This is a genomic window from Pseudomonas sp. RA_15y_Pfl1_P11 (genome assembly GCF_963970975.1).
Taxonomy (GTDB): domain Bacteria; phylum Pseudomonadota; class Gammaproteobacteria; order Pseudomonadales; family Pseudomonadaceae; genus Aquipseudomonas; species Aquipseudomonas tritici.
Window position 1 is genome coordinate 340,159 of record NZ_CAXAOY010000001.1, and the last position, 112,987, is coordinate 453,145.

Here is a 112,987-nt window from a genome sequence, read left to right on the forward strand (position 1 = left end):
GCGGGGATTGTTGCGGGGGCGGTGGTGCTGGCGGTGGTCAGCGTAGTGGGTAAGCTCTGGAAAACCGCGAAGGCATGATCCAATAGCCATAAAAAAGGCCATTCAATCGAATGGCCTTTTTTTATGGCGCTAATTACTCCGCAATCTGCAGCTTGCGCGATTCCGTATAGATGTACCGAACCTTCTCATACTCAAACGGGGAGTTCATCTGACCGTACCGGAAGCTGGTCTGATGACGCCTGTCCACTGCACGCAGTGCCCAGAGTTCCGGATGGTTGGAGCTGACTTCAGCCACATTGAGGAAGTTGATCTGGGTTTCGGCGGTGTAGTCGACCAGCAAACCACCGGTGTCGCGCAGGTTTGACGGGCCGAAGACCGGCAGTACCAGGTACGCGCCGCCAGGCACGCCGTAGAAGCCCAGGGTCTGGCCGAAGTCTTCGCTCTGGCGCGGCAGGCCCATGGCGGTAGCAGGGTCCCACAGGCCGGCGATGCCAATGGTGGTGTTGACCAGGAGGCGCCCGGTGGTCTCCAGGGAGCGGTGGCCCTTGAGCTGCAGCAGGCTGTTCAACAGGTTCGGCACGTCGCCCAGGTTGTTGAAGAAGTTGCTCACGCCGGTGCGCAGGAAACTTGGAGTGACGTAGCGGTAACCGTCGACCACCGGCAGGAATACCCATTGGTCGAAGCGATAGTTGAAGTGGTACACGCGACGGTTCCACGCTTCCAGCGGGTCGTAGACGTTGAGCGCGGTGAGCGTTGAACGCTCGAATTCACGCTGGTCCAAGCCGGGGTTGAACTTGAGCTTGGTCAGCGGCTCCTTGAAGCCGTCTGAGCCAACCACGGTGGGTTCGTGAGCCTTGCTGTTGTCGGCATTGGCCACGCCTGCGCACATCAAGGCGGCAAGCAGCAGAAGATATTTAGCCACGGAAGAACTCCAGCATGGCGTCGGCGTTGACGCGGTAATTGAGGTTGCCGCAATGGCCGCCCAGCGGGTAGACGGTCAAGCGATCGCCGAAGGTTTCGCGCAGGAAACCGAGGTCGCCAGGGCCGAGGATCACGTCGTCGGCGTTGTGCATGACGGCGATCTTCGGGTTGGTGTGCAGGTAGTCCTTGAGGGCGTACAGGCTGACCTGGTCGACCAGTTGCAACAGGCTGCCGCCGTCCGAGCGCGCGCGCCACATCGGGATGACTTGTTCTGTGAGGTAGCAATCGAAGTCGCATTGCAGCGCACGCTTGAGGAACGGCGTGAGGCTGGTGCCTTCGGTGATCGGGTATTTCGGCGGGATGATCAGGCCGCGGCGGTTGATCAGGTCCGAGGTAAAGGCAATGTCGGCCGCCGAGAAGCGGAACGAGGTGCCGATCAGCATGGCCATCTGTTCGTTGGTCAGGTGCTGCTTGGAGTTCTGGAAGTCGTAGAGCAGGGCGTCATTCAGATCGATGTAGCCCTTTTGCTGGAAGTAGCGGGTCAGCTTGTTCAGCACCAACTCATAGAAAGTGGTGGAGTTGTTGATGCCCTTGACCTCGGTCTGTACCAGCTTGTCGAGGTTGGTGATCGACGTGTAGAGGTTGACCGGCGGGTTCAACAGCAAGACTTTCTTGAAGTTGAAGCTGCGGCGTGTCTCGTCGAGTTTGCTGACAAACGCCGCATCCAGTGCGCCGAGGCTGTAGCCGGTGAGGTAAAAGTCGGTGACCGGCAGCGAAGCGTTTTGTGCCCGTACGGCCTGCATCACCCGGTACATATCTTCGGCGTCTTCCTGGGTGATCCCCGGCGTGGCGAAGCGCGAGGCGGCGCTGATGAAGTCGAAGCTGGTCGGCGACGACAGTTGCACCACGTGGTAGCCGGCTTGGTAATACAGTTTTTTCAGGTATTCGTTGATGCTGCTGTCAAAACGCGCACCGGTGCCCGCGATCAGAAAGATCAACGGCGCGGCGCGATCCTGCTTGGCGATGCGGTAGGTGAGTTTCTTCACCGCCCAGAAGTTGTCCGGCAGGCTGAATTCGCGCTCGGGGCGCATGTTCAGGGTGTAGTCGGACTGGTTGATCTCGTCATCGCTCGGCAATTTCGGCCGAAGGTCAGGCGGGGTAGTGGCGATGGTCGCCTCGAACGGATTCGTCAAAGGATAGCCATAGGTGGCCTGGTCGATGTCGACGGCCAGTGCTGACGCACTCAAAAAAAGGCTGCCCAGCAAGGCAGCACAGCGCAAGGAACGGAGCATGACTTAATCCCTAGGAGGAAACGTGCTTAATAAAGTTCGCAGGCTATGACCACCGCTTTGCAACCGAAGTGCCAGCTCTCGGCACGAAAAGTCGGAAAATAACGTCGGAATCGGGGTAATAGTAGCGAGAAGATACACTTTGCCGCCCATTGGTGAACAGTTATCTGCGCGTATACCTTGCTAACGGCCGTCGGAGCATTAAGCTGAGCGCCGTTTTTGCCTATCGGAGTACCTCATGTCCCGTCGTTTGCCGCTGATTTTGCTGCTTATTGCCTTGCCGTTATGGCTGGCCGCCAGTTATGGCGCGCGTTACGGCTTTATGGAAGATGGCCGGTGGGTTGGCATTTGCGCCGATGAGGCCAGCCGCTGGGAGTGTCAGCTGCGTTCGAACCTGGGGTTGATGATTCACTTCAAGGTACTCGGCTGGGCGGCGTTGGTTACGTCGGTCCTGGCGTTTTTCGTGCCGGGTCGTGCGGGATGGGGGTTGGCAGTGCTGGGGATGGTGTTCGGGTTGCCGGCGCTGGCGTTGTACAACACGGCTTTTGCGGTGTTTGCGGTGGTGATTGCGGGGTTGCGTTTGGTCAGGAAGCCTCGTGCTGGTTGATAGAGCCTCTTCGACTTGCTCGCGAAAGCGCCGTTAAGCCTTACGCACCCGCAAGCAACGCCACAAAGCCACAACCATGAGCAGGCTGACCACCGCCCAACCCCAAGCCTGCTGGTTCAACAACCCTTCACGGTACAACTGCGGCGCAATGCCGGCACCGATGATAAAAGCCAGCAGCGCGATCTCCCGACGCGGCCCCGTCACCGGACGTACCAGGTACACCAGAGCAGGCAGCACCAGCGCCGCACTCGGGAAGCTGCGATAACGCGGGTCAAACACCAACGCCAACATCATCACTGCGCCGGCAAACCCGGCAATCGCCACCAGCCAGCCTGCACGCTGCTCCAGCCAGTTGAACGCCCGTTCACGCCAGCCTTCGCGCGCGCTCAAAGCCAGTGCGGCGTGAGCCAGCACCAACAGGTTCAACACCATCAGCAAACCTGCCCACACCCATTCATCACTGAAGCGTGCGGTCACCCGGCTCAGCTCAGCCCAGGTGCCGATGGAGCAGGCGGCGACTGCACCCAGCAGCGGCAGGGCAATGGCGGCGCGCGTGCTGCGTACACGCCCACCCAGCGCCAAGGTGCCCAGCAGGATAACCCCACCCACTCCCAGCCACAGTGACCAGTACGGCACATTGGTCACCGGCCCGGCGAGGATACCCTTGTCCTGGCGATCAGCATCGAACAGGCCCCAGTAACCACCCACGGCGCCTTCGCTGGCGCGCTTCCAGGGCTGGTCAAACGCTTCGATCAGGTTGTAACGCCAGCCATTGGCCTCAGCCATGGCCACAAAGCCGCGCATGAACTTGGCTTCGTTGACCCGGCTTGGCACCGCGGTTTCGCGCTGGCGGCCTTCACTGGGCCAGCCGGTCTCGCCGATCAGGATGTCCTTGGGCGCAAACTTGTTGCCAAAGGTCTGGCGCACATCGCCCACGTGCTTGAGGGCCTGGTCGATGCCGGACGGGTCATCTTCCCAGTACGGCAACAGGTGAATGGTCAGGAAATCCACCGCCGGAGCTATTTCTGGGTGTTGCAGCCAGAACTCCCACACATCCGCATACGTCACCGGCTGCTTGATTTGGCTTTTGACTTTATGGATCAGCTTCACCAGTTGCGTGGCGGTGACTTCCTTGCGCAGCAGGGCTTCGTTGCCGACGATCACCGACGTCACGACATCCGGGCTGGCGTTGGCCGAGGCGATCAACTGGTCGATTTCCTTTTCGGTCGCCACCGGATCGCTGCTGACCCAGGCGCCGGCCATCACCTTCAGCCCATGCTTGCGCGCCATGTCCGGCAAGGCTTCCAGGCCGGTCATGGAGTAGGTGCGAATGCATTCAAAGCGGGTGGCCAGCAGGGCCAGGTCGGCGTCCATGCGTTCCGGGCGCAGTTTGAACGGCTGGTCAAACGGCGATTGGTCTTTGTCGAACGGCGTGTACGACGCGCACTGCATCTTGTGCGTAGCACTGGCGACATCGGGTAACACCACGGGCCGGCCGAGGCCATACCAGTAACCGATCAGGGCCAACAGGCCGAGGAGCAAGGCGAAGAAATAGGTTAGGGCAGGGAAGCGGGCATTCGCGGGCATGGTCGGCTTATCTGGAAGAGCAAAGGCGCGCATCTTACCCGGATTTGGCGCGTGCCAGTGGGGCAGCACAATTTTGACATGCAAAGTTCGGGCGGGATTTTGGCGTCAAGCTCTACAAGCCGTCCTGCTGGCGATGTGATGTCGTTTCCTGCTAGTACAAGGTCGCTGACAGAGCAGGTTCCAAGTCCAGTCAGGTCGATGATCGAAGGGGCAGCACTCCACTGACGGCGCAGCAGCCGGATCGATGCGCATGAAGGGGGTGCGGTGCACCACAGAACAACAGGTTGACGTCGCTCGGCATCCGCTGGGCGCAGCACTTTTCGGGGAAGCACAATGAAGATGCGACGACTCTTGGGCGCAGCTGCCACTTTGGCAGTTGCGATGAGCTGCACACTGGCCAGCGCCGACAGCAAAACCCTGAGCATAGGCTACGTAGATGGCTGGTCGGACAGCGTTGCCACCACCCACGTGGCGGCAGAGGTGATCAAGCAAAAGCTCGGCTATGACGTGAAACTGCAAGCGGTCGCCACCGGGATCATGTGGCAGGCTGTTGCCACCGGTAAGCTCGACGCCATGCTTTCTGCCTGGCTACCGGTCACCCACGGTGAGTATTGGGCCAAGAACAAGGACAAGGTGGTCGACTACGGCCCCAACTTCAAGGACGCTAAGATCGGCTTGATCGTGCCGGAGTACGTCAAGGCCAAGTCCATCGAAGACCTCAAGACTGACACCACCTTCAACAACAAAATCGTCGGCATTGACGCAGGTTCAGGTGTGATGCTCAAGACCGACGAAGCCATCAAGCAATATGGCCTCGACTATAAGCTACAAGCCAGTTCGGGCGCGGCGATGATCGCCGAGTTGGCCCGTGCCGAAGACAAGCAGGAATCCATTGTGGTTACCGGTTGGGTGCCACACTGGATGTTCGCCAAGTGGAAACTGCGTTTCCTGGACGATCCAAAAGGGATTTATGGTGCTGCTGAAACAGTCAACAGTATCGGTAGCAAGGGCCTGGAGAAGAAAGCGCCGGAAGTCGCAGCCTTCCTGAAGAAATTCCAGTGGGCTTCCAAGGACGAAATCGGCGAAGTCATGCTGGCAATACAAGACGGTGCCAAGCCTGATGCGGCGGCTAAGGATTGGGTCGCCAAGCACCCTGAGCGTGTCGCCGAGTGGGTTGGTAAATAAAACCCGACGTGTCTAGATAGCACCTTGCAGGCCCGTCTGGCGTTGTCGTCAGGCGGGCTTTGTCGTTTCTGGGCCAAAGCCTGTCAATTCAGTTAGTGCAAAACTGGCGATAACCCTCATGTCGTTCTAATACTAAGGTCGTCTGGAACCCTTTGTGCAGCCGCATACAGTGGATACGTTCCAATAATAAAAAAGCTGTGCTGCGAGGATAAAAACAATGAACGACAGCATTTACCTCTCGATTCAAAACAGCCCGCGTTTCAAGGAGCTGGTGAGAAAAAGGGAACGGTTCGCCTGGATTCTCTCGGCGATCATGCTAGGGCTTTACTCCGGTTTCATCCTGTTGATCGCCTACGGGCCACACGTGCTGGGGGCAAAGCTCAGCCCCGGCTCGTCGATTACCTGGGGCATTCCCTTGGGTGTCGGGCTGATTGTGTCGGCTTTTGTCCTGACCGGCATCTATGTGCGGCGGGCCAATGGCGAGTTTGACGACCTGAACAATGCGATTCTCAAGGAGGCTGCGCAATGATCCGGCGTCTACTGGCAGTATTCGGCGCTTCGCTCTTTGCTCCGGCCGTTTGGGCGGCGGAGGCATTGACCGGTGAAGTGCAAAAGCAACCGCTGAACATCTCCGCCATCGTGATGTTTGTCGCGTTTGTCGGTGCCACCTTGTGCATCACCTACTGGGCGTCCAAACGTAACAATTCGGCAGCCGACTACTACGCGGCTGGCGGTAAGATTACCGGTTTCCAAAACGGCCTGGCGATTGCCGGTGACTATATGTCGGCGGCGTCCTTCCTGGGGATTTCCGCGCTGGTCTATACCTCCGGTTATGACGGCCTCATCTACTCGATCGGCTTCCTGGTGGGCTGGCCGATCATTCTGTTCCTGATCGCCGAGCGCCTGCGTAACCTTGGCAAGTACACCTTTGCCGACGTGGCGTCCTACCGCCTCGGGCAAGCCCAGATCCGCAGCCTGTCGGCGTGTGGCTCCCTGGTAGTGGTGGCGTTCTACCTGATCGCGCAGATGGTTGGCGCGGGCAAGTTGATCCAACTGCTGTTTGGCCTGGACTACCACGTAGCGGTCATCCTGGTGGGTATCTTGATGTGCATGTACGTGCTGTTTGGCGGCATGCTGGCGACCACTTGGGTGCAGATCATCAAGGCAGTGCTGTTGCTGTCCGGTGCCTCGTTCATGGCGCTGATGGTGATGAAGCACGTCAACTTCGACTTCAACGCCCTGTTCTCCGAGGCGATCAAGGTTCACCCTAAAGGTGAAGCGATCATGAGCCCCGGCGGCCTGGTCAAAGACCCGATTTCGGCATTCTCCCTGGGCCTGGCACTGATGTTCGGTACCGCTGGCCTGCCGCACATCCTGATGCGCTTCTTCACCGTAAGCGACGCCAAGGAAGCGCGTAAGAGCGTGCTGTATGCCACCGGCTTCATTGGCTACTTCTACATCCTGACCTTTATCATCGGCTTTGGCGCGATCCTGCTGGTCAGCACCAACCCGGCGTTCAAAGACGCGGCAGGCGCCTTGTTGGGTGGTAACAACATGGCGGCGGTGCACCTGGCCAATGCGGTGGGTGGCAGTATCTTCCTGGGCTTCATCTCGGCCGTGGCGTTCGCCACCATCCTAGCGGTGGTTGCCGGTTTGACCCTGGCCGGTGCTTCGGCGGTGTCCCATGACCTGTACGCCAGCGTGATCAAGAAAGGCAAGACCAACGACAAGGATGAGATTCGCGTATCGAAGATCACCACCATCGCCTTGGGCGTTTTGGCTATCGGCCTGGGTATCCTGTTCGAAAGCCAGAACATTGCGTTCATGGTCGGCCTGGCGTTCTCCATTGCGGCCAGCTGTAACTTCCCGGTGTTGCTGCTTTCCATGTACTGGAAAAACCTCACCACCCGTGGCGCGATGATTGGCGGCTGGCTGGGCTTGATCAGTGCCGTTGGTCTGATGGTGCTGGGCCCGACCATCTGGGTCTCGATCCTGCACCATGAAAAAGCCATCTTCCCGTACGAGTATCCGGCGCTGTTCTCGATGATCATTGCGTTCGTCGGCATCTGGTTCTTCTCCATCACCGACAAGTCGGCGGCGGCAGAGAAAGAGCGTGCGCTGTACTTCCCGCAGTTTGTGCGTTCGCAAACTGGCCTGGGGGCGAGTGGGGCAGTACAGCACTGAAGCAGCTTTAAGCTACAAGTTAAAAGCAGTGCTGTGTAGAGAAATACCCCTGTAGAGATGCAGGGGTATTTTTTTGCTTGCAGCTTGCAGCTTGCAGCTCACTAAATTCCAGCCAAAAAAAACGGCCTCATTAAGAGGCCGTTTTATTTGGCTGGAATTTAGTGCCGATCTTCCAGCTTGGTGATGTCACGCGACTCGTAGCCGGTGTACAGCTGGCGCGGGCGGCCAATCTTGTACGGGCTGGAGAGCATTTCTTTCCAGTGGGAGATCCAGCCCACGGTCCGCGCCAGGGCGAAGATCACGGTGAACATGCTGGTTGGAATGCCGATCGCCTTGAGGATGATCCCCGAGTAGAAGTCGACGTTCGGGTACAGCGAGCGTTCGATGAAGTAGGGGTCGGTCAGGGCGATCTCTTCCAGGCGCATGGCCAGTTCGAGTTGCGGATCGTTCTTGATGCCCAGTTCCTTCAACACTTCGTCGCAGGTCTGTTTCATGACGGTGGCGCGCGGGTCGCGGTTCTTGTAGACCCGGTGACCGAAGCCCATCAGCTTGAACGGGTCGTTCTTGTCCTTGGCCTTGGCGATGAATGTGTCGATGTTCGAGACGTCGCCGATTTCATCGAGCATGGCCAACACGGCTTCGTTCGCACCGCCGTGGGCAGGGCCCCACAGTGCGGCGATACCGGCGGCGATACAGGCGAACGGGTTGGCACCCGAAGAACCTGCCAGACGTACGGTAGAAGTCGAGGCGTTCTGTTCGTGGTCGGCGTGAAGGATAAAAATCTTGTCCATCGCGGCGGCCAGCACGGGGCTGATCGGTTTGATCTCGCACGGCGTGTTGAACATCATGTGCAGGAAGTTTTCCGCGTACGTCAGGTCGTTGCGCGGGTACATCATGGGTTGGCCCATGGAGTACTTATAAACCATTGCGGCCAGGGTCGGCATCTTGGCAACCAGGCGGATCGCGGAGATTTCGCGATGCTGCGGGTTATTGATGTCGAGGGAGTCATGATAGAAGGCCGACAGGGCGCCGACCACGCCGCACATGACGGCCATCGGGTGGGCGTCGCGACGGAAGCCGTTGAAGAAGGTCTTCAACTGCTCGTGAACCATCGTGTGGTTCTTCACGGTGCTGACGAACTGGGCTTTTTGCTCGGCTGTTGGCAATTCGCCATTTAGCAGCAGGTAGCAGGTTTCCAGGTAGTCCGACTGCTCAGCCAGTTGTTCGATCGGGTAGCCGCGGTGAAGCAGAATGCCATTGTCACCGTCGATATAGGTGATCTTCGACTCGCAAGAGGCGGTCGACATGAAACCTGGGTCGAAAGTGAAACGGCCCGTGGCTGTCAGGCCCCGTACGTCGATAACATCGGGACCAACGGTGCCGGTTAAAATGGGCAGCTCGACGGGGGCTGCGCCCTCGATGATCAACTGCGCTTTTTTGTCAGCCATGTGGCCTCCTATTTATGCTTCAAATCATCAGACAGACCCCCCACGCAGGGCCCGCACCACTATAGTGAGATAAATTCAGATGTCAATTTGCCTAAAGTCTTGCCCCAGAAGGCTTTAAGCGTACTTTTTCCTCGAAATTGACTGCCGTTTACGCCTTTTATCCCGTCAGCGCAATCCGCTATTAGGGTGAGGTGAGCGCGTTGTCATTAGTAACCTAACTGTCTATACTCGGCCACCGACCGCCAAGGGCTTTTGGGCTTGCTTTCATTGGGGGTCGCACTCCCTGGGTGGTGCTTACCTGACCAGTGCACTCCCCGACAACTTTGCCCTGATTGTTAGGGGCTCTTAAGTGTGAAAAAAGCCGTGAATAGCCAACGACCTGTAAACCTAGACCTAAGGACCATCAAACTCCCCATCACCGGCGTTACGTCGTTCCTGCACCGTGTTTCCGGCATCATCCTGTTCCTGGGCTTGGGCATCATGCTTTATGCATTGAGCAAATCCCTGGGTTCCGAGGAAGGTTACGCCGAGGTGAAGGCATGCTTGACCAGCCCGCTGGCCAAGTTCGTAGCATGGGGCCTCTTGTCCGCTCTGCTGTATCACCTGGTAGCCGGTGTGCGCCACTTGATCATGGACATGGGCATCGGTGAGACGCTGGAAGGCGGCCGCCTGGGCTCGAAAATCATCATCGCCATTTCTGTGGTGCTGATCGTTCTGGCAGGAGTTTGGATATGGTAACCAGCGTTACGAACCTATCGCGTTCGGGCCTCTATGACTGGATGGCACAACGTGTGTCTGCGGTTGTTCTCGCGGCTTATTTCATTTTCCTGATCGGATACCTCGTCGCAAATCCGGGCATCGGCTATGAGCAATGGCACGGCCTGTTTTCCCACAATGCGATGCGAATCTTCAGTCTGCTGGCCCTTGTCGCCCTGGGTGCTCATGCCTGGGTTGGCATGTGGACCATCGCGACCGACTACCTGACGCCAATGGCGCTGGGCAAGTCCGCGACCGCAGTACGTTTCCTCTTCCAGGCAGTATGCGGCGTCGCGATGTTCGCTTACTTCGTCTGGGGTGTGCAGATTCTTTGGGGTATCTGATTCATGGCTAACATTCCAACTATTTCATTCGACGCCATCATTATTGGTGGCGGCGGTGCTGGCATGCGCGCTGCGCTGCAGCTGGCACAGGGCGGTCACAAGACTGCCGTGATCACCAAGGTGTTCCCGACCCGTTCCCACACCGTATCGGCCCAGGGTGGCATCACCTGCGCCATCGCCTCCGCCGACCCGAACGATGACTGGCGCTGGCACATGTACGATACCGTCAAGGGTTCCGACTATATCGGTGACCAGGACGCTATCGAATACATGTGTCAGGAAGGCCCGGCCGCGGTGTTCGAGCTTGACCACATGGGTCTGCCGTTCTCCCGTACCGAGCAAGGCCGTATCTACCAGCGTCCATTCGGTGGCCAGTCGAAGGATTACGGTAAAGGCGGGCAGGCTGCCCGTACCTGCGCCGCGTCCGACCGTACCGGTCACGCGCTGCTGCACACGCTTTATCAGGGCAACCTGAAAGCCGGCACCACGTTCCTGAACGAATACTACGCGGTTGACCTGGTGAAGAACGCCGACGGTGCATTCGTCGGCGTGATCGCCATTTGCATCGAAACCGGTGAAACCACCTATATCCGTGCCAAGGCTACTGTTCTGGCGACGGGCGGTGCAGGCCGTATTTACGCCTCGACTACCAATGCCCTGATCAATACCGGTGACGGCGTTGGCATGGCGCTGCGTGCCGGTGTTCCGGTGCAAGACATCGAAATGTGGCAGTTCCACCCGACCGGCATCGCCGGCGCCGGTGTACTGGTTACAGAAGGTTGCCGTGGTGAAGGTGGTTACCTGATCAACAAGCACGGCGAGCGTTTCATGGAACGTTATGCGCCGAACGCGAAAGACCTTGCTGGCCGTGACGTTGTAGCCCGTTCGATGGTTAAAGAAATCATCGCCGGCAACGGCTGTGGCCCGAACGGCGACCACGTACTGCTCAAGCTCGATCACCTGGGCGAAGAAGTGCTGCACAGCCGTCTGCCAGGCATCTGCGAGCTGTCCAAGACCTTCGCACACGTTGACCCGGTCGTTGCACCGGTTCCGGTTGTTCCAACCTGCCACTATATGATGGGCGGCGTGCCGACCAACATTCATGGCCAGGCGATCACCCAGAACGCTGAAGGCGTGGACGAGATCATTCATGGTCTGTTCGCCGTAGGCGAAGTGGCGTGCGTATCGGTACACGGTGCCAACCGTCTGGGCGGTAACTCGCTGCTCGATCTGGTGGTATTCGGTCGTGCTGCCGGCCTGCACCTCGAAAAAGCGCTGACCGACGGCATCGAATACGATGACGCGACCGACGCCAACATCGAAGCGGCCCTGGCCCGTCTGAATGCGCTGAACTCGCGCACGGATGGCGAAGACGTAGCTACCCTGCGTCGCGAGCTGCAAAGCTGCATGCAGAACTACTTCGGTGTATTCCGTACCGGCGAATACATGCAGAAGGGTATTGCCCAACTGGCCGATCTGCGCGTGCGCATCGCCAACGTCAAGATCAACGATAAGAGCCAGGCGTTCAACACCGCTCGTATCGAAGCCCTTGAGCTGCAAAACCTGCTGGAAGTGGCTGAAGCGACTGCGATCGCCGCCGAGGTTCGTAAAGAATCCCGTGGTGCTCACGCGCGTGAAGACTTTGAGGATCGCGATGACGAAAATTGGTTGTGCCACACCCTATACTTCCCGGGTGACAAGCGCGTAACCAAGCGTGCCGTGAACTTCTCGCCGAAGACGGTACCGACGTTTGAACCGAAGATTCGGACTTACTAAGGGTGGCTGCCATGTTGAAAGTCAGTGTTTATCGCTACAACCCTGATCAGGACGCTGCGCCGTTCATGCAGGAGTTCCAGGTTGATACCGGTGGTAAAGACCTGATGGTGCTGGATGTATTGGCGCTGATCAAAGAGCAGGACGAAGGTTTCTCGTATCGTCGCTCTTGCCGTGAAGGTGTGTGCGGTTCCGACGGCATGAACATCAACGGCAAAAACGGCCTGGCGTGCATCACGCCGCTGTCTGCCGTGGTTAAAGGCAACAAGCTGATCGTTCGTCCGCTGCCAGGTTTGCCGGTTATCCGTGACCTGGTCGTGGATATGAGCATCTTCTACAAGCAATACGAGAAAGTTAAGCCGTTCCTGCAGAACGACACGCCGGCTCCGGCCATCGAGCGTCTGCAGTCCCCGGAAGAGCGCGAGAAGCTCGACGGTCTGTACGAGTGCATCCTGTGCGCTTGCTGCTCGACGTCTTGCCCGTCCTTCTGGTGGAACCCGGACAAGTTCCTGGGTCCAGCTGCCCTGCTGCAAGCGTACCGCTTCCTGGCAGACAGCCGTGACACCAAGACGTCCGAGCGTCTGGCTTCGCTGGATGACCCGTTCAGCGTATTCCGCTGCCGCGGGATCATGAACTGCGTCAACGTATGTCCTAAAGGCCTGAACCCGACTAAGGCCATTGGTCACATCCGTAACATGCTGCTGCAGAGCGGCGTGTAAGCGACGTTTTTCGTAAAAGCAGGACCGTTGTGCCCGTAAATGCTACGGCGCAGGCTTCAACCGGCGCCGTAGTTTTAACTTGAGCAGCGACTTACAAAGCCGCGGCTCTTATTTTGAAGAAATGAGACAAGCAGGGGCATTCGGGTTGGTACCCGAACTATCAGCGTGATCCTAAGTGGCTTGTTTTGGTCGCTGCACTTGGCCTTTCGCAAGCAAACTCGGTGTTTTCGCCGGTGGTGTCCCCAAATCGAGGGTGACCAAGCATGCAAGAAAGCGTGATGCAGCGCATGTGGAACAGCGGCTATCTTTCAGGTGGTAACGCTGCCTATGTGGAAGAGCTTTATGAGCTCTACCTGCACGACCCTAACGCTGTGCCAGAAGAATGGCGCACCAAATTTCAGACGTTGTCTTCAGACGGCAACGCTGCCACCGATGTATCGCACGCCACGATTCGCGATCAGTTTGTGCTGCTGGCAAAGAACCAGCGCCGCGCCCAACCGGTTTCCGCCGGCAGCGTGAGCAGTGAGCACGAGAAGAAGCAAGTTGAGGTATTGCGACTGATCCAGGCCTACCGGATGCGTGGCCACCAGGCGGCCCAGCTTGATCCGCTGGGGCTCTGGAAGCGTCCTGCACCTGCTGACCTGTCGATCAATCATTACGGCTTGACCAATGCCGATCTTGATACGACCTTCCGTGCCGGCGACCTGTTCATCGGCAAAGAGGAAGCGAGCCTACGCGAAATTCACGAAGCGTTGCAGCAGACATATTGCCGCACCATTGGCGCTGAGTTCACGCACATCACCGATTCCGAGCAACGCCACTGGTTCCAGCACCGTCTGGAAGGTGTGCGTGGTCGTCCAGTGCTGTCTGACGATGTCCGCAGCCATCTGCTCGAGCGCGTAACCGCTGCCGAAGGCCTGGAAAAGTACCTGGGTACCAAATACCCGGGCACCAAGCGTTTCGGTCTGGAAGGCGGCGAAAGCCTGATCCCGATGCTCGACGAGTTGATCCAGCGTTCGGGTTCCTACGGCACCAAGGAAATCGTGATCGGCATGGCTCACCGTGGTCGCTTGAACGTGTTGGTCAACACCTTCGGCAAGAACCCGCGTGAGCTGTTCGACGAGTTCGAAGGCAAGAAGAAGGTTGAGTTGGGTTCCGGTGACGTTAAATACCACCAGGGCTTCTCGTCCAACGTGATGACCACCGGCGGTGAAGTTCACCTGGCCATGGCCTTCAACCCATCCCACCTGGAAATTGTTTCTCCAGTGGTCGAGGGTTCGGTCCGTGCTCGCCAGGATCGTCGTAATGACACCACCGGTGAAAAGGTTCTGCCGATTTCCATCCACGGTGACGCGGCTTTCGCCGGTCAAGGCGTGGTCCTGGAAACGTTCCAGATGTCGCAGACCCGCGGCTTCAAGACCGGCGGTACCGTTCACATCGTCATCAACAACCAGGTTGGCTTCACCATCAGCAACCCGCTGGACGCGCGCTCTACCGAGTACGCGACCGACGTTGCCAAGATGATCCAGGCGCCGATCCTCCATGTGAATGGCGATGATCCGGAAGCTGTGCTGTTTGTGACCCAGTTGGCCATTGATTACCGCATGCAGTTCAAGCGCGATGTGGTGATCGACCTGGTTTGCTACCGCCGTCGCGGTCACAACGAAGCGGACGAGCCAAGTGGTACTCAGCCGTTGATGTATCAGCAGATCACCAAGCAGCGCACTACCCGTGAGCTGTACGCCGAAAGCCTGACCAAGGCCGGCGTGGTTGACGATGCGCGTGTTCAGGCGAAAGTCGATGAATACCGCAACGCGCTGGACAATGGTCTGCATGTTGTAAAAAGCCTGGTTAAAGAGCCGAACAAAGAGTTGTTCGTTGACTGGCGTCCGTACCTGGGCCACGCCTGGACTGCGCGTCACGATACGTCGTTCGATCTGAAGACCTTGCAGGAGTTGTCCGCCAAGCTGCTGGAAATCCCGGAAGGTTTCGTGGTTCAGCGCCAGGTTGCGAAGATCTACGAAGACCGTCAGAAGATGCAAGCCGGCGGCCTGTCGATCAACTGGGGTTACGCCGAAACCATGGCGTACGCGACCCTGGCGTTCGAAGGTCACCCTATCCGCATGACTGGCCAGGACATCGGCCGTGGTACGTTCTCGCACCGTCATGCTGTGCTGCACAACCAGAAAGACGCGGGCACCTATATCCCGTTGCAGAACCTGTATGCAGGCCAGCCACGTTTCGACCTGTACGATTCGTTCCTGTCCGAAGAAGCCGTACTGGCGTTCGAGTACGGTTACTCGACCACCATGCCGCAGGCGCTGGTGATCTGGGAAGCCCAGTTCGGCGACTTCGCCAACGGTGCCCAGGTGGTTATCGACCAGTTCATCACCAGCGGCGAGCACAAGTGGGGCCGTCTGTGCGGTCTGACCATGCTGCTGCCGCACGGTTATGAAGGTCAGGGTCCGGAGCACTCCTCGGCCCGTCTGGAGCGTTACCTGCAGCTGTGCGCCGAGCACAACATCCAGGTGTGCGTGCCGACTACCCCGGCCCAGATCTACCACTTGCTGCGTCGCCAGGTGATCCGCCCGCTGCGCAAGCCGCTGGTGGTACTGACACCGAAGTCGCTGCTGCGTCATAAATTGGCCATCTCGACCCTGGAAGATCTGGCGGATGGTTCGTTCCAGACCGTTATTCCAGAGATCGACACGCTGGACGCGGCGAAAGTGACTCGCCTGGTCCTGTGCAGCGGCAAGGTCTACTACGACCTGCTGGAAAAACGCCGTGCCGAAGGCCGCGAAGACATCGCCATCGTGCGTATCGAGCAGCTTTACCCGTTCCCGGAAGACGACCTGATGGAGGCCATCGCGCCTTACACCAACCTCACTAATGTTGTGTGGTGCCAGGAAGAACCGATGAACCAGGGCGCTTGGTACAGCAGCCAGCATCATTTGCGTCGCAGCATCGGTAACCATAAGCAGGCCCTGGGCCTGGAATATGCCGGTCGTGACGCTTCTGCTGCACCTGCGTGTGGTTATGCGTCGATGCACGCCGAGCAGCAGGAAAAACTGCTGCAAGATGCTTTCACTGTTTAACGCCTTCGCGCTGACTGAAACCGAATTTTAAGGACCCACAGATAATGGCTATCGAAATCAAAGCCCCGTCATTCCCGGAATCGGTTGCCGATGGCACCGTTGCCACCTGGCACAAGAAACCAGGCGACGCTGTAAAGCGTGACGACCTGATCGTCGACATCGAGACCGACAAAGTCGTTCTGGAAGTGTTGGCCGAAGCTGACGGCGTACTGGGTGCAATCGTTGCCGAAGAAGGCGCTACCGTTCTGTCGAACCAGGTGCTGGGCTCGATCGAAGAGGGCAGCGCTGCTCCTGCTGCCGCTGCACCGGCTGCTGCTTCGGCTCCCGCTGCTGCTCCGGCTGCAGGCGGCGAAGATCCAATCGCTGCACCGGCTGCCCGTCAGCTGGCTGAAGAAAACGGCATCAACCTGTCGTCCATCAAAGGCACCGGCAAGGACGGCCGTGTGACCAAGGAAGACGTGGTGGCTGCAGTTGAAGCCAAGAAAAACGCTCCAGCTGCCGCACCTGCCAAGGCTGCTGCCCCGGCTGCCGCTGCGCCTGTGTTCGCCGCTGGCGACCGCACCGAGAAGCGCGTACCGATGACCCGCGTACGGGCCACCGTGGCCAAGCGTCTGGTTGAAGCACAGTCGAACATGGCGATGCTGACTACCTTCAACGAAGTCGACATGACCGAAGTCATGGCCCTGCGTTCGAAGTACAAGGACCTGTTCGAGAAGTCCCACAACGGCGTGCGCCTGGGCTTCATGTCGTTCTTCGTGAAAGCGGCTACTGAAGCGCTGAAACGCTACCCGGCAGTCAACGCTTCGATCGATGGTACCGACATCGTTTACCACGGCTATGCAGACATCGGCGTTGCCGTGTCCAGCGACCGTGGCCTGGTAGTTCCAGTACTGCGTAACGCTGAGCTGATGAGCCTGGCTGAAATCGAAGGCGGCATCGCAGGCTTCGGCAAGAAAGCCCGTGACGGCAAACTGACCATCGACGAGATGACCGGCGGTACGTTCACCATCACTAACGGTGGTACCTTCGGTTCGATGATGTCGACGCCGATCGTCAACCCGCCACAAGCCGCGATCCTGGGCATGCACAACATCATCCAGCGCCCGATGGCCATCAACGGCCAAGTCGTGATCCGCCCGATGATGTACCTGGCACTGTCTTACGATCACCGCCTGATCGATGGTAAAGAAGCCGTGACTTTCCTGGTGACCATCAAAAACCTGCTGGAAGACCCAGCTCGTCTGCTTCTGGATATCTAAAAAGCAGCTGCAAGTCGCAAGCTGAAAGCGCCAAGCCCAAAGTGGCGAACGGTGCTTTCAACTTGCGGCGTGCAGCTTGTAGCTTGCAGCTAAAAAGGGAACCTTTTTATGACACAGAAATTTGACGTTGTAGTGATTGGTGCAGGTCCTGGCGGCTATGTTGCCGCCATCAAGGCCGCACAACTGGGCCTCTCGACTGCTTGCATCGAAAAATACACCGACAAGGAAGGCAAACTGGCATTGGGCGGTACTTGCCTGAACGTTGGTTGCATTCCTTCCAAGGCGCTGCTGGACAGCTCCTGGAAATTCCACGAAGCCCAAGACGGTTTCGCGATCCACGGCATTAACCACGCTGGCGTGACCATGGACGTGCCAGCGATGATCGGCCGTAAAGCCAACATCGTTAAAGGCCTGACTTCCGGCGTTGCCACCTTGTTCAAGGCCAACGGCGTGACTTCCCTGCAAGGTCACGGCAAGTTGCTGGCCGGCAAGAAAGTTGAAATCACCAAGCCAGACGGCTCGGTTGAAGTCATCGAAGCCGAGAACGTGATCCTGGCCCCAGGTTCGCGCCCAATCGACATCCCGCCTGCTCCAGTTGACCAGAACGTGATCGTTGATTCGACCGGCGCCCTGGAGTTCCAATCGATTCCTAAGCGTCTGGGCGTGATCGGCGCTGGCGTGATCGGCCTGGAACTGGGTTCGGTATGGTCCCGTTTGGGTTCCGACGTCACCGTGCTGGAAGCCCTGGACACGTTCCTGCTGGCTGCCGACACCGCGGTGTCCAAAGAAGCCCTGAAAACCCTGACCAAGCAAGGTCTGGACATCAAACTGGGCGCCCGTGTTACCGGTTCCAAGGTCAACGGCGAAGAAGTCGTTGTGACCTACACCGATAAAGAAGGCGAGCAGACCATCACATTCGACAAGCTGATCGTAGCCGTTGGTCGCCGTCCAGTGACCACTGACCTGCTGGCAGCTGACAGCGGCGTGAACATCGACGAACGTGGCTTCATCCACGTTGACGATCACTGCGCTACCACCGTGCCTGGCGTGTACGCCATCGGTGACGTGGTTCGCGGCATGATGCTCGCGCACAAGGCTTCCGAAGAAGGCATTATGGTTGTCGAGCGCATCAAGGGTCACAAGACCCAGATGAACTACGACCTGGTCCCATCGGTTATCTACACCCACCCGGAAATTGCATGGGTCGGCAAGAACGAACAGCAGTTGAAAGCTGAAGGCGTTGAAGTTAACGTCGGCACCTTCCCGTTTGCTGCATCTGGCCGTGCCATGGCAGCCAACGACACCGGTGGTTTTGTCAAAGTCATCGCTGATGCCAAGACTGACCGCGTATTGGGCGTCCACGTGATTGGCCCAAGCGCTGCAGAACTGGTTCAGCAAGGCGCGATCGGTATGGAATTCGGCACCAGTGCCGAGGACCTGGGCATGATGGTCTTCTCCCATCCGACCCTGTCCGAAGCGTTGCACGAAGCAGCGTTGGCGGTGAATGGCGGCGCCATCCACATCGCCAACCGCAAGAAGCGCTAAGCGAGATAATAAGAAACCACGGCGGAGTTGCCCGTCGTGAGCCTTGCGCGCAAGACTCACCGCGGAATATCCGCTGGACGCAGTCTTGCGCAGCTTTACGGGCCCTGAGCCCCGCAAGTTGCGCAAGCAGCAGTCACAGGTGGCGCGGCACTCATAATGAGCGCAGCGCCGAATGCGCAGTACCTAACGAAGACGGTAAAAAGCATGAATCTTCACGAGTATCAGGGTAAGCAGCTGTTCGCTGAATACGGCCTGCCAGTATCCAAGGGCTACGCAGTAGACACCCCGGAAGCAGCAGCGGAAGCGTGCGACAAAATCGGCGGCACCGAGTGGGTTGTCAAAGCCCAGGTCCACGCTGGTGGTCGCGGTAAAGCGGGCGGCGTTAAGCTGGTTCGCAGCAAAGAAGACGCCAAAGCCTTCGCACAGCAGTGGCTGGGCAAGCGTCTGGTGACTTACCAGACTGATGCCAATGGCCAGCCAGTCACCAAGATCCTGGTTGAATCGTGCACTGATATCGCTAAAGAGCTGTACCTGGGCGCTGTCGTTGACCGTTCGAGCCGTCGCATCGTGTTCATGGCTTCCACCGAAGGTGGCGTGGACATCGAGAAAATCGCTCACGAAACCCCAGAAAAAATTCTGAAAGCCACTATCGATCCACTGGTTGGCGCTCAGCCATTCCAGGGTCGCGAGTTGGCATTCCAGCTGGGCCTGGAAGGCAAGCAAGTTGCCCAGTTCGCCAAGATCTTTGTGGGTCTGGCCAAACTGTTCCAGGATCACGATCTGGCCCTGCTGGAAGTGAACCCGCTGGTGATCAAGGCTGACGGCGATCTGCACTGCCTGGACGCCAAGATCAACATCGACGCCAACGCCATGTACCGTCAGCCTAAGCTGAAGACTTTCCACGATCCGTCGCAAGACGATCCGCGCGAAGCGCACGCTGCCAAGTTCGAACTGAACTACGTAGCGCTGGAAGGTAACATCGGTTGCATGGTCAACGGTGCTGGCCTGGCCATGGGTACCATGGACATCGTCAACCTGCATGGCGGCAAACCAGCCAACTTCCTCGACGTAGGCGGTGGTGCTACCAAAGAACGCGTGACCGAAGCCTTCAAGATCATCCTGTCCGACGCCAACGTCGCTGCAGTACTGGTCAACATCTTCGGCGGCATCGTTCGTTGCGACATGATTGCCGAAGGCATCATCGGTGCAGTGAAAGAAGTCGGCGTTAAAATCCCGGTTGTTGTTCGCCTTGAAGGTAACAACGCTGAACTGGGCGCTAAAGTACTGGCAGAAAGCGGTTTGAACATTATCGCGGCTACCAGCCTGACCGACGCTGCTCAACAAGTTGTCAAAGCTGCGGAGGGCAAATAATGAGCGTCCTGATCAATAAAGACACCAAAGTTATCTGCCAGGGTATTACCGGTTCGCAAGGTAGTTTCCATACCCAGCAAGCCATCGAATACGGCACCAAGATGGTGGGTGGCGTTACTCCTGGTAAAGGCGGTACCGAGCACCTGGGTCTGCCAGTGTTCAACACCGTGAAAGAAGCTGTAGAAACCACTGGCGCTACCGCCAGCGTGATCTACGTTCCAGCTCCTTTCTGCAAGGACTCCATCCTGGAAGCAGCCTTCGGCGGCATCAAGCTGATCGTTTGCATCACCGAAGGCATTCCTACCCTGGACATGCTGGACGCTAAAGTTAAGTGCGACGAGCTGGGTGTTACCCTGATCGGCCCTAACTGCCCAGGCGTGATCACCCCAGGCGAATGCAAGATCGGCATCATGCCAGGACACATTCACTTGCCAGGCAAAGTCGGTATCGTTTCCCGTTCCGGCACCCTGACCTACGAAGCTGTTAAGCAGACCACTGACGCCGGTTTCGGTCAGTCGACTTGCGTCGGCATCGGCGGTGACCCGATCCCAGGCTCCAACTTCATCGACATCCTGAAGCTGTTCCAGGAAGACCCGAAGACCGAAGCGATCGTCATGATCGGTGAGATCGGCGGTTCGGCTGAAGAAGAAGCGGCTGCCTACATCAAGGCACACGTGACCAAGCCGGTTGTTTCCTACATCGCTGGTGTGACTGCCCCTGCTGGCAAGCGCATGGGCCATGCTGGCGCAATCATCTCTGGCGGCAAGGGCACTGCAGACGAGAAGTTTGCTGCCCTGGAAGACGCAGGCGTTAAAACCGTGCGTTCGCTGGCAGACATCGGCAAGGCTTTGTCCGAGCTGACGGGTTGGGCTGTCAAATAAGCCTCGCGCTTAGCTGACGCTTTACCCACACAAAGGCCACCTTCGGGTGGCCTTTGTGCGTTTAAAGGCAGCTATAAGCGGCAAGCTTTAAGCTGTAAGAGAGAAGCATGCGGTGCTTCTTGCCGCTTGAAGCTTGCCTCTTGTTGCTGCTCTTACGAGAATGCGACATGGAACTGTCGCTTATCGGACAGTCCGCCCCGCAACAGTGCGTTTGTCAGCCCAATTCTGTACCCTAGCCGCCTCTTTATGCGCCCGCATCCCAAAAGGAAGCCGCGCGCTAGACCGGTCGGCTCCCATAAGGGCCGGCAGTATTTCCCTCATCCATAGGGAATCCCTCTCTAAATTCCGATTCAGTAGTGTGGTATTTCCTCAAATGAAAGTGTTGAAAGGCCAGGACATCCTGGCGCTGGGTTTTATGACCTTTGCCCTGTTCGTGGGCGCCGGCAACATCATCTTCCCGCCTATTGTGGGTTTGCAGTCCGGACCTCACGTTTGGATGGCAGCGCTGGGCTTTTTGATCACCGCGGTGGGTTTGCCGGTGGTCACCGTGATCGCGCTGGCCAAGGTTGGCGGCGGTATGGACGCGTTGAGCAGCCCGATCGGCAAGATTGCCGGTGGCCTGCTGGCGGCGGCGGCGTATCTGGCGGTAGGGCCGCTGTTCGCCACGCCGCGTACCGCGACCGTATCCTTTGAGGTGGGCCTGGCACCGCTGACCGGCGAAAGCCCGTTGGCGCTGTTCCTCTACAGCTCGGTGTATTTCCTGGTGGTGTTCTTTGTCTCCCTGTACCCAGGCCGACTGCTGGACACCGTGGGTCGATTCCTCGCACCGCTGAAGATCATTGCGTTGGCCATCCTCGGCATCGCCGCGTTTGCCTTGCCGGCCGGTGACGTGGGTGTCGCTACCCCGGAATACGTGGCTGCGCCGTTCTCACAAGGCTTCATCAACGGCTACCTGACCATGGATACCCTGGGCGCCCTGGTGTTCGGCATCGTGATCGTCAACGCCATTCGCTCCCGTGGCGTGGAGTCGCCAAAGCTGATCACCCGCTACGCAATCATCGCCGGCTTGATCGCCGGTGTGGGCTTGGCGCTGGTGTATGTCAGCCTGTTCCGCCTTGGTTCGGGCAGTCATGAAGTCGCCGCCGGTGCTGCCAATGGCGCCGCCGTATTACACGCCTATGTGCAACACACATTTGGCTCCCTGGGCAGCGGCTTCCTGGCTGTGCTGATCTCCCTGGCGTGCCTGGTCACGGCTGTTGGCCTCACCTGTGCCTGCGCCGAGTACTTCAGCCGCGTCTTGCCGCTGTCCTACAAGACCCTAGTGGTGATCCTGGCGCTGTTCTCGCTGTTCGTGTCCAACCTGGGCCTGACCAAGCTGATTGCCTTCTCGATCCCGGTACTCACCGCGATCTATCCGCCGTGCATCGTGCTGGTTGCGCTGAGCTTCTGCAAAGACTTCTGGCAGGAGCAGGGCCGTATCGTTGGACCGGTGATGTTGGTGTCGTTCATCTTTGGCTGCATCGATGCGCTCAAGGGTGCGGGCCTGGCGGGTTGGTTGCCGTCGCAGTTTGCAAATTTGCCCTTGAGCGAGCAGGGCCTGGCGTGGCTGGTGCCTTCGGTGATGACCCTGGGGGTTGCGGTGGTGGTTGACCGTATGCTCGGCAAGCGTAGCGAAGCCATCGCATAACCCACGCTCGCGCAGTACTGAAATGCCCCGTATCAATCGATACGGGGCATTTTTTATGCTTATGAGACAACAACCTTCTAAAGTTGGAGCGCAGTAAATATGGGAGCGAGCAAGCCCGCCCCCACATTTTAGACTGCGTGAACATCCACACCACCGTGTAACAGGACCCACATGTCGTTCGTCGAAACCAATCAGATCCACCTGCTTGCCGCCCTCTGGTTCGTCCTCTGCTGGGGGGGTTACACCCGCTATGCCACCTGGAAAGCCCGGGACACCGCGTGCCTCGCCAGCGTGCTGCATCTGTATCGCGAAGACTGGATGCGCCGCATGCTGTTGCGCGACAACCGCATCGCCGATGCCAGTGTGATCGGCAACCTGGAACGCAACGCCTCGTTCTTCGCCTCCAGTACCTTGATTATCCTGGCCGGCATTCTCACCGTGCTCGGCGCCTCGGAGCGCGCGGTGTCGCTGTTGGCGGACATCCCCATGGTGCAACAGGCCTCCCAAGGCATGTCAGAGATCAAGCTGCTATGCCTGGCGCTGGTATTCGTCTATGCGTTTTTCACGTTCAGCTGGTGCATGCGCCAATACAACTTCGCGGCGGTGCTGGTGGGCTCGGCACCGATGATCGGCGAGCGGCACGTGTCGGAGCAGGAGCGCAACGCATTCGCCCTGCGCGCGGCACGGGTGATCTCCATGGCCGCCAACCAGTTCAACTTTGGTCTGCGCGCTTATTACTTCGGCATGACCATGCTCGCGTGGTTTGTCAGCCCCTGGTTGTTCATGTTGATGAGCAGTGGGGTGGTGCTGGTGTTGTATCGCCGGGAGTTTCATTCCGACGTACTGCAAGTGATGGTGTATACGCAGACCGATACGCCGTTGCCGGAAGTGGTTAAAGAGACGATTTAGTTAAACCGTCAACTCTAAATGCCAGACAAAAGAAAGCCCGCTATCTAAGCGGGCTTTCTTCTTGCAGCAAAGCTATTTCAAGCCGCGGTCTCAAGAACCGGTGGCAGGGGTAGCAGGTGCTGCTTCTTTTGCGGCGGCGTCGTTCGATTCAGCCTGAGCTTTGGCAGCATCGGCATTTTCTTTCGCGGCGTCGTTCACTTTATCCTGAGCCTTCGCCATGTCTTTCTGAGCTTGCTCGGAATGTGCTGCGGCGTCTTGGGCTTTGTCTTCGGATTTCTTGTCGCAGGCAGCGAGACCGAGGGCAGCGGCCAGCATCATGGAAATAGCTAAAGTCTTGCGCATTGGGTGTTTCTCCTTATTGAAGATATCTACTGGCCTTTCGAGCATGGCGGTTCAGCATTAGTTCCTTTTGTTACGAAGATATATAAAAACAGTCACCTAGGAACTTCCATATGCGCCACCGATATTGCGAATCCATACAAATAAGAGTCCAGACACGATGACCGAAAATCCCCTGCTAGCGCGTGCGACACGCTTTGTATCGGCCTTGCGCCATTGTCAGGTGTTGGGCATTACTGCCCATCATGCCGACGCGCAGGGCGTCACACTTGTCATGCCCTACGCCGCGCATCTGGTAGGAAACCCCGCTACCGGCGTGATCCACGGCGGCGCGCTGACCTCCTTGATGGACACGGCCTGCGGCATGGCCACCTTGTGTGTATTGCCGGAATTCGAGGTGTGCCCGACCCTCGACCTGCGGGTCGATTACATGCATCCCGCCGCGCCACATAAACCGGTGTATGGCTTCGCCCAATGCTATCGAGTGACCACCGACGTGATCTTCACCCGTGGCTTCGCCTATCAGGATGACCCTCAGCAACCCATCGCCCATGTGGTGGGTACGTTCATGCGCATGGGCAAGCGCCTCAAAGGCACACAAGGGCTGGGCAGTACGATCAAGGGAGAACAGGCATGACGTACCGTTTCAAGACCCGCCTGGAGCAGGCCCATGCGCGCGGCGATTACGAGGCGCTGCTCAACCTGATCCCTTACGCCAAACTGATCGGCATCGAATGCACCCGGCTTGGAGATGAATTGCTGTTTCGGCTGCCGGCCAACAAGGACAATATTGGTAACCCGATATTGCCGGCGCTGCACGGTGGGGTGATAGCGGGGTTTATGGAGCTGTCGGCGGCGCTGCACCTACTGGTGTTTACCGGTACGCCAGGCATCCCGAAAATCATCGATTTTTCCCTGGATTACCTGCGCGCCGGGCAGTTTCGCGACACTTACGCCAAATGCCAGGTGTGGCGCCAAGGCCGACGAGTGGCAAACGTGGCGATCACCGCCTGGCAAAGCATCGCGGCCGAGCCCATCGCCACCGCTCGTGCGCATTTCAAAATCGAGTAACAGAGCTGCCCTTGAAATCCTGGTCTTAGCCCCCAACTTTGATGACAACCCGCCGCCAACCCTCAAGGGCGCGGCCACTACCATCCAATTGGAGTTTGATGACCATGAGTGTGGAAACTCAAAAGGAAACCCTGGGCTTCCAGACCGAGGTGAAGCAACTGCTGCACCTCATGATCCATTCGCTGTATTCCAACAAGGAAATCTTCCTTCGCGAATTGATCTCGAACGCCTCTGACGCTGTCGACAAATTACGTTTCGAAGCCCTGTCCAAGCCGGAGTTGCTTGAAGGTGGCGCCGAACTGAAAATCCGTGTGAGCTTCGACAAGGACGCCAAGACCGTCACCCTCGAAGACAACGGCATCGGCATGAGCCGTGAAGACGCGATTACCCACTTGGGTACCATCGCCAAATCCGGTACCGCTGATTTCATGAAGAATCTGTCGGGCGACCAGAAAAAAGATTCGCACCTGATCGGCCAGTTCGGTGTGGGCTTCTACTCGGCCTTTATCGTTGCCGATAAAGTTGAAGTGTTCAGCCGCCGTGCCGGCCTTGCCGCTGGTGAAGGCGTGCACTGGTCATCCAAAGGTGAGGGCGAGTTCGAAATCGCTACCATCGATAAGGCCGACCGTGGCACGCGTATCGTGCTGCACCTCAAAGACGGTGAAGACGAGTTTGCCGATGGCTGGCGCCTGCGCAACATTATCAAGAAGTACTCCGACCACATCGCTTTGCCCATCGAACTGCCTAAAGAACAGGCTGCTGCCGAAGGCGAAGAAGCGCAGGCCCAGGAATGGGAAGTGGTCAACCGCGCGAGCGCGCTGTGGACCCGTCCGCGTACCGAGATCAAGGACGAGGAATACCAGGAGTTCTATAAGCACATCGGTCACGACTACGAAAACCCGCTGAGCTGGAGCCACAACAAGGTCGAAGGCAAGCTGGAATACAGCTCGCTGCTCTACGTGCCGGCCCGTGCTCCGTTCGACCTGTACCAGCGTGAAGCGCCGAAGGGCCTCAAGCTCTACGTGCAGCGCGTGTTCGTGATGGACCAGGCGGAATCCTTCCTGCCGCTGTACCTGCGCTTTATCAAAGGCGTGGTCGACTCCAACGACCTGTCGCTGAACGTGTCGCGTGAAATCCTGCAGAAAGACCCGATCATCGACTCCATGAAGTCGGCGCTGACCAAGCGCGTGCTCGACATGCTGGAAAAACTGGCGAAGAACGAGCCTGAGCAATACAAAGGCTTCTGGAAAAACTTCGGCCAGGTCATGAAAGAAGGCCCTGCTGAAGATTTCGCCAACAAGGAAAAAATCGCCGGCCTGCTGCGTTTTGCCTCGACTCATGAAGAGGGCGGCGAGCAAGTTGTGTCGCTGGCCGAGTACCTGGCACGTGCCAAGGAAGGTCAGGACAAGATCTACTACCTGACCGGCGAAACCTACGCTCAGGTCAAGAACAGCCCGCACCTGGAAGTCTTCCGCAAGAAAGGCATCGAAGTGCTGCTGCTGACCGACCGTATCGATGAGTGGCTGATGAGCTACCTCAGCGACTTCGACGGCAAGTCCTTTGTCGACGTGGCCCGTGGTGACCTGGACCTGGGTAACCTGGACTCCGAAGAAGAGAAGAAAGAAGCCGAAGAAGTCGCCAAGGCCAAAGAAGGCCTGGTTGAGCGGATCAAGGCGTCCCTGGGCGAGGCTGTCAGCGAAGTGCGGGTTTCCCACCGTCTGACCGATTCCCCGGCGATCCTGGCCATCGGCGAAGCGGACCTGGGCATGCAGATGCGTCAGATCCTCGAAGCCAGCGGGCAAAAGGTTCCGGATTCCAAGCCGATCTTCGAATTCAACCCGGCTCACCCGCTGATCGGGAAGCTCGACGCCGAGCAGAACGAAGAGCGTTTTGGCGACCTGTCGCACATCCTCTTCGACCAAGCGGCCCTGGCTGCTGGCGACAGCCTGAAAGACCCGGCCGCCTATGTGCGCCGCCTGAACAAGCTGTTGGTTGAACTGTCGGTTTGACACCGTTGTAGAGAAAACCCGCCTCGGCGGGTTTTTTCGTTCTAGTGCATCTCAACTGGAGTAAATGATGAGCCAAGTCACTGTGCGTTCCGTGGTCTATCAGATTGATGGCCAGTCTTATGAAAGCCGCCTGGCGTTCGATGCCAGCCACAAAGGCCCGTTGCCGGGCCTGCTGATGGCGCCGAACTGGATGGGTGTGAGTGCGGGTGCCGAAGAGATCGCCAAAAGCGTGGCCAGCAAGGGCTACGTGGTGCTCATCGCCGACCTGTACGGGCAAACCGTGCGTCCGTCGAATGGCGATGAAGCCGGCGCAGCGATGATGCCGTTGAAGAATGACCGCCCGTTGCTGACCCAGCGTATGCAGGCGGCCTTCGAGCAGTTGCAAGGCCAGGCCGAAGCGAAGGTTGATACCTCCAGGTTGGCAACCTTTGGGTTCTGCTTTGGCGGTTGCTGCTCCCTGGAGCTGGCGCGCACCGGTGCGCCGTTGAAGGCGGCGGTATCGTTCCACGGCACCCTCGACACGCCGAATCCGGCGGATGCGAAGAACATCAAGGGTTCAGTGCTGGTGCTGCACGGTGCTTGCGACCCGTTGGTGCCGAAAGAGCAACTGCCGGCGTTTGAAGATGAAATGAGCGCGGCGGGTGTGGATTGGCAGTTGCTGAGCTACGGCGGCGCGGTACATTCCTTCACTGACCCGCATGCGAATGTGCCGGGCACGATGATGTACGACGCGAAGACCGCTGCGCGGGCCTTTCAGTCGATGCATAACTTGTTGGATGAAGTGTTCAAGGGCTAAATCCCTAGCGCTTGTTCGGGCCTCATCGCGAGCAAGCCCGCTCCCACATTCGAGCGCATTCCTACAGGGTAAACGCGGTCGAATGTGTGCGGGCTTGCTCGCGAATGCTATCTCACCGGCAACTCAATTCTCTCAGACTCACCCGGCACCGTCGGCCAATCCCCAGCCGCCCAGCGCTGCCGCGCCTGTTCGATTCTTGAGGGGTCACTCGCCACAAAATTCCAATTGATCCGCCGTGGCCCATCCAGCGCCGCGCCGCCAAATACCACCAGATGGCAGTCACTCTCGGCACACAACGTCATTTCCTGCCCGGTCGGCAACACTACCAGGCTGTGCACCTCCAACACCTCACCATCCAACTGCGCTTCACCCTCCAGCACATACACCGCGCGTTCCTCATGCTCATCAGGAATCAGCAGCGTCGTGGCGGGTTGCATGCGCACCTCTGCATACAGCGTGGGCGATAGCACCGGCACCGGCGACTTGAGGCAGAACCCATCACCCGCAATCAGGCGGATCTGCACGCCGAGGTTGTCACTCACCGGCAAGCTCGCTGCCGGGTGATGGCTGTAATGTCCCGGCCCCGTTTCGTGGTCCTTTGGTGATGCCAGCCAGACTTGCAGCCCATGCAGGCTGAAACCGCTGGCCTTGAGCGCCTCTGGCGTGCGCTCGACGTGGGCAATCGCACTGCCGGCAGTCATCCAGCTGACATCGCCGGCCTGCACCACTTGGTCCGAGCCCAGGCTGTCCTTATGCTGCAGTGCACCGTCGAACAGATAAGTGAGGGTCGACAGCCCGATATGCGGGTGCTGGCGGATGTTCATGCCATCGCCCGGCGTGTAGCGGGTGAGCAGCATATGGTCGAAAAACACAAAAGGCCCAACGCTGCGGCATTCTCGCGATGGCAAAGGGCGCAGGATCGGTTGGCCTTCGACATCTTCGGGGCGAGGGCGAATCACGGTGAGGGTGGTCATGGTGCATCCCAGTCTGAGCGGGTTGGATGCTTCTGAGCATAACCCGCTCGGTAGGATGTTGCCGCTATTGGCTGAAGGCGCCTTCCGACAATTGGGTCTCGATGCTGACCTCGGCGGTAGTCATCAACTTGTGCACCGGGCAGCGATCAGCCACGCGATGCAGCTCATCGCGTTGTTCGTCGGTGAGTACGCCCTTTAGCGTCAGCTTGACGTTGAGCTTGTATTTGCCCTTTTGCTCTTCGGTGGCGTCGTGGGTGACTTCCACGGTCACGCCGGTCAGCGGGATGTCTTTTTTCTGGGCATAAAGCCTGACGGTCAAGGCCTTGCACGACGCCAGTGCCGCGTCGAAGTAGTCATGGGGGGAGGGCGCCGAATCGTCGCCGCCCAGGCTTTTGGGCAGGTCAGTAAACAACTCATGGTTGTTGATATTGACGCTATGGCGAAAGTTGTCCTGGTTCAGGGTATTCACGGTAACAGGCATGGCAAACCTCACAGGGTGGCAGGATGAAGGTCATGCAGTTATAGAGCATGCGGGCACTTCGGTGTTCCGCGTTTTTTGCTGGATGAACCTGGCATGGCGCGCAAGGTCTACCCGTATCAGCCCTAATCGAGGTTTTACCGTGCCCTGGACTCGCCTGACCCTTGCCTTGTGGCTCGCCGCCAGTAGCCTTGCCGTGCAGGCTCGCGACTATGCCTACAGCGACGCGCACCTGCATTACGTGGATTTCTTCCAGGAAACCGCGGGCATGGACAAGCTGCTCAAGGCGATGGCCGACAACCGCATTGAGCATGTGATGATTTCCGGCATACCGGTCGCGAAGAAATGGCACGAAGACGAGCCCAAACGCCCACGCTACTACGCCGGTGATGACGCCGATGCCTATTGGTACAGCGCCACCGACGTGATCGTCGCGGCAGCCGTCAACAAACTGACCCCAGAGCAGCGCCAGCACTTTCATCCGTTCCTGTCCGGCTTCAATCCCAACGACAAGAATTCAGACGCCCATATCCAGCGCATGCTCGACCTCAACCCAGGGCTTTGGCAGGGCATCGGCGAAGTCTTCACGCGCCATGACGACCTCACAGCCATCACGGCGGGTGACACGCCGCGCGCGAATAACGAAGCCATGACACGCATCTATCACCTCGCCGCGGAAAACGACCTGCCGGTGATGCTGCACTCCAATATCACCTCCAAACGCGAGCGTAACCCGCTGTATCTCGCCGAGGTCGAGGAGCCGCTGCGCAACCATCCGCACACCCGCTTTATCTGGGCCCATGCCGGCACCAGCAAGGAAATCCACCGGCATCAGGTGCAGATGGACTTTTTGTTGCCCGCGTTGAGCCGCATGCTGGAGGCCTACCCCAACCTGTATATCGACTTGTCCTGGAGCATGCTCACGCCGTATCTACTGGACGACGCAGGTCAGCCACGCTCGGAGTGGGTAGCGCTGGTGAGGCGCTTTCCAGATCGGTTTATGGTGGGCTCGGATGTAGTCGGGCGTTTCAACAAGCTGGGTAAGGAAATGCGCCGCTTTGACCCTTTTCTAGATGCGTTGCCTGAGGAGGTTGCCAAAAAAGTCGCGCGTGACAACTTTCTTGCCGTCTTGCCTAAAGCGAGCCGCGATGGCGGAGCACGTTGATATCACGTTGTGGTCTTGCGCAATGGCCGTAATCGGCCGATTCCTTTCAGGAGCCGGCTGCAAATGGATGCAGCGCGTTTGGAAGGAGCCAAGGCATGAGTATCAGACGTCTGAATATCCCCCGCGTGCAGGATTGGGTTTTGGTGTGTTGGCGTTGATGGTGTTTGCCCTGGGCGGTTTTGCTGACACGCAGTATCGTGCAGCCGTTGGCGTAGTCGTTGAAAGTCGCCCAGGGCGTGGCCAGCGGAGACTTGACCGGTGAGGTCGGCGTGAGTGGCCGCGACGAGCCGGCGCGCTTGCAGCGGGCGCTCAAGGGCATGCAGGAGAACTTGCGCGACACCATCCGGCGTATCTCCGCGTCTTCCAACCAGTTGGCGTCGGCCTCTGAAGAACTCAGCTGTGTGACCTCGGCGGGCACGGCGCTGGAGGAAATTGCCTCGGCGTTTACCCTCATCAATGAGCGTAACCTGGTGATTGCCAGTGCGTCTGAGCAACAGGCGGCAGTGGCGCGGGAAGTGGATCGCAATTTGATGAACGTTCGCGATCTGGCGCATCAGACATCGAGGGGGCGAATCAGGCGAGTGCGGCGAGCCAGGAGTTGTCGCGGTTGGCGGTGGATTTGAATTCGATGGTGGCGCGGTTTTCTGTGTAGCGCAGCACGATCTCAAATTCAGTGACCCACAAAAAAGCCCCGAACCAGTCGGGGCTTTTCATATGATCAAACTGCGAGGTTTATTTACCCTGCCAGCGTTTCAGCACCAGGGTAGCGTTAGTGCCACCAAAGCCGAAGCTGTTGCTCATCACGGTGTCGATCTTGGCGTTTTCAACGGTCTTGGTCAGGATTGGCATATCAGCCACAACCGGATCAATCTCGTCGATGTTGGCCGAGCCGGCCATGAAGTTGCCTTCCATCATCAGCAGGCAGTAGATCGCTTCGTGAACGCCAGCGGCGCCCAGGGAGTGACCGGACAGGCTCTTGGTAGAGCTGATGGCCGGGGCCTTGTCGCCGAAAACCGCACGCACGCCTTCCATTTCCTTGGCGTCACCGACCGGAGTCGACGTGCCGTGGGTATTCAGGTAGTCGATTGGGGTGTCAACGGTAGACATTGCCATTTGCATGCAGCGGATGGCGCCTTCACCGCTTGGTGCAACCATGTCGTAGCCATCGGACGTCGCGCCGTAGCCAACGATTTCCGCGTAGATCTTGGCACCACGGGCCAGAGCGTGTTCCAGCTCCTCGACCACCACCATGCCACCACCGCCGGCAATGACGAAACCGTCACGCTTGGCGTCGTAGGCGCGGGAGGCCTTTTCCGGGGTTTCGTTGTACTGGGTGGACAGTGCACCCATGGCGTCGAACAGGAACGATTGGCTCCAATGCTCTTCTTCACCGCCGCCGGCGAACACGATGTCCTGCTTGCCCAGCTGGATCTGCTCAACGGCAGTCCCGATGCAGTGAGCACTGGTGGCGCAGGCGGAGGAGATCGAGTAGTTCACGCCCTTGATTGCAAATGGCGTGGCCAGGCAGGCCGAAACGGTACTGCCCATGGTCCGCGTAACACGGTACGGGCCAACGCGCTTCACGCCTTTTTCGCGCAGGATGTCCAGCGCTTCCATCTGGTTGAGGGTCGATGCGCCGCCGGAGCCAGCGATCAGGCCGGTGCGTACGTTGGATACCTGGTCTTCGCTCAGGCCGGAGTCGGCGATCGCGTCTTTCATCGCCAGGTAGGCGTAGGCGGCTGCGTGGCCGACGAAGCGATAGATCTTGCGATCGATCAGTTCTTCGAGGGGCAGGTCGATGGAGCCGGAAACCTGGCTACGCAGACCCATTTCGGCATATTCCGGGTTGAAGCGGATGCCAGGGCGACTTGCACGCAGGTTAGCGGTGACGGTCTCTTTGTCATTGCCCAGGCAAGAAACGATGCCCAGACCAGTGATAACGACGCGGCGCATGCGGATAACCCTTAAAAGTTGTCAGTGGAAGTGAATACGCCGACTCGAAGGCCTTCGGCAGTATAGATCTCGCGACCGTCGACAGTCACCGAACCGTCAGCGATAGCCAGGTTCAGCTTGCCCTTGAGGACGCGCTTGATTTGAATGTTGTAGGTGACTTTCTTGGCGGTCGGCAAGACCTGGCCAAAGAATTTCACTTCGCCTGACCCCAGGGCGCGACCGCGACCCGGCAGGCCTTGCCAGCCCAGGTAGAAGCCAACCAGTTGCCACATGGCGTCAAGGCCCAGGCAGCCTGGCATCACCGGGTCACCTTCGAAATGGCAGGCGAAGAACCACAGGTCCGGGGTGATATCCAGCTCGGCGACCAATTCACCTTTGCCGTACTTGCCACCTTCTTCGCTGATATGGGTGATTCGATCCACCATCAGCATGTTCGGGGCGGGCAGTTGCGCGTTACCTGGGCCGAACAGCTCACCGCGACTGCAGCGCAGCAGGTCTTCCCGAGTAAAGGCGTTTTGTTTGGTCATGCGAGCTCCTCAATAATCCCATGCGGCAGGGTAGGGCAAATCTTCCCGAACCGAATGAAGCGTTCATGCCTCATGTCGGCAGCCTACACATAGACTATTGCGTTGTAGTGAAAGTCACAGCGGCAAGGCACTGAATGTACACTTGTTCACTGAAATTTTAAACCGGGTCTGTTTATGGGCCCGTTCGGGTGCCTAAGACTGCCGCACTTTCGCCTTTCACGCCAGTCGGAGTTGGCTGATGGCGCGGCGCTATTGCACCCAACGTTGCAGTATTTGCTGCAAATCCGTGCGTTTGAACGGCTTGGCCAGGTAATCGTTCATTCCGGCTGCAAGACAGGCTTCACGGTCACCCTGCAAGGCGTTGGCGGTCAGGGCGATGATCGGCAGGTCAGCGCACCCCGGCAATTGGCGAATCTGCCGGGTGGCTTCGTAGCCATCGATCAGCGGCAGCCGGCAATCCATCAGGATCGCCGTGAAAATCAGGCTTTCGGCGCTACGGATCGCCTCGGCGCCGTCGGTGGCAATGCTCACTGCGAAGCCCAGGCTGCGCAGCATGGCTTCGACCACGGTGCGGTTGACTGGGTTATCTTCCACCAGCAGGACATGGCGGCCATCGCCGGCGCTGCCTTTGCCGTCGGCGTCGGTAGCGATGGTCGGCAAGCTCTGCTGATCAATGGCCAGGGGAATTTCCAGGGTGAACAACGAGCCACGGCCTTCTTCGCTCTGGGCGCGCAGGGTGCCGCCCATGCGTTCAGCGAGGGTACGGGCGATGGGCAGTCCCAGGCCGGTGCCGCCGTAACGTCTTGAAATGGAACTGTCGGCTTGCTGGAATGCATCGAACATCAACTCCAGGCGCTCGGTGGAAATCCCGATGCCACTGTCACGCACGGTACAGGTGAACCACACCAGCTCATGGTCGAGGGTCTGCCACTGGGGTTCAACGCTGACCGCGCCGTGCTCGGTGAACTTCAGTGCGTTGCCGATCAGGTTCACCAGGATTTGGCGGATCCGCGTCGGGTCGCCCTGCACGCGCAAGGCGTCCATTCCTTGCGGGATCGACAGCTGCAGCGCTAACCCACGCTGCTGCGCGCTGTGCTGGAAGGCCTGGGCGCAGTTGTTGATCAGGTCCGCGAGGTTGAACGGAATGTGCTCCAACTCCAGCGCGGCGCGCTCGATCCGCGAGAAGTCGAGGATGTCATTGATGACCTTGAGCAAATGCTCGGTGGACTCGCAAGCCAGCGCCGCGTACTCGGTCTGCTCCTCGGTCATCTCGGTGGTTTCCAGCAACTGCAACATGCCCAGCACACCGTTCATGGGCGTGCGCAGCTCATGACTCATCATCGCCAGGAAATCCGACTTGGCGTTGTTGGCGCGCTCGGCTTCTTCGCGGGTCTGGATCAACTGGGCCATGGCCTGCTGTTGTTCGCGACTGGCCTGATTGAGCCCTTCGGCGAGGTTATTGATATGCCGCGACAGGTCGCCGAGCTCCGAATCATCCACGATCGGCAGCGGCGTCTTGTAGTCCCCTTGCTGGATGGCCTTCACCGCATTGCCCATGGCGCTGATCGGTTGTGACAGGCTGGCGGCCAGGCGCCGTGCGAGCAGGAAGGTGAACAACAGGGCGAACAGCGCCAGGATGCCGGCCTTCAACAGGATCTCCTGCTGGCGCTGGCTGAACGCGTCGTTGGACATGCCGACGATCACCCGGCCCAGGTAGTCCTCACGCGGTGCCTTGGGTTCGTTGAGGGTGTCCTGGAAGAAGTCATTGCCCAACTGGATGTGTTGCAGGCGAATCGGCGCCTGGAACACTTTTACCGACAGCGAACGGTCGTGGTGCTCTGAAGGTTGCTCGACGTACACCAGAATGTTCTCGCTGCTGTCCTGGATCTCCAGGAAGCGCACATGGGGCGTGGCCAGCGTGGCGCGCAACAGGCTATCAAGCACATCATTGTTGCCGGAAATCACCCCGTATTCGGTGGCGGGCGCCAGTTGGTTCGCGATCAATTGGCCGGTGTGGTCCAGTTCCTGGCGCAGGTCCTGGATACGCACGAAGGTAAAGAAGCTGATCAACAGCAACGTCAGCAACAGTGCCGGGCCCAGGGTGATGAGCTGGGTACGGGTGTTGATATCCCAACGGCGACGCAAGGTCATGGGCGTTTTTCTCCTTCGGCCAATCGCGTGGCAACGCTGGCTTCGTCCACCTGTTCGATCCCCAGTGAGCGCGCGACTTGCGGGTTGCCCACGACTTTGAAGTGTTCCGGATACAGCGAACTCGGCCAATGGGCTGGCGGATGGTCGAGCAGGCGGTCGAGCACGCGGTCGAGCACGCGCAGCCAGTCGTCCTGGTCGCTGTAGGTGCTGGCCAGGCTGCCGGCCCGCACAAAGCCCGCATTTGGGCCCACCAGCGGCAATTGCTGGGCATAGCTGCTCAGCAACAGGTTCTTCGCGGTTTTCGGGTTGTACAACTGCGGGTCGTCGAGGCCGAGCAACACGTCACTTTTTCTGAACAGGGTTTGTAGCGGCCGACTGTCATTTATGTTGTCCCAGCGCTGCGGCACGATTTCCAGGCCCAAGGGCGTGGCGTGCTGGCGCAATTCGGGCAGGAGAAATTCACTTTCGGTGCCATAGAGCACGCCGATGCGCCGTGCTCGGGGAAGGATGCCGGTGATCAGGCGCAATTGGCGCTCCAGCGGCGGGTCGCTCCACAACAGGCTGATGCGTGGGTGCTGCGTTGTGCCCAGGCGCTGGTGGGCCTGCACCCGACTGATGCGCAGCACCAGGGTCGGCGGGCCCAGGGTGTCCTGCAGGCGCCAGTCGAGACCGGGCAGGTCGAGCAAGATCAGGCGCGTGTTGGCCGGCAGGTGGCTGGGAGCCGGTAAATCCTTGAGGGCGGTGAAAGTGACGTGGTCTTCGGGGCGTTGTTGGGCCAGCGCCTGGGCAAAGGCTTGCACGCCCGCGCCGTCTTCGGCGGCGGTCAGCAGGATATCGGCGCTCCAGGCAGGAGCGGCAAACAGCAGGCAACCGAGCAGCGCAGCGCGTCGCCAGAACGTATTGACAAAAGAACGGGTCATCCGTGACGAGTCGCCCATGTCAGAACTCTAACTCCGCGCTGAAGTAGAGCACGTGGCGACTGTCATAATTGTTATCGGCCCAGGTGGTGGGCTGGTTGTCGAGGCGTTGTTGCAGCATGCCGGCCAGCTCCACATTGGCTTTGCCCAGGGCAATGCGCTTGGCCACCCGCAGGTCGGCCCGTTCGAAGCGATAGCCGTTGAGTGCGTCGTCGCCATAGTAGAACAGCGCGCTCGACCAGCCCTGACCCCATTCACGCAACCAGCCGGCGGAGCCACTGTTACGCGCGGTTTGTGCTTTATCACGCGGGTTACTGCTGGTGGCATCGACGTAAGCATAGGTCAGCCGCAGGCGGTCGGCGTTGCTCACGCGCCAGTCGAACTGGGATTCAGCACCGGTAAACCGAGAGCTGTTGGCGTTGCTGGCAATGTATTGGTTATTGCGCAGCGGCGAGCTGATCATGTTGGTGATCTCGTCGTAGAACAGTTTCACGTCCATGTTCAGCCCGATGTCGGCAAAAAAGCCGTTGTACCCTAGTTCCCTCGATTTCATCATCTCTTTATCGAGGTTGCCCGGGCCCCGGGTCTTTACGAAGTATTGCCCGGTGGTCTGCCCATAGGCCGGGGAGCCGAGGTTGGTGACGCGATAGCTCCAGTTGACATTGTTCTCGAACATGTCCGGCGAGCGGATCGCTTCGGAATACACCGCGCGCAGGCCGTGGCGCGGGTTGATCAGGTAGTTGACGGCCACCCGTGGCGTCAGCGAGTTGCCGCTCAGGTGCGTGTCTTCGTACATCGCGCCGCCTTGCAGCAGCCAATGTTCGCTGGCGCGCCATTCCAACTGGCCGAACAGACGCCAGGTGCTGTCGTCCAGAGTGCCGTTGAAATAGGTGTCGGAGTCGGCGCGGTCGTAGCGGTAGTTCATGCCGCTGACCAGGCGCAGGCTGTCGGACAGGCTGAGAGTGTCCTGAATCTCCAGGTCGTAGCGGCTTTCGCGAGTGCTTTGGTCGATGTCACCGCACACGCTCTGGTTGGCGCCGTTACGCCATTGGTCCAGCACCTGGTCGGCCAGGGCTTGCTCGGCGGGGCTGCCCGGTGGCGCACTGCCTTGGCTGTAGGTGTCCATGTGCCGGGCCAGCCGTTCGGCATAATTGGGGTTCAACTGCCATAACTGGGTCAGCTCCGGGCTGAACGAGACCTTGGCATCACAGGCGTTCCAGATTTGCCGGCGATCCCACTGTTGGGCCGAGCCCTGGATATACAGGCTGTGGTCAGGATTGAAATCAAAATTCCAGCGCAGGGAACCCGCGTAGTCTTTGGCTGTGACGTCGGAATTGTTACCGCCTTCGGTAATCCCGGCAAACACTGGAGTGTAGGTATAAGGTCGTTGGTTGGTGCCTTCCTTTGCATCCAACTGCACGTCGATGCTCTGTTGGGTGTTCAGCGTCTGGCTGATCGCCAGGCTGAAGCGGTTGAGGCGGCGGCCGTCACGGCGGTCGGCGCCGGCAGCGTCGCTGTCGAAACCGTCGTCCTGTTGCCCGGAGAGGGACAAGCGCAAGTCGCCGGTTTCCCAGCCTGCGCCCTGGCTGGCATAGAAGTCGTTGATGCCGCGTGCGCCACGCACCACCTTGACCCGCGAGCCATGGCTGTTGGCCGGCGAGCGCGTGAGGATGTTGACGACCGCCATCAAGGCATTGGCGCCGTAGCTGACGGTGTTGGGGCCGCGGAACACTTCGATGCGCTCGATATCTTCCATGGCGACCGGAATGTCGCTCCAGTCCACGGTGGCCAGGCCCGCGCGATACACCGAGCGGCCGTCTATCAGCACCTGCATGCGCCGCGCATCGCTGGCACTGGTGCCATGGTAGTTCACCGTCGCCTGGTTGCCGGTGGTGTAGCCGACCATCATCCCTGGTACCAGCCGCAGCAGTTCACTGATATCCCGCGCGCCACTGGCCTTGATCAGCTGGCTGTCGATCACGGTCATACTGCCAGGCACGGCGGCGGCCGATTGCTTGAGGCGCGTGGCGGTCAACACTTGGGGCAGGGGCTGGCTGTCGAGGAACAGGTCATCGGCCATGACCGGCGCGCTGCACAGCAGCATCAGCCACAGAGGTAGACGAGGAGGAGGGCCCAAATACACGGCACGGCCTTGATAATTGCGGATAGCCGCCCATGTTAACTGAGGTGGGGCCTTTTGCCAGTCGTCGGACTTGTAATTACTTCATGTAAATTTGCCATTTTCCGGCAAACGCATGAATTGATACGGGGGCTGGCCGCAAGCGGGTCGGCCCGTATAATGCGCCATCGCCACTGGTATGGATTAACGGATTGCATATGACTGAACAGCGCCCTATCGCGGTCCTGGGAGGCGGAAGTTTTGGTACCGCCGTGGCAAATTTGCTGGCCGAAAACGGTCACGCTGTGCGCCAGTGGATGCGCGATCCCGAACAGGCCGAGGCCATTCGGGTTAACCGGGAAAACCCGCGTTACCTCAAAGGCATCAAGATTCATCCGGCGGTCGAGCCTGTCACCGACCTGCTGGAAACCCTCACAGCCTGCGACCTGTGTTTTGTCGCGCTGCCGTCCAGCGCACTGCGTTCGGTGTTGGCGCCTCACGCTGAACGCCTGGCGGGCAAGCTGCTGGTCAGCCTGACTAAAGGCATCGAGGCGCAGACCTTCAAGCTGATGAGTGAAATCCTTGAAGAAATCGCTCCTCAGGCGCGCATTGGCGTGCTGTCCGGGCCGAACCTGGCGCGGGAAGTGGCCGAGCACGCGCTGACCGCCACCGTGGTCGCCAGTGAAGACGAAGCGCTCTGCGAGCGCGTCCAGGCCGTGCTGCATGGCCGGACCTTCCGCGTCTATGCCAGCAACGACCGCTTTGGCGTCGAACTGGGCGGTGCGCTGAAAAACGTCTATGCGATCATCGCCGGCATGGCCGTGGCGCTGGGCATGGGCGAAAACACCAAGAGCATGCTGATCACCCGCGCATTGGCCGAGATGACCCGTTTTGCCGTGAACCAGGGCGCCAACCCGATGACCTTCCTGGGGCTGGCGGGTGTGGGCGACTTGATCGTCACCTGCTCCTCGCCGAAAAGCCGCAACTACCAGGTGGGTTTCGCCCTCGGCCAGGGCTTGAGCCTGGACGACGCGGTCACGCGCCTGGGTGAAGTGGCCGAAGGCGTCAACACCCTCAAGGTGCTCAAGGCCAAGGCCCAGGAGGCCGGCGTGTATATGCCGCTGGTCGCCGGGCTGCACGCTATCCTGTTTGAAGGGCGCACCTTGGACCAGGTCATCGAGCTGCTGATGCGCGCCGAGCCGAAAACCGATGTCGACTTTATTTCCACCAGTGGTTTCAACTGAGGAACGCGTCATGAACGATCCAAAAGCAGCGCCCAAGTACGAATCCATTGGCCTGCGCATTCTGTGGATGCTGGTGTTTGCCCTGGTGTGGCAGGTGGCTCAGTTCCTGCTCGGCGCGCTGGTGGTGGTGCAGTTGATCTACCGCTTGATCTATGGCGCACCGAACCTGGGCCTGATGAACTTCGGCGACAGCCTCAGCCAGTTCCTGGCGCAGATCGGCCGTTTCGGCAGCTTCCACTCCGAACAGAAACCATGGCCGTTCGCCGACTGGCCGACCCCGCGCGCACCCGAGGGCGAAGCCGCCCACAGTGTGCCGCCAGCGCCGCACCCGGTGCGTGATGAGGAGCCAAAGCTGTGAAGTTGTGGATTTTGCGTCACGGCGAAGCAGAAGCCCATGCCCCCTCCGACGCTCAGCGCAACCTCACCGAACACGGGCGCGCCGAAGTGTTGCGCAGTGCTGCGCACCTGATTGGCCAACCCCTCAGCGCCATCATCGCCAGCCCCTATGTGCGGGCGCAGCAGACCGCGCACCTGGTGCGTGAGGCCTTGGGTTTCGAGCCGGATATTCGCACGGTGCCGTGGCTGACGCCGGAGGGCAATCCTTTGCAGGTGCTGGAAAAGCTCGACACCGATGACAACGTGCTGCTGGTCAGCCACCAGCCGTTGGTGGGCAGCCTGATCAGCTTTCTGCAGCATGGTCACCAGCGTCAGCCGCAGCCGATGCACACCGCCAGCCTGGCGGAACTGGAGGGGGATTTCCCGCTGGCGGGGCTGATGAGCCTGGTCGGTGTGAAACACCCGTAGGCTATATCGCTGCTTTGTGTGTGCTATATATTCAACCAAGCAAGTGCTTGGTTGGCTATCGTCGGACCACAAAGGAGCGCGTCCCATGCCCGTCGCTTTTCGTTTGCCGTTGCAGGTCTTCTTTGAACGTGAAGCGCGCCACCCGCGTCAGACCTTTCTGGTCCAGCCCGTTGGCGGCAGCGAGGTGCAACGCCTCAGTTGGGGCGATGTCGGCCACCAGGCCCGTTGCGCCGCGCAGTGGCTGCGTGCTCGCGAGTTGCCCCAGGGCTCGCACATTGCCCTGATCTCGAAAAACTGCGCGCACTGGATCATTGCCGACCTGGCGATCTGGATGGCCGGGCACGTCTCTGTGCCGCTGTACCCCAACCTCACCGCCGACTCCGTTGCCCATGTGCTCAGCCATTCCGAGGCGGCACTGGTGTTTATCGGCAAGCTCGACGATTGGCCCGCCATGGCACCCGGTGTGCCGGCGGGTGTGCCGACCATCAGCCTGCCACTGTGCCCGTCGGGCGCGTTCGATTTCAGTTGGGCCGACTTGCAAGCCTGCCCGTCGATTCATGACGACCCCCAGCCTGCCGCTTCGGACCTGGCCACCATCATCTATACCTCCGGCACCACCGGCCTGCCCAAAGGCGTGATGCACAGCTTTGGCGCCTTGGGGTTTGCCGCCACCCGCGGCACCGAGTTATTTGGGCTGGGGGAGGGCGACCGGCTGTTGTCCTACCTGCCGTTGTGCCATGTGGCGGAGCGGATGTTTGTGGAGATGGCGTCGATTTACACTGGGCAAACGGTTTATTTCGCAGAAAGCCTGGATACTTTTTTGACCGATCTGCGTAGGGCGCGTCCGACCGCACTGTTTGGCGTGCCGCGGATCTGGAGCAAATTCCAGATGGGCGTCTACGCCAAGATCCCGCAAAAGCGCCTCGATACCTTGCTGCGCCTGCCCTTTATCGGCAAACGTGTAGGCCACAAGGTACTTGCCGGCCTGGGCCTGGACGCGTTGCGCATCGCACTGTCCGGCGCGGCGCCCGTGCCTGAGGCGCTGCTGCGCTGGTACCAACGCCTGGGCCTGGATGTGCTCGAGGTGTATGGCATGACCGAGAGCTGCGGCTACTCCCATGTGTGTCGTCCCGGCCAGCAGATCCTCGGCTGGATTGGCCTGCCGTGCCCCGGTGTTGAAGTGCGCATCGACCCCTCGGGCGAAGTGCAGGTGCGCAGCGGTGCGACCATGCTCGGCTACTTCAAGGACCCACAGAAAACCTGCGAGACCCTCACCGCCGATGGTTTCTTGCGTACCGGCGACAAGGGCGAGCAGGATGCCGATGGCCGTTTGCGCCTGACCGGGCGGCTCAAGGAAATCTTCAAGACCAGCAAAGGCAAATACGTAGCCCCGGCGCCGATCGAAAACCGCCTGGCCGAACACTCGCGCATCGAGCAGGTGTGCGTAGTGGGCGACGGCCTGGCTGCGCCAATCGGCCTGTGTGTGCTGTCGGCGGGGAGCCAGGACCGGCAAGTGCTGCGCAGCAGCCTTGAGCGCCTGTTGGAACAGGTCAACGGCGCCTTGGACAAGCATGAGCGTTTGCGTCAACTGGTGGTGGTGAACGAAAACTGGGCGGTGGAAAACGGCTTTCTGACCCCGACCCTGAAGATCAAGCGCAACGTGATCGAATCGACCTACGGTGCACAATTGCAGGCGTGGAGCGAGCGTTCCGAATCGGTTCTGTGGCAGGATTAGGCCCATCATAAAACCAAGAAGGACACTTGTATGAGCCTGTGGCGCACCCAGCCGAATATCGAGCAACTCAATGCCATGCAGAAAAACACCATCGGTGAGCTGCTGGATATTCGCTTCGACAGCGTGGACGACGAGTCCCTGACCGCCAGCATGGTGGTCGATCATCGCACCCATCAACCCTACGGCTTGCTGCACGGTGGTGCGTCGGTGGTGTTGGCAGAAACCGTCGGCTCGACGGCCGCCTACCTGTGTATTGATCCCGCCAAGTTCTATTGCGTCGGCCTTGAGGTCAACGCCAACCACCTGCGTGGTGTGCGCAGCGGGCGGGTGACTGCCGTGGCGCGCGCGATTCACATCGGCCGCACTACTCAGGTGTGGGACATCCGCTTGACCAGCGACGATGGCAAAGCCAGTTGTATCTCGCGCCTGACCATGGCGGTGGTACCGCTGGGCGAGAACCTCCCGGCGCGATAGGCGTGGCGTGAGTGTCATCATTCCTGGCAGTTACAGTCATTGCTGTGCCGGCCAGGCATGGTGACAATCAATCTCTGTTTTTGTAGATGGATCCGGTATGTCGCAGCATGTGTTTTTTGCCCACGCCAATGGCTTCCCTTCGGCCACCTACGGCAAGCTGTTTGCCGCCCTGGCCCCGGAATACAAGGTGGCTCATCTGCCGCAGCACGGTCATGATCCCAGGTTTCCGGTGGATGATAATTGGCAGAACCTGGTGGACGAGTTGATCCACCACCTTGAGCAGCAGCCGGAACCGGTGTGGGGCGTGGGCCATTCCTTGGGCGGCGTGTTGCATCTGCACGCGGCCATGCGTTGCCCGCAGTTGTATCGCGGTGTGGTGATGCTCGATTCGCCGGTGCTGACCCGCGCCGACCGCTGGGTAATTCGCGCGGCCAAGCGCTTGGGTTTCATCGACCGCCTGACCCCGGCTGGACGCACCCTGGGCCGTCGCGAGGAATTTACCGACCTAGAGGCTGCGCGCAGTTACTTCGCCGGCAAGACCTTGTTCCGTGGCTTTGACCCGGAATGCTTCGACGCTTACCTGCAACATGGTTTGTATCAGGTGGGTGATCGCCTGCGCCTGCGCTTTGACCCGGCCACAGAAATCAGCATCTACCGTGGCGTGCCGCACACCAGCCCGGGCCAGGTGCGCCAACTGAAGGTGCCGCTGGCGGTGGTGCGCGGCCGACAGAGCCGCGTAGTGATGCGTCACCACGCCAGCGGCGTCGGACGTCTGCCCATGGGTGAAATGCTCACCATGCCCGGCGGCCATATGTTCCCCCTTGAGCGCCCCCAAGACACCGCGACCTTGATCAAGAACCTGTTCTCCCGCTGGGAAACGCGCGAGCGTAGTTGCGCATGAGCACACCCGTCGAGGACGTCCGCCTGAGCCTGCCGCATATCGAACTGGCGGCCCACCTGTTCGGCCCCGAGGACGGTGTGCCGGTGATCGCGCTGCATGGCTGGCTGGACAACGCCAACAGCTTTGCGCGACTGGCCCCGAAACTTCAGGGTTTGCGCGTCGTTGCGCTGGATATGGCCGGGCACGGGCATTCGGCGCATCGTCCTACAGGCGCCGGTTATGCCTTGTGGGATTACGTCTATGACGTGCTGCAAGTCGCCGAGCAACTCGGGTGGAAACGTTTTGCATTACTTGGTCACTCTCTCGGCGCTATCGTGTCTCTGGTGCTCGCCGGTGCGTTGCCGGAGCGCGTAACGCACCTGGGATTGATCGACGGCGTCATCCCGCCGACGGCCAACGGTGAGAACGCCGCCGAGCGGCTGGGCATGGCGTTGCAAGCGCAATTGAACCTGCAGGACAAGCGCAAGCCGGTCTATAACACCCTGGATAGCGCCGTCGAAGCGCGCATGAAAGGCGTGGTAGCGGTCAGTCGCGAAGCCGCAGAACTGCTGGCCCAGCGCGGTTTGATGCCGGTGCCGGGTGGTTACACCTGGCGTACCGATAGCCGCCTGACCCTGGCTTCGCCGATGCGCCTGACCGACGAACAAGCCATGGCCTTCGTGCGGCGCGTAAGGTGCCCTACGCAGTTAGTGGTCGCTGCCGACGGCATGCTGGCGAAACATCCCGAATTGCTTTCCCAGCTACCCTTTACCGTGACCACGCTGCCCGGTGGCCATCATTTGCACCTGAATGATGAGTCTGGGGCGCTCCTTGTTGCAGACTGTTTCAATCGGTTCTTCCGAGCGCCTTGACTTGGGGCGGTCAACTGCCGAGGCTGGGCGGATTGAAAAGGAGTCAACCATGAACAACTTCGACATCGCTATGACCAACGATGGCCAGGGCTCGTTGATCTTATGAGCGTGCGTAACGGATGTATCCGTGTCTTGGGCTTAAGCCTGCTTAGCCCGTTGGTATTCGCCGCCGACCTACCGGGTAGCCAGGACCTGCCCGCCGTGGCCCGCCAGGTCGATTCGCAAATCGTCGATTACCGGCCCGCTGAAGAAAAAGAACGGATCTACCCCATGGGCGCGATCCGCAAGATCAGCGGCCAGTTGCGCTATGAAGACCAGGCCATCGCGCGCGGCCAAGCCACCGCCATCACCTATGAGTTGCCCGCCGAACACAGCTCCAGCGCCGCGTTTACCGCGACGCGTGAAGCGTTGCAGGAAAAGGGCGCGCAGTTGTTATTCTGGTGCAATGCCCGCGATTGTGGTGAAAGCAGCCTGTGGGCCAATGAGATTTTCGGCAACGCCAAGTTGGTCGGCGCCGACAGCCAGCAGGAATACGTGTTGCTGCGTCTGGCCGAGCCACAGGCCAACTCCCTGGTCGCGCTCTATGGCATCACCCGGGGCAATCGCCGCGCCTATCTGCATGTGGAGCAATTGGACGCCAGCGCGCCATTGGGCCATCTATTGCCGACCTCGGCGACCCTGTCGCGCGAGCTGAAAAGCACCGGTGAGCTGGACTTCCCCGCGCTCGCCGGCGCACCCGACACCACCTGGCTGACCTTGATTTCCCGTGGGTTGAACCTCGACACCACGTTGCGCGTCAGTTTGACCGGGCCGAACGCCGAAGCGTGGCGCCAGGGCCTGATCGACAAAGGCGTGCGCGCTGCTCGCCTGGAAACCGGCGCCGGTGATGCCAAAGGCCTGCGCGTGCATCTGATACGCTAGGCGTGACCAGGCGAACGGACCCGCTTCGTTCGCCTAAGCTGTCTTCCTAAGCCTTCTTCTAGAGATACCCCATGCTCAATAACGATCGCCTACTGGTGCAAATCCTGCTGCTGGTGCTGTTTGGTGCCAGTCTATGGGTGATGGCGCCGTTCTGGTCGGCGCTGTTCTGGGGCGCGGTGCTGGCGTTTGCCAGTTGGCCACTGATGGTCCTGCTCACGCGTTGGCTCGGCGGCCGGGAGTCTTTGGCGGCCGCCATCCTGACGCTGGGCTGGATCTTGCTGGTGGCGGTGCCGCTGGTGTGGATGGGCTTCAACCTCGCGGACCATGTGCGCGACGCGGTGGCGTTGATCAAGGATATCCAGGTCGACGGCTTGCCGGCGGCGCCCACCTGGCTCGGTTCGATTCCCTTTGTCGGCGAGCGGCTGGTGGCAACCTGGGACAGCATCGACCAACAAGGCGCGGCCTTGATGGTCAGCATCAAACCGTACCTGGGGCAGGTTGGCAATTGGTTGCTGGCGCGCAGTGCGCAGATCGGCGGCGGCATTCTTGAACTGACGTTGAGCCTGGTGTTCGTGTTCTTTTTCTATCGAGACGGGCCGCGCTTGGCGATGTTCGTCCACCGTTTATTGGAACGCTTGATCGGCGAACGCGCGGGCTACTACATCGAACTGGTGGCTGGCACCGTACAACGGGTGGTCAACGGCGTGATTGGCACCGCCGCCGCCCAGGCGGTGCTGGCACTGATCGGCTTTCTGATCGCCGGCGTACCGGGCGCGCTGGTGCTGGGCGTCGTCACCTTCCTGCTCAGCCTGATCCCCATGGGCCCGCCGCTGGTGTGGATCCCTGCCACGGCCTGGCTGGCCTGGAAAGGCGATTACACCTATGCGGTGTTCCTCGGTGTATGGGGCACGTTCATCATCAGCGGCGTGGACAACGTGCTCAAGCCCTACCTGATCAGTCGGGGCGGCAACCTGCCGCTGGTCATTGTGCTGCTCGGCGTGTTCGGTGGCTTGATTGCCTTTGGTTTTATCGGCCTGTTTATCGGCCCGACCTTGCTGGCGGTGGCCTACAGCCTGTTGACGGATTGGAGTGCGACCCAGGCTCAGGCGCGTCTGGAAGATAAGCCGCTGTAACGGTTGTATGAGGCCTAATGTGGGAGTGGTGCTGGCCCTCAGGTCCTGGGCAACCACATCACGGCAGTCAGTCCACCACTTGGGGTTTCCTCCAGGTTCAGGCGACCGCCGAGGCGTTCCGCCGCTTCCTTGGAAATCGTCATGCCCAGGCCGACGCCGCCGGAGTTGCGGTTGCGTGAGCCTTCCAGCCGGTAGAACGGCTCGAACACCGCTTCACGCTTGTCGGCGGCGATGCCGGGGCCATGATCAATGACGCGGATGACCAGTGCCTCGCGACTGTCCGTCAGCTCGATGCGTGCCGAGCCGGCATAACGCAAGGCGTTGTCGATCAGGTTATTCAGGCACGAACGCAAGGCCATCGGCTGTACTTGCAACGGCGCGCAGGTGCCGGCGAATTGCACATCCGAACCCTGGTCCTGGGCGTTTTCGCTCATCGACTCCACCAGCGCTTGCACGTCCAGCCAATGCCGGGTTTCGCTGGTGCGTTGTTCGTGCAGGTAGCTCAGGGTGGCGTCGAGCATGCCGATCATGTCGTCCAGGTCCTGGCGCATCTGGCCCTGCAGCCGCGTATCTTCGATCTGTTCCAGGCGCAGCTTGAGGCGTGACAGTGGGGTGCGCAGGTCATGGGAGACCGCACCGAGCATGCGCGCGCGTTGGCTGACCTGTTCGCGGATGCGTTTTTGCATCAGGTTGAAGGTCGATGCCGCCTGCCGCGCTTCCAGCGGCCCGGACTCTTCCAGCGGCGGGCTGTCAAGGTCCAGGCTTAAACGCTCGGCCGCCTCGCTGAGGCGTTGAATCGGTCTGCTCAACAGCTTGGCCCCGTACCAGGCGGCGATAATCAGTGAGACAAATTGAAACGTCAGGGGCACCACCGGGCCGCCAAACCAGGGGCGGTGGTGCTCTTTGCGCTCCGGTACCCTTGTTCCGTCCGGTTGCTCGATAAACCGCTCAGGCGGTGGCGGCGGCGGTTGGCCGTAATGGTGGAACCAGAAGAACGCCAGCGCGTGGGCCAGCACAATCGCCACGAGCAACACGCCAAACAGCCGACCAAACAGCGTGTTGAAGGGCGCACGCATCAGCCGATATCTCGCGCATCGAACAGGTAGCCTTCGCCACGCACGGTCTTGATCAACTGCGGTGCCTTGGGATCATCCCCGAGTTTCTGCCGCAGGCGCGATACCAGCAAGTCGATGCTGCGATCAAAGGCTTCAATTGATCGGCCACGGGCTGCATCCAGCAACTGCTCGCGGCTCAGTACGCGGCGCGGGCGCTCGATAAACACCCACAGCAAGCGGAATTCCGCGTTGGACAGCGGCACCACCAAACCATCGTCGGCCACCAGCTGGCGCAGCACACTGTTCAGGCGCCAGTTGTCGAAGCGGATATTCGTGCGCTGTTCAATACGGTCGTCACGCACGCGGCGCAGGATGGTCTGGATGCGCGCCACCAGTTCGCGCGGCTCGAACGGCTTGGACATGTAGTCATCGGCGCCCAGTTCCAGGCCGATAATGCGGTCGGTGGGTTCGCAGCGGGCGGTGAGCATCAGGATCGGGATGTCCGATTCCGCGCGCAGCCAGCGGCACAGCGAGAGGCCGTCCTCGCCTGGCAGCATCAGGTCGAGCACCACCACGTCAAAGGTTTCGGCGTGCATGGCTTGGCGCATCGCGGTGCCGTCGATGACGCCGGTGGCGAGAATGCCGAAGCGTGCCAGGTAGTCGATCAGCAGTTCGCGGATCGGCACATCGTCGTCAACGATCAGCGCACGGGTGTTCCAGCGCTTGTCGTCGGCGATCACCGCGGCTTTTTGCTCGTCGTTCATAAAGACGGAAGGGGTGTGCATAATGCAATCATCTGCCTGGTCGTTGCGGTCAGCATAGGCGCCCAGCCCCATGGCTGGAAGTGCTGGTCGGTGGGTCGTGCAGGCGAGGCTAGCCGTAGGGCGTGTTGTGGGCATGTCGTGAATGTATCAGCTTTGAAATAATTTCCAGAAATGCCCGCCTGACGGCGCTTGGTCAGTATTTACCGATCATCGGATCCCGCAAAGGCGCTGCTTGCGCTACAATCCGCGCCGATTTCGACTTGCCTGAGAGCCCATTCCAATGCCCGTCTGCCAGACTCCTATCATCGTCGCCCTGGATTACCCCACTCGTGACGCCGCACTGAAGCTGGCTGACCAGTTGGATCCGAAGCTTTGCCGCGTCAAAGTCGGCAAGGAACTGTTCACCAGCTGCGCCGCGGACATCGTCGGCACCCTGCGTGATAAAGGCTTCGAGGTGTTCCTCGACCTGAAATTCCACGACATCCCGAACACCACCGCCATGGCGGTCAAGGCTGCCGCCGAAATGGGCGTGTGGATGGTCAACGTGCACTGCTCCGGCGGCCTGCGCATGATGGCCGCCTGCCGTGAAGTGCTGGAACAGCGCAGCGGTCCTAAACCGCTGCTGATCGGCGTCACTGTGCTCACCAGCATGGAGCGTGAAGACCTGGCCGGTATTGGCCTGGACATCGAGCCCCAGGAGCAAGTCCTGCGCCTGGCCGCCCTGGCGCAGAAAGCCGGCCTCGATGGCCTGGTGTGTTCGGCGCTGGAAGCCCAGGCGCTGAAAACCGCGCACCCGTCGCTGCAGCTGGTGACTCCGGGGATTCGTCCGGCGGGCAGCGCCCAGGATGACCAGCGCCGTATCCTGACCCCGCGTCAGGCACTGGATGCGGGTTCGGATTACCTTGTGATTGGCCGCCCGATCAGCCAGGCGGCGGATCCGGCGAAGGCGCTGGCGGCGGTAGTTGCCGAGATCGCCTGATATCAGGTCGAACCTGGAAACATAGATGTGGGAGCGAGCACGTCGCATCGCTGCTCCCACAATTAGATCCAAGGTGTGTCAGTTGACCTTGAGTACCAGTTTGCCAAAGTTCTCCCCGTTGAACAGCTTCATCAACGTCTCCGGGAACGTCTCCAGCCCCTCCACGATATCTTCCTTGCTCTTGAGCTTGCCCTGCGCCATCCAGCCGGCCATTTCCTGCCCGGCCGCGGCAAAGTTTGCCGCGTGATCCATCACCACAAAACCTTCCATACGCGCGCGATTGACCAGCAATGACAGGTAGTTGGCCGGGCCCTTCACGGCTTCCTCGTTGTTGTATTGGCTGATGGCACCGCAAATCACCACGCGCGCCTTCAGTGCCAGGCGGCTGAGGACGGCGTCGAGAATATCGCCGCCGACGTTATCGAAATACACATCCACGCCCTTGGGGCATTCGCGCTTGAGCGCGGCGGGCACGTCTTCGCTTTTGTAATCGATGGCGGCGTCGAAGCCCAGTTCATCCACCAGGAACGTGCACTTGTCTGCACCGCCGGCAATGCCCACCACGCGGCAGCCTTTGAGCTTGGCGATCTGCCCGGCAATGCTGCCCACGGCGCCGGCCGCGCCGGAGATCACTACGGTTTCGCCTGCCTTGGGTGCGCCGGTGTCCAGCAACGCGAAGTAGGCCGTCATGCCGGTCATGCCCAGGGCAGACAGGTAGCGCGGCAAAGGCGCGAGTTTTGGATCAACCTTGTAGAAACCACGCGGCTCGCCCAGGAAGTAATCCTGCACACCCAAGGCACCGTTGACGTAGTCCCCGACCGAAAATTTCGGGTTGTTGGACGCAATCACTTTTCCCACACCCAGCGCGCGCATGACTTCACCGATGCCGACCGGCGGAATGTAGGACTTGCCTTCATTCATCCAGCCGCGCATGGCCGGGTCGAGGGACAGGTATTCGTTGCGCACCAGCACCTGCCCATCCTGGGGTGTGCCCACCGGCACTTCCTGGTAGGTGAAGGTTTCCCGGGTCGCCGCGCCGACCGGGCGCTTGGCGAGCAGGAATTGGCGGTTGGTCTGGGCGGTCATGGCAGGGACTCTTCTGGAAATGAACCTGAAGTGATAAACCTTGAACGGCCATGGAGCAAGGTTCACCCAATGCGCGAATGCTTGTCGATAGGCATTGCTGATAGTCAGCCTATGTCTGTTATCACTGCGATCCATGCAGCCTTAACTGGCCTTTTGATAGTGCTGACGCGTCCGGCGTGGCGTTGGCTAGACTCGGGCCACGGCTAGATTTCCCACAACACACTCTTCAGGACATCCTCCATGAGCATGACGTTTTCCGGTCAAGTCGCCCTGGTAACCGGTGCCGCCGCCGGTATTGGTCGCGCCACTGCGCTCGCATTCGCCGCCGAAGGCTTGAAGGTCGTGGTTGCCGACCTGGATGCAGCGGGCGGCGAGGGTACCGTCGCCTTGATCCACCAGGCGGGCGGGGAAGCGCTGTTTGTACGCTGCAACGTCACGCTGGAGGCCGATGTGCAGCAATTGATGGCCCAGACCATCACCGCCTATGGCCGCCTGGACTATGCCTTCAATAACGCCGGAATCGAGATCGAGAAAGGCAAGTTGGCCGACGGCAGCCAGGATGAGTTCGACGCCATCATGGGCGTCAACGTCAAAGGCGTGTGGCTGTGCATGAAGTACCAGTTGCCGCTACTGCTGGCCCAGGGTGGCGGGGCAATCGTCAACACCGCGTCGGTAGCGGGTTTGGGCGCGGCGCCCAAGATGAGCATTTACGCCGCTTCCAAGCATGCGGTGATCGGCCTGACCAAATCGGCGGCCATTGAATATGCGAAGAAGAAAATTCGCGTCAATGCGGTCTGCCCGGCGGTGATCGATACCGATATGTTCCGGCGTGCCTATGAAGCCGACCCACGCAAAGCCGAATTTGCCGCCGCCATGCATCCGGTCGGGCGCATTGGCAAGGTCGAGGAGGTCGCCAGCGCGGTGCTCTACCTCTGTAGCGATGGCGCGGCCTTTACCACTGGCCAGGCCTTGGCGGTGGACGGTGGTGCTACGGCTATCTAGGACCTCGCGTCGCCCGCCATTCGAAAAGGTTTGGGAGGGCTGTGGGGCGTTTCCATAGCTGGCAATGGGCCCTGTCAGAATGTGTATCATTAGGTAAATAATTCAATAAAATCAATACTTTAATAAAATTTGGCGACGGGTTGTGAGGGGCTTCTGTGCTTAACTGTTCTGGGTTGAATAACAGACAGAGGAAGTGAGTGGCGCATGGATTTAGGGATCGATCGACAAGCCCTTGTACCGGTGGTGCAGCAAATCATCAGCGCAGTGGCGCAGTGGATTCGCAACAGTGGGGCGAGTCCCGGCACGCGCTTGCCGTCCATTCGACAGGTGGCCCTCGATAATCTGCTCAGCCAGTCCAGCGTGATCGAGGCGTTCGAGCGGATGGCCGCCCAGGGCGTACTGGTGTCCAAGCCCGGCTCGGGGTTTGTGGTCGCGCAGCCGTCCGGCTTGCATGAGGGCCAATGGTACGAAGGCGCAGAGCGGGAATGGGGGCCGTTCATCGATAACCCAATGGGTGAGCTGAAACTGGGCTGCGGCTGGTTGCCGGATGCCTGGCGCGAAAGCGATGACATCAGCTATGCGATTCGTGAAGTCACCCGTACCGACACCGCCGGTCTGTTCAACTACAGCACCCCATTGGGTTTGCTGGCGCTGCGCGAACAACTGCTCAAGCGACTGACCCAGATCCACATTGCCACCCACCTTGACTGCATTCTCACCACGTCAGGCGCCAGTCATGCACAGGACTTGCTGATACGCACGTTGCTCAAGGCTGGCGATTGCGTGGTGGTCGAATCGCCGGGGTACGGCAACCTCTATCGGCAACTGGCGTTCCACGGCGTGCAACTGCTGCAAGTGCCGCGCACCCAAGGAGGCCCGGACCTCTCGGCGCTGGAAGCATTGTTGCAGCGGCATCGGCCCAAGTGCCTGTTCATCAACAGCCTGTATCACAATCCCACCGGCACCAGCCTGAACCGCACAGTGGCTGAACGTTTGCTGGAACTGGCGCACCGCGAGAACTTCCTGATCATTGAAGAGGATGTTTTCGGCGACCTGCAACCTGCCAGTTGCACGCGGCTGTCGGCGTTTCCCCATGATGACCGGGTGATCTATGTCGCGAGCTTTTCCAAGACCCTGAGCAGTGCCCTGCGCGTGGGGTATCTCAGTGCCAGCACGGTGATCATCGCGCAACTGGCCAGCCTCAAGACCATGACCGGGTTTGGCACCTCGCGATTTGCCGAGGCGGTGGTGGCCACGCTGCTGGCTAATGGCACCTATCGCAAGTGTGTGCAGCGCCTGCGCAAGCGACTGCGTGCGCAAATGGCCGCTACGTTGCAGGTACTGGAGGACGAGGAGTGGGAGGTGTTCGCCAAACCCGCTGGCGGTATGTTCCTGTGGGCACGGCCAGGGGTGGGGGATCGGTCACGAGTGCAGGGGTGTGCCCGGCGGCTCGGTGTCTTGTTATCGCCGGGGGCGCTGTTCAGTCCAACCGGCGAACCCAGTGACTGGCTGCGTATCAATGTGGCCTATGCGGCCGATCAACGAGCCTTGGCGTTGTTCCGCGCCATGGGGCCTGCCAGATCGACCTCGACCATCCTGAAAACGACGAGCGTGTAGCTTTTTGCCATTATTGTGGCGCCAACGCCTTGTGTTCAATGCCTTGTGGTTGCGAATCTCGCCTGAGTTAACCGGGCTTTATGGCATCTGCCATTGCAAGAGGATTCAAGTGCAATGATTTCGGTCGTGCAACGACATTTCGCCAACCTCGGTATGGCAAAGAAACTGGGCTTGGGCTTCATGCTGGTATTGCTGCTGACCGCGTTGGTCGCGGCCATCGGCGTGTGGTCCCTGCAATCCGTTGGACAGCGTTTCGAAGGCCTCAAGGCCATGTCTTCGCTCAACAGCGGCCTGCTCAAGGTGCGCCTGATCGAGCAGGACTACGCATTGCATGCCGACCCCAAGGCCGTCGATGCCCTGCATGAAAGTGTCGATACCCTGGCAGCGCTCGCGGCCAGCCTCAAGGCTCAATCGCCCGCCAACGTGCCGGTGATGAACGATGTCGAGCAAGCCTTGGCGGAATACCGCAAGGCATTCGATGAGTTTGTCGAATTGACCCAGACCAAGGACCTGGCCCTTGAAATGGCCAGTTGGTCGGTGTCCAGCGTGGCGAACAACCTAGACGTCTTGCAGGCCGGGCTGGCAGATGACGGTGCCTATGGCCTGAAGGAAAGCCAGGGCAAGGAGGGCGCTGAGTTTATCGAGCAGGCGGGACAGATCAGCCAAGTCTCACGCTTGATGTTGCAAGCCATGAACGAAGCCCATGTGCGTCTGGATCAGAGCCGCAAAGTGAGCGGGGAGGGCACTGAGCAGGGCAAGATCGAGCAGGCCGACCAGGCCCTGGCCCAGGTCGAGCAACTGAAGACCTCGGTCAAGGACTCGGGCTACCAGACCGTGCTCAACGAAGTCTCCGGGCATATTGCCGCGTTCAGTGAAAAGCTCGGCGAATACACCGGCCTGCTGGCGCAGGAGAAAGTGGTCTACAAACAGTTGCATGATCGGGCGGAGCAAGTGGTCAGCCGGGTCAACCAGGCTTACAGCGCCGAAGATCAGTCGATGCAGGCGCAGTTAAAGAAAAGCGCAGGGCTGATCATCGGTTCTTCGGCCCTGGCACTGCTGGTAGGGTTGATTGCGGCGTGGGTGATAACCCGATTGATCGTCGCGCCGCTGCGCAGTGTGATCGCCGTGGCCCAGCAGATCGCCGCCGGCGACTTGAGCGGGCGCATGGACGTCAGTCGTCGCGATGAAATCGGCCAGTTGATGCAGGCGATGCAGCAGATGGGCAGTGGCTTGAGCCAAATGGTCAGCGGCCTGCAAGCCGGTATCGAACAACTGGCCAGCTCGGCGCATTCATTGTCCAGCGTCACCGAGCAGACCAATATCGAAGTCAGCAGCCAAAAAGAAGAAACCGAACAGGTTGCCACGGCGATGAACCAGATGACCGCCACCGTTCACGACGTGGCGCGCAATGCCGAAGAGGCCGCGCAAGCCGCGCAGACGGCGGATGACAAAGTCGACAGTGGCCAACGGGTGGTGCGCCAAAGCCTGCAGCGCATCGAATTACTGGCCACCTCCAGCACCAGTGCCAGCACCAGCATCGAGAGCCTGAGCGCAGAGATCCAGCATATCGGCACCGTGTTGAGCGTCATCAAAAGCGTGGCTGAACAGACCAACCTGCTGGCCCTTAACGCCGCCATCGAAGCCGCCCGCGCGGGCGAACAGGGGCGGGGTTTTGCGGTGGTCGCCGATGAGGTGCGCGCGTTGGCCCTGCGCACCCAGCAATCCACGGAAGAAATCGAGCGGTTGGTCAGTACCTTGCGCAGTGCGGCGCAGTCGTCCGTGCAGCAGATCCAGCAAAGCGGCGAGCTGGTGAAGCTGGCAGTGAGCGATGCGCTGGAAACCGAAAGCGCCCTGGGCAGCATCGCGGCGGCGGTGTCGTTGATCCAGCAGATGAACCAGCAGATTGCCGCTGCGGCCGAGGAACAAAGCTCGGTGGCCGAAGAGATCAACCGCAGCGTCACCAGTATCCGTGCCAGTGCGGATCAGTCGGCGCTGAGCATGCAGGGCAACGCTGCGTCGAGTATTCAACTGGCGCAGTTGGGGGCGGAGCTCAAGGGCATGGTGGGGCATTTTCGCCTGTGATCGCAGCGTGTTGGCTGCGATCACTGGGGAGGGCGGTCAGGCGTGGTTGGCCAGGAAGGTCAGCAGCGCTTCGTTGACGAAGTCCGGATGTTCCCTCGCACTGATATGGCCGGCCTGCGGAATCAGGATCAGGCTGCAGCCGATCAGACCGGCCATCTCCTCGGACTCGGCGGGAGGGCGCGGTTTGTCCTGTTCGCCACACATTACCAAGGTAGTGTTGGCATCCAAGCGTGGCAACTGCGCCAGCACATCCTCGCGACTGAAGATCAACCGGCCCAGGGGCACGATGCTGCGCAGCAGGCGCTCTTTGGAGTAACCCTGCAATTGCTTGCGCAAATCCTGGTACAGCGCTGATTCGCGATCGATGCCTGGGCGGAAGAAGATCGGAGTAATAACATCCAGCAAAGGTTCAGGGATGGCGCCGGCGTCTTCGATCATCTTGAACAGCGAGAAATAGTACTGGCGCGTGGCCTCGGGCTCGGCGCCGAGGTAGGTGTCCATCAGCACCAGGCTGTTGACCCGCTCGGGTGCGAGCAACGCCAGCCGCGCACCCCACATGCCACCGACTGAGAGACCCACCAGGTTGATGTGTGAAATGTCCAACTGGTCCAGCAGGGCCAGGGCCTGGCGTGCGAGGTCGTCGAGGGAATGGGTTTGCGCCGGCAGCGGGCCGGACTCGCCATGGCCCCACAGCTCGGGCACGATCACGCGGTACTGTTGCGACAGGGCTTCGACCTGCGGCGACCACATGTCGCGGTCCCACAGGTAGCTTGAGCCCAGCAGGACGACGGGGCCGCAGCCCTGGTCGACGTAGTGCAGCGGTTGTCCATCAATGACGGCGACAGGCATAGCAGGCCTCTGACTTCACGGAGTGAGGGGCACTTTTTTACGCTAGTCGAGGGGCGGCGGATAGATGCAAAGTGATGGCATGTGGCGAACAGAGTTCGCCACATGGAGAGGGGCCAATCAGTCGTAAATGGCTTTTTTCTTCCATTCCGCGTCGGCGTCGACCACTTTGAGGCCTTCGGTCAATTCGTTGACCTCGTCTTGGGCAGGCTTGCTGTTGGTCAGTACCGTGGAGTTGGCGCGGACCAGTTGGGCTTCCAGTTGTTGCAGCTGTGCGCTGTAGATCCCCGGCTCCGGTTGTTTGCGCAGGTACTGCACGCCACGTTCGAATGCCAGGCGCGCCTGGCCCGGCTGGCTTTGCTGCAAAGCGTGCTGGCCGAGGTTGTTGAAGAACTCGATATGCAGCAACACCAGGATATGGCGGATTTCCTTGATCCAGTGCTTGGCCTCGTTGGACGACAGGAAGCCGTCCTGAGCAGCGCGGGTGACCTGGCCGTGGAGGGCTTCAAGCAGGAAACGCACGTCCTTGGCCTTGGCTTCGGTCTGGATCGGCGCGGGCGGGTTGCTCACCGGGATCGATTCACCCTGGGCCACCAGCGCATTCAGCTCGGCGATGCGGGCCTTGATCGGTGCGCTGGTCTTGTTGAGGTTCAACAGCCGCTGGTTAACGTTGAGCTCCAGTCGTGTCAGCAACAGTTTGAGCGCCGGGGTCATCAACTGGCCAGGAAAGGTCTCGGTGATTTCACCGCAGCGGCGCAGCCGATCATTGAGTTCGATTTCGGTACGTTTCTTTTCCAGCTTGTTGTTTTCCACCACGTGGTTCATATAGCCAATGGCAATCAGTATGGCGATAACGGCTATTACCAACAGGGTGATCATGAGTGGTGTCACCGGTGTGACCTCTTTATAGGGTTTACAGTGGAGTGTAGTGACTGGGCGTTCCGGCGGATAGAACTGATCGACCAGTTGCCCAGGTAGTTTGCTTCTATATAGATAGGCGTTCCCTGCATGAATGCACATTGCCATCATTTTCCGGAGTGAACTATAGCGTCTTGTCGGGCGCCAGAATATAGGCGCCAAAGCCCGAACGGGCATAACGTTCGCACAAGCCCGTAAAGCAGGGCGAAGTCATTGATTTAAATAAATTTATCCTTGGGGGTTGACGACCTTTCAATCCATCCATAGAATGCGCGCCACTTACAGCGTAAAGCGCACAGCGAAACGCGGTTGGGAGTGAATGTTGTACGTGTGTCCCCTTCGTCTAGTGGCCTAGGACACCGCCCTTTCACGGCGGTAACAGGGGTTCGAGTCCCCTAGGGGACGCCAATATGCGGGAATAGCTCAGTTGGTAGAGCACGACCTTGCCAAGGTCGGGGTCGCGAGTTCGAGTCTCGTTTCCCGCTCCAAATTTAAGCAGTGTTGCTCTTGGGCGACACTGAGTGAAACCAGGGCATGATCTTCGGATCTAATCTCTGGGCACTGAAATACACACCATGTATTTCAGTAGCGTGTCCCCTTCGTCTAGTGGCCTAGGACACCGCCCTTTCACGGCGGTAACAGGGGTTCGAGTCCCCTAGGGGACGCCATTTGCGGGAATAGCTCAGTTGGTAGAGCACGACCTTGCCAAGGTCGGGGTCGCGAGTTCGAGTCTCGTTTCCCGCTCCATATTCAACGAAAACGCCGATCAGAGATGATCGGCGTTTTTGTGTGTGTCGATTTTTATTCCTGAGTGTGCAGCCACGCCGGTGGGTGGGGGTGGGCTTGATAAAAGCCGCGCAGCGCCGTCACATCACGTTTGAAGCCTTCCCGTACCCAGGCGTGATAGGCCGCTTGAATAATCGATTCCCCCGCCGGCCAGGACAGGCAATCAACAATCGCCGAGGCAGCCTGCATGCCTGAGATCAATGCCTTGATTACGCCATGGGAGGCACAAGGGTCGAGGGTTGCGGCGGCATCGCCGACTAAAAAGTAGCCAGGCCCCGTGGTGTGCTGAGCGCACCGCCACGTCACGTCGGCGCCTCGCGTCACGTCGGTCGCTGTTTGTTGGTCCAGTGCTTTAGGGATCGCCCTGCAGGTGTCCGCAGCGTAAAACGACAGCTGCGTCCAATGCACGCAGGTGCTGCTGATTCGAGCAAGCCAGTGCCAGCCCTGGCGGTTGGCAAACAGTCCCAGTGCTGTATCCGGAAGGCGGTGGTCCTCGCAGTAGCCATACCTTGCAATCAGCCGAGGTGAAAGGCGCAGGCAGGGTATCTGCAATTGACGTTGCAGCCAGCCATGCCGACCGGTGGCGTCCAACACGTAGCGCGCGGTCCATTGGGTAGCCCCGACCTGAACGCCCGATACCCGACCGTGCTGTTGCAACACCTGGCTGACGCACTTCGGTTGGCTAACCTGCACGCCCAGCGTGCGGGCCTGTTGGAGCAATTGCTGATCGAGCAGGGCGCGCGGGATCTGAAAACCCCGCCAGGCCTCACCGCCAAACCCATGGAAGCGCGGTGGGCCATCCCAATGCACCCAGTGCCCGGCGTGTCTCAGGTATGCCGGATCGGTCAGTAGTGCGTTGCCGCCGAGTTGCCGCAGCAAGGGTTCAACCCCTGGATGCAAAGTCTCCCCGGGTCGGTGTCGAGGGAAATGGCTTCTTTCTACTAAGCCAACCCGCAAACCGCGTTGTGCGCAATGAATCGCCGCGGCACATCCCGCCGGGCCCGCTCCCATGACCACCACGTCAACGTCGTTCATCAACTTTGCGCCAGGGCCCACCGTCCTGGCGGACAAGCAGCGCGTCCTGGCCCATATACAGTTGCACCTGTTGCTCGATCTGCACATGGCGAAGCTTGAAGTTGTCCGTCGGTGTGGTGATCCCCCCGCGCTTGTACAGCCAGTAGTGCTGCACATCGCCCTCCAGCCGATGATTGGCTTGCTGTTGCGCCGCCTCGAAGGCGTCATCCGGCAGTTCTACCCGATAAAACGACAGCAGGGGCCAGAGTTTTCGCTGTTCTTTGTCTGATCCTGCGCCGACTGCCTTGTACGCGCGCCGCATGCCCAGCACACGCTGATGGTACTGCTCGGTGCTGGTCTGCCCGGTCATCGCCAGCGACAACTGGCCGGCCAGTGCGGCTCTTGTGTAATCGCTGTACTCATAGGCCTCGTACTGGACCACCGAGCGTCCTTCAACTTCAATCAGTGCCGGTCCGCTGCGGCCATCCCAGCCCGGGCTGCCGCGCTGGCCTGTTTCGCTGTCTGTCAGCGGGATGACCGTGGCCGACACACTGCGCGGTTCGAACGTGCGGGTCGAGTCCGGCGCGACACCTGGCCAGTAGGAGCCCAGCGCGGCACAGATACGTGCGTCCTCGGTAAATGGGCTGGCCAGTTGATAGCCGCAAAGCACATTGGTAAACGGCGCATCCACCAAGCCGCGGCCGACTTCCCAGCCGGGTCCAAACACACCGTTGGCGAAATCCGGCAGCCAGGATTGTCGCTGGGCACCCGCCACCGACGTGCTCGCGTTGGGCGTTGTCGAGGGCTGGGGATGGGAGATAATCGCCGTGACGCCGCGATCTTCCGGGGAGAAGTGATTACCCGTCAGGGACTGATTGATATAGAAGCGCACGTCGCACAGCGGATTGACCCGTGTATGCCACACCTCCGGGCAAGGTGGCGCCGGGCAGGGGAACACCTCGGGGTCGCTGGACCACGCCTTGAGTTCTCGTTGTCCGCACAGTGGGAAAAAGTCCGGGGCACCAATGATGGAATAGGCGGCAATGCTTTCCAGCATCAACTGCGGGCAGTTCGCCCGCACCCAGCCGTCCGCCATGGCGTCTTGATAGTGCAGGGCGCGATAGCCGCCGGCCTTGACGATTGCATCGACGTTTTCCAACTCATTGAGGTCTTCGACCGAGCCGTCGTCGCGCACGCGATGCCGTCCATGGATCAGGCCACCCGAGTCCGACGGCATCATGAACGACAGCGGGCTGCCCTGATAATAAGCCAGCTCCACCAGGGTCTTTTTAGCGTCGGGCACCAGCAGTCCCGGCGCGAACGTATCGACATCCGCCCAATGGCAGAGTCCTTGGGTAATCACGAAAGGCGGGTTGAGAATGTCAGGTTCCTGCCAGCCGGTACCGTGAAAGCGCCGGTGGATCTGCCCGATCTTTTCGTTGATCTGGTGGCTTTCCAGTTGCACCCTCAGGTCCATCCCCGCCAGGCATTCATCTCCATCGAAAAGTTTGTGCAGGGGCACCCAGAACTCAAGGTCCGAGTCGATGGGCTGGGCGTTCATCGGGCCAAATTGTTCTGGCTGGCCAATGTGTTTTGCCGCGATAAAGGCGCCGTAGCGCGCCGGTATAACGCGCATTTGACTGGGCTGGCCCTCAACGAATGGCAAGAACCCTCGCCGTTGCGGGTCATATAGCGCGGCGGCTGTGCCCACGCGGGCCACGCCGGTGCGGGAAAAACACAAGTCGGCCTGGCGGCGATGCACGGTTTCAGGCTGTGTCCGGTATTCGTAGGCAAACACCGCGATCGCCAGTTGCTGATCACCGAATGACGCCAAGCTGGGGGGCGCTGCGCCGTAGACGTAATTGAGGATCTGCTCGATTTCAGCCGCTGTCGGAAATTCGGTCAGTGCTTCACCGCGGATATCGGTGCTCACGTTGGGCGATGCGAATGCATGAAACAGCAGGCTGTCAGCCGGTCGCCCCGGTTCGATACCACGCATAGCGCTGACAGAGAAGTCTTCGAAACCCGCCAATGTGCGGTTGATCTGCAGAGGTTGGGCAAGTTCTTCGCGCAGCGTGCCCGAAGTGATATCCAGGCCATGGAGCAGCAACAGGTCGCGCCACCCAAAGGGAGCCAGGCGTGTACAGGCACGTTCGACAGCGTTGAGCAGAGACATCCCGATTCCTCCGACAGAGTCAGAGGGCAGGGTACGCAAGAGGATTCAGCGTGGTAACTGACCGAATGGCTAGGTCGGCGCCAAAAGGACCCGCCAGGCTGGCGGGTCCGGGGAGGGTCAGAGCTTCGGCAACTGCCCGATACGGCCCATCATTTCTGTGACAATCTGCAAGTCCAGCAAGAACTGGTCGACGGTCTTGAACTCGTTGTCGGTGTGCCCGGTGTACTTTACTTCCGGCCGCGCCAGGCCGAATTGCACGCCGTTCGGCAGTTCGTGCACGGACGTTGCGCCGGCCGAGGTGCCGAACTTGTGCTCCATGCCGAGGTTTTCGCTGGCCACTGCCAAGAGTGCTTTCACCCATTCACCTTCCGGGTTGCGGAACATCGGTTCGGCCACCGAGTAGGTAAAGTCCACGTTAACCTTGGTTTTCTTGTCCCAGGCGCTCAACTTTTCGGCGATTTGTGCCTTGAGTTTCTCCGGGGATTTGCCCTTCGGCACACGCAGGTTCACCGCCAGTTTGAAGGCTTTGTCATCCAGGCCAACAAAGGTCAGCGAGGTGGTCAGCGGTCCCATGAATTCGTCAGAGAAGCCCACGCCCAGCTTGCCGCCGAGGTAGTCCAGGCCCCAGTTGTCAGACGCATAACGTGCGGCATCGGTAATCTGGTTGTGCTTGAGTGCGATTTTGCCGTCGATGCTGTGGATCAGTTCCAGCATGCGCGATACCGGGTTGATGCCGGACTCCGGCTCGGACGAGTGAGCCGAAACACCAGTGACCGTCAGCTTGACGTCTTTACCGTCGACCTTGGTGGCGACCTCGAAATCACCGCCGTTACGCTTGGCATATTCAGTGCCGGCCTTTTGCAGGCTGGCGGCCAATTCGGCAGGTTTGTCGCTGAGAAACGTTGCAACCGAAGCCGACGGGATCTGGTTAGTCGCCATGCCGCCGGTCATCGAGATGATTTCCGCGCCTTTGCCTTCAGGCTTGCGACGCGGGAAGGTTGCCATCACCGTGCCGTAGCCTTTCTCGGCAATTACCACTGGGTAGCCGCCATCCAGCGCGAGGTTGTATTGCGGCGTCGGGTTCTTTTCAAAGTAATACGGAATTGCGTCGCCGGAGGTTTCTTCGGTGGTGTCCACCAGCAGCTTGAAGTTACGCGCCAGCGCCAGCTTCTCTTCCTTGATGACCTTCATGGCATACAGGGCTACCACAATGGCGTTTTTGTCATCCTCGGTGCCACGGCCGTACATGCGGTCGCCGATCAGCGTGACCTTGAACGGATCTAGCTTGGTGCCGTCTTTCAGCACCCAGTTTTCCGGCGTTACCGGTACCACATCGGCATGGGCGTGGATGCCGACCACCTCATCGCCGCTGCCTTCCAGAGAAATTTCGTACACACGATTGTCGATATTGCGGAAATTCAGGTTGAAGGCCTTGGCGAGGTCTTGGATCTTGCCGGCGATCTTGATGAATTCCGGATTTTTATACTGCGGTAGACCGTCCACATTGAAGGTCGGAATTTCCACTAGCTCACGCAGGGTTTCGGTGGCGGCCTTGCCATACTTCACCCGCGTATAGATGCCCAGCAGCCGATTGATTTCGTTCTGCTGGTCGGCGCTCAGGGTTTTGTTGTCGAGAAAGGCACTGATCGCCGGGCCCACATCGCTGGTCTTGCCAAGGTCGCCGTTGGCCAGGGTACCGAGGAAACCACGAAAATCACTGACGGAGGTTTCGCTGAAACTCTTGAGAATCGCCGTGCTTTGGTCGGGGGTGATAGTGGCGAAAGCTGGGCCAGAGATGGCCGATAGGCTCGCCGCGAACAGGGTGGCAGCCGCCAGTTGCTTGAGTGGAAAGTGCATGGAGGGACGCATTCCTTTGCTGGTAGTCAGTAGAAGATTTCTGATCGAATTGTCAGAAATATTTCCACACACTACCACCTCCTTTTTCCATGGGCGAGGGGGTCGAACGGACCTGTAGAAGCAGGCTTGCCGGCAATGGTCGTCAACGACGACGCGAATTGACCGGCTAACCGGCGTGCCTAGGCTATTTGCAGTTGCACGCGCACTTGCGGAATATAGGCGTCTTCTCAGTTGATTTCGTAGCGAACGCAGAGCGCGCCCTTTTTCTCCGACACGGCCAGGATGGTCACCTGGCCCAACTCGCTCAATGTCTGCACATGAGTACCGCCGCAGGCATACGCGGGTAATTCGCCGAAGCCGACTTCGCGAGTGCCGTCTTTGAGGCTCATATGGCGTGGGGAGTCCGCAGCGATCCATTGGTTGACCTGCTGTTGAATCGCCGCGGCCTCCATGACCTGCGCAGTTTCACCACGGATAAAGGTGATCTTGCCTTCGCCTGGCCAGTGATGGGCCTTGATCGGCATCCAACCCAAGGTCTCGCCCACGTTGCCGATCAAGTGCCCGGCGGAATGCAGCCGGGTGTGCAGCGCGCGGCGTTGTTCATCGACCCGCGCGGTGATCGGGCCCGGTTCCAGTGGCCGGTCGACGTAGTGCACTACGCGATCGGCTTCCTGGGTGACGCGCAGTACAGTGCTGTCACCGAGCCAGCCGGTATCGAAGGGTTGTCCGCCGCCCTGGGGGTGAAAAATGGTCGAGTGCAGGATGACTGCAAACTGGTCCTCGTGCGGGGTGCAACCCAGTACTTCAAGCTCGGCAGTCAGGTGGTCGTGGGTGAAAAACAGGCGCTCGGTCATTATCTACATCCGTATCAGGGTTCTACCGACAGTATAAATAGTGCGCAAATGGGTGATAATCCGCCGAATCGTCAATGGACCTGTGCACCATGAGCATCAATCTACCTTTGCCGCTGCTGGGCGAAATGGCGATTTTCGTCAATGTGGTGGAGGCCGGCAGCTTCTCCGAAGCCGCCCGGCAGATGGGCGCTTCACCCTCCTCGGTGAGCCGCAGCATCTCGCGCCTGGAGAGAGCCCTGGCGACTCGGTTGCTGCAACGTACCACACGCAAATTGCGCTTGAGCGAGGGTGGCGAAGAGGTGTTCAGGCGCTGCCAGGAAATGGTCAGCGCGGCGCGTTCGGTGATGGAGATCAGCGGCCAGTTCACCCATGAAGCCGAAGGGCTGGTGCGGGTCAGCGTGCCCAAGGCGGTGGGGCGGTTTGTGGTGCACCCGCACATGCCGGAGTTCCTGCGGCGTTATCCCAAGGTAGATGTGCAGTTGATCCTCGAGGACCGGCCGGTGGACCTGATTGATGACAATATCGACTTGAGTATTCGCATCACCGACAGCCCACCGCCGGGGTTGGTGGGCCGGCAGTTACTGCCTATCGAGCATTTGTTGTGCGCGACACCGCAGTACCTGGACGATCACGGTACGCCGGGCCATCCTCATGATTTGCTGGAGCACAGTTGCATCTATCTGGGGGAAACGCCGGGGGATTCTCGCTGGAGATTCCGCCAGGCCGGCAAGGCAGTGACGGTTCCCGTGCGCGGGCGTTATGCGGCGAACCATACCGGTGTGCGCTTGGATGCGGTGTTGCAGCATGTAGGGATTGGCAGCTTGCCGTATTTCACGGCGCGCCATGCCTTGGAAGAGGGGCGGTTGGTGCATGTGTTGGCGGGGTGGGACTTTATTGCGTCCTATCATGGCGAGGCGTGGTTGCTGCATTCACCCACGCGGTATCTGCCGCCGAAGTTGCGGGTGTTTATCGATTATCTGGTGGAGTGTATGGCAAAGGAGCCGACACTGCGTCGTCGGTAGATGTGGTAGCTGGCTAGCCTGCGATGGCATCACCTCGGCTCAACTGCAGACCGAGTTGCCTGCATCGCAGGCAAGCCAGCTCCCACAGGAATCAGTGCTTGCTCTGGTCTTGCGGCATGGCCAGCAGCTGTTTTTCCCGGTTCCAGTCGAACGGCTCGTCGTTTTGTTCGGCTTCGAAGCGACGTTCTTCCAGGGCCTGGTACAGGTCCAGTTCTTCGTCTGGCATAAAGTGCAGGCAGTCACCGCCAAAGAACCACAGCAGGTCGCGCGGCACCAAGTGGGCAATTTGTGGGTAGCGCAGGATGACTTGGCTCATCAGGTCCTGGCCCAGGTACTGGCTTTCGATCGGATCAATCGGCAGCTGGGCGCGCAATTCGTCAAAACGCTCCAGAAAAAGCGTATGGCTTTCCTCGGGCACCTGCTCGGCTTCGCCGACGGCAACCAGGATGCTGCGCAAGTGGTCGAGCAAGACGAGATGATCGGCAACGATGTTGGACACGAGATAAGTCCTCTAAAGCAAAAACGGGCGCGAGAGTATATAGCTCTCACGCCCGCATTTATATGACCGCTGAGGTCAGCGGACTTTACCTTCGGCTTGGGTCAGCTCTTCCTTGCTGAAATCATCCACGTCGATGACCTTGCGCCGTGCCGCTTCGGCATCACGCAAAGATTGCGCCTCGGCCGGTTGCAATACCCCGGCGTGCAGCGCGGCGTCGATGGCATGTTCCCCGGCAGCCGGTTTGACCTGGCCGCTTTTTAACGCAGTGTGCAGTTTTTTCTGCAGTGGATGGCTCGCGCCGAGCAGGTCGTAGGCATGCTGCAGGGCGCCCACTGGGTCTTCCGCAGATTGCGGGCGGTAGCAGCCAGCGAGCAGTTCTTCCAGGGTTGGGTCGCCTTTGGCACGGCCGATTACCGCGGCCACTTCGGCATCCAGTGCATCGGACGGACCGGTATGGCGACGGCCGAACGGGAACACGATCACCCGCAGCAGGCAGCCCAGGACCCTGTTCGGGAAGTTGCTCAGCAGTTCATCCAATGCCCGCTCCGACTCGCCGAGGCTCTCTTCCATGGCCCAGGTGAACAGTGGTTGCAGATGATCCGGTGAATCGAGGTCGTGATAACGTTTGAGTGCGGCCGAGGCCAGGTACATATGGCTCAGTACATCACCCAGGCGTGCCGACAGGCGTTCGCGGCGCTTCAGCTCGCCCCCCAGAAGCATCATGCTCAGGTCGGCCAGCAGCGCGAACGCGGCAGCCTGACGGTTCAATGCGCGGAAATACCCCTGGCTCAAACGGTTGCCCGGCGCTTTCTCGAAATGACCTACGCCGAGGTTCAGCACCAGGGTGCTGGCGGCGTTGCTCACGGCGAAACCGATATGTTGCATAAGCAGGCTGTCGAATTCCTTCAGCGCCTGGTCATGGTCTTCGCGACCGGCCAGGGCCATTTCCTTGAGCACGAACGGATGGCAACGGATGGCGCCCTGGCCGAAGATCATCAGGTTGCGCGAGAGGATATTCGCGCCTTCCACGGTGATGAAGATCGGCGCACCTTGCCAGCTGCGGCCCAGGTAGTTGTTCGGGCCCATGATGATGCCCTTGCCACCGTGCACGTCCATGGCGTGGCTGATGCACTCGCGGCCACGTTCGGTGAGGTGGTACTTGAGGATCGCCGACAGTACCGAAGGTTTCTCCCCCAGGTCCACGGCATTAGCGGTCAGCATGCGCGCGCTGTCCATCAGCCAGGCGTTGCCACCGATGCGGGCCAGGGCTTCCTGGATGCCTTCGAAGGCCGACAATGGCACGTTGAACTGTTCGCGCACCTGCGCATATTGGCCGGTCACCAGGCTGGTGAACTTGGCGGCGCCGGTCCCGACGGCGGGCAGTGAAATCGAACGGCCCACCGACAGGCAGTTCATCAGCATCATCCAGCCCTTGCCGAGCATTTCCTGGCCGCCGATGAGGTACTCCAGGGGAATGAACACATCCTTGCCGGAGTTGGGGCCGTTCATGAAGGCGGCGCCGAGGGGGAGGTGGCGGCGGCCGATTTCCACGCCGGGGGTGTCGGTCGGGATCAGCGCCAGGCTGATGCCCAGGTCTTCTTCTTCACCCAGCAGGTGGTCTGGGTCATGGGCCTTGAAGGCCAGGCCCAGCAGGGTCGCGACCGGGCCGAGGGTGATGTAGCGTTTTTCCCAGTTCAAGCGCAGGCCGAGGGTTTCCTTGCCTTCCCATTCACCCTTGCAGATCACGCCGGTGTCGGGCATGGCGCCAGCGTCGGAACCCGCCAGCGGGCCGGTCAACGCAAAGCAAGGGATGTCATCGCCACGGGCCAGGCGCGGCAGGTAATGGTTACGTTGTTCGTCGGTGCCGTAGTGCAGCAGCAGTTCGGCCGGGCCGAGGGAGTTGGGCACCATCACGGTGGACGCAAGGTCGCCGCTGCGGGTGGCGAGTTTCATCGCGACTTGGGAGTGGGCATAAGCCGAGAAGCCCTTGCCGCCATATTCCTTGGGAATGATCAGCGCGAAAAAGCCGTGGGTCTTGATGTGTTCCCAGGCAGCCGGCGGCAAGTCCATGGCCTGGCCGATTTCCCAATCGCTGACCATGGCGCAGAGTTCTTCGGTCGGGCCGTCGATAAAGGCCTGTTCTTCTTCGGTCAGTTGGACCTTGGGATAGGCCAGCAACTTGTCCCAGTCAGGGCGACCACTGAACAGCTCGCCGTCCCACCACACCGTGCCGGCTTCGATGGCGTCGCGCTCGGTTTCGGACATCGGCGGCAGGACTTTCTGGAACCAGCTGAATAGCGGCTTGGTGAAGTATTGGCGGCGCAGATCGGGTAGCAACAGCGGCGCGGCCACAACCGCGATCAACACCCAGAAGATCAGCAACAGCCAGCCCGGTGCGTGGCTCCAGGCGCCCATCGCCAGCAAGTACACGGCGACGACGCCAAGGGCGGGCAGGGGGGCGACGCGGCGGTGTGCGAGGTAGGCAATGCCGACCACCAGCACCAGTATCCACAACAACAGCATATTCAATCCTCCGTGAAACCAGGGGCGAAACCACCAGGGAGCTTAGTCGGCATCCGAGCAAGCGGGGTGATCAGGGTGTAACGAGATTTGGCCGATTCGTCGTTAACTCCACGGCAGGCCTGTGGTTAGACTCTAGGCTTCCTTCGGAGATAACACTCATGGATACGTACCTGAGTTCCAGCCGCTTCATCGATAGTGACCACCCTGCGGTGGTGGAGTTCGCCGAAAAACATCGCGGAACTCGTGCGAATTTAAGTGACCAGGCAGTCAGCCTTTACTACGCCGTGCGTGAGGCGATTCGCTACAACCCCTACACCTTCAGTCGCGATCCAGACACATTAAATGCCAGCTTTGCCCTGTCCACCGGCGAAAGCTACTGCGTGCCCAAGGCCACGTTGCTCGCGGCCTGTGCCCGCCACTGCGGCATCCCGGCGCGCATCGGCCTGGCGGACGTGCGCAATCACTTGTCGACCCCGCGCCTGCTCGCCTTGCTCAAAAGTGACGTGTTTGCCATGCACGGTTATACCGAGCTTTACCTAAATGATCGCTGGGTCAAAGCCACGCCCGCGTTCAACAGGCAACTGTGCGATGTGTTCGACGTGCCGCCGCTGGATTTCGACGGGATCAACGACAGCGTTTTCCACGCTTTCAACCGCCAGGGCCAGCGTTCGATGGAGTACGTGGTCGACCATGGGCAATTCCCTGACGTACCCGAGGCGTTTTTCTTCGCCCATATCCAGCAGTGTTACCCGCATCTGTTTGCCGAGGATATGCCGCCCCTGCTTGGCGATATGCACAGCGATTTGAGCCGCGCCTGAACCGGCGTATGCTGCTGCGTTCATCCAGCCATGTTCATCAACAATGAAGGCGCGGTCATGCTGAAAATCTGGGGTCGTAAAAATTCATCAAACGTCAGGAAAGCGCTGTGGTGCGCCGAGGAGCTCGGCCTGGACTATGAGGCAATTGATGCGGGCGGGGCTTTTGGTGTAGTCGACACACCGCAATACCGAGCGTTGAACCCCAACGGTCGGGTGCCGATGATCGAAGACGGCGACTTTGTGCTGTGGGAATCCAACACCATCGTGCGTTACCTCTGCGCCAAACAGGCGTCCAACTGGTACCCGAGTGACTTGAAAGCCCGCGCCAACGCGGAGAAGTGGATGGACTGGACCACTTCCACTTTCGCCGAACCCTTCAAGATCGTGTTCTGGGGCGTGCTGCGCACCCCGGCCGAAAAACAGAACTGGGACAGCATCCACGCCGGGCGCCAAACCTGTATCGATGTGCTCAAGACCGTTGACGAGGCGCTCGCCGCGCAGCCGTATCTGTCGGGCAATGAGATCGGCATGGGCGATATCCCCTTGGGCAGCTTCATCTATGCCTGGTTTGAAATGCCCATTGAACGGCCTGAAATGCCCCATCTAGAGGCCTGGTATCAGCGCCTGCAACAACGGCCGGCCTACCGCAAAGCGGTCATGACCGTGTTGACTTAATACTGACTATTAATACAGGTGACTGTACTTGTGCCGCGCGTGCAAGCACCATGCCTGCCATGCATCGCAGGTTGAACTACCTGCGCTGCGCCCTCATCTACTCTTTCTATTCCCTTCTTTTGGTGCGTATCCCGATATGAGTTCCGCTCTGTCCATCCGGCAGCTAACCAAAACCTACGGCAACGGTTTCCAGGCCCTGAGTGGTATCGATCTGGACGTTGCCGAAGGTGACTTCTTCGCCTTGCTCGGCCCCAACGGCGCCGGCAAATCCACCACCATCGGCATCCTCTCGACCCTGGTTAACAAGACCAGCGGCTCGGTGAATATCTTCGGCCATGACCTGGACAAATCCCCGGCGGCGCTCAAGCGTTCCATCGGCGTGGTGCCCCAGGAATTCAACTTCAATCAGTTTGAAAAGACCTTCGATATCGTCGTGACCCAGGCGGGCTACTACGGCATCCCGGCGAAAATCGCCAAGGAGCGCGCCGAGCAATACCTGACCCAACTGGGCCTGTGGGACAAGCGCGATGTGCCCTCACGCTCGCTGTCTGGTGGCATGAAGCGCCGCCTGATGATCGCCCGCGCGCTGGTGCATGAGCCGCGCCTTCTCATCCTTGATGAGCCCACTGCTGGCGTGGATATCGAGCTGCGTCGTTCGATGTGGACATTCCTCACCGAGTTGAACGAGAAAGGCATCACTATCATCCTCACCACCCACTACCTGGAGGAGGCTGAGCAGTTGTGCCGCAACATCGGCATCATCGACCATGGCACCATCGTCGAGAACACCAGCATGCGTAACCTGCTGGGCCAGTTGCACGTGGAAACCTTTTTGCTCGACCTGAAAAATAACCTGTCGGTGGCGCCGCAACTGATGGGCTACCCAAGTCGTCTGCTGGACAGCCACACCCTGGAAGTGCAGGTGGACAAAGCCATGGGCATCACCGCGCTGTTTACGCAGTTGGCGACCCAGAACATCGAAGTGCTGAGCCTGCGTAATAAAACCAATCGCCTTGAGGAGTTGTTCGTGTCCCTGGTGGAGAAAAATCTGGCGAAGGTGGCGGTATGAGTTCCGAACTGCAACCCAACCTCGTCGCGCTGCAAACCATCGTCTATCGCGAAGTGAAGCGCTTTACCCGGATCTGGCCGCAGACCTTGCTGCCGCCGGCGATCACCATGGTCCTGTACTTCGTGATCTTCGGTAATCTGATCGGCCGGCAGATCGGTGACATGGGTGGTTTCACCTATATGGAATACATCGTGCCGGGCCTGATCATGATGTCGGTGATCACCAACTCCTACGGCAACGTGGTCTCCAGTTTCTTCGGCAGCAAGTTCCAGCGCTCGATTGAAGAATTGATGGTGTCGCCGGTGTCGCCACACACCATCCTGATCGGCTACACCGCCGGTGGTGTGCTGCGTGGCCTGATGGTCGGCGTGATCGTGACCTTGTTGTCGCTGTTCTTCACCCACCTGCAAGTGCATCACCTCGGGCTCACCATTCTGGTGGTGGTCCTGACGGCGACGATCTTCTCGCTGCTGGGTTTCATCAACGCCGTGTTTGCACGCAACTTCGATGATATTTCGATCATTCCGACCTTCGTGCTGACGCCGCTGACCTACCTCGGTGGCGTGTTCTACTCGATCAGCTTGCTGCCGCCTTTCTGGCAGACCGTATCGCTGGCCAACCCGGTGCTGCACATGGTCAACGCCTTCCGCTACGGTATTTTGGGTGTGTCGGATATCAAGATCAGCGTGGCGATTACGTTCATGTTGGTGGCGACCGTGGTGCTGTATATGGGCTGCGCGAAGCTGCTGGTGAGCGGGCGCGGGATGCGTACGTAAGCGCGGACCTAAACGCGGTCTAAAATGTGGGGGCGGGCCCGCTCCCACATTTGGTTTTGTGCAAGGGCTTCAGACCTTCAGTGCCAGTTCGATCAGGCTATGCAGCTGTTCAACCGTCAGCGGCGAGGTCGAGAATAGAATACGAAACACCGTTGGCGCCGCCAGCAGGTTGATTAGGTGATCCACGCTCGGCGGGCTGCTGTCCGGATAGCGATCGACAATCGCCTGAAACTGCCCGCTCAGGATGCTCACGCAGTAGCCTGGCGTAATCATGCACTGCACATCACGCATCATGTTCCGCCCAGGCTCTGAACTCATCTCATCCAGATACTGCTCGGCCCAGGCCTGCAAATCGCCGCGCAGGCTGCCGGTGTTCGCCGGCTCGCTGTCCGGGCGCATCCGTGCTAACGCCACATCCGCCAGCAACACAGAAAGGTCGCCCCAACGCCGGTAGATGGTCGACGGCGTCACCCCCGCGCGCGCAGCGATCATCGGCACGGTGACGCTGGAGCGCTCATGGGCTTCGAGCAGTTCACGCACGGCTGAATGGACGGATTCTTGTACCCGGGCACTGCGGCCCCCCGGGCGGAGGCCTTCTTTTATCGCCATGTGTAAAACCTTAACACAAAGAATTTGCTTTAAGCCCAGCCTGGTAGCACACTCCGCAAAAGCAAAGTATTAGCTTTAGCGGAGTGTGCGCATGCCCAACTTTATTTCTCAGCGTTCCAGCCTGGTGTTCCTTGCGATCACCTTGCTGACGTTTCTTGCCGCCTCCAGTGCGCCGACGCCGTTGTACCACCTGTATCAGGAAGGCCTGCATTTTTCCGCAGGCATGCTCACGCTGATCTTTGGTGTCTATGCGCTGAGTCTCCTGGCGGCGCTGCTGACCGTCGGCTCACTATCGGATCACCTGGGGCGCAAGCCGGTGATCTTCGCTGCATTGATCCTTAACATGCTGGCGATGCTGCTGTTTATCAATGAAGGCAGCGTGGCCTGGTTGATCGCCGCACGTACGCTGCAGGGCTTTGCTACGGGCATGGCCACTGCCGTGCTGGGCGCAGCACTGCTCGACACGGATCGCCAGCAAGGTCCACTGGTCAACAGCGTGGCGCCGCTGCTGGGCATGGCGTGCGGTGCGATGGGCAGCAGTCTGCTGGTGGAATTCGCGCCGCTGCCGACCCAGTTGATCTACTGCACGCTGTTCGTGTTGATGCTGTTGCAGGCCGTGTACGTATGGCGCCTGCCGGAAACCGTCAGCCGTATCCCCGGCGCACTGGCTTCGCTGTGTCCGACCTTACATGTACCGCCGCAAGCGCGCCGGGCCTTGTGGTTGTCGCTGCCGGTGGATGTGGCGGTGTGGGCGATGGGCGGATTCTACCTGTCCCTGGCGCCGTCACTCGTACGGGCCGCCACCGGTTCGACCTCCAACCTGATCGGCGGCGGCCTGGTGGCGGTGTTGACTTTGAGCGGCGCATTGATGATCTTCACGCTGCGCAATCGCCCGGCCGACAAAGTGCTACGCCTTGGGGCCGGCTTGCTGGCAGTCGGTGTGGCGCTGATCCTCACGGCCGTGCACAGCGCCAGCCTGCCTTTGTTTTTTATCGCCACCCTGATCGCCGGCAGTGGGTTTGGCGCAGGCTTCCTCGGTGCCCTGCGCAGTGTGGTGCCGCTGGCCTTGTCCCATGAGCGTGCGGGTTTAATGTCGGCGTTTTATGTGCTGAGTTACCTGGCGTTCTGCCTGCCGTCTTTGCTGGCGGGCAACCTGATTCGCAGCTTTGGTTTGATCGTCACCACCGATGGTTACGGCGCGGTACTCATCCTGCTGTCCCTCGGCGCACTGGTCGGGCTGCTGTTGCAGGATTCGGCGCGCGCCAAGGCGACGACACGCGGCTGATAGGTAATAATCGCCTCTCGTATCGCCCGACCGAGATTCAAGCATGAAGATCATCCGCAGCAAGGACTTCACCGGCAGTCGCGCCTGGGAGGCGCTGGATATCGCCAATATGAACGGCATCACCACGCGCCTGCACTGGACTGACCAGCCGTATCGCTGGCACATCAATGACGGCGAGGAAGTGTTCGTGGTGCTGGATGGCCGCGTGCAGATGCACTACCGCGACAACGGCTTCGAACAGGTGGCGGAGTTGGGCGTAGGGGATATCTTCTATGCCAGTGTCGGCACCGAGCATGTGGCCCATCCCCAAGGCCCGGCGCGTATTCTGGTGATCGAGTGCGAAGGCAGCGTTTAGGCCATATCTACAAAGTAGATAACAGATAGAGATATTACCCGTTATATAGATATTCGATCAGGTTCTATCATGGTCTCAACCTCATGTGAGGAAGAGGATTGCCATCATGACCTGCTCGAATACCATCAGTTATAAACCCTTCAGTTACCTGACCCGTCCTCGGGAAGTGATTCGCCAGTTCACCCCCAACTGGTTTGCCGCGACCATGGGCACGGGCGTGCTGGCGCTGGCGCTGGCGCAGTTGCCGGTCAACCTGCCAGGTTTGTACGCCATCGCCGAAGCGCTGTGGTTGTTCACCGTCGGCCTGTTCGTGTTGTTCAGCGTGTTGTACGCAGCCCGCTGGGTGATGTTTTTCCACGAGGCGCGGCGGATTTTCGGGCACTCCACGGTGTCGATGTTCTTCGGCACTATCCCCATGGGGCTCGCGACCATTCTCAATGGCTTGCTGCTGTTCGGCCTGCCGCGTTGGGGCAGCGACGTGATCCCGCTGGCTGAAGCGCTGTGGTGGCTGGATGTCGCGATGGCCTTGGCCTGCGGCGTGCTTATCCCGTTCATGATGTTCACCCGCCAGGAACACAGCATCGACCAGATGACTGCCGTTTGGCTGCTGCCCGTGGTTGCCGCCGAAGTCGCCGCCGCCAGCGGTGGCCTGCTGGCCCCGCACCTGGCGGACGCCCATTCGCAACTGGTGATGCTGGTGACCAGCTACGTGCTGTGGGCGTTTTCCCTGCCGGTGGCGTTCAGCATCCTGACCATCCTGATGCTGCGCATGGCCCTGCATAAATTGCCCCACGCCAATATGGCCGCGTCGAGCTGGCTGGCGCTAGGCCCCATCGGCACCGGTGCCTTGGGCATGTTGTTGCTGGGGGGAGATGCGCCGGCGATCTTCGCGGCCAATGGCTTGCCGGGTGTCGGTGAAATGGCTAACGGCCTCGGGCTGGTGGCAGGCATTACACTGTGGGGCTTTGGCCTTTGGTGGATGCTGATCGCCGTACTGATTACCCTGCGCTACCTGCGCGCCGGTATCCCGTTCAACCTGGGTTGGTGGGGCTTCACTTTTCCCTTGGGGGTTTACGCCTTGTCCACACTGAAGTTGGCGAGCCTGCTGCACCTGGGGTTCTTTAGTGTATTCGGCTGTCTGTTGGTGGTGGCGTTGACGCTGATGTGGCTGATCGTCGCTAAACGCACGGTGCAGGGCGCCTATAAAGGTGAGCTTTTTGTTTCGCCATGCATTGCAGGACTAGCGAATAAGTAAGCCGGATTAGGTAAAGTCGTGGCCTGAATCGATAACAGGCCACGCAGGAACACGGACGATGAGCCACCCCTCGCAATTCACCTTGCTGCGCACACGGCGTTTCCTGCCGTTTTTCATCACCCAGTTGCTGGGTGCGTTCAACGACAATATCTTCAAGCAATCGCTGATCCTGGCCATTCTCTACAAGCTCACCATCGACGGTGACCGGTCCATTTGGGTCAACCTCTGTGCCTTGCTGTTCATCCTGCCGTTCTTCCTGTTTTCGGCGCTGGCCGGGCAGTTTGGCGAGAAGTTCAACAAGGACGCATTGATCCGCGCGATCAAGATCGGCGAGATTGTGATCATGGCCGTGGGCGCGACGGGCTTCCTGACCAACCACCTGGAATTGATGCTGCTGGCGCTGTTTGCCATGGGCACCCACTCGGCGCTGTTCGGTCCGGTGAAATACTCGATCATGCCCCAGGCCCTGCACGACGATGAGCTGGTAGGTGGCAACGGCCTGGTGGAAATGGGCACGTTCCTGGCGATCCTGGCCGGTACCATCGGCGCTGGAATAATGATGTCGTCCACCCATTACGCACCGGTGGTAGCCGTGGCGATCGTCGGTGTGGCGGTATTGGGTTACCTGGCCAGCCGCAGTATTCCGCGGGCGGCGGCGTCGACCCCAGCGTTGCGCCTGAACTGGAACATTTTCAGTGAATCCTGGGCCACCTTGCGCCTGGGACTGGGGCAGACGCCGGCCGTTTCGCGCTCAATCGTGGGTAACTCGTGGTTCTGGTTTGTTGGCGCGATTTACCTGACGCAGATCCCGGCGTACGCCAAGGAATGGCTGTACGGCGACGAAACCGTGGTCACGTTGATCCTCACGGTGTTCTCTGTGGGGATCGCCCTCGGCTCGATGCTTTGCGAAAAACTCTCCGGGCGTAAGGTGGAAATCGGCCTGGTGCCGTTCGGCTCATTCGGCCTGACCGTGTTCGGCCTGTTGCTGTGGTGGCATTCCGGCGGCTTCCCGCAGAACGTGCAGGCCAACGATTGGCTCGCGGTGCTCAGTTACGGCCAAGCCTGGTGGGTGTTGTTCGATATCCTCGGCCTGGGCGTGTTCGGCGGCTTCTATATCGTGCCGCTGTACGCGTTGATCCAGTCGCGCACCGCCGAGAACGAGCGTGCGCGGGTCATCGCTGCCAACAACATTCTTAACGCACTGTTCATGGTGGTCTCGGCGATTGTGTCGATCCTGCTGCTGAGCGTGGCCAAGCTGTCGATTCCCGAATTGTTCCTGGTGGTGTCGCTGCTCAACATCGCGGTTAACACCTACATCTTCAAGATCGTCCCCGAGTTCACCATGCGTTTCATGATCTGGCTGCTCAGCCATTCCATGTACCGCGTGGAGCATCGCAACCTGGAAGCGATCCCGGACGAAGGCGCGGCGCTGCTGGTGTGCAACCACGTTTCATTTGTCGATGCGCTGCTGATCGGCGGCGCGGTGCGTCGGCCGATTCGCTTTGTCATGTACTACAAGATCTACCGCTTGCCGGTGCTGAACTTTATCTTCCGCACGGCCGGGGCGATTCCGATTGCCGGGCGTCACGAAGACATCCAAATCTATGAAAAGGCCTTCACGCGGATTGCGCAGTATCTGAAGGACGGGGAGTTGGTGTGCATTTTCCCGGAGGGCAAGTTGACCGCCGATGGCGAGATGAACGAGTTTCGCGGTGGCGTGACGCGCATCCTGGAGGAGACGCAGGTGCCAGTGATTCCGATGGCGTTGCAGGGGTTGTGGGGGAGTTTTTTCAGCCGCGATCCGAACAAAGGGTTGTTTCATCGGGTCTGGTCGCGGGTGGTGTTGGTGGCGGGTGAGCCGGTGACGGTAGAGGCCGCGACGCCTGCGCAGTTGCAGGAAAGGGTGGGGGTGTTGCGGGGGAGTGTCAGGTAGTTTTTTCTGGCTTCAAGGCCCTCATCGCAGGCAAGCCCCCACATCTGAGCGTATCTACAAATCCAAATGTGGGAGCGGACTTGTCGGGTCGCCGCATCGCCGCGATTGCGGTAGTGGCTTAAGTACTGATCTTCAGGCCAATAAGCCCGCAAATGATCAGCGCGACACTGGCCAAGCGGAACAGCGCCATGGATTCCCCAAACAGGATAATCCCGGCGATCACGGTGCCCACGGCACCGACTCCGGTCCAGATCGCGTAGGCGGTGCCCAGGGGCAGTTCCTTCATCGCCAGCCCCAGCAGGCCAAGGCTTACGGCCATGGCGGCAATCGTTAGGGCAGTGGGCAGCGGCTTGCTGAAACCGTCGGTGTATTTCAGGCCGACGGCCCAGCCAACTTCAAACAGGCCCGCAAAAAACAGAATGATCCAGGACATGATGACCTCCTAACGCTAGGTGGGGTCGTCCCCGGATTAGGCGCTTGAAAGCGTCACGGGGTCGTCCCCGCGAAGCTCGTAAGAGTGCCCAAAAGTGATCGACTGATCAAGTTTGCGGCGTGTTCTCCAAGGCGCGACGGTCTTCCTTCTCGCTCATGCGGCGCAAGTAAGTCGAGAGCAACGCCCCGGAAATATTGTGCCAGACGCTGAACAACGCACTCGGCACCGCCGCCAAGGGCGAGAAATGCGCGCTGGCCAATGCGGCACCCAGCCCGGAGTTCTGCATGCCCACTTCCAGCGCCAGCGACTTGCGCTGCGCCAATGGCAACTTGAACACGCGGCCAGTGAAGTAGCCCAGCAAGTAACCGAAGCTGTTGTGCAGCATCACCACAACCATGATCAACAGGCCCGACTCGGCGATCTTCGCCTGGCTGGCGGCAACCACCGCCGCGACGATGATCACGATGCTCACCACCGACACCAGTGGCAACACATCCACCGCGTGGCGTACCCGATCACCGAGCACGCGCTGCGCCAGTAGGCCGAGCACGATCGGCAGCAGCACCACTTGCAGGATCGACCAGAACAACTCCATGAACGACACCGGCAGCCAGGCCGACGCCAGCAGCCAGATCAACGCCGGCGTAAACAGCGGGGCGAGAAGGGTGGTGACGGCGGCGATGGCGACCGACAGCGCCAGGTCGCCGCGGGCCAGCCAGGTCATCACGTTGGAGGAGGTGCCGCTTGGGCAGCAGCCGACCAGGATCACGCCAACGGCAATTTCCGGCGGCAGGTGGAAGGCCTGGCACAGCAACCAAGCCACGCCCGGCATGATGACGAAGTGTGCGACCACGCCCAATGCCACGCGCCACGGATGGCGGGCGACTTCGGCGAAGTCATCAATCTTGAGGGTCAATCCCATGCCGAACATCACCAGACCCAGCAACGGGACGATGGCGCTTTTCAGTCCGATGAACCAGCCGGGTTCGAGGAAGGCGACGACGGCGAAAATCAACACCCAGTAGGCGAAGGTATTGCCAACGAAGCGGCTCAAGACGGCGAGTGCGCGCATGGGGGTGTCCTTGTTATTAGAGTGCTGGAGGTGGCAACTCGATCAAATGTGGGAGCTGGCTTGCCTGCGATAGCATCAACTCGATTCAACTGAAGACCGAGGTGCCTGCATCGCGGGCAAGCCCGGCTCCCACACTGACCGTGCCCACATAAGATCTAATTAGCTTTTAGATACCCTGTGGGGTCTCTTCACCGCCGAGTGCTTCGACCAGCGCAGGGATGAAGTCACCAAACGTCAGCATCATCAGGGTAAAACTCGCATCCAGTTGGCCCAGGGCTTCTTCACCGCCATCCTGTTCCGCCTGGTCTTGCAGCAGGTCTTCGAACTTCAGGCGCTTGACCGTCATCTTGTCGTCGAGCATGAAGGAGAGCTTGTCTTGCCAGGCCAGCGACAGTTGGGTCACGACTTTGCCGGTGGTCAGGTGCAGCTGGATCTCTTCACCGGTCAGGTCCTGGCGCTTGCAGCGCACAATGCCGCCGTCTTCATGGGTGTCGCGCAGTTCGCACTCGTCGAGCACGAAGAAATCATCCGCCGGCTTCTGGGTGGTGACCCAGTCGGTCATGATCGCGGTTGGTGCGGTTTTTACCGTCAGCGGGCGAACCGGCAGGGTGCCGATCACTTCACGCAGTGTGGACAGCAAGTCCTCGGCGCGCTTGGGGCTGGCGGAGTTGACCAGGATCAGGCCCTGTTTCGGCGCGATCGCGGCAAAGGTCGACGAGCGACGAATAAAGGCGCGCGGCAGGAAGGCCTGGATGATTTCATCCTTGATCTGGTCGCGTTCCTTCTTATAGACCTTGCGCATTTGCTCGGCCTCGATCTCTTCGACTTTCTCTTTCAGTGCGTCACGCACCACGCTGCCCGGCAGGATGCGTTCTTCCTTGCGCGCGGCGATCAGTAGGAAGTCACCGCTGACGTGAACCAGGGGAGCGTCTTCACCTTTACCAAAAGGCGCGACGAAACCGTAAGTGGTCAACTCCTGGCTGGCACAAGGGCGCGCCAGTTTGGTGGCCATGGCCGCTTCCAACGCCTCGGCATCAACAGGCAGATCTTGGGTCAGGCGATAGATAAGCAGGTTCTTGAACCACATGGGGCGAGTCTCTCCTTTATACAAAGGGGGGCATTATTCTCTTGATAACGTCCCAGGCCAACCCTGCCTAAGCCATTGGAAGCTATCAAAAAAAAGATTTAAGAAAGTGCTTGCCAGACCTAGGGCCGCTCCGTAGAATGCGCGCCACACCGAAACGAAGGGTGATTAGCTCAGCTGGGAGAGCGTCTGCCTTACAAGCAGAATGTCGGCGGTTCGATCCCGTCATCACCCACCATTCGCTTCATGTGTTACGCGCAGCGGTAGTTCAGTCGGTTAGAATACCGGCCTGTCACGCCGGGGGTCGCGGGTTCGAGTCCCGTCCGCTGCGCCATATTCGGTTATCTGGAACGCTGAACGCCAGGTACCACAGGAAGCCCGCTCATTGAGCGGGCTTTTTGCTGTCTGGGCTTTGCAAAAAAAACGCCGCCGATCATTTCCGATGGTCGGCGGCGTTTTTTATTGGGGGATCAGAAATTCCAGTGTGTGATCACCATGAAATTGCGTGGCTCACCGTAAGCGGCGGAGTTATGGAAGCCGATGTTGGTGTAGTAAGACTTGTCGAAGATATTGTTGACGTTCAGCGTCGCCGACAGGTTTTTGCTGACCTGATATTGGGTCATCAGGTCGACCAGCCAATTGGCGTCCTGGGAGAGCTCTTCATCGCCGCCATGGGGAGAGTTATAGATGTCCTGCGCCAGGTCAGCGGCACTTTGGCGGCAGTCGAGCTTGCGCCACAGCCAGGTGAGCAGCCAGGCATGATGCTCGCTGCAGAGCTGGGTGATTTCCCTTTGGAAGGGCAGTTCACCCACAGACATAAGCGTGGCTCAGGCGTTATTGAGAATAATTTTTAATTGTGCGGTTAAGCGCCCGGTAAACCCAATAGACTCGTATTTGCGCGAGCAGAAGCCCGTTTTTACGGGGTTTCGCCGGGCTCTGGAAAAAATCAAAAATAAAGTGCATTTAAATCAAGACATTGCGAATTTTTGGTGTATGATGCCGCCCACACCGAAAGTGAAGGGTGATTAGCTCAGCTGGGAGAGCGTCTGCCTTACAAGCAGAATGTCGGCGGTTCGATCCCGTCATCACCCACCATTCGCTTCAAGTGTTACGCGCAGCGGTAGTTCAGTCGGTTAGAATACCGGCCTGTCACGCCGGGGGTCGCGGGTTCGAGTCCCGTCCGCTGCGCCATATTCGGTCACCTGGAACGCTGAACGCCAGGTCACCACAAGAAGCCCGCTCATTGAGCGGGCTTTTTTTCGTCTGCGATTTATCCGCCTTACGCTTCGCCGTTGTGCACTGCATGTCGCCCTGAACTGTGCTGGTGCGCCATGACGTGAAGGAATACCCCTATGCAGATTGGTTGATTGCGTCCCTGGCCGCTTAAACGTTTATCTATAGCTACGCGAAGACTTCCAGGCGAGTCACGGCAGCAGGATGCTGCGGTGCCCGCTCTCTAAGATAAGAATAGTCTGCAAGGGGAATGGCTCTCTATGAAGTATCCACTGCGTCCGTTGGTGTTCTGGCCAACGTTCCTGATCCTGCTGGCGGCGGTGATCGCCAGCTATGTCGACTTGAATGCCTTCCTGGCGATCAGCAAACAGCTCAATAACCTAATCCTGAAAAACTTCTCATGGCTGTTCAGTGCCGGCTCGTTTGCCATGGTGGTGCTGACGGCGATCGTCTACTTCTCCGCGTTGGGCAAGGTGCGTATCGGCGGCGAAGACGCCCAGCCATTGCTGCGCAAATGGCGCTGGTTCATGGTGGCGCTGTGCACCACGCTCGCAGTGGGCGTGCTGTTCTGGACCACCGCCGAACCGCTCTATCACCTGTATGGCCCACCCACCAGCCTGCCGATCGAAGCGGGCAGTTCGGCGGCGAAGACCTTTGCCATGTCGACGATGTTCCTGCACTGGACCATCACCCCCTACGCCATTTACCTGGTGCCCTCGCTGGTGTTTGCGCTGGTGTTCTATAACCGTCGCAGCAACTTCTCCATTGGCGCCATGCTCGAGCCGCTGCTGGGCGCAGCGCGGGTCAAGCGCTACGCCGGGCTGATCGACACCCTGGCGATGTTCGCCCTGGTGGCGGGCATGGCCTCATCCCTGGGCACTGGCGCGCTGACCCTGGCCGGTGGCCTGGCCCAATATATCGGCGGTGAAACCACGCCGTTCCGCCTGGCCATCATCGTTGCGATCATCGTCATCACCTTTGTCGCCTCGGCCGCCAGCGGCCTGCAGAAAGGCATTGTGATGCTGTCCTCGTTCAACACCTGGATCATGCTGGGGCTGGGATTGTTTGTGCTGCTGTGCGGGCCGACCTTGTACATGTTCAGCCTCGGCGTCGAGTCCCTTGGCGTGTACCTCGACACCTTCTTCAGCCGCAGCCTGTTCACTGGCGCCGCGAGTGGCGACACCTGGCCGCAGAGCTGGACGGTGTTCTACTGGTCGGTGTGGTTTGCCTGGGCGCCGGTGAGCGCGCTGTTCCTTGGCAAGATTGGCCGTGGCTATACCGTGCGCGAATTCATCCATATCAACATGCTCTACCCGGCGCTGTTCACGGCGATATGGATCTGCATTTTCTCCGGCACCAGCCTGTACTTCGATGCCCTCGGCGACGGCAGCCTCAACCGTGTGCTGAACGAGCAGGGCGTGGAGCACGTGCTGTACCAGATGTTCCAGCAATTGCCGGCCAGCGGCCTGATGATCGCGTTCCTGCTGTTAGTAGCGTTCATCTCGTTTGTCACGGCGGCGGACTCCAGCACCGATGTGATCGCCAACCTGTGCAGCAAAGGCGTGACCGCGGACTCCGATCTCGACGGCAACCCGCTGCTGAAGATCGTCTGGGGCCTGATTATCGGCACGGTGTCGTGGGTCATGGTCGCGTTTGTGGGCATCGACGGGGTGAAGATGCTCTCCAACCTCGGCGGTTTGCCCGGGATGATCCTGGTGTTGTTGGCCAGTACCTCGCTGATTTTCTGGTTGAAAAATCCCGCGTTGCTGGATGTGAAACGCCTTCAGCGGACCCCCGAAATGCAATCGCGTGGCGCCAGCCCGGTGCCGGATTTCGCCCGCTGATCGATTGAACCGCTGTAGGAGTTACTGATGGAAATCGTCACTGAATTTGCTTACACCGTGCGCGAAATCGAGCACTGCCTGATCCCCTTGAAGGACGGCACCCAACTGGCGGCCCGCATCTGGTTACCGGAAGTCGGCGGCCTGCAAACCTTCCCGGCGATCCTGGAATACCTGCCGTACCGCAAACGCGACGGCACCGCCGTACGCGATGCGCTGACCCACCCGTGGATGGCGGGGCAGGGCTATGTATGTGTGCGGGTGGATATGCGGGGCAACGGTGAATCCCAAGGTTTGATGGCCGATGAATACCTGCTTCAGGAACAGGAAGACGCCCTCGAAGTGATCGACTGGCTGTGCCATCAACCCTGGTGCGACGGTAATGTCGGCATGATGGGCATCTCCTGGGGCGGCTTCAACGGGCTGCAAGTCGCGGCACGCCAGCCCGAGGCGTTGAAGGCGATCATTACCCTGTGCTCCACCGATGATCGCTTTGCCGACGACATCCATTACAAGGGCGGCAATCTGTTGATGGAGAACTTCGGCTGGGCCGCCACCATGCTCAACTTCAGCGCCGCGGTGCCGGATCCTTTGCTGGTGGGCGACGACTGGAAACACCTCTGGCACCAACGCTTGGACGCCATGCCGTTGCTGGCGCAAACCTGGCTGCAACACCAGACCCGCGATGACTATTGGCGCCATGGCTCGGTGTGCGAGGACTATTCGAAGATCAAGGCGGCCGTGTATGCGGTGGGTGGCTGGGGCGATGCCTACCGCAACACCGTTTCGCGCCTGATGCAAAACCTACCAGGCCCGAAGAAAGCCATGATCGGACCTTGGATCCACAAGTACCCGCATTTCGCCGTGCCCAACCCGGCCATCGGCTTCCTGCAAGAGGCCAAGCGCTGGTGGGATCATTGGCTCAAGGGCATCAATAACGGGGTAATGGATGACGCGTCTTGCACCTTTTACCTACAGGATATTCTGCCGCCGAAGGGCAGTTATGCCGAGCGGCCGGGGATCTGGGTGCAGACCTCCGGCTGGCCGGATCCGCAGGTGCAATGGGCGGATTTCAGTCTCGGCGAACAGGGCCTGAGTGCAGGCTCACTGCCATTGGCGGCGCCGCGCAGCATCTGCTCGCCGCTGACCACCGGCCTGCACCAAGGCGAATACTGCGCCATCTGGTTTGGCCCCGATGGACCGACGGATCAACGTCGTGATGACGCCCACTCGCTGTGCTTCGACTCCCAGGTGCTGACCGAGCCGCTGTCGTTGCTCGGCGATGCACGTCTTAAGTTGCGCCTGGCAAGTGACACCGCCTGTGGTCAATTGGTCGCCCGGCTGAATGCGATAGCGCCGGACGGGCAAGTCACGCAGATCAGTTACGGGGTACTCAATCTCACACTGCGTGAGGATTTTTCCCAGGTAACACCTGTAGTCCCCGGTGAGCCCATGGACGTGCAGTTAAACCTCGACCACATCGGCATGCGCCTGCCCGTCGGCTACCGTTTGCGTCTTGCCCTTAGTACCGCGAGTTTCCCGTTACTGTGGCCGAGCCGTGAGCTGACCACTCTGACGTTGCTGCCGAGTCTGCAAAGCCTGCAACTGCCGATATTCAAAGGCGAGGCGGTGGACTGCCCGTTCGAAGCGCCACAGTCGGCTACGCCGGTGGCGATGGACGTCCTACGCGCCGCTGCGCCGAAACGCACCTTGATCGAAGACGTGGGCAGTGGCGAAGTCTCCGTGAAAATCGAAGATGACTTGGGTTCAGTGCGGTTTACCGACCACGGCTTGTCGGTGGACCAGCGTTGCACTGAGCAATACCGCACTTTGCCCTGGGATCCGCTGTCGACGCGGGCCGATATCGAATGGCACTACCGAGTCGGCCGCGACCAGTGGGCCGTGGAGGTGGAAAGCCAATTGAGCGTGCACGCCGACGCCGAGTGGTTCTACATCGAAGCGGAGCAGACCGCCTGGGAAAACGGCCAGTTGGAACACCGTCGGCAATGGAGTAAACGCGTGGCCAGGGTCGCACTCTGAGCAGGCAACTGGCAGGATGCTCGCCAACGTGATCTCTGCGGGCCTGGGGTAACCTGGGCCCGTCATTGCCAATGGACTTGCTCATGTCGCGCCGTAACGTCGATCTTCCTCCCCTCAATTGCTTGCAGACCTTTGAAGCGGCGGCCCGCCATTTGAGCTTTACCCAGGCCGCCCATGAATTGAACCTGACCCAGAGCGCGGTCAGCCGCCAGGTCAAACGCCTCGAAGAAGACCTGGCCCGCCCGCTGTTTTATCGGCTGGCCCAGGGCTTGAGCCTGACACCCGCCGGGGTGCGTTATTTTCGAACTGTCCAACGCCTGTTGCGCGAGCTTGACCGCGAGTCCGCCGAGTTGCGCAGGCGCGGTGCCGATCGCCAGTTGACCCTGGCCAGTACGCCCACCATCAGCTCTATCTGGCTGGCCGGTCTGTTGCCGCAGTTCCAGCGCGACCATCCGGACCTGGATATCCGCATCCTGTGCAGCGAAAGCCCCAGCCATCTGGATGTCAGCGAATATGACCTGGGCTTGTTCTATCACTTGGATGAACTGGCCGCGCCCCACGGCCTTGAGCTGTCGCCGGTGTTCGACAGCGAGCAGGTCATCGCCGTGTGCAGCCCCGGTTACCTTGAGCGCCATGGCCCGATTCGCGACCTGCATCACCTGTTGCACGCTCACACCTTTCTGATCGTGGAAGACCACCACCACGACTGGCTGACTTGGGCCGACTGGTTTGCTGACGCGGGCGCCGATTACTACTCGCCGCGCCATGCCTTGCGCACCAACAGCTATCAACTGTTGATGCAATCGGCGGTGATGGGCCACGGCGTCGCCCTGGGGTGGAAGCGCTTGCTGGAAAGCGACCTCGACTCCGGGCGCCTGCAAATGGCCTTGCCCCACAGCATGCACAGTCGCGGTCGCTTGCACCTGATGCAGCCGCATCATCGCAATCCACCCGCGGCGGTGCGCAGTTTTCGTCAGTGGTTGCGGGCCCGTACCGCAGAGGCTGGGCTCCCTGACTGAAGGTCAGTGCTGACTGGTTTTTTGTTTTTGATCTGGCGCGTCGCCAGGTGTTCGAAGCAAAAAGACGCGGTGCCGAACACGGCGATCAGGGTGAGTACGATCATGCCGAGGGTTGAGCCTTCCACGGTGATTTCCTGCGGGTGATGGGGTAGGTGCTCACGGTAGAGGCGGGGTGAAAATGGCTCAATAGACCCGACGCAATCCTTACACCGTCGGGTCCATTGTTACGCATTCTTTATGGCGCGTTGCGGCTGTGGCGGTAATCGCTGACCGCTTCATACACGGCTTTGCGCAAACGGTTGATACCGCCGATGGGGCGGTGCTCCGCTACGCCGAACCAGGGGTTGAAGGACTGGTTGTCGCACGCCAGGTTCTGCTCGGGCGTGTCGAAATCCTGCGCCGGGATATGCACCTTCGCCACGGTTTCATACGGCGCATCGCTTTCTTTCCATTCGATGCTGGTGTCTTCGATCGGCATGAATTTCTGCGGGTTCTGGCGCTGGATCTGCAGCACGAAACACGCGGGCACGCGGTCGGTGGACAACTGCTGGCTCAAGGCGCTGCGTAGGAAATTTGGCAGGTCCTGGTTTTGTTTCGGCAGTTGATACTCCGGGCAGTTTTGCGGGTCGGGCGCGACGCGGAATTTGGCGTTGGCCGTGCCGAACTTGTAGGGCGAAACTGAAAAGTACGTAGTCTGCGTCGGGCTGGCCGGTGCGGGTGCGAGGGTCGCCAGGGCGATGAACAAGTGACGCACTTGCCAGCTGCGCGGGTCGGCCTTGGGGAAGAACGCCAGCACCTTCTTGCCGTCCGCCTGCGCGCCGATGTTCTGCGCGTACTCCGCCACATCGCTGACAAAGAAGTTCGGGTGGCTGAACATTACGAAGTCTTGTTCCGTGCGCGTCTGCTGGTCGGCCAGCAGCTGCTTGCCCGGCACATCCAGTAACTTGAGCGCCATGCCGCGGGCATCACGGATGCTGTCGAACTGCGGGTAAGCGTTGCCGTTGGACAACCGCATCATCGCCTGCCAGGTCTTGCCCGGTTCGGCGAACACGCCCTGGCGCAGTGCCGGGTCGAGATCGGCGAGCACGCTGACTTCGGCTTTCACGCAACCGTGGGCCTTGGCGTGGGCATCACGCAGGTAGCGCGTGCCTTCGCGGTGTTGGTCGACGATGCGCACCGCCGTCTGGATGATGCCTTGGGTCATCGCCGCTTCGCCCGCTGGGATTTGCTCATTTGGTGACACCGGGCCGCTGTGTTGCCAGGCGTACCAGGCGGTCGCCGCCAGCCAACCGAGTAGGCCGAGGCCCACCAGCCACAGCAAGGTTTTGCCGAGAAATGCGCCGATGCGCAGCCAGAGGCGGCCGAGCAGGGAAGGTCGGTCGTAAGGGGATCGAATCATCATGGCAGTTGTTGCTCCAGCGGGCCGCCCAGCACTTTAAGGTATTCCAGCAGCGCCCAGCGTTCCTGCGGTAGCAGGCCACGGCCGATCACGCCATTGCCACGACTGCCGGCACGGAATTCGTGGCCGCTGTTGTGGTTGCCGGTGATTTTGGTATCGAACAGGAAGGCATTCTTGAACGCGCCGGTTTCAAAACCGAGATGGCGCGGGTCGTAGTCGAAAGTGCCTTTATAGAACGTGGTGCTGCGCTCGTCCTGGGGCGAGAGCAACTGGTAGAGCGTCGGCACCGAACCGTTATGCAGGAACGGCGGCGTCGCCCAGACGCCAGCCAGTGGCCGCGCCTTGTAGGCGCGCAACTCGCGTACGCCGATGGGCAGGCCGTAACCGTCCAGGCGCGGGCGCTCGGCCGGCGTCACGCCGGCGGCGCGGTAGGCATGCTCTTCGACGAAGGCGGTAACGTAGGCCAGGCCCTTGGCCACGGACATTTTTTTCAGGTCCAGTGGCTCGGTCGGCGCGGGGTGCAGTTCGACGTTCAGCGTGGCCAGTTCCGCGGGGTCCCATTGCAGGGCGCTGAGGTCGTAGCGCTGGTCGGCAATGTTGCTGGCGGTGCCGGGGTCGGTACCGATGTAGTCCACGGGCAGCATTTTAAGCTGCTGCACCGGCCGCCCGTTTTCCTGGGTGACGTTGGGCACGTGGCAGCCGGCGCAGTGCTCGGCGAACAGTGTGCGGCCTTGGGCTGCGAGCGGTTTGTCGACGGCGCCGAACAGGTCCTCGGGCCAGGTTGGTGGCTTGAGGCGTTGCAGGGTTTCTTCGATCAGGTTGAGGTCGCGCACGCGGACGCTGGACGGGTAGCGCGCATCGCCCTGGAGCGGCTGGCCGGCGGCGTCGAAAAAGGTCAGGGTCGCGCCTACGCCCAGGGCTTCACCGATATTGCGCGCCATGGGTTGCTGGGCCGAGCCGTTCCATTGCACCCAGTCGAATGTCCAGATATCCCAGAGTTGTGGGTAGTCCACCGGTGCATTGGCGACGCGATAATTGTCCGGGGAAATCGCGTCGCCAAAGCTGGCGTTGGCGATACGGCCAAAGGCGTCCGTGCGGCCGGGGCCTTCTTCGGTGGGGTAGAGACCACGGTGAGTGTCGTTCCAGGCCACTTTGAGAAACTTGTTCAGGGACTGCTTGAAGTCCTCGCGCAGTTGTTTGTGCTCAGCGTCATAGCGATTTCCCAGCACTTGGCGGGCGAAGCGCTCGAACTTCCATGGGTTGTAGTAGGTAGCCGCAAGGCTGGCGACCAGGGCTTGGCCGAAACTGCCGCCGCGCAAGGTTGGCACACTGGATGGCAGCACGTGCTGGGCGGAACCGCCGTCGACGCGTAGCGCCTGGTTTTTGAAGTGCAACTCGCCGGTGTGGCAGGCGGCACAGGTGATATCCAGGTACTCGACGTTGCTGCCGGCGTTCTTGTGTCGGGCGAAACCTACCGGCAGATTGCCGGGGTTTTGCGCGGTCGGCAGCTGTTTGGGATCGACCAGGAAACCGAAGCGCGCGAGGTAATCCGGCGTGGCAAAACGGCGCTCGGAAAACGGCAGTTCCAGGGCGGTGAACCAGTCGTAGTGCAGGCCTTTTACTTGAGTGCCTTGGGGCGTGAAGTAATAAGTCTGGCGGTCGGCGGCACTCCATTGGTCCTGATAGTGCACCTGCTCCACGGGCACGTATTCCGGCAGCTTGGGGTTGACGGTGTAATAGAGCACCACGGCCAGTAATAGGACCAGAATCGTGAATGTCAGCAGTAATACACGGGAAAAAATGCGCAAGATAGCTATCCTTGTCTCGGTCTTGTCGAGGAGTCGTGTTGTTATGCCACTACGCCACAAGTGCGGCAAGTGGCCATGAGCCTGGTAGTCGGCGGTCCCACGATCCTTCGTGGGGCCCCATCATGAATGAAAATGCTTTTAAAGACGTGAACTTATCAGAAGTTTCCTGCTCACATGCCGGTAGCCATTGGTCGTGGCCGCCTGATAAGCTCGCGACTTTATTCGAATGCCCTTTTGGCGCATGAACAAGGAAATAGCATGAAACAGCATCGGTTGGCGGCGGCGGTGGCCCTGGTTAGCCTGGTACTTGCGGGTTGTGATTCGCAGACCAGCGTAGAGCTGAAAACCCCGGCGCAGAAAGCTTCCTACGGCATCGGCCTGAACATGGGCAAGAGCCTTGCTCAGGAAGGCATGGATGACCTGGATTCCAAAGCAGTAGCCCAAGGCATTGAAGATGCCGTCGGCAAAAAAGAGCAGAAGCTCAAAGACGACGAGCTGGTTGAAGCGTTTGCCGCACTGCAAAAACGTGCTGAAGAACGCATGACCAAAATGAGTGAAGAATCGGCAACCGCCGGCAAGAAATTCCTCGAAGACAACGCCAAGAAAGACGGCGTCGTCACCACCGCTTCCGGTCTGCAGTACAAGATCATCAAGAAAGCCGATGGCGCACAGCCTAAGCCGACTGACGTGGTGACTGTGCACTACACCGGCAAGCTCACCAACGGCACTACCTTTGACAGCTCCGTGGATCGCGGTAGCCCGATTGACCTGCCAGTCAGCGGCGTGATCCCAGGTTGGGTCGAAGGCCTGCAACTGATGCACGTTGGCGAGAAGGTCGAGCTGTACATCCCGTCCGACCTGGCCTACGGCGCCCAGAGCCCGAGCCCAGCGATTCCAGCCAACTCCGTGCTGGTATTCGACCTGGAACTGCTGGGCATCAAGGACCCAGCCAAGGCTGAAGCCCCTGCAACCCCAGCAGCACCAGCCGCCAAGAAGTAATAGGCGCCTGAACACACAACGCCCCGTCTCGACGGGGCGTTGTTGTTTCCGGGGGCTGCAGTTTCGGGTATCTACACGATCTTGTAGTGAGCGGGCCCATGTCCACAGGCTGTGCAAATCCAAACGAACGTCCACACCTGGCAACAGTCTGATATAAAACCCGAGCATGGCTAGCCGCACAGCAACACCAAGTCAATGAAATCTTGGGTTTTTTTAATGTGCGCAAAAAACGCCCGATCTGACTGAAAGCCTTGTAAGTCGTGGCTTTCAGCCGATAAAACAGGCTCTGTTCACAAGGTTATCCACAATTTGTGTGGATAACCTTTTATGTTGACTGGAACTGGAGTGACAGATGAAACCACCCTTCAATTTCACCCGTTTCCTGCCCATCGCCGCACGCCTGCTGGGTCGTGGGCGTTTACCGACGCTGCTGTTCGCTGTCGCCGCCAAAGGCTCCAGCCAGGGCAATCGCCTGGGCAAGCTCAAGGATGACTTCAAGTTGCTCCAGGCCCTATGCCTGGCCTACTGGCGTGGCGAGTACCGCGCAATCAGTCCCAAGGCGCTGATTTCAGTGGTCGCAGGGCTGATGTATTTCCTGAGCCCGATTGACGCGATCCCGGACTTTATACCCATGTTCGGCATGCTCGACGACATCGCCGTGCTGGCATGGGTCATGAAGACCCTGGACGGCGAACTGAGCGCTTTTCGCGCCTGGCGTGACGCCCAGCGTCCGGAAAAGCTCGCCGTGGTTGAGCGTCTGCCAGCGACGCCAGCCCTGTTGGCCAAGGAAAACCCGCAAAAAAACGGATGACACGGCATATCCCCCTGCGACCTTTGTGGCTGTTAGGATTACACTCCTAAGGAAAGAGCTTACTCAGTAAGTGTTGTTATCCTACGGGGCAGTCATGGATATTCAGATAATTTCACGGAATGGCGAACCCGAATACGCGGTGTTGCCATGGGATCAGTATCAGGCGCTGCTAAAAGCTGCCGGTCAGCAACAACCTTCGCCACCTCCTTCTTCTACTGCCCAAGCCGCTCCCGAGCAGGGTCTGCGCCCGCTCGCAGACTTGCGCGACCTGCGCGAAGCCAAAGGCCTGGCGGTCGAGACCCTGGCCCGCACCGTGGGTATCAGCCCCTCGTATCTCGGATTGATTGAAAGTGGTGAGCGCCAGCCGGATGCGGCGATCCTTCGCAGCCTGGCCTGGGAATTGGGCGTTGCAGGTTGGAGGGATGAATCTTGAGCCTACGTATCAGTCGTCAACACTGGGATGGGTTACTCAATGAACTGGACCAGGCGCGCCGCCAGCGCCATCTGTTGACTTACCGCGCGTTGCTGGAGCGCTTGCAGTTCCCCACGCCGGCCATGCAAACCCTGGCCGCCGCCCTGGAACACCTGGCCGCGCTGGACGCCAAGGCCGAGCAGCCGTTGCGCAGCTCGCTGGTGATCAGCCAGGGCGCCAGCCGCCTGCCGCGTACCGGTTTCTTTGAATGTGTGGAGCGCCTGGGGCGATTCAGCGGGCCATCCGACGGTGTGGCCGCGGCCTCCTGGCACGCCTCGGAAGTGGTGCGGGTATTCGAATACGAGTACCCGGAGTCTGCCGAGGCCTAGAGCGCCGGGGACAAGGTGTCCATGCTGTCGATCACATGGATGCTGTAGCCGGCGACATTCTTGGCGTGATGTTTGGCTTGCGACGCCAGCTCCGCCAACTGACTGGCATCGAGTTGTCCACAGGCCTGTGGATACAAATGCACGACACCGATGGACAGCGACAGCAGCGCAAATTCCTGACGCACGCCTTGGCGGTTCAGTGCCACGAAACAGCCGGCATCAAGGTGTTCAGCGCGGTAGAAACGCCGGCATTGGGTGTGGAAGTCATCCAGCAGTTGATTGAGCCGTTTGCGCCAGTCCTGTGGGCCCAGTACCAACAAAAAGTCATCGCCACCGATGTGCCCGACAAAGTCGCGGCTAGGGTCTACGCGGTCGTTCAAGCACTGCGCCAGGCACAACAACACCTCATCCCCGCGCCCGTAGCCGTAGATATCGTTGAACGGCTTGAAACTGTCGATATCCACGTAGCAGATCACCGATTCGCGCTGTTGTTGCAGCAAGCGCGTGAGGCATTGCTGGATCGGCACGTTGCCCGGTAATAGGGTGAGTGGGTTGGCGTAGCGCGCTTGCTGGATTTTCAGCTCGGTGATCAGCTTGAGTACGTCGATCACTCGGCCCAGGCCCAAGTAGTCGCCATTGAGCGTAATAATGAAATCTTCTTCGATGCGTTGCCGTGCGCGGCTGGTGAGCAAGCGACTGACCTGTTGCAGGGACTGGCTCAGCTCCACCGCCAGAAAGTCGGTACTCATCAAGCGGCTGATGGGCTTGCGCGCAAACAGGTCGGTGGCGAACGGCTTGAGCAGCGCATCTGACAGCGAATGCCGGTGGACGATGCCGATCGGGTGCCCGCGCCCATCCAGTACGGCCAGGGAATTGAGGTTGGCCTGGCGACGAAACGCTTCGAGCACTTGGGCGGTGGCGGTGTCCTGGTCTACCGCCGGTTGTTCACTGAGCAAGGCGCTGAGGTCACTGGCTTCATCGTTCAGTGCCACGTTGGCACTGTCGGGCTTGGGTAACATCAGCCGTGCTTCCTGCGGCGGTTGTTCCTGCGGGCGGCAGAGCAGGTAGCCTTGGACCAGGTCGACGCCCATCTCCGTCAGCACCGCCAGCTCCTCGGGCAGCTCGATGCCTTCGGCGATCACTTGGGCGCGCGAAGCCCTGGCGATTTGCAGGATGGAACCGACAAACTCGCGCTTGAGCGCATCCTGATGAATGCCGTCGATGAAGTGCCGGTCGATCTTCACGTAATCCGGGCGCAACTCCGACCACAGCCGCAGGCTGGAATACCCAGCGCCCAAGTCATCCAGGGCAATCGAGAAACCCATGTTGCGGTAGTGGTGCAAGGCAGTTTGCAGCAGGTCGATATCGTTGGTGGGGGTTTGCTCAGTGAGTTCGATCACCACCTGGCTCGGTGGGATGCCGAAGTCATGCAGCAGTTGCAAGGTGCGTCCCGGTTGGTGCGCGGTTTCCATCAGCGATTGTGGCGATACGTTGAGGAACAGCTTGCCCGGTAACTTCTGCTCGCTGAAGCGCCGGCAGGCACTTTCGCGGCACGCGATCTCCAGTTCGCTGAGGCGCCCGGCCTGGCTGGCAATCGAGAACAGGGCGACGGGGGAGTGCAGCGGGCTGTTGGACGGGCCGCGACTGAGGGCTTCGTAGCCGAGGATGCGCCGTTCGGACAGGCTGATGATCGGTTGGAACAGGCTGTGCACACTGCCTTGAGCCAGGATAGAGCCCAGTGCATTCAGCTGTTCTGTCATGGTCATGGCGATCTCGATCGAAAAAAAAGGACCGCAGGCTGAAAACCTGCGGTCCTTCATTTCACGACAGAATGATGTCTATATGATGACACTCCGAGGAGCGATCACATTAAATCGCCATCGTTTACTGTTTGGCCACCTGCTTGGTGATCTTCAGGTAGTCCAGCAGGATCCTGCCAGTCTCGGCCAGGTAGGCGTCATCTTCCGGCTTGGTTTTGTCAGCCTCGGCTGGCAGCGCATCTTCGTCTTCTTTCTTAAGCTCCTTGAGTGGATCTTCACCCTTGGCCTTGCGGCGGATGTTTTCCAGTACAAGCTGCTTGTTCTCGATGTCGGAGTGCTGCGCGCGACGGTCCACTTCGTTCAGGCTGACGGTTTTTTCTTCCATCAGCTTCTTGGCCAGGCCCAGCTTGTCGCGGATGAACACGAACTCGGCATCCTTGGCGGAGCGGGTGTCGTGGTCAGCCTTCAACTGCGCCAGGAACGGCTTGAACGGATCCAACGCCGGCTTGATCGCAGGGCGGATGGTGTCCCACTGCATGGCTTCCGGCAAGGCGCTTTCGCCGATTTCCTTGGTGTCGATGATCGACGGGAAATCGATGTCCGGCAGTACGCCCTGATGCTGGGTGCTCTGCCCGGAAACCCGGTAGAACTTGGCCAGCGTGAGCTTCAGTTCGCCATGGTTCAGCGGCTGGATGGTCTGCACGGTGCCTTTGCCGAAGGTCTGGCCGCCGATGATCAAGGCGCGGTGGTAGTCCTGCATGGCACCGGCGAAAATCTCCGAGGCCGACGCCGAGAGGCGATTGACCAGCAATGCCATCGGGCCTTTGTAGAACGCGCCTGGGTTCTCGTCTTCAAGCACGTCGACACGGCCGTCAGCGTTGCGTACCAACACAGTCGGGCCCTTGTCGATAAACAGGCTGGTCAGCTCGGTGGCTTCTTGCAGGGAGCCGCCGCCGTTGTTGCGCAGGTCGATGACCACGCCGTCGACTTTTTCCTTCTGCAGCTCGGTCAGGATTTTCTTAACGTCGCGGGTGGTGGACTTGTAGTCCGGATCGCCAGCACGGAAGGCCTTGAAGTCCAGGTAGAAGGCCGGGATTTCAATCACGCCCAGCTTGTAGTCCTTGCCATCCTGCTTGAGGTTGAGGACTTTCTTCTGCACGGCCTGGTCTTCGAGCTTCACCGCTTCACGGGTGATCGACACGATCTTGCTGGTCTGGTCGTTTGGTGCATTGGTGTGCGGAATCACTTCCAGGCGCACCACGCTGCCTTTCGGCCCACGGATCAGCTTGACCACTTCGTCGAGGCGCCAGCCGACCACATCGACCATCTCTTTGTCGCCCTGGGCCACACCGATGATCTTGTCAGCCGGGGCGACCTGCTTGGTCTTGTCTGCCGGACCTGCCGGCACCAGACGCACGATCTTGACCTGGTCATTGTCGCTTTGCAGGACGGCACCGATGCCCTCCAGCGACAGACTCATGTTGATATCGAAATTTTCCGCGTTATCTGGCGACAGATAATTGGTGTGCGGGTCGTAGGACATCGCGAACGTGTTGATGTAGGCCTGGAAGATATCTTCGGCACGGGTCTGGTCCAGACGCGCCAATTGATTCTTGTAGCGCTTGGTCAACAGCTCTTGAATCGCCTTTGGTTCTTTGCCTGCGATCTTCAAACGCAGCACTTCGTCCTTGACGCGTTTGCGCCACAGGTCGTCAAGCGCGGCGGTGCTGGTCAGCCAAGGGGCGTCCTTGCGGTCCACCAGAAGGGTTTCCTTCTGGGTGAAGTCGAGCTTGTCGACGCCTTTGTTCAACTCACCCAGGGCGAAGTCCAGACGCGCTTTGACGCGGTCCAGGTAACGCTTGTAGATGGTGAAACTGGGCTGCAGGTCGCCGCTCTTGAGGAAGTCGTCGAACTGCGTCTTCCACTTGTCGAACTCGGCGATATCGCTGGCCAGGAAGTAGCTGCGCGACGGATCCAGCAGCTTGAGGTAGCTCTCATAGATGATCACCGAACGAGCGTCGTCCAGAGGCGGCTTGCTGTAGTGATGACGCTTGAGCAACTCGACGACGTTAAGGCTGGCAATCACCTCATCGCGATCCGGCTGAAGTTTGTCCCAGCTGTTGGCTGCGAACGTATTGGTCGACATCGACGCGAAGCCGAGACCAATGAAAAGAGCGAGGGCGGTGCTGGGGAACAAATGCTTCATGCTGATTCGACGCGGGGGCAATTGATAACGCATATTAGGCCGTCTTTGAGGGAGCCGGTTCCATATGGTCCGGTCGCATAATGCAAAAAGCCCGGCGATACAGCTACGGGCTCAGTCCAGACTCACTATGGAGGCACTGTGAAAGCATTGCAAGGCGTTGACGGTCATGTGGAGTGGTTGGAAGAAGCCAGTCCTACCTGCGATGTAGGCCAAGTTCGCATTCGCGTGGCGGCAGCGGGCCTCAATCGCGCGGATTTATTGCAGCGCGCAGGGCTTTATCCGCCCCCGCCGGGCGCCAGCCACGTGCTGGGCCTGGAGTGTTCCGGGGTGATCAGCGAAGTGGGGGCGGGTTCATCCTGGCAAGTCGGCGACCGCGTTTGCGCGCTGCTGGCCGGGGGTGGCATGGCCGAAGAGGTGGTGGTGGACGCGCGGCATGTGCTGCCTGTCCCGGAGGGCTTGTCGCTGATCGAAGCGGCGGCGTTGCCTGAGGTGTACAGCACGGCGTGGCTCAATCTGTTCCAGCTGGCCAGCCTCAAGCCGGGCGAGAAAGTGTTGTTGCATGCCGGCGCCAGTGGCGTGGGCTCGGCGGCGATCCAGCTGTGCAAGGCGTTTGGCAGCCCGTGCTGGGTCAGCGTCGGCTCGGCGGAACGCTTGGCCTACTGTGAGGCATTGGGCGCCCAAGGCGGCGTGGTGCGTACTGACGGGATCGAAGGCCTGCGGGATTTCGGGCCGTTCGATGTGATCCTCGACCCGGTCGGTGGCAGCTATGCAGCCCTGGACCTCAAGCTGCTGGCGCTGGATGGGCGCTGGGTGTTGATCGGATTGATGGGCGGGCGCGACGCGCAGTTGGACTTGGCGCAGGTGCTCGGCAAGCGTATTCAACTGTTGGGCTCGACCCTGCGAAGCCGCAGTGATCAGTTCAAGGCGGACCTGTTCAGTGATCTGAGCCAGCATGTTTGGCCGTTGTTTGTTGAAGGGCGGTTGAGCCCGCAACTGGCCAAGACCTTTCCGATCGGGGATGCCGAGGCGGCGTTCGCCGAGTTGGCGACCAATCAGATTTCCGGGAAGTTGGTGGTTGTGATTGATGAAACGTTGAACTGATCTCAATTTGGAGTGCAGTCCAAACGTGGGAGCGGGCTTGCTCGCGAAGGCGGGATATCTGTGAAGAATGTTTCATCTGACACACCGCCTTCGCGAGCAAGCCCGCTCCCACATTTTGATCTCTGTTGAATCAGGTCCAGTGGTGGATCGGCCAGCCAGCTTGTTCCGCGTGGGAACGCAACACCGGATCCGGGTTCACCACCTGCGGATGATCCACCTTCAGCAGCAATGGCAAATCATTGCGCGAGTCCGAATAGAAGTACGCGCCTTCCAGCGATTCGCCTTCCTGCTCAAGCCACTCCATCAGTCGGGTGATCTTGCCCTCGCGATACGTCAGCACACCCACCGTCCGTCCGCTGTACACACCATGGCTGACGTCAAGGTTGATCCCCAGCACTTCATCAATGCCGATCCGCGCCGCAATCGGCGTAACCAGATGCGTGCCCGATGCGGAAATCACTAGAATCCGGTCGCCATTCGCACGGTGGCGGGCGATGGTCTTGGTGGCGTCGCTGTAGATCAACGGTTCGATCACGTCCTCGACCCACGGCTCCACCAGATGCTCGATTTCCTCCGGCGTGCGGCCGATCATCGGCTCCAGGCTGAAGTCCATGAAGTCTTCCATCAACAACTTGCCCTGGCTGTAGGCGTCCATCAGTTCATTGTTCTTGCGCATGAACGACTCAGGGTCGACCCAGCCCAGGCGGCCCATCTGCTCGCTCCACAGGGTGGCGCAGTCGCCATGGATCAACGTGTCGTCCAGATCAAAAATTACCAATGCCATCGGTCATGCTCTCTCAATAAAACGTTGCATCAGGCTACTTCACACAGGGCGCTTGGGTCGATGGTAAGTGCCAGGCGTTGCCCGTCAGCGTGCAGATCGTCGGCCGAGCGGTTGAGCACGTCCACCACCAATTCCACGCCGCGCGCTTCGATGCGGTAGCGAATCACGTTGCCCAGCAGGCTGTGGCTGCGCACCAGGGCATCCAGCTCGCCCGTGCGGCTGAGCTCGATGGCCTCCGGGCGAATCGCGATGCGGCTGTTGAAAGGACGTTGCAGCAGTTGCGTGGCCTTGTCGGCGTCCAGCAGGTTGTAGTTGCCGATGAAACCTGCGGCGAACACGTCGACGGGGGCTGTGTAGAGGGTTTCGGCATCCCCGCTTTGCACGATCTTGCCCTGGTTCATCAGGAAGATGCGGTCGGACATGGTCAGGGCTTCTTCCTGGTCATGGGTCACGAAGATCGTGGTCAACCCCAGCTCGCGCTGGATCTGGCGGATTTGTTCGCGCAGGTGCTTGCGAATGCGTGCATCCAACGCCGACAGCGGCTCATCCAGCAGCAGCAGGCGCGGGCGGGTAACCAGTGAACGTGCGAGCGCCACGCGCTGGCACTGGCCACCGGACATCTGGTGCGGGTAGCGGCCGGCGAGGTCCTTGAGCTCCACCAGTTGCAGCACTTCCTGCACGCGCTTATGGCTGTCGTCGGCGTTGACCTTTTGCATGCGCAGGCCGAAGGCGACGTTTTGTTCCACGGTCATGTTGGGGAACAACGCATAGCTCTGGAACACCATGCCGATGTTTCGTTTCTGCGGGCTCAGCGGGACGATGTCCTGCCCATCCAGCAGAATTTTTCCTCTGTCCACCGAGGTCAGGCCGGCGATGCAGCGTAGCAGCGTGGACTTGCCGCAACCGGACGGGCCGAGCAGGGTGACGAACTCACCCTTGGCGATCTCGCAGTTGATATCACTGAACACCGGGGTGCCGGCGTAGCCTTTTTGCAGGTGTTGGACGCTGACGAAGCTCATTGGCTTTTGTCCTTGTTCAAGATGTTGGCGGCCCAGGTCAGCACCAGCACAAAGAAGAAATAGGAAATCACGACGGCACTGGTGAAGTGGCCGCTGGTGTTGCGCATATTGTTCAGGTACACCTGCAGGGTTTCGTAGCGGGTGCCCACCAGGATGTTGGCAAACACGAACTCACCGAACAGGAACGAAAACGACAGCAACAGCGCGACCATCAGGCCTTTGCGCAAATTCGGCAGCACCACAAAGATCGCGGCCTGCCAGGTGCTGGCGCCGAGTAATTGTGAAGCGTCCATCAGGTCGCGCAGGTTGATGGCTTGCAAGTTGTTGGTGATCGCCCGGTACATGAACGGCAAGGCTACGGTGAAGTAGCAGCCGATCAGGATCCACGGGGTACCGACCATTGCCAGCGGCCCGGAGCCATAAAGTTGCAGCAAGCCCACCGACGACACCACCGGTGGCACCGCAAAGGGCAGCAGGATGAGGATGTTCATCAGCGCATCAAGCTTGGGGAAGTGGTAATGCACCACGAACAGCAGCGGCAGAATCAACACCACCGACAGGATCAGCGCCCCCACGCACACCAGCAGCGATTGCCCAAAGGCTATCAAGAAGCGCGGGTCGCTCCACAGCTGCACGTACCATTTCAGGGTAAAACCGGCGGGCAGAATGGTCGCCGACCAACTGCTGGCAATGGAGTAGACAAAAGTGCCCACCAGCGGCAACACCAGGATCGCAAATAACAACCACACCACTACCCGATGGTAGAGGGAGGCCGGGCCGGCTTCAGCGCGAGACATGGTAGCTCCTCTTGAGCAGCAGTTGATGGACCACGGTGACCACGGTCATCAGCGCCACCAGCACCGCGGCCAGGGCGCTGGCCATGTTCGGGTCGAGGGACACATCGCCGGACACCAGGCCCGCGATGCGGATCGGCAGCACGTTGAAGTTGCCGGTAGTCAATGCGTAGACAGTGGCGTAGGCGCCCAAGGCATTCGCCAGCAGAATCACGAACGTACCGAGCAGGGCAGGGGTGAGCACCGGCAGGCCGATATGCCGCCAGAACTGCCAGCCATTCGCGCCGAGCAAGGCGGCCGACTCACGCCAGTCTTCGCGCAGCGCGTCGAAGGCCGGATACAGCAGCAACACGCCGAGCGGAATCTGGAAGTAGGTATAGAGGATGATTAACCCGGTTTTGGAATACAGGTTGAAGTCCTGAATGATCCCCGCCTGCTTGAGCATGATGGTGATGCTGCCGTTGAAGCCCAGCAGGATGATGAACGCGAACGCCAGTGGCACGCCGGCGAAGTTGCTGGTCATGTTGGCGAAGGCGGTGACGAAATTGCGCAGCGGCGAATCCACCCGGCGCAACGAGTAGCTGCCCAGCGTGGCGATGATGATCCCGAAAATGCTGGAGTAGAAGCTGATCTCCAGGCTGAACTGAATGGCTTGCAGGTAGAACTTCGAGCTGAAGATGCGTACGAAGTTTTCCAGGCCCCAGCCGGCTTCTTCGGTCTGCAGGCTGTTGATCAGTACCCAAACGAGCGGGGCAATCTCGAACACGATAAAGAACAGTGCGAAAGGCACCAGGCACAGCAGTGCCAGCCATTTGCCACGGGTCATTTCAACAGCTCCCGGCATACAGGTTTGTCGTGGGGCACGCCGAGCAGTTCGCAGACGGTGCCGCAGAGGTCGGTTTGTTTCGGCGTGGCAGTGGTGTCCAGGCTGAACGCATCGCCGAGCACAAACAGTGGTACTTCGCGTTCTTCGGGCAACAGGCCGTTATGAGAGCGGTCGTTGTTCATGCCGTGGTCGGCGGTCACCAGGACCTGGTAGCCGGCGTCGAGCCAGGCTTGCAGGTAATCAGCCAGGATGATGTCGGCCGAGCGTGCGCTGTTGCGGTATTGCGCGGTGTCGAGGCCGTGCTTGTGGCCGGCGTCGTCGATGTTCATCGGGTGAACCACCAAAAAATTCGGCGTGTGTTTGAGGCGCAGGCTTTCGGCGTCGGCGAACAAGTGGGAATCCGGGTAGTGGTCATTCCAGTAGAAATGCCCGTGCTGGATCGCCAGCGCCTTGTCGTCGGTATGACGGTCGCGGGTGGCAATAAAGGGCGTGCGGTTATACAACTCGCTGACCCAGTGGTAGGCCGCCGCCGCAGTGGTAAGGCCTGCGTCGGTGGCGTAATGGAAAATGCTGCGCTGGGTGGACAGGCGCGAGACATTGTTGTGCACGATGCCGCTCTGGATCGGAGGCACGCCGCTGAGGATGCATTCATACAACGGGCGGGACAGGGCGGGCAGTTCACATTCCAGTTTGTAGAGGGCTGCGCGTCCTGCGCCGACATAGGCCTGCAAGTGCCCCATGGCGTGCCGGGCAACCTCGAAGTTCAGGCCGTCGAGCACCACAAGGATGACATTGTGCTTCATGGGGGCTGGCGCTCCGCAACAGTAGGCTTGACTCAATTTCTCTGGCGCAACCGGGTCAAAATGTGGGAGCTGGCTTGCCTGCGATGGCGGTGCATCAATCGACACAGATGTTGAATGTCAGACCGCTATCGCAGGCAAGCCAGCTCCCACACTGACTGCATTTCAGGCCGGGAGCCTGATTACTTCATCTCTACGATGACCTGCTCGTTCCACAGCTGAGGCAGCTTCTTGGAAGTCGCTTCCCAAGCATCCGCGTCCTTGATCGGCTGTGGGTTGGCCTTGGTGTACTGCTCGCCCGGGATCAGGTTCTTGGCGATATCGGCTGGCAGTTTCAGGTCGGTTTCCGCGCGGATCGGACGTGCGTTGCCTTTCGCCAGGTTGAGCTGGCCGGCATCGCTGAAGATGTATTCGCGAGTCAGCTTGGCGGCGTTCGGGTGCTTGGCGTATTTGTTGATGATGGTGGTGTAGCCGGATTTAACCGAACCGTCCGATGGGATCAGCACCACGTAGTCATCCGGGTTGGCCATCTTGGCCTTGTAGCTGAGGCCGTTGAAGTCCCAGACGATACCCACTTCGACTTCGCCTTTTTCCATGGTGGCGATGGTCGGGTTGGAGAGGCCGAGACGGCCTTGCTGGGCTATTTTGGTGAAAAATTGCAGGCCTGGGGCGATGTTCTTCTCGTCGCCTTTGTTGGCGATGGCGGCGGCGAGTACCGCGTTGGAGGCCTGGGCCGCGGTGCTTACGTCACCGACGGACACTTTGTATTTGCCGGTCTGCAGGTCAGCCCAACTGGTAGGCACCTCGGAACCGTGCAGCAGCTTTTTGTTGACGATAAACGCGATGGTGCCGGTGTAGGCCAGGGCCCAGTGACCGTCTTTGTCTTTCGCCCAATCTGGAATCTGGGCCCAGGTGGACGGTTTATACGGCTGGGTGACTTCCTGCTTCACCGCAATCGGGCCGAAGGCCGCGCCCACGTCGCCGATATCGGCACTGGCGTTGTCTTTTTCGGCCTTGAACTTGGCGATTTCCTGGGCCGAGCTCATGTCGGTGTCGATGTGCTTGAGGCCGTAGGTCTTGGCCAGGTCTTCCCAGGTGCCTTTCCAGTTGGCCCAGTCATCGGGCATGCCGACGCTGTTGACGGCGCCTTCCGCTTTCGCGGCGGCTTCCAGAGTTTTTAGATCGGTATCAGCGGCCATTGCGGCGGTGCACATGGCAATGGTCGAGCCTAACAGTGATGCCAGGAAAAGCTGTTTCATCCGAAGCTCCTTTGGGCGTTTTCAACGCGGCGGTTTTTTCTACGGTGTTGTTGGTCTAGGTCAGAGCAATACCTGAGCCAATCTAGACGCGATGGATGACAGTTTCATGTCGATGTCGTTTTCAAAGCGCAGATGTCGCAGCGCGCAGGCTTAGCGTAGACCACGTCCAAGTGCCCGCTACGGTTGGACTTGGCCGATGTATTGCAGGGTGTGCTGCGCGGGATCGACGCGGACTGTCATCTGTCGGTCATCTGTAATGCCTAGGCTGGCAGGCAGCAGCGCAAGCCCAATTACGAAGCGGTTTGTGCACCTGATCGGTGCTGGTCTAGTCCAGATAGGTAACGTTGATGCGTGATGAGGCAATCAAGGCGGTGACATCCATCGGCCTGGCGCTGCAAGAGCAGATCGACCATGGCCTGCTGCCGCCTGCAAGCAAACTGCCCGCCGAACGCAAGCTCAGCGAGTTGTTTGGTACCACCCGGATTACCGTGCGGGAAGCCTTGTTACAACTGGAGGCCCAAGGGCAGATCTATCGTGAGGAACGTCGCGGCTGGTTTGTCTCGCCGCCACGGCTGGCCTACAACCTGATGCAGCGCAGCCACTTTCACGCCATGGTCGGTGACCAGGGGCGAGTGGCATCCACTGAAGTGATCTCTGCACGGATGCAACCGGCGTCGGCGGCGGTGTGTGCGTGGTTGCAGTTGCCGGCGTTGTCCCGCGTGATCCAGATCTGCCGGGGCCGGCGGATTGATGGGCGTTTGGTGTTGTATGTGGAGCACTACCTGAACCCGAAGTATTTTCCGGGCATTCTGGACTGCGACCTGAACCTGTCGATGACCGAACTGTATGCGCGCAAGTACGACTTGCACTATGGTCGGGTGCGTTTCGAGATCGTGCCGACGTCACTGCCGGTAGAGGCTGCCGCTGCGTTGCGCGTGTCGGTCGGCAGCCCGGGCTTGCGGATAGCCCGGGTCAATTATGACCAGCACCATAGGCTGATCGACTGCGACCTGGAGTTCTGGCGGCATGATGCCATCCACGTCGGCGTGGATGTTGTGTAGCCGCGCACCGTGCTGAATGACACACCACAGTTGAACCGTGCCAGGCATGACCGATCGGTGGGTCGTCAGGGGGTGAGTGCCGTGATCACCTGATCCACATTGGTCTCCAACTCCGTCACCGGCTCTGCACCGTCGACATTCAGTACCAACAATCCCGCTCCCCCCGCCGCAACAGCGGCCCTCACCGCTTCACTCGGCTGACGATGATGCAGCACCACCGCGACATCGTTGTCCTTCAACTCGGCGCTGAGTTTCTGCAACGCCTCAGGCGTCCAGTCGGCGTCTGGCCGGGCATCGGTGCTGAGCACTTCCAGGTTCAAACTGCTGACCAGATACGCAAAGTGGTCGCTAAGGCTGACCACGCTGAGGTTATCCGCCTTGGCCAGCCGCGCTTCGCTGTCGGCGCTGAGTTTGAGCAGGCGCTGCTTGAGGGCGGCAAGGTTGGCGTCGATCGTCGGCTTGGCGTCGGGGGCCAGGCGGCTCAGGTCCGCGGCCAATACATCGGCCATGCGTCCCATATTGTTACTCGACTGCCATGGCTGGCTGTTCAAACCATCGGTGACGCCAGGCTGCACGGCGATGCCCGGCAAGCCGCCGTCCACCGGGCGGGCGGCGTCGACTTCGACGATGCGGATATTGCTGCGGCGCGCCACTGGGTACAGCGGGTCATCGGCCCACAGCGAGCGCAGGCCAATAGTGGCGTCGGCGTCCAGCGCCAACGCGCTCAATGCCGGCGCGCCACGACCGGTGAAGTAGGACACCTGCCGCGAACCCGGCAGGTTGGCCGGGGCGGCGCGCTCCAACTGTACATTGGTGCCTTTGAGCAGCACCTCGGCCAGGCCGTAGGTGATCGGCAGCGAGGCAAGGACCTTCACCGGTTGTACAGACTTGGCCTTGCTCAGTGCGGCGTGACCCAGTCCGGGATGGATTTTGAGGGTCTTGGGTTCTGCACCGTCGACAGCCAGTGCCGAAGTGCTAATCAAATAAGCGATGGCCAGGGCCAATGGACGAAAGACAGGACGCATTATCCAAAATTCCCCTTGAGGCTGGGCACCGTGCCGCGCGCGATGGCGGCCAGGGCGAAGGCGATACCGGCAACCAGAATGATCGCGGCGCCGGATGGGATCGGCAGGTCGAAGATGATCGGCAGCAGGATCCCGCACAGTGTGCTGACGGTGGCGATCACCACCGAGACCCAGAAGAACCCCTTGAGCGACTGGCTCAGCAGGCGCGCCGCTGCGGCCGGAATCACCAACAGCGCGCCTACCAGGATCGCGCCGATGACCTTCACCGCCGCGACGGTGATCAGTGTCACCAGAATCACGAACAAGTAATCCAGGGTCTTCACCGCCACCCCGCGCACTGCCGCCAGTTGCGGGTTAAAGCTGGCCAGCATGATGCGGTTGTACAGCGGCAAGGCCAGGGCCATCACCAACGAGCCGACAATCGCCAGCACCAGCAAGTCATTGCCATTGACCGTCAGCACCGAGCCGAACAGCACGTTCTCCAGAATATGCACGTTGATCTTGCCGGCCAGGATCAGCAACAGGCTCGCACCCAATGCCAGTGACACCGACAGAAACACACCGATCAAGGTGTCCGGCGCCAGGCCGGTTCGGTTGCGCAGGTAGTTGAGCAGAATGCCGAACAGCAGGCAGTAGCCGAACAGGCTGCCATAGGGTCCGGTGTAGGGTTCGCCCAGCAGAATGCCCACGGCCACGCCGGTCAGCGCGGCATGGCCGACCGCTTCGGAGAAAAACGCGAAGCGCTTGACCACCACCAGCGTGCCCAAACCACCCAGCACTGGGCCGATCAACAGACCGGCGAGCAGTGCGTTGACCACAAACCCGTAGGCCAGTGCCTCCGGCAGATAACCGGAAGAGGCCCAGCCCTGGACCATCAAGCGAAAGGCTTCATAACTCATTGCGCCGGGCTCCGAGGGTGGGTGGAGAACAGGGTCAGCAGGCGATCCGGGGTCAGCGCCTCGTTGGGCGTGGCGTCGAACAGCACGCGGCGGTTCAGGCCTGTGACGCGGTCGGCCAGGCGGCCCACGGCTTCCAGGTCATGCTCGATCCACAGCACGGTGATCCCTGCCAGACGCCAGTCACTCAGTAGGCGTTCGAACACTTGGATTCCGGCTTCGTCGAGCGCCGACATCGGTTCATCCAGTACCAGCAGTTGCGGCGCCGGTATCAATCCCTGGGCCAACAACACGCGCTGGCGTTCACCGCCGGACAGGGCACCCATGCGCCGCTTGCGTTTGTCCTGCATGCCAACGCGCTCGAGCGCATCACCCATCGCGCCGGCATAATGTTTTGACAGGCCAAGAAATGCAGGGCGCCGTTGACACATGGCCGCCATGAAATCATCAACGGTCATCGGCAAACCACGGTCGAACTCCAGGGCCTGAGGCACATAACCGATGGTGCCGGGCGTGGTCGGCCAATGCAGACTCAGCCGTCCCTGATGCGGCGTTTGCCCCAGCAGGGTCTTGATCAGCGAGCTTTTGCCACCGCCGTTGGGGCCGACCAGCGCATGGATGCTGCCCGGCTGTACCTGAAAACTCACGTCATCAAGGATCACGGTGCGACCCAGGGTCAGTGACACCTTGTCGAACGCCAGCGTCGGACCGACGCTGACCGCATTCAGTTGCTGCGCCGCGGTCATGACCCGGACTCCTGGATTGCGCGGACCACGGTGTTGAGGTTGCCGGTCATTTCCACTTCGTACTTTTCAGCGCTGTATTCGCCGTAGGAAATATGCGACAGCGGGTACAGCTTGACCCCGGACTCACGCTGGATGGTGTCGACGTAGGTGGACGGGAAGTCCATCTCCGAGAAGATTACCTTCACGTCCAGGGCGCGTAGTTCATCAATGGTTTTCTTCAACTGGCTGGGGCTTGGCTCAATGCCGTGGGCCGGTTCGACCACGGCGGTGACTTCCAGGCCGAATTCGCGCAGCAGGTAGTCGTAGGCCGCGTGCACGGTGGCCACGCGCAGGTCCGGGTTGGGCGCGCTGGTCAACTTGGCCAGGGCATCGGCGCGCATCTGGCGCAGGCGCTTGCCGTAGGCGCGGGCGTTCTGGGTGTAGGTCTTGGCGTTGTCCGGGTCGAGCTTGCCCAGCTCGCGGGCGATGTTGTTGACCTGGGCAATCGATGCGCTGATCGACAGGAAGGTGTGCGGGTTGACCACCTTGCCCGCACCGCGCGCAGCGTTCCCGGTGGCGGCCAGCAGCGGCACATTGGCGTTGGCTTCGATCACGGGAATATCCGGGCGCTCGCTGGTGGCGATCATGCGGTCGGCGAAATCATCATGGCCGACGCCGTTGAGCACGATCACGTCCAGGGTGCCGATGCGCTTGATGTCCTCGGCGCGCGGCTCGTAGGCATGCGGGTTGAAACCGGCCGGAATCAGCGGCACCACCTGGGCCTTGTCGCCGACGATATTGGCCACATAGCTGTAGTAAGGGTGAAGCGTGATGCCGATACGCAGGCGTTTAGCCGGCTCTGGGTTAGAGAGTGCATTGGCCAGGGGGGCGAGCATCAGGCTGAACAGGCCAACCAGCAACAGGCGCAACAGGGGAGATGAAATAGACATGGGCAATCGGTCTTCTCGTTCAGTGACGGTGCTGGCGTGTGACGCCGGCATCGAATTGCGCGACCACCTGCTGCCAGCCGGCCGCGATCAGCGCCTGGTCAGTGAGGTCGGAAGGGGCGGCGAGGTTGGCTTGCCGGTTGAGCCAGATATCCGGTTCGGCACCGTGCACGCGCATGAGCAGCGAGCCGCTGGTGCCGGGCACTTGGCTCAACCCCAGGTAGGCCGAGGGTTCCAGCAACTGCCAGCGATGATCGCCACGGCTGACCGAGCTGGCGTCCTGGGCAAACGGCGCGAAGCCTTCTTCGGCCAGATGCGCCGGTGTGGGAAGCGCGCTTTGCTCCTGCTGCAACAGCTGGATCTCATCCAGGGTCACTCGCAGGTCGGCGTAGATGCCTTGCTCGGCGGCGCTCAGGTCGCGACGGGCGTCCAACTGGTGGCTGGGCACGGCCGCGACTTCCTGGGTTTCACCGTGCAGGGCCACCACCGTGCCGGCCACCGCAAGGATGATCAGGCACAACAGCAGCACGTAGAGGGTTTCGTGACCGGCACCGGCGGGGCGTACAACCTGTGTGGTACTCATTGCGGCTGGATATCCGCTTGGTCGATTTCCACCACGTGGCCCGGGCCTGCATCAAACAGCACATAGAACTCGGCGGACGGCTTCTTGAAAGTTAGGGTCGAGTCTTCGCCAAGCTTGCCGGGCACCAGGATGGTTTCGTCATAGCCGATCACGTCCAGGGTCACGCCGGGCGCGCCGCTACCGTCAGAGAAACCGCCTTTGCACTGGACCTGCTCGCCGGGAATTTCCTTGCACTCGCACATCGGGTTGTGGGCCAGGGTGACGGTACTGAAACCGGCGCACGCCAATAGGACGGCACAGGCGCGGGTCAGGCGCATCAAAGTCATGGTTTAACTCCTTGCTTGTTCAGCCAGGCAATGGTGGCAGGCGAGGCCTGGTTCAACGGGATGGAGCCCTGGTGCATAGCCCCGTCCCAGCCTTCCATGGTGACCCACAGTTCGGCGTCGGCTGGTGTGCGTTCCGGGATCGGCAGGGCAGCGCCCATGCGGTACGGCGTACCGAAGAAGATCACCCCGGCGGCCCGCAGGCTGCGCGGCTTACCGATACGCAGGTAGGTGGCCTTGACCTGGTCGGCGCAGGTGGCGCACAGGGCAGCGTTGAAAAACTTCATCGGGCCGGCCGGGTCTGGGCGCGGGCCTTCATTACGAAATTCGGCGAGGGTCAGGCTCCAGGGCCCGACCTGCACTTCACCGGCCACGCGCTCGCCGATGCCGGTGTCGCCGCGAAACAGCGCCGCGTCGGCGAAGTACTTGGGCATGAAGCCCAGGGGCACGAGCAACAACAGCACATTGATGTGGAAACGCCATTTCAGCCAGAAGGCTCGCAGCGGCGATGGCTTTGCGGTAGCGACCTTGCTCATGTTTGGGCCTGCGAGGTTTCAGCCTGCCTTGCCGGGATGGAAACAGGCTTGCGCGGGGCCTTGGCTTCACGCTTGAGCGCATTGAGGGTGGCCAGGGCGGTGCGCTTGGTCCAGATCAGCAGGCCGCTCAACACCATCATGCTCATGACAAGGCCGAAGAACGCCCAGATCAGTTTGATCCACAGCCCGCCAAAGTCGCCGGTGTGCAGCGGGCGCATGGATTCGGTGACGAACTCCAGCTTTGAACGGTCGGACAGCAAATGCGCCGCAGCGACTTCGCCGTCATACGGGTTGATTTGCGCGGTCTGGAACATCAGTGGGTACCAGCCCCGCCCGCCAATCTGCAGGTGGCTGTAGGCATTGAGCGGCAGGCTGATGAAACTCGGCTCCAGGCCAGGAATACGCTGGGTGGCGATCTTGATCGCCTCGTCTACCGGGATCATCGGCGCTGGCACGCCTGGCGCCGACATCGGCACTTTCTCCCGGGCGATCACTGGGATGACGGGTTCAGTGGAAATCGAAATCTGGTTGTCGCCCAGGATCGCCCGGATCAAGAACCAGATACCGGTGACAGAAATCACTGCGATAAACCAGATTGACCAGATACCGCTCAAGCGGTGGAAATCCCCCCAGAATATCCGCGCGCCATGGCGCACGCGCAGGGTCGGGCGCAGGAAACCCTTCCAGAACTTCTTGTACACCACCAATCCGGTGACCAGCGACGCCAGCAGCGGGATGCCGAGCGCCGACACCAAATACCAGCCCCAGCTGTAGCCATTGGTAAACGGCACCAGCCACCAGCCGTGCAGGGCGCGTGTGAATTGCTGAAAGTTGAAGGACGGGCTGATGCCCTGGATCGCTCCGGTGTAAGGGTTGACGTAAACCTCCACGGAACGCCCGTCGGGGTAGCTGAGGTCGACGCTGAGGGCGAAATGGGATTCGTCGGGCCGGCTGATCGACTGGACGAACACCTGGGGCTCTTCGCGCTTGATCGCGGCGATCACTTGGTCGTAGCTCAGTGGCTCGGCGTCGTCCGTCGGCTTGCTCGCACGGATATCCGGGTTGGCCAGCCAGACGATCTCCTGGCTGACCACCGCCAGGGTGCCGGTGACGCAGACGATCAGTACAAAAAACCAGATGGGCAATGCCAGCCAGCTATGCACGAGAAACCAGAGTTTGGAGCGTGACTTCTTCGACATGTGAATGAGGGTCTTGATCGGAAGGGGCAGTAAAGGCCCAGAAAAGGCCGGTCGTAGCTTTTGCTGACGCGACAGGCTGTATCTAAGTTAAGACGGATGAGAATGAGAAATCCCTAAGCCAGATATGAAAGAAAATGTTTCAGGTTCAAATTCAGCCGTTCGAACGCCTGCACCTGCAAGCCAACCCCTGACACACCTCTATCCAAATGTGAACGCTGGGTTATCACTTCAGCGTTGTGTGGTGGGCTCCAGCAGCTGCGCCCCCGGCCCGCGCTCACCGAGCTGATCATCCCGATTACGCAACGGGCACGCTTCCATCGACAGGCACCCACAGCCAATACAACCACTGAGTTTGTCCCGCAGTAGCATCAGCTTATTGATGCGCTCATCCAGGTCCTCCCGCCACAGCGCCGACAACCGCTCCCAATCCTGAGCGTTGGGCGTGCGTCCATCCGGCAAGGTTTGCAACGCGTCACCAATGGTTGCCAGCGGAATCCCCAGGCGCTGGGCGATCTTGATCACCACCACGCGCCGCAACACATCCCGTGGATAACGGCGTTGGTTGCCCTCGGTGCGATTGCTCTTGATCAGCCCCTTGGCCTCGTAGAAGTGCAGGGCCGTGACGGCCACACCGCTGCGCGCCGCCAACTGGCCGACGGTGAGTTCTTTAGTCATCATGCAAAAACCCCCAAACACCGCTTGACCTTGACTTAACTAGAGGTTTTACCCTGCGTGGCATCGAATCACAAGATTCTGCCTACAGAGAAAGGGGAGTGTTCATGCAGGTATCAGAGAAAAATCGCAGTTTCACTCAGTTGATCGAGTTTCAGATCGAGCCCCAGAAACAATTCGCCCTGGTGGCAGCCTTGAGCACCCAGAGTGAGCGTCTGGCCCAAGGCCATGGCGGTTTTATCAACGCAAGCGTGCAGGTCAGCGCTGATGGGCGGCGGGTGTTGAATTATCTGCAATGGCGTACGCGTGAAGACGGCGAGGCGGCATTCAAGTGCTTTGAGCACGGTGAGGAAGATTTCTGGACGCTGATTCGCGCCCACCAGGCAACCGCCGTGACCTTTGGTTCGTTCCAGGTGCTGAGCAGTTTTGAGCGCAGCCATGACAACGCGCTGCACTGCCGCCTAAATGGATAAGTGCAGCATGCGCTCGCCTTGCACGTTCTCGCCGGGGCGGCGTTTGTTGACCGCCAACTCGCCGATCTTGATCAAGCGGCTGCGCGTGACGTTGCGGCTCAGGCCCAACAGATGGGCGGTGTGCACCTGGTTGTAATGGCTGAAACGGTAGGCGGCGCGGAGCAGGGCGTCTTCAACCTTTTCATGCAGGGCCCCGGCCTGTTCTTCGAACAGTTTCTGGAAGGCACGCGCCAGCAATGCTTCGGCGCTGTTGTCGGTGCCGTGCTGGCTGTCGTCCTGGCGCTCGATGCGCAGGTTCGACAGGCGCAAATCGTCGCGTTCGATCAGGCCGTTGTGGCAGATCAACAGGGTGTGGTGAATCACGTTCTCCAGTTCGCGGATATTGCCCGGCCAGCTGTAGCTTTTGAGTTTGTGCTCGGCTTCGCGGCTGATGGTGATCGGGCCATAGCCAAGGCGCTGGCTGTAGGCTTCGATGAAGTGCCGGGTGAGCGGCAGGATATCGCCAGGACGGTCACGCAGCGGGCTGAGTTCCAGGCTGACCACGTCGAGACGGTAGTAGAGGTCTTCGCGGAAATGCCCGGCGTTGATGGCTTTTTCCAGTTGCACGTTGGTCGCGGCAAGCACCCGCACATCAATCGCAATGCTCTTGCGCGAACCCAGGCGAACCACTTCGCGCTCTTGTAGGACGCGCAGCAGCTTGACTTGGATCGCCATCGGCAAATCGCCGATCTCATCGAGGAACAAGGTGCCGCCGTCGGCCTCCTCAAACCAGCCTGCCTTGGCACTGAGGGCGCCGGTAAAGGCGCCTTTTTCATGGCCGAACAGTTCGGCTTCCACCAAAGATTCGGAGAACGCCCCACAGTTCACCGCCACGAACGGCCGGTTACGCCGCGCGCTGAGGTTATGGATGTGACGCGCCACCAACTCTTTACCGGTGCCGGTCTCGCCGATGATCAGCACGCTGGCTTCGCTGGGCGCCACTTGCTGGATGTGGTCGAGCAGCGCCTGGGATTTCGGGTCTTCGAAGACCTGTGCCGTGGCGCGGATCGACGTCGCAAGGGCGGGCGAGGGCGGTAAGGTCAAAAGCTGCATGGGCACCTCTCTTAGGAATAGAACGTTGGAATCGGCAGGGACTGGTTCAATGCCCAATCCCCCAGTTCATGGAGCTTGTAGTCCACCAGGTCGTGCAGGGTTTGCGTGCGCAGGGTGCGCAAGTGACGGTCCAGGCGCAGCGAAGCATGGGTGGAGCGCGCGCCGGTAACTTTGAACAGGCGGCTGCAGAGTTCCAGGCCCTGGGGGGGGCGGCTACTTTGGCGGTGTGCAAAGGGGAAGGCAGGACGCTGGGGGGTTTGGCTATCACACGGTGTTCCTCAATGTCTATTTAGCCTTCATTGCACTCAGGCCTTCGTCGCTGATGGGCTCGATCAACTTGTCGGCGGCTTTCCAGGCGTCCTCTTCGCTCTCGTGCACGATCACATGCCGTGGCAGCCAGCAATACCGGTGTGTTGATCAAGGCGTTGAGGCCGACCAGATCAAACAGGTGCTTGAGCAAGCCTGGGTACGAACCGCGATAGACCGGCGCGGCGACGATCAGCCGCTCGGCTTGTTCGATGGCCAACAGTTGGGATTCGACTTCAGCGGTCAGTTCATCACGCGACAGCGCACCGCCCAACGGCCGCGCAATGTCACCCATTTCGATCCGGGTGCTCTGGATCGGCAGCAAGGTGGCCAGTTCAGCCAGTACGGCTTGAGTCAGCACGAGGGTACGAGACGGGCGCCAGGTTCCGCCGCAGAGGGCAACGACATTCAGGGGACGGGTCATGAACAGTTCCTTTTTCAACAGTGGTTTGTCGCAGGTGGAGTACACCGGTTGAGCAAGAACTGCACCAACGGGTTCAGCCCCTGATTGGCGTGGGTTGCAGGCTCACTGCTGAAAATGCTGTTGTTGTCTGACGGGTGATTTGTTGAACGGCTGATGCCTGGGCAACAGTTGCGTAGGCAACAGTGCTAATGAGGCGTAGCGACATTTATAGAGGGTTACGTTTATTCAGTAAATGAATGTATTTCCATATTTATAGATCATAAAGAAATATGAAGGCATCGTTATCAGAGGTGCCTTGGCGGTTGATAGCAACTATCACGGGAGGTGATTTTTCACCGTGCGAGGGTGGGAGTAGCCTGTGTTCATTGACTCGAAACCTCCTCTGCAGGGCCACCGCCATGAACCGATTCCTCGCTGTTTGCTTATTGATTGTCAGCTCTGTCCTCGCCGGATGTGCGACCCATCCTTCGCCGGAATTGCGTCCTTACACAGCGGAAGAAACCAAAGAGTTGTCCTTGGAAGCGTTGAGCCGTCTTGGTTTGTCGTTTGATGAGTATCAACAGCAGCGCGCCGCACTGATCGGTCAACCAAAGAAACCTTTCGGCTTTGATCGCCAGGGTGAAATGAACGCCGAACGCAGCGTGACCCTGCATGGTCGTCCCAGTTGAGCCTGCGCTCAGCGACAAAAAGCCCGAGGCTTCCTTTAAGGAACCTCGGGCTTTTTGTTTGCCATGGCTCGACTTCAGCCTGTTAAGCTGAATTTCAGGAGCCTTCCTACGCACATTTTCATAAAGTGGTCCTTCTTTAATGGCATCCGATCGGTTAAACCTGACGACCTCTGTTCCGGTCGGTGCCCCTGAGACGCTGCTCTCGGGAACCTGCTCTGCGAGTTTTTAACGTCATGAATAAACGTCCGTTGTATTTCGACTACGCCGCCACTACCCCGGTAGATGAGCGAGTCATCCAGGTGATGGTCGAGTGTCTGGGCTTCAATGCCAACTTCGGTAACCCTGCGTCCAGTTCCCATGTGTTCGGCCAAGCGGCCCGGCAAACGGTTGAACAGGCGCGTCGCCAAGTGGCCGAACTGGTCGGTGCCAATTCCGAGCAGATCGTCTGGACCTCTGGCGCCACTGAGTCCAACAACCTGGCGATCAAGGGCGTGGCCCAGGCGCGGGGTGTGGCGGGCGGGCATATCATCACCAGCCAGATCGAACACAAGGCCACGCTGGATACCGCACGGCAGTTGCAGGAAGCCGGCGTGGCCGTGACCTACCTGGTGCCGGACGCGGATGGGTTGATCAGTGCCGAAGCGGTCAGCGAAGCGTTGCGCGAAGACACCTTCCTCGTGTCGCTGATGCTGGTCAATAACGAACTGGGCACCCTCAACGATATCCCGGCCATCGGCGCTCGCGTGCGTGAGCATGGCGCGCTCTTGCATGTGGATGCGGCGCAAGGCGCGGGTAAGGTGGCGATCGACCTGTCGCAGTGGCCGGTGGACCTGATGTCGTTTTCCGCCCACAAGCTGTATGGCCCCAAAGGTATCGGCGCTTTATATGTCGGGCCGCGGGCGCAGCAGAAAGTCTTGGCGCAGATTCACGGCGGTGGGCACGAAGGTGGCCTGCGCTCCGGCACCCTGGCAACCCACCAGATCGCCGGCAT

102 protein-coding genes, 8 tRNA genes and 5 pseudogenes (2 of these 115 running past the window's edge) are annotated in these 112,987 nt (G+C 59.9%); 65 read left to right on the plus strand and 50 right to left on the minus strand.

Annotation, left to right across the window (positions count from 1 at the left end; genetic code table 11):
- Positions 1 to 78, plus strand: partial view of a DUF808 domain-containing protein gene (locus tag AACY44_RS01625; RefSeq protein ID WP_339414690.1) — the 3' portion only. Its footprint begins 837 nt before the window's first position; 78 of the gene's 915 nt are visible here — the last part of the coding sequence; the start codon falls outside the window, past its left edge; it ends in the stop codon at positions 76 to 78.
- Between the two features lie 55 nt (positions 79 to 133).
- Here AACY44_RS01625 and AACY44_RS01630 read toward each other — a convergent pair whose 3' ends face one another.
- Positions 134 to 922, minus strand: coding sequence for an MlaA family lipoprotein (locus AACY44_RS01630; protein WP_339414689.1), 789 nt, complete (start codon positions 920 to 922; stop codon positions 134 to 136).
- Positions 915 to 2,213 (minus strand): serine/threonine protein kinase, encoded by a 1,299-nt coding sequence (locus tag AACY44_RS01635; RefSeq protein WP_339414688.1) that lies wholly within the window; start codon positions 2,211 to 2,213, stop codon positions 915 to 917. The genes AACY44_RS01630 and AACY44_RS01635 overlap by 8 nt, the downstream gene beginning before the upstream one ends.
- Positions 2,214 to 2,448: 235 nt before the next feature.
- Between AACY44_RS01635 and AACY44_RS01640 the strand changes: the two genes are divergently transcribed.
- Entirely contained in the window at positions 2,449 to 2,817 is a 369-nt protein-coding gene (locus tag AACY44_RS01640; protein WP_339436677.1) for a hypothetical protein, read from the plus strand.
- 33 nt (positions 2,818 to 2,850) lie between these two features.
- On the opposite strand, the gene AACY44_RS01645 is transcribed toward AACY44_RS01640, so the two are convergent.
- Positions 2,851 to 4,404 (minus strand): glycoside hydrolase family 17 protein, encoded by a 1,554-nt coding sequence (locus tag AACY44_RS01645; protein ID WP_339497412.1) that lies wholly within the window; start codon positions 4,402 to 4,404, stop codon positions 2,851 to 2,853.
- A gap of 333 nt (positions 4,405 to 4,737) precedes the next feature.
- Here AACY44_RS01645 and AACY44_RS01650 point away from each other — a divergent pair, with 333 nt between their 5' ends.
- The 3 genes from AACY44_RS01650 (at position 4,738) to AACY44_RS01660 (ending at position 7,773) form a co-directional block, all read left to right on the plus strand.
- Positions 4,738 to 5,589: a glycine betaine ABC transporter substrate-binding protein gene (locus AACY44_RS01650; RefSeq protein WP_339414685.1), complete on the plus strand. Its 852-nt coding sequence runs from the start codon at positions 4,738 to 4,740 to the stop codon at positions 5,587 to 5,589.
- 217 nt (positions 5,590 to 5,806) lie between these two features.
- Positions 5,807 to 6,118: a DUF485 domain-containing protein gene (locus AACY44_RS01655; RefSeq protein WP_339414684.1), complete on the plus strand. Its 312-nt coding sequence runs from the start codon at positions 5,807 to 5,809 to the stop codon at positions 6,116 to 6,118.
- Complete coding sequence (locus tag AACY44_RS01660; RefSeq protein WP_339414683.1) at positions 6,115 to 7,773, plus strand: cation acetate symporter; 1,659 nt, start codon at positions 6,115 to 6,117, stop codon at positions 7,771 to 7,773. The genes AACY44_RS01655 and AACY44_RS01660 overlap by 4 nt, the downstream gene beginning before the upstream one ends.
- A 158-nt stretch (positions 7,774 to 7,931) precedes the next feature.
- Here the strand turns inward: AACY44_RS01660 and gltA are convergent, their stop codons facing one another.
- The gene (gene gltA, locus AACY44_RS01665; RefSeq protein WP_339414682.1) at positions 7,932 to 9,221 is read right to left on the minus strand and encodes a citrate synthase; all 1,290 of its coding nucleotides are present in this window, start codon (positions 9,219 to 9,221) and stop codon (positions 7,932 to 7,934) included.
- A 351-nt stretch (positions 9,222 to 9,572) separates the two neighbouring features.
- Between gltA and sdhC the strand changes: the two genes are divergently transcribed.
- The 11 genes from sdhC to AACY44_RS01720 all read left to right on the plus strand — a co-directional run bounded on the left by sdhC (position 9,573) and on the right by AACY44_RS01720 (position 23,560).
- Positions 9,573 to 9,959: a succinate dehydrogenase, cytochrome b556 subunit gene (gene sdhC / locus AACY44_RS01670; protein WP_094950716.1), complete on the plus strand. Its 387-nt coding sequence runs from the start codon at positions 9,573 to 9,575 to the stop codon at positions 9,957 to 9,959.
- The gene (gene sdhD / locus AACY44_RS01675; protein ID WP_003172805.1) at positions 9,953 to 10,321 is read left to right on the plus strand and encodes a succinate dehydrogenase, hydrophobic membrane anchor protein; all 369 of its coding nucleotides are present in this window, start codon (positions 9,953 to 9,955) and stop codon (positions 10,319 to 10,321) included. Before sdhC ends, sdhD begins: the two co-directional genes overlap by 7 nt.
- Positions 10,322 to 10,324: 3 nt before the next feature.
- Entirely contained in the window at positions 10,325 to 12,097 is a 1,773-nt protein-coding gene (sdhA, locus tag AACY44_RS01680; protein ID WP_065872671.1) for a succinate dehydrogenase flavoprotein subunit, read from the plus strand.
- Positions 12,098 to 12,108: 11 nt separating this feature from the next.
- Entirely contained in the window at positions 12,109 to 12,813 is a 705-nt protein-coding gene (locus AACY44_RS01685) for a succinate dehydrogenase iron-sulfur subunit (RefSeq protein WP_003172807.1), read from the plus strand.
- Positions 12,814 to 13,076: 263 nt separating this feature from the next.
- Entirely contained in the window at positions 13,077 to 15,908 is a 2,832-nt protein-coding gene (locus AACY44_RS01690) for a 2-oxoglutarate dehydrogenase E1 component (RefSeq protein ID WP_339414680.1), read from the plus strand.
- Positions 15,909 to 15,952: 44 nt separating this feature from the next.
- The gene (gene odhB / locus AACY44_RS01695) at positions 15,953 to 17,167 is read left to right on the plus strand and encodes a 2-oxoglutarate dehydrogenase complex dihydrolipoyllysine-residue succinyltransferase (protein ID WP_339414679.1); all 1,215 of its coding nucleotides are present in this window, start codon (positions 15,953 to 15,955) and stop codon (positions 17,165 to 17,167) included.
- A 108-nt stretch (positions 17,168 to 17,275) separates the two neighbouring features.
- Positions 17,276 to 18,712: a dihydrolipoyl dehydrogenase gene (lpdA, locus tag AACY44_RS01700; RefSeq protein ID WP_339414678.1), complete on the plus strand. Its 1,437-nt coding sequence runs from the start codon at positions 17,276 to 17,278 to the stop codon at positions 18,710 to 18,712.
- A gap of 204 nt (positions 18,713 to 18,916) precedes the next feature.
- Complete coding sequence (gene sucC / locus AACY44_RS01705; RefSeq protein WP_060754516.1) at positions 18,917 to 20,083, plus strand: ADP-forming succinate--CoA ligase subunit beta; 1,167 nt, start codon at positions 18,917 to 18,919, stop codon at positions 20,081 to 20,083.
- A complete protein-coding gene (sucD, locus tag AACY44_RS01710; RefSeq protein ID WP_065872666.1) occupies positions 20,083 to 20,964 on the plus strand; it encodes a succinate--CoA ligase subunit alpha in 882 nt (293 codons plus the stop codon). The genes sucC and sucD overlap by 1 nt, the downstream gene beginning before the upstream one ends.
- A 373-nt stretch (positions 20,965 to 21,337) precedes the next feature.
- Entirely contained in the window at positions 21,338 to 22,651 is a 1,314-nt protein-coding gene (brnQ, locus tag AACY44_RS01715; protein WP_339414677.1) for a branched-chain amino acid transport system II carrier protein, read from the plus strand.
- Between the two features lie 171 nt (positions 22,652 to 22,822).
- The gene (locus AACY44_RS01720; protein ID WP_339414676.1) at positions 22,823 to 23,560 is read left to right on the plus strand and encodes a DUF599 domain-containing protein; all 738 of its coding nucleotides are present in this window, start codon (positions 22,823 to 22,825) and stop codon (positions 23,558 to 23,560) included.
- Between the two features lie 90 nt (positions 23,561 to 23,650).
- Here AACY44_RS01720 and AACY44_RS01725 read toward each other — a convergent pair whose 3' ends face one another.
- A complete protein-coding gene (locus AACY44_RS01725) occupies positions 23,651 to 23,902 on the minus strand; it encodes a hypothetical protein (protein ID WP_090407089.1) in 252 nt (83 codons plus the stop codon).
- A 157-nt stretch (positions 23,903 to 24,059) separates the two neighbouring features.
- Between AACY44_RS01725 and AACY44_RS01730 the strand changes: the two genes are divergently transcribed.
- The 4 genes from AACY44_RS01730 (at position 24,060) to AACY44_RS01745 (ending at position 27,775) form a co-directional block, all read left to right on the plus strand.
- On the plus strand, positions 24,060 to 24,536 hold the full coding sequence (locus AACY44_RS01730; protein ID WP_339414675.1) for a PaaI family thioesterase: 477 nt from the start codon (positions 24,060 to 24,062) through the stop codon (positions 24,534 to 24,536).
- Positions 24,533 to 24,970 (plus strand): PaaI family thioesterase, encoded by a 438-nt coding sequence (locus AACY44_RS01735; RefSeq protein WP_339414674.1) that lies wholly within the window; start codon positions 24,533 to 24,535, stop codon positions 24,968 to 24,970. Before AACY44_RS01730 ends, AACY44_RS01735 begins: the two co-directional genes overlap by 4 nt.
- Before the next feature lie 104 nt (positions 24,971 to 25,074).
- A complete protein-coding gene (gene htpG, locus AACY44_RS01740; protein ID WP_339414673.1) occupies positions 25,075 to 26,979 on the plus strand; it encodes a molecular chaperone HtpG in 1,905 nt (634 codons plus the stop codon).
- Between the two features lie 67 nt (positions 26,980 to 27,046).
- Entirely contained in the window at positions 27,047 to 27,775 is a 729-nt protein-coding gene (locus tag AACY44_RS01745; RefSeq protein WP_339414672.1) for a dienelactone hydrolase family protein, read from the plus strand.
- A 107-nt stretch (positions 27,776 to 27,882) separates the two neighbouring features.
- Here AACY44_RS01745 and AACY44_RS01750 read toward each other — a convergent pair whose 3' ends face one another.
- Positions 27,883 to 28,749 carry a pirin family protein gene (locus AACY44_RS01750; protein ID WP_339529696.1) on the minus strand — a complete coding sequence of 289 codons (867 nt, stop codon included), beginning with the start codon at positions 28,747 to 28,749 and terminating at the stop codon, positions 27,883 to 27,885.
- Positions 28,750 to 28,813: 64 nt separating this feature from the next.
- Complete coding sequence (locus AACY44_RS01755; protein WP_314567716.1) at positions 28,814 to 29,230, minus strand: OsmC family protein; 417 nt, start codon at positions 29,228 to 29,230, stop codon at positions 28,814 to 28,816.
- A gap of 139 nt (positions 29,231 to 29,369) precedes the next feature.
- Between AACY44_RS01755 and AACY44_RS01760 the strand changes: the two genes are divergently transcribed.
- Together AACY44_RS01760 and AACY44_RS01765 are read left to right on the plus strand one after the other, a co-directional pair.
- Positions 29,370 to 30,392, plus strand: coding sequence for an amidohydrolase family protein (locus AACY44_RS01760; protein WP_339415038.1), 1,023 nt, complete (start codon positions 29,370 to 29,372; stop codon positions 30,390 to 30,392).
- Positions 30,393 to 30,565: 173 nt separating this feature from the next.
- Positions 30,566 to 31,044, plus strand: a pseudogene (locus AACY44_RS01765) (HAMP domain-containing protein); the annotation flags it as partial.
- An 80-nt stretch (positions 31,045 to 31,124) separates the two neighbouring features.
- On the opposite strand, the gene fabB reads toward AACY44_RS01765, so the two are convergent.
- The 5 genes from fabB to AACY44_RS01790 all read right to left on the minus strand — a co-directional run bounded on the left by fabB (position 31,125) and on the right by AACY44_RS01790 (position 38,083).
- A complete protein-coding gene (fabB, locus tag AACY44_RS01770; protein ID WP_012723103.1) occupies positions 31,125 to 32,345 on the minus strand; it encodes a beta-ketoacyl-ACP synthase I in 1,221 nt (406 codons plus the stop codon).
- A gap of 11 nt (positions 32,346 to 32,356) precedes the next feature.
- Entirely contained in the window at positions 32,357 to 32,872 is a 516-nt protein-coding gene (fabA, locus tag AACY44_RS01775) for a 3-hydroxyacyl-[acyl-carrier-protein] dehydratase FabA (RefSeq protein WP_003210552.1), read from the minus strand.
- A gap of 249 nt (positions 32,873 to 33,121) precedes the next feature.
- Positions 33,122 to 35,023, minus strand: coding sequence for an ATP-binding protein (locus AACY44_RS01780; RefSeq protein ID WP_339427795.1), 1,902 nt, complete (start codon positions 35,021 to 35,023; stop codon positions 33,122 to 33,124).
- Entirely contained in the window at positions 35,020 to 35,961 is a 942-nt protein-coding gene (locus AACY44_RS01785) for an ABC transporter substrate-binding protein (RefSeq protein ID WP_339529697.1), read from the minus strand. The genes AACY44_RS01780 and AACY44_RS01785 overlap by 4 nt, the downstream gene beginning before the upstream one ends.
- A gap of 1 nt (position 35,962) precedes the next feature.
- Positions 35,963 to 38,083, minus strand: a complete 2,121-nt coding sequence (locus tag AACY44_RS01790; RefSeq protein ID WP_339436680.1) for a TonB-dependent receptor plug domain-containing protein — start codon at positions 38,081 to 38,083, stop codon at positions 35,963 to 35,965.
- Positions 38,084 to 38,277: 194 nt separating this feature from the next.
- Between AACY44_RS01790 and AACY44_RS01795 the strand changes: the two genes are divergently transcribed.
- From AACY44_RS01795 to AACY44_RS01835, 9 genes are all read left to right on the plus strand, one after another.
- Positions 38,278 to 39,303, plus strand: coding sequence for an NAD(P)H-dependent glycerol-3-phosphate dehydrogenase (locus AACY44_RS01795; RefSeq protein WP_049709214.1), 1,026 nt, complete (start codon positions 38,278 to 38,280; stop codon positions 39,301 to 39,303).
- Between the two features lie 10 nt (positions 39,304 to 39,313).
- Positions 39,314 to 39,661 carry a DUF4389 domain-containing protein gene (locus AACY44_RS01800; RefSeq protein WP_339414664.1) on the plus strand — a complete coding sequence of 116 codons (348 nt, stop codon included), beginning with the start codon at positions 39,314 to 39,316 and terminating at the stop codon, positions 39,659 to 39,661.
- Positions 39,658 to 40,107 (plus strand): phosphohistidine phosphatase SixA, encoded by a 450-nt coding sequence (gene sixA, locus AACY44_RS01805; RefSeq protein WP_339427796.1) that lies wholly within the window; start codon positions 39,658 to 39,660, stop codon positions 40,105 to 40,107. Before AACY44_RS01800 ends, sixA begins: the two co-directional genes overlap by 4 nt.
- A gap of 85 nt (positions 40,108 to 40,192) precedes the next feature.
- Positions 40,193 to 41,842 (plus strand): AMP-binding protein, encoded by a 1,650-nt coding sequence (locus AACY44_RS01810; RefSeq protein ID WP_339529699.1) that lies wholly within the window; start codon positions 40,193 to 40,195, stop codon positions 41,840 to 41,842.
- 30 nt (positions 41,843 to 41,872) lie between these two features.
- A complete protein-coding gene (locus AACY44_RS01815; RefSeq protein ID WP_339436681.1) occupies positions 41,873 to 42,316 on the plus strand; it encodes a hotdog fold thioesterase in 444 nt (147 codons plus the stop codon).
- 97 nt (positions 42,317 to 42,413) lie between these two features.
- On the plus strand, positions 42,414 to 43,217 hold the full coding sequence (locus AACY44_RS01820; protein WP_339414660.1) for an alpha/beta fold hydrolase: 804 nt from the start codon (positions 42,414 to 42,416) through the stop codon (positions 43,215 to 43,217).
- The gene (locus tag AACY44_RS01825; protein WP_339414658.1) at positions 43,214 to 44,068 is read left to right on the plus strand and encodes an alpha/beta hydrolase; all 855 of its coding nucleotides are present in this window, start codon (positions 43,214 to 43,216) and stop codon (positions 44,066 to 44,068) included. Before AACY44_RS01820 ends, AACY44_RS01825 begins: the two co-directional genes overlap by 4 nt.
- Positions 44,069 to 44,170: 102 nt before the next feature.
- The gene (locus tag AACY44_RS01830; protein WP_339414657.1) at positions 44,171 to 44,989 is read left to right on the plus strand and encodes a DUF4892 domain-containing protein; all 819 of its coding nucleotides are present in this window, start codon (positions 44,171 to 44,173) and stop codon (positions 44,987 to 44,989) included.
- A 71-nt stretch (positions 44,990 to 45,060) separates the two neighbouring features.
- Positions 45,061 to 46,122, plus strand: coding sequence for an AI-2E family transporter (locus tag AACY44_RS01835; RefSeq protein ID WP_339414656.1), 1,062 nt, complete (start codon positions 45,061 to 45,063; stop codon positions 46,120 to 46,122).
- A 38-nt stretch (positions 46,123 to 46,160) separates the two neighbouring features.
- On the opposite strand, the gene AACY44_RS01840 is transcribed toward AACY44_RS01835, so the two are convergent.
- Together AACY44_RS01840 and AACY44_RS01845 are read right to left on the minus strand one after the other, a co-directional pair.
- A complete protein-coding gene (locus AACY44_RS01840) occupies positions 46,161 to 47,198 on the minus strand; it encodes a sensor histidine kinase (RefSeq protein WP_339414655.1) in 1,038 nt (345 codons plus the stop codon).
- Positions 47,198 to 47,962 (minus strand): response regulator, encoded by a 765-nt coding sequence (locus tag AACY44_RS01845; protein ID WP_339529702.1) that lies wholly within the window; start codon positions 47,960 to 47,962, stop codon positions 47,198 to 47,200. Before AACY44_RS01845 ends, AACY44_RS01840 begins: the two co-directional genes overlap by 1 nt.
- A gap of 259 nt (positions 47,963 to 48,221) precedes the next feature.
- On the opposite strand from AACY44_RS01845, the gene pyrF reads away from it, so the two are divergent.
- On the plus strand, positions 48,222 to 48,920 hold the full coding sequence (gene pyrF, locus AACY44_RS01850; protein WP_339414653.1) for an orotidine-5'-phosphate decarboxylase: 699 nt from the start codon (positions 48,222 to 48,224) through the stop codon (positions 48,918 to 48,920).
- 78 nt (positions 48,921 to 48,998) lie between these two features.
- Here the strand turns inward: pyrF and AACY44_RS01855 are convergent, their stop codons facing one another.
- Positions 48,999 to 50,006, minus strand: a complete 1,008-nt coding sequence (locus AACY44_RS01855; protein ID WP_339529703.1) for an NADP-dependent oxidoreductase — start codon at positions 50,004 to 50,006, stop codon at positions 48,999 to 49,001.
- A 240-nt stretch (positions 50,007 to 50,246) separates the two neighbouring features.
- On the opposite strand from AACY44_RS01855, the gene AACY44_RS01860 reads away from it, so the two are divergent.
- From AACY44_RS01860 to AACY44_RS27595, 4 genes and pseudogenes are all read left to right on the plus strand, one after another.
- Positions 50,247 to 51,008 (plus strand): SDR family oxidoreductase, encoded by a 762-nt coding sequence (locus AACY44_RS01860; protein WP_339414651.1) that lies wholly within the window; start codon positions 50,247 to 50,249, stop codon positions 51,006 to 51,008.
- Positions 51,009 to 51,212: 204 nt separating this feature from the next.
- Positions 51,213 to 52,625, plus strand: a complete 1,413-nt coding sequence (locus AACY44_RS01865; protein WP_339414650.1) for an aminotransferase-like domain-containing protein — start codon at positions 51,213 to 51,215, stop codon at positions 52,623 to 52,625.
- A 180-nt stretch (positions 52,626 to 52,805) separates the two neighbouring features.
- Positions 52,806 to 53,846, plus strand: a pseudogene (locus AACY44_RS27590) (HAMP domain-containing protein); the annotation flags it as partial.
- An 18-nt stretch (positions 53,847 to 53,864) separates the two neighbouring features.
- Positions 53,865 to 54,707: a methyl-accepting chemotaxis protein gene (locus AACY44_RS27595; RefSeq protein ID WP_370468012.1), complete on the plus strand. Its 843-nt coding sequence runs from the start codon at positions 53,865 to 53,867 to the stop codon at positions 54,705 to 54,707.
- Between the two features lie 36 nt (positions 54,708 to 54,743).
- On the opposite strand, the gene AACY44_RS01875 is transcribed toward AACY44_RS27595, so the two are convergent.
- Entirely contained in the window at positions 54,744 to 55,556 is an 813-nt protein-coding gene (locus AACY44_RS01875; RefSeq protein WP_339414648.1) for an alpha/beta fold hydrolase, read from the minus strand.
- A 117-nt stretch (positions 55,557 to 55,673) separates the two neighbouring features.
- Positions 55,674 to 56,444, minus strand: coding sequence for a hypothetical protein (locus AACY44_RS01880; RefSeq protein ID WP_339414647.1), 771 nt, complete (start codon positions 56,442 to 56,444; stop codon positions 55,674 to 55,676).
- A gap of 359 nt (positions 56,445 to 56,803) precedes the next feature.
- On the opposite strand from AACY44_RS01880, the gene AACY44_RS01885 reads away from it, so the two are divergent.
- From AACY44_RS01885 to AACY44_RS01900, 4 genes are all read left to right on the plus strand, one after another.
- Positions 56,804 to 56,879 (plus strand) — tRNA-Glu (locus AACY44_RS01885).
- Positions 56,880 to 56,883: 4 nt separating this feature from the next.
- Positions 56,884 to 56,959 (plus strand) — tRNA-Gly (locus AACY44_RS01890).
- A gap of 104 nt (positions 56,960 to 57,063) precedes the next feature.
- A tRNA-Glu gene (locus AACY44_RS01895) sits at positions 57,064 to 57,139 on the plus strand.
- A gap of 3 nt (positions 57,140 to 57,142) precedes the next feature.
- Positions 57,143 to 57,218, plus strand: a tRNA-Gly gene (locus tag AACY44_RS01900).
- Between the two features lie 54 nt (positions 57,219 to 57,272).
- On the opposite strand, the gene AACY44_RS01905 is transcribed toward AACY44_RS01900, so the two are convergent.
- From AACY44_RS01905 to AACY44_RS01920, 4 genes are all read right to left on the minus strand, one after another.
- Positions 57,273 to 58,292, minus strand: coding sequence for an NAD(P)/FAD-dependent oxidoreductase (locus AACY44_RS01905; protein ID WP_339436685.1), 1,020 nt, complete (start codon positions 58,290 to 58,292; stop codon positions 57,273 to 57,275).
- Positions 58,279 to 60,447, minus strand: coding sequence for a hypothetical protein (locus AACY44_RS01910; RefSeq protein ID WP_339414646.1), 2,169 nt, complete (start codon positions 60,445 to 60,447; stop codon positions 58,279 to 58,281). The genes AACY44_RS01905 and AACY44_RS01910 overlap by 14 nt, the downstream gene beginning before the upstream one ends.
- Positions 60,448 to 60,564: 117 nt before the next feature.
- Entirely contained in the window at positions 60,565 to 62,304 is a 1,740-nt protein-coding gene (locus tag AACY44_RS01915) for a dipeptidase (protein WP_339414645.1), read from the minus strand.
- 227 nt (positions 62,305 to 62,531) lie between these two features.
- Positions 62,532 to 63,158 (minus strand): alanyl-tRNA editing protein, encoded by a 627-nt coding sequence (locus AACY44_RS01920; protein ID WP_339529705.1) that lies wholly within the window; start codon positions 63,156 to 63,158, stop codon positions 62,532 to 62,534.
- A gap of 89 nt (positions 63,159 to 63,247) precedes the next feature.
- Here AACY44_RS01920 and AACY44_RS01925 point away from each other — a divergent pair, with 89 nt between their 5' ends.
- Entirely contained in the window at positions 63,248 to 64,180 is a 933-nt protein-coding gene (locus AACY44_RS01925) for a LysR family transcriptional regulator (RefSeq protein ID WP_339427799.1), read from the plus strand.
- Positions 64,181 to 64,271: 91 nt separating this feature from the next.
- Here AACY44_RS01925 and AACY44_RS01930 read toward each other — a convergent pair whose 3' ends face one another.
- A complete protein-coding gene (locus AACY44_RS01930; protein WP_339414642.1) occupies positions 64,272 to 64,679 on the minus strand; it encodes a PA2817 family protein in 408 nt (135 codons plus the stop codon).
- Positions 64,680 to 64,754: 75 nt separating this feature from the next.
- On the minus strand, positions 64,755 to 67,202 hold the full coding sequence (locus tag AACY44_RS01935; protein ID WP_339414641.1) for an acyl-CoA dehydrogenase: 2,448 nt from the start codon (positions 67,200 to 67,202) through the stop codon (positions 64,755 to 64,757).
- Between the two features lie 158 nt (positions 67,203 to 67,360).
- Between AACY44_RS01935 and AACY44_RS01940 the strand changes: the two genes are divergently transcribed.
- From AACY44_RS01940 to AACY44_RS01955, 4 genes are all read left to right on the plus strand, one after another.
- A complete protein-coding gene (locus AACY44_RS01940; protein WP_339414640.1) occupies positions 67,361 to 68,020 on the plus strand; it encodes a transglutaminase-like domain-containing protein in 660 nt (219 codons plus the stop codon).
- Between the two features lie 57 nt (positions 68,021 to 68,077).
- Positions 68,078 to 68,695 carry a glutathione S-transferase family protein gene (locus AACY44_RS01945; RefSeq protein ID WP_339414639.1) on the plus strand — a complete coding sequence of 206 codons (618 nt, stop codon included), beginning with the start codon at positions 68,078 to 68,080 and terminating at the stop codon, positions 68,693 to 68,695.
- A gap of 136 nt (positions 68,696 to 68,831) precedes the next feature.
- Positions 68,832 to 69,764: an ABC transporter ATP-binding protein gene (locus tag AACY44_RS01950; RefSeq protein ID WP_049709188.1), complete on the plus strand. Its 933-nt coding sequence runs from the start codon at positions 68,832 to 68,834 to the stop codon at positions 69,762 to 69,764.
- Positions 69,761 to 70,540, plus strand: a complete 780-nt coding sequence (locus AACY44_RS01955; protein WP_339427800.1) for an ABC transporter permease — start codon at positions 69,761 to 69,763, stop codon at positions 70,538 to 70,540. The genes AACY44_RS01950 and AACY44_RS01955 overlap by 4 nt, the downstream gene beginning before the upstream one ends.
- A gap of 69 nt (positions 70,541 to 70,609) precedes the next feature.
- On the opposite strand, the gene AACY44_RS01960 is transcribed toward AACY44_RS01955, so the two are convergent.
- Complete coding sequence (locus tag AACY44_RS01960; protein WP_339427801.1) at positions 70,610 to 71,149, minus strand: TetR/AcrR family transcriptional regulator; 540 nt, start codon at positions 71,147 to 71,149, stop codon at positions 70,610 to 70,612.
- A 91-nt stretch (positions 71,150 to 71,240) separates the two neighbouring features.
- On the opposite strand from AACY44_RS01960, the gene AACY44_RS01965 reads away from it, so the two are divergent.
- The 4 genes from AACY44_RS01965 (at position 71,241) to AACY44_RS01980 (ending at position 75,977) form a co-directional block, all read left to right on the plus strand.
- Positions 71,241 to 72,434, plus strand: a complete 1,194-nt coding sequence (locus AACY44_RS01965) for an MFS transporter (RefSeq protein ID WP_339414636.1) — start codon at positions 71,241 to 71,243, stop codon at positions 72,432 to 72,434.
- 43 nt (positions 72,435 to 72,477) lie between these two features.
- Positions 72,478 to 72,789, plus strand: coding sequence for a cupin domain-containing protein (locus AACY44_RS01970; RefSeq protein ID WP_028615765.1), 312 nt, complete (start codon positions 72,478 to 72,480; stop codon positions 72,787 to 72,789).
- A 106-nt stretch (positions 72,790 to 72,895) separates the two neighbouring features.
- On the plus strand, positions 72,896 to 74,044 hold the full coding sequence (locus tag AACY44_RS01975) for a TDT family transporter (protein WP_339414634.1): 1,149 nt from the start codon (positions 72,896 to 72,898) through the stop codon (positions 74,042 to 74,044).
- Between the two features lie 58 nt (positions 74,045 to 74,102).
- Entirely contained in the window at positions 74,103 to 75,977 is a 1,875-nt protein-coding gene (locus tag AACY44_RS01980; protein WP_339414633.1) for an MFS transporter, read from the plus strand.
- 118 nt (positions 75,978 to 76,095) lie between these two features.
- Here AACY44_RS01980 and sugE read toward each other — a convergent pair whose 3' ends face one another.
- From sugE to rdgC, 3 genes are all read right to left on the minus strand, one after another.
- A complete protein-coding gene (sugE, locus tag AACY44_RS01985) occupies positions 76,096 to 76,410 on the minus strand; it encodes a quaternary ammonium compound efflux SMR transporter SugE (protein ID WP_010211634.1) in 315 nt (104 codons plus the stop codon).
- 106 nt (positions 76,411 to 76,516) lie between these two features.
- Positions 76,517 to 77,482 carry a bile acid:sodium symporter family protein gene (locus AACY44_RS01990; RefSeq protein ID WP_339414632.1) on the minus strand — a complete coding sequence of 322 codons (966 nt, stop codon included), beginning with the start codon at positions 77,480 to 77,482 and terminating at the stop codon, positions 76,517 to 76,519.
- 166 nt (positions 77,483 to 77,648) lie between these two features.
- Positions 77,649 to 78,569: a recombination-associated protein RdgC gene (rdgC, locus tag AACY44_RS01995; RefSeq protein ID WP_034103031.1), complete on the minus strand. Its 921-nt coding sequence runs from the start codon at positions 78,567 to 78,569 to the stop codon at positions 77,649 to 77,651.
- A gap of 159 nt (positions 78,570 to 78,728) precedes the next feature.
- Here rdgC and AACY44_RS02000 point away from each other — a divergent pair.
- Both AACY44_RS02000 and AACY44_RS02005 read left to right on the plus strand, forming a co-directional pair.
- Positions 78,729 to 78,804 (plus strand) — tRNA-Val (locus AACY44_RS02000).
- Positions 78,805 to 78,823: 19 nt separating this feature from the next.
- Positions 78,824 to 78,900 (plus strand) — tRNA-Asp (locus AACY44_RS02005).
- A gap of 136 nt (positions 78,901 to 79,036) precedes the next feature.
- Here AACY44_RS02005 and AACY44_RS02010 read toward each other — a convergent pair.
- A pseudogene (locus AACY44_RS02010) lies at positions 79,037 to 79,261 on the minus strand (hypothetical protein); the annotation flags it as partial.
- A 324-nt stretch (positions 79,262 to 79,585) separates the two neighbouring features.
- Between AACY44_RS02010 and AACY44_RS02015 the strand changes: the two are divergent.
- The 5 genes from AACY44_RS02015 to AACY44_RS02035 all read left to right on the plus strand — a co-directional run bounded on the left by AACY44_RS02015 (position 79,586) and on the right by AACY44_RS02035 (position 84,699).
- A tRNA-Val gene (locus AACY44_RS02015) sits at positions 79,586 to 79,661 on the plus strand.
- A 19-nt stretch (positions 79,662 to 79,680) separates the two neighbouring features.
- Positions 79,681 to 79,757 (plus strand) — tRNA-Asp (locus AACY44_RS02020).
- Between the two features lie 302 nt (positions 79,758 to 80,059).
- The gene (locus tag AACY44_RS02025; protein ID WP_339427803.1) at positions 80,060 to 81,643 is read left to right on the plus strand and encodes a BCCT family transporter; all 1,584 of its coding nucleotides are present in this window, start codon (positions 80,060 to 80,062) and stop codon (positions 81,641 to 81,643) included.
- Positions 81,644 to 81,670: 27 nt separating this feature from the next.
- Positions 81,671 to 83,680 (plus strand): CocE/NonD family hydrolase, encoded by a 2,010-nt coding sequence (locus tag AACY44_RS02030; RefSeq protein WP_339529707.1) that lies wholly within the window; start codon positions 81,671 to 81,673, stop codon positions 83,678 to 83,680.
- A gap of 83 nt (positions 83,681 to 83,763) precedes the next feature.
- Positions 83,764 to 84,699 (plus strand): LysR substrate-binding domain-containing protein, encoded by a 936-nt coding sequence (locus AACY44_RS02035; RefSeq protein ID WP_339529709.1) that lies wholly within the window; start codon positions 83,764 to 83,766, stop codon positions 84,697 to 84,699.
- 235 nt (positions 84,700 to 84,934) lie between these two features.
- Here AACY44_RS02035 and AACY44_RS02040 read toward each other — a convergent pair whose 3' ends face one another.
- Both AACY44_RS02040 and AACY44_RS02045 read right to left on the minus strand, forming a co-directional pair.
- Positions 84,935 to 86,101, minus strand: coding sequence for a catalase family protein (locus tag AACY44_RS02040; protein WP_339414628.1), 1,167 nt, complete (start codon positions 86,099 to 86,101; stop codon positions 84,935 to 84,937).
- A complete protein-coding gene (locus AACY44_RS02045; protein ID WP_339529711.1) occupies positions 86,098 to 87,906 on the minus strand; it encodes a di-heme-cytochrome C peroxidase in 1,809 nt (602 codons plus the stop codon). The genes AACY44_RS02040 and AACY44_RS02045 overlap by 4 nt, the downstream gene beginning before the upstream one ends.
- Positions 87,907 to 88,164: 258 nt before the next feature.
- Here AACY44_RS02045 and AACY44_RS02050 point away from each other — a divergent pair, with 258 nt between their 5' ends.
- From AACY44_RS02050 to AACY44_RS02065, 4 genes are all read left to right on the plus strand, one after another.
- Positions 88,165 to 88,905, plus strand: coding sequence for an FKBP-type peptidyl-prolyl cis-trans isomerase (locus AACY44_RS02050; RefSeq protein ID WP_339414626.1), 741 nt, complete (start codon positions 88,165 to 88,167; stop codon positions 88,903 to 88,905).
- 352 nt (positions 88,906 to 89,257) lie between these two features.
- On the plus strand, positions 89,258 to 89,716 hold the full coding sequence (locus tag AACY44_RS02055; protein WP_339414625.1) for a YkvA family protein: 459 nt from the start codon (positions 89,258 to 89,260) through the stop codon (positions 89,714 to 89,716).
- A 94-nt stretch (positions 89,717 to 89,810) separates the two neighbouring features.
- Positions 89,811 to 90,149, plus strand: a complete 339-nt coding sequence (locus tag AACY44_RS02060; RefSeq protein WP_339529713.1) for a helix-turn-helix domain-containing protein — start codon at positions 89,811 to 89,813, stop codon at positions 90,147 to 90,149.
- A complete protein-coding gene (locus AACY44_RS02065) occupies positions 90,146 to 90,517 on the plus strand; it encodes a hypothetical protein (protein ID WP_005786715.1) in 372 nt (123 codons plus the stop codon). Before AACY44_RS02060 ends, AACY44_RS02065 begins: the two co-directional genes overlap by 4 nt.
- Here the strand turns inward: AACY44_RS02065 and AACY44_RS02070 are convergent.
- Both AACY44_RS02070 and AACY44_RS02075 read right to left on the minus strand, forming a co-directional pair.
- A complete protein-coding gene (locus AACY44_RS02070; protein ID WP_065872617.1) occupies positions 90,514 to 92,283 on the minus strand; it encodes a bifunctional diguanylate cyclase/phosphodiesterase in 1,770 nt (589 codons plus the stop codon). The two genes, AACY44_RS02065 and AACY44_RS02070, sit on opposite strands and share 4 nt — an antisense overlap.
- 118 nt (positions 92,284 to 92,401) lie before the next feature.
- Positions 92,402 to 94,483 carry a carboxy terminal-processing peptidase gene (locus tag AACY44_RS02075; protein WP_339414623.1) on the minus strand — a complete coding sequence of 694 codons (2,082 nt, stop codon included), beginning with the start codon at positions 94,481 to 94,483 and terminating at the stop codon, positions 92,402 to 92,404.
- Between the two features lie 138 nt (positions 94,484 to 94,621).
- Here AACY44_RS02075 and AACY44_RS02080 point away from each other — a divergent pair, with 138 nt between their 5' ends.
- Positions 94,622 to 95,584: a zinc-binding dehydrogenase gene (locus AACY44_RS02080; protein ID WP_339414622.1), complete on the plus strand. Its 963-nt coding sequence runs from the start codon at positions 94,622 to 94,624 to the stop codon at positions 95,582 to 95,584.
- A 130-nt stretch (positions 95,585 to 95,714) separates the two neighbouring features.
- On the opposite strand, the gene AACY44_RS02085 is transcribed toward AACY44_RS02080, so the two are convergent.
- The 6 genes from AACY44_RS02085 to AACY44_RS02110 all read right to left on the minus strand — a co-directional run bounded on the left by AACY44_RS02085 (position 95,715) and on the right by AACY44_RS02110 (position 101,066).
- On the minus strand, positions 95,715 to 96,368 hold the full coding sequence (locus tag AACY44_RS02085) for an HAD family hydrolase (protein ID WP_339529715.1): 654 nt from the start codon (positions 96,366 to 96,368) through the stop codon (positions 95,715 to 95,717).
- Positions 96,369 to 96,397: 29 nt separating this feature from the next.
- Positions 96,398 to 97,387 carry an ABC transporter ATP-binding protein gene (locus AACY44_RS02090; protein WP_339438569.1) on the minus strand — a complete coding sequence of 330 codons (990 nt, stop codon included), beginning with the start codon at positions 97,385 to 97,387 and terminating at the stop codon, positions 96,398 to 96,400.
- Positions 97,384 to 98,184, minus strand: a complete 801-nt coding sequence (locus AACY44_RS02095) for an ABC transporter permease (protein WP_339414619.1) — start codon at positions 98,182 to 98,184, stop codon at positions 97,384 to 97,386. Before AACY44_RS02095 ends, AACY44_RS02090 begins: the two co-directional genes overlap by 4 nt.
- A complete protein-coding gene (locus AACY44_RS02100) occupies positions 98,171 to 99,007 on the minus strand; it encodes an ABC transporter permease (protein ID WP_370468011.1) in 837 nt (278 codons plus the stop codon). Before AACY44_RS02100 ends, AACY44_RS02095 begins: the two co-directional genes overlap by 14 nt.
- The gene (locus AACY44_RS02105; protein ID WP_339414617.1) at positions 99,004 to 99,810 is read right to left on the minus strand and encodes an alkaline phosphatase family protein; all 807 of its coding nucleotides are present in this window, start codon (positions 99,808 to 99,810) and stop codon (positions 99,004 to 99,006) included. Before AACY44_RS02105 ends, AACY44_RS02100 begins: the two co-directional genes overlap by 4 nt.
- Before the next feature lie 179 nt (positions 99,811 to 99,989).
- A complete protein-coding gene (locus tag AACY44_RS02110; protein ID WP_049709160.1) occupies positions 99,990 to 101,066 on the minus strand; it encodes an ABC transporter substrate-binding protein in 1,077 nt (358 codons plus the stop codon).
- Positions 101,067 to 101,413: 347 nt separating this feature from the next.
- Here AACY44_RS02110 and AACY44_RS02115 point away from each other — a divergent pair, with 347 nt between their 5' ends.
- Complete coding sequence (locus AACY44_RS02115) at positions 101,414 to 102,127, plus strand: UTRA domain-containing protein (protein WP_339414616.1); 714 nt, start codon at positions 101,414 to 101,416, stop codon at positions 102,125 to 102,127.
- Between the two features lie 65 nt (positions 102,128 to 102,192).
- Here the strand turns inward: AACY44_RS02115 and AACY44_RS02120 are convergent, their stop codons facing one another.
- From AACY44_RS02120 to soxR, 9 genes are all read right to left on the minus strand, one after another.
- On the minus strand, positions 102,193 to 103,152 hold the full coding sequence (locus tag AACY44_RS02120; RefSeq protein WP_339427805.1) for a metal ABC transporter solute-binding protein, Zn/Mn family: 960 nt from the start codon (positions 103,150 to 103,152) through the stop codon (positions 102,193 to 102,195).
- Positions 103,152 to 104,051 (minus strand): metal ABC transporter permease, encoded by a 900-nt coding sequence (locus AACY44_RS02125; protein ID WP_339414614.1) that lies wholly within the window; start codon positions 104,049 to 104,051, stop codon positions 103,152 to 103,154. The genes AACY44_RS02120 and AACY44_RS02125 overlap by 1 nt, the downstream gene beginning before the upstream one ends.
- Positions 104,048 to 104,794 carry a metal ABC transporter ATP-binding protein gene (locus AACY44_RS02130; RefSeq protein WP_339414613.1) on the minus strand — a complete coding sequence of 249 codons (747 nt, stop codon included), beginning with the start codon at positions 104,792 to 104,794 and terminating at the stop codon, positions 104,048 to 104,050. Before AACY44_RS02130 ends, AACY44_RS02125 begins: the two co-directional genes overlap by 4 nt.
- Positions 104,791 to 105,723 (minus strand): metal ABC transporter substrate-binding protein, encoded by a 933-nt coding sequence (locus AACY44_RS02135; protein WP_339414612.1) that lies wholly within the window; start codon positions 105,721 to 105,723, stop codon positions 104,791 to 104,793. Before AACY44_RS02135 ends, AACY44_RS02130 begins: the two co-directional genes overlap by 4 nt.
- Before the next feature lie 19 nt (positions 105,724 to 105,742).
- Positions 105,743 to 106,303 (minus strand): DUF6162 family protein, encoded by a 561-nt coding sequence (locus AACY44_RS02140; RefSeq protein ID WP_339414611.1) that lies wholly within the window; start codon positions 106,301 to 106,303, stop codon positions 105,743 to 105,745.
- On the minus strand, positions 106,300 to 106,629 hold the full coding sequence (locus AACY44_RS02145) for a hypothetical protein (RefSeq protein WP_370467889.1): 330 nt from the start codon (positions 106,627 to 106,629) through the stop codon (positions 106,300 to 106,302). Before AACY44_RS02145 ends, AACY44_RS02140 begins: the two co-directional genes overlap by 4 nt.
- On the minus strand, positions 106,626 to 107,162 hold the full coding sequence (locus AACY44_RS02150) for a thiamine pyrophosphate-binding protein (protein WP_339414609.1): 537 nt from the start codon (positions 107,160 to 107,162) through the stop codon (positions 106,626 to 106,628). The genes AACY44_RS02145 and AACY44_RS02150 overlap by 4 nt, the downstream gene beginning before the upstream one ends.
- Positions 107,159 to 108,361, minus strand: coding sequence for a PepSY-associated TM helix domain-containing protein (locus AACY44_RS02155; protein WP_339414608.1), 1,203 nt, complete (start codon positions 108,359 to 108,361; stop codon positions 107,159 to 107,161). The genes AACY44_RS02150 and AACY44_RS02155 overlap by 4 nt, the downstream gene beginning before the upstream one ends.
- A gap of 228 nt (positions 108,362 to 108,589) precedes the next feature.
- A complete protein-coding gene (soxR, locus tag AACY44_RS02160) occupies positions 108,590 to 109,039 on the minus strand; it encodes a redox-sensitive transcriptional activator SoxR (protein ID WP_339414607.1) in 450 nt (149 codons plus the stop codon).
- Between the two features lie 101 nt (positions 109,040 to 109,140).
- Between soxR and AACY44_RS02165 the strand changes: the two genes are divergently transcribed.
- Positions 109,141 to 109,506 (plus strand): antibiotic biosynthesis monooxygenase, encoded by a 366-nt coding sequence (locus AACY44_RS02165; protein ID WP_339414605.1) that lies wholly within the window; start codon positions 109,141 to 109,143, stop codon positions 109,504 to 109,506.
- On the opposite strand, the gene AACY44_RS02170 is transcribed toward AACY44_RS02165, so the two are convergent.
- The 3 genes and pseudogenes from AACY44_RS02170 to AACY44_RS02180 form a co-directional block, all read right to left on the minus strand.
- Positions 109,495 to 110,598, minus strand: a complete 1,104-nt coding sequence (locus tag AACY44_RS02170; RefSeq protein WP_339414604.1) for a sigma-54 interaction domain-containing protein — start codon at positions 110,596 to 110,598, stop codon at positions 109,495 to 109,497. The two genes, AACY44_RS02165 and AACY44_RS02170, sit on opposite strands and share 12 nt — an antisense overlap.
- Before the next feature lie 11 nt (positions 110,599 to 110,609).
- Positions 110,610 to 110,798: pseudogene (locus AACY44_RS02175) on the minus strand (acyl-CoA dehydrogenase family protein); the annotation flags it as partial.
- 188 nt (positions 110,799 to 110,986) lie between these two features.
- Positions 110,987 to 111,328, minus strand: a pseudogene (locus tag AACY44_RS02180) (NAD(P)H-dependent oxidoreductase); the annotation flags it as partial.
- Positions 111,329 to 111,726: 398 nt separating this feature from the next.
- Between AACY44_RS02180 and AACY44_RS02185 the strand changes: the two are divergent.
- Positions 111,727 to 111,996: a hypothetical protein gene (locus AACY44_RS02185; RefSeq protein ID WP_339529717.1), complete on the plus strand. Its 270-nt coding sequence runs from the start codon at positions 111,727 to 111,729 to the stop codon at positions 111,994 to 111,996.
- Positions 111,997 to 112,229: 233 nt separating this feature from the next.
- Positions 112,230 to 112,987: the 5' portion of a cysteine desulfurase family protein gene (locus AACY44_RS02190; protein WP_339529719.1), read on the plus strand. The gene runs 403 nt beyond the window's last position; only the first 758 of its 1,161 coding nucleotides appear in the window; its start codon is at positions 112,230 to 112,232; its stop codon lies beyond the right edge, outside the window.

Coding starts and splice junctions, on each gene's coding strand:
- AACY44_RS01635 (WP_339414688.1), bottom strand. CDS start 2,213: ATGCTCCGTTCCTTGCGCTGTGCTGCCTTGCTGGGCAGCCTTTTTTTG.
- AACY44_RS01640 (WP_339436677.1), top strand. CDS start 2,449: ATGTCCCGTCGTTTGCCGCTGATTTTGCTGCTTATTGCCTTGCCGTTA.
- AACY44_RS01645 (WP_339497412.1), bottom strand. CDS start 4,404: ATGCCCGCGAATGCCCGCTTCCCTGCCCTAACCTATTTCTTCGCCTTG.
- AACY44_RS01650 (WP_339414685.1), top strand. CDS start 4,738: ATGAAGATGCGACGACTCTTGGGCGCAGCTGCCACTTTGGCAGTTGCG.
- AACY44_RS01655 (WP_339414684.1), top strand. CDS start 5,807: ATGAACGACAGCATTTACCTCTCGATTCAAAACAGCCCGCGTTTCAAG.
- AACY44_RS01660 (WP_339414683.1), top strand. CDS start 6,115: ATGATCCGGCGTCTACTGGCAGTATTCGGCGCTTCGCTCTTTGCTCCG.
- gltA (WP_339414682.1), bottom strand. CDS start 9,221: ATGGCTGACAAAAAAGCGCAGTTGATCATCGAGGGCGCAGCCCCCGTC.
- sdhD (WP_003172805.1), top strand. CDS start 9,953: ATGGTAACCAGCGTTACGAACCTATCGCGTTCGGGCCTCTATGACTGG.
- sdhA (WP_065872671.1), top strand. CDS start 10,325: ATGGCTAACATTCCAACTATTTCATTCGACGCCATCATTATTGGTGGC.
- AACY44_RS01685 (WP_003172807.1), top strand. CDS start 12,109: ATGTTGAAAGTCAGTGTTTATCGCTACAACCCTGATCAGGACGCTGCG.
- AACY44_RS01690 (WP_339414680.1), top strand. CDS start 13,077: ATGCAAGAAAGCGTGATGCAGCGCATGTGGAACAGCGGCTATCTTTCA.
- odhB (WP_339414679.1), top strand. CDS start 15,953: ATGGCTATCGAAATCAAAGCCCCGTCATTCCCGGAATCGGTTGCCGAT.
- lpdA (WP_339414678.1), top strand. CDS start 17,276: ATGACACAGAAATTTGACGTTGTAGTGATTGGTGCAGGTCCTGGCGGC.
- sucC (WP_060754516.1), top strand. CDS start 18,917: ATGAATCTTCACGAGTATCAGGGTAAGCAGCTGTTCGCTGAATACGGC.
- sucD (WP_065872666.1), top strand. CDS start 20,083: ATGAGCGTCCTGATCAATAAAGACACCAAAGTTATCTGCCAGGGTATT.
- brnQ (WP_339414677.1), top strand. CDS start 21,338: ATGAAAGTGTTGAAAGGCCAGGACATCCTGGCGCTGGGTTTTATGACC.
- AACY44_RS01720 (WP_339414676.1), top strand. CDS start 22,823: ATGTCGTTCGTCGAAACCAATCAGATCCACCTGCTTGCCGCCCTCTGG.
- AACY44_RS01725 (WP_090407089.1), bottom strand. CDS start 23,902: ATGCGCAAGACTTTAGCTATTTCCATGATGCTGGCCGCTGCCCTCGGT.
- AACY44_RS01730 (WP_339414675.1), top strand. CDS start 24,060: ATGACCGAAAATCCCCTGCTAGCGCGTGCGACACGCTTTGTATCGGCC.
- AACY44_RS01735 (WP_339414674.1), top strand. CDS start 24,533: ATGACGTACCGTTTCAAGACCCGCCTGGAGCAGGCCCATGCGCGCGGC.
- htpG (WP_339414673.1), top strand. CDS start 25,075: ATGAGTGTGGAAACTCAAAAGGAAACCCTGGGCTTCCAGACCGAGGTG.
- AACY44_RS01745 (WP_339414672.1), top strand. CDS start 27,047: ATGAGCCAAGTCACTGTGCGTTCCGTGGTCTATCAGATTGATGGCCAG.
- AACY44_RS01750 (WP_339529696.1), bottom strand. CDS start 28,749: ATGACCACCCTCACCGTGATTCGCCCTCGCCCCGAAGATGTCGAAGGC.
- AACY44_RS01755 (WP_314567716.1), bottom strand. CDS start 29,230: ATGCCTGTTACCGTGAATACCCTGAACCAGGACAACTTTCGCCATAGC.
- fabB (WP_012723103.1), bottom strand. CDS start 32,345: ATGCGCCGCGTCGTTATCACTGGTCTGGGCATCGTTTCTTGCCTGGGC.
- fabA (WP_003210552.1), bottom strand. CDS start 32,872: ATGACCAAACAAAACGCCTTTACTCGGGAAGACCTGCTGCGCTGCAGT.
- AACY44_RS01780 (WP_339427795.1), bottom strand. CDS start 35,023: ATGACCTTGCGTCGCCGTTGGGATATCAACACCCGTACCCAGCTCATC.
- AACY44_RS01785 (WP_339529697.1), bottom strand. CDS start 35,961: ATGGGCGACTCGTCACGGATGACCCGTTCTTTTGTCAATACGTTCTGG.
- AACY44_RS01795 (WP_049709214.1), top strand. CDS start 38,278: ATGACTGAACAGCGCCCTATCGCGGTCCTGGGAGGCGGAAGTTTTGGT.
- AACY44_RS01800 (WP_339414664.1), top strand. CDS start 39,314: ATGAACGATCCAAAAGCAGCGCCCAAGTACGAATCCATTGGCCTGCGC.
- AACY44_RS01810 (WP_339529699.1), top strand. CDS start 40,193: ATGCCCGTCGCTTTTCGTTTGCCGTTGCAGGTCTTCTTTGAACGTGAA.
- AACY44_RS01815 (WP_339436681.1), top strand. CDS start 41,873: ATGAGCCTGTGGCGCACCCAGCCGAATATCGAGCAACTCAATGCCATG.
- AACY44_RS01820 (WP_339414660.1), top strand. CDS start 42,414: ATGTCGCAGCATGTGTTTTTTGCCCACGCCAATGGCTTCCCTTCGGCC.
- AACY44_RS01825 (WP_339414658.1), top strand. CDS start 43,214: ATGAGCACACCCGTCGAGGACGTCCGCCTGAGCCTGCCGCATATCGAA.
- AACY44_RS01830 (WP_339414657.1), top strand. CDS start 44,171: ATGAGCGTGCGTAACGGATGTATCCGTGTCTTGGGCTTAAGCCTGCTT.
- AACY44_RS01835 (WP_339414656.1), top strand. CDS start 45,061: ATGCTCAATAACGATCGCCTACTGGTGCAAATCCTGCTGCTGGTGCTG.
- AACY44_RS01840 (WP_339414655.1), bottom strand. CDS start 47,198: ATGCGTGCGCCCTTCAACACGCTGTTTGGTCGGCTGTTTGGCGTGTTG.
- AACY44_RS01845 (WP_339529702.1), bottom strand. CDS start 47,962: ATGCACACCCCTTCCGTCTTTATGAACGACGAGCAAAAAGCCGCGGTG.
- pyrF (WP_339414653.1), top strand. CDS start 48,222: ATGCCCGTCTGCCAGACTCCTATCATCGTCGCCCTGGATTACCCCACT.
- AACY44_RS01855 (WP_339529703.1), bottom strand. CDS start 50,006: ATGACCGCCCAGACCAACCGCCAATTCCTGCTCGCCAAGCGCCCGGTC.
- AACY44_RS01860 (WP_339414651.1), top strand. CDS start 50,247: ATGAGCATGACGTTTTCCGGTCAAGTCGCCCTGGTAACCGGTGCCGCC.
- AACY44_RS01865 (WP_339414650.1), top strand. CDS start 51,213: ATGGATTTAGGGATCGATCGACAAGCCCTTGTACCGGTGGTGCAGCAA.
- AACY44_RS27595 (WP_370468012.1), top strand. CDS start 53,865: ATGGTCAGCGGCCTGCAAGCCGGTATCGAACAACTGGCCAGCTCGGCG.
- AACY44_RS01875 (WP_339414648.1), bottom strand. CDS start 55,556: ATGCCTGTCGCCGTCATTGATGGACAACCGCTGCACTACGTCGACCAG.
- AACY44_RS01905 (WP_339436685.1), bottom strand. CDS start 58,292: ATGAACGACGTTGACGTGGTGGTCATGGGAGCGGGCCCGGCGGGATGT.
- AACY44_RS01910 (WP_339414646.1), bottom strand. CDS start 60,447: ATGTCTCTGCTCAACGCTGTCGAACGTGCCTGTACACGCCTGGCTCCC.
- AACY44_RS01915 (WP_339414645.1), bottom strand. CDS start 62,304: ATGCACTTTCCACTCAAGCAACTGGCGGCTGCCACCCTGTTCGCGGCG.
- AACY44_RS01920 (WP_339529705.1), bottom strand. CDS start 63,158: ATGACCGAGCGCCTGTTTTTCACCCACGACCACCTGACTGCCGAGCTT.
- AACY44_RS01925 (WP_339427799.1), top strand. CDS start 63,248: ATGAGCATCAATCTACCTTTGCCGCTGCTGGGCGAAATGGCGATTTTC.
- AACY44_RS01935 (WP_339414641.1), bottom strand. CDS start 67,202: ATGCTGTTGTTGTGGATACTGGTGCTGGTGGTCGGCATTGCCTACCTC.
- AACY44_RS01940 (WP_339414640.1), top strand. CDS start 67,361: ATGGATACGTACCTGAGTTCCAGCCGCTTCATCGATAGTGACCACCCT.
- AACY44_RS01945 (WP_339414639.1), top strand. CDS start 68,078: ATGCTGAAAATCTGGGGTCGTAAAAATTCATCAAACGTCAGGAAAGCG.
- AACY44_RS01950 (WP_049709188.1), top strand. CDS start 68,832: ATGAGTTCCGCTCTGTCCATCCGGCAGCTAACCAAAACCTACGGCAAC.
- AACY44_RS01955 (WP_339427800.1), top strand. CDS start 69,761: ATGAGTTCCGAACTGCAACCCAACCTCGTCGCGCTGCAAACCATCGTC.
- AACY44_RS01960 (WP_339427801.1), bottom strand. CDS start 71,149: ATGGCGATAAAAGAAGGCCTCCGCCCGGGGGGCCGCAGTGCCCGGGTA.
- AACY44_RS01965 (WP_339414636.1), top strand. CDS start 71,241: ATGCCCAACTTTATTTCTCAGCGTTCCAGCCTGGTGTTCCTTGCGATC.
- AACY44_RS01970 (WP_028615765.1), top strand. CDS start 72,478: ATGAAGATCATCCGCAGCAAGGACTTCACCGGCAGTCGCGCCTGGGAG.
- AACY44_RS01975 (WP_339414634.1), top strand. CDS start 72,896: ATGACCTGCTCGAATACCATCAGTTATAAACCCTTCAGTTACCTGACC.
- AACY44_RS01980 (WP_339414633.1), top strand. CDS start 74,103: ATGAGCCACCCCTCGCAATTCACCTTGCTGCGCACACGGCGTTTCCTG.
- sugE (WP_010211634.1), bottom strand. CDS start 76,410: ATGTCCTGGATCATTCTGTTTTTTGCGGGCCTGTTTGAAGTTGGCTGG.
- AACY44_RS01990 (WP_339414632.1), bottom strand. CDS start 77,482: ATGCGCGCACTCGCCGTCTTGAGCCGCTTCGTTGGCAATACCTTCGCC.
- rdgC (WP_034103031.1), bottom strand. CDS start 78,569: ATGTGGTTCAAGAACCTGCTTATCTATCGCCTGACCCAAGATCTGCCT.
- AACY44_RS02025 (WP_339427803.1), top strand. CDS start 80,060: ATGAAGTATCCACTGCGTCCGTTGGTGTTCTGGCCAACGTTCCTGATC.
- AACY44_RS02030 (WP_339529707.1), top strand. CDS start 81,671: ATGGAAATCGTCACTGAATTTGCTTACACCGTGCGCGAAATCGAGCAC.
- AACY44_RS02035 (WP_339529709.1), top strand. CDS start 83,764: ATGTCGCGCCGTAACGTCGATCTTCCTCCCCTCAATTGCTTGCAGACC.
- AACY44_RS02040 (WP_339414628.1), bottom strand. CDS start 86,101: ATGATGATTCGATCCCCTTACGACCGACCTTCCCTGCTCGGCCGCCTC.
- AACY44_RS02050 (WP_339414626.1), top strand. CDS start 88,165: ATGAAACAGCATCGGTTGGCGGCGGCGGTGGCCCTGGTTAGCCTGGTA.
- AACY44_RS02055 (WP_339414625.1), top strand. CDS start 89,258: ATGAAACCACCCTTCAATTTCACCCGTTTCCTGCCCATCGCCGCACGC.
- AACY44_RS02060 (WP_339529713.1), top strand. CDS start 89,811: ATGGATATTCAGATAATTTCACGGAATGGCGAACCCGAATACGCGGTG.
- AACY44_RS02070 (WP_065872617.1), bottom strand. CDS start 92,283: ATGACCATGACAGAACAGCTGAATGCACTGGGCTCTATCCTGGCTCAA.
- AACY44_RS02075 (WP_339414623.1), bottom strand. CDS start 94,483: ATGAAGCATTTGTTCCCCAGCACCGCCCTCGCTCTTTTCATTGGTCTC.
- AACY44_RS02085 (WP_339529715.1), bottom strand. CDS start 96,368: ATGGCATTGGTAATTTTTGATCTGGACGACACGTTGATCCATGGCGAC.
- AACY44_RS02090 (WP_339438569.1), bottom strand. CDS start 97,387: ATGAGCTTCGTCAGCGTCCAACACCTGCAAAAAGGCTACGCCGGCACC.
- AACY44_RS02095 (WP_339414619.1), bottom strand. CDS start 98,184: ATGTCTCGCGCTGAAGCCGGCCCGGCCTCCCTCTACCATCGGGTAGTG.
- AACY44_RS02100 (WP_370468011.1), bottom strand. CDS start 99,007: ATGACCCGTGGCAAATGGCTGGCACTGCTGTGCCTGGTGCCTTTCGCA.
- AACY44_RS02105 (WP_339414617.1), bottom strand. CDS start 99,810: ATGAAGCACAATGTCATCCTTGTGGTGCTCGACGGCCTGAACTTCGAG.
- AACY44_RS02110 (WP_049709160.1), bottom strand. CDS start 101,066: ATGAAACAGCTTTTCCTGGCATCACTGTTAGGCTCGACCATTGCCATG.
- AACY44_RS02115 (WP_339414616.1), top strand. CDS start 101,414: ATGCGTGATGAGGCAATCAAGGCGGTGACATCCATCGGCCTGGCGCTG.
- AACY44_RS02120 (WP_339427805.1), bottom strand. CDS start 103,152: ATGCGTCCTGTCTTTCGTCCATTGGCCCTGGCCATCGCTTATTTGATT.
- AACY44_RS02125 (WP_339414614.1), bottom strand. CDS start 104,051: ATGAGTTATGAAGCCTTTCGCTTGATGGTCCAGGGCTGGGCCTCTTCC.
- AACY44_RS02130 (WP_339414613.1), bottom strand. CDS start 104,794: ATGACCGCGGCGCAGCAACTGAATGCGGTCAGCGTCGGTCCGACGCTG.
- AACY44_RS02135 (WP_339414612.1), bottom strand. CDS start 105,723: ATGTCTATTTCATCTCCCCTGTTGCGCCTGTTGCTGGTTGGCCTGTTC.
- AACY44_RS02140 (WP_339414611.1), bottom strand. CDS start 106,303: ATGAGTACCACACAGGTTGTACGCCCCGCCGGTGCCGGTCACGAAACC.
- AACY44_RS02145 (WP_370467889.1), bottom strand. CDS start 106,629: ATGACTTTGATGCGCCTGACCCGCGCCTGTGCCGTCCTATTGGCGTGC.
- AACY44_RS02150 (WP_339414609.1), bottom strand. CDS start 107,162: ATGAGCAAGGTCGCTACCGCAAAGCCATCGCCGCTGCGAGCCTTCTGG.
- AACY44_RS02155 (WP_339414608.1), bottom strand. CDS start 108,361: ATGTCGAAGAAGTCACGCTCCAAACTCTGGTTTCTCGTGCATAGCTGG.
- soxR (WP_339414607.1), bottom strand. CDS start 109,039: ATGATGACTAAAGAACTCACCGTCGGCCAGTTGGCGGCGCGCAGCGGT.
- AACY44_RS02165 (WP_339414605.1), top strand. CDS start 109,141: ATGCAGGTATCAGAGAAAAATCGCAGTTTCACTCAGTTGATCGAGTTT.
- AACY44_RS02170 (WP_339414604.1), bottom strand. CDS start 110,598: ATGCAGCTTTTGACCTTACCGCCCTCGCCCGCCCTTGCGACGTCGATC.
- AACY44_RS02185 (WP_339529717.1), top strand. CDS start 111,727: ATGAACCGATTCCTCGCTGTTTGCTTATTGATTGTCAGCTCTGTCCTC.